The 115,343-nt window shown below is 57.2% G+C and carries 104 protein-coding genes (2 of these 104 cut by a window edge); 44 read left to right on the top strand and 60 right to left on the bottom strand.

Features of this window, described 5'->3' with window-relative positions; all coding sequences use genetic code 11:
- The 10 genes from GN112_RS10425 to GN112_RS10380 form a co-directional block, all read right to left on the bottom strand.
- On the bottom strand, positions 1 to 69 hold the beginning of the coding sequence (locus tag GN112_RS10425; RefSeq protein ID WP_155310162.1) for a mechanosensitive ion channel family protein. The gene continues 1,056 nt to the left of window position 1, outside the view; only the first 69 of its 1,125 coding nucleotides appear in the window; its start codon is at positions 67 to 69; its stop codon lies off the left edge, out of view.
- A gap of 93 nt (positions 70 to 162) precedes the next feature.
- Complete coding sequence (locus GN112_RS10420) at positions 163 to 729, bottom strand: response regulator (RefSeq protein WP_155310161.1); 567 nt, start codon at positions 727 to 729, stop codon at positions 163 to 165.
- 59 nt (positions 730 to 788) lie between these two features.
- Entirely contained in the window at positions 789 to 1,628 is an 840-nt protein-coding gene (locus tag GN112_RS10415) for a CheR family methyltransferase (RefSeq protein ID WP_155310160.1), read from the bottom strand.
- Positions 1,629 to 1,685: 57 nt separating this feature from the next.
- Complete coding sequence (locus GN112_RS10410) at positions 1,686 to 2,801, bottom strand: protein-glutamate methylesterase/protein-glutamine glutaminase (RefSeq protein WP_155310159.1); 1,116 nt, start codon at positions 2,799 to 2,801, stop codon at positions 1,686 to 1,688.
- 60 nt (positions 2,802 to 2,861) lie between these two features.
- Positions 2,862 to 3,320 carry a chemotaxis protein CheW gene (locus GN112_RS10405; RefSeq protein ID WP_155310158.1) on the bottom strand — a complete coding sequence of 153 codons (459 nt, stop codon included), beginning with the start codon at positions 3,318 to 3,320 and terminating at the stop codon, positions 2,862 to 2,864.
- 46 nt (positions 3,321 to 3,366) lie between these two features.
- On the bottom strand, positions 3,367 to 6,597 hold the full coding sequence (locus GN112_RS10400) for a hybrid sensor histidine kinase/response regulator (protein WP_155310157.1): 3,231 nt from the start codon (positions 6,595 to 6,597) through the stop codon (positions 3,367 to 3,369).
- A gap of 279 nt (positions 6,598 to 6,876) precedes the next feature.
- Entirely contained in the window at positions 6,877 to 7,641 is a 765-nt protein-coding gene (locus GN112_RS10395) for a succinate dehydrogenase/fumarate reductase iron-sulfur subunit (protein WP_155310156.1), read from the bottom strand.
- On the bottom strand, positions 7,638 to 9,551 hold the full coding sequence (locus GN112_RS10390; RefSeq protein ID WP_155310155.1) for a fumarate reductase/succinate dehydrogenase flavoprotein subunit: 1,914 nt from the start codon (positions 9,549 to 9,551) through the stop codon (positions 7,638 to 7,640). Before GN112_RS10390 ends, GN112_RS10395 begins: the two co-directional genes overlap by 4 nt.
- A 72-nt stretch (positions 9,552 to 9,623) precedes the next feature.
- Positions 9,624 to 10,265, bottom strand: a complete 642-nt coding sequence (locus GN112_RS10385; protein ID WP_155310154.1) for a succinate dehydrogenase cytochrome b subunit — start codon at positions 10,263 to 10,265, stop codon at positions 9,624 to 9,626.
- Positions 10,266 to 10,340: 75 nt separating this feature from the next.
- Positions 10,341 to 10,889, bottom strand: coding sequence for an HD domain-containing protein (locus tag GN112_RS10380; protein WP_155310153.1), 549 nt, complete (start codon positions 10,887 to 10,889; stop codon positions 10,341 to 10,343).
- Between the two features lie 281 nt (positions 10,890 to 11,170).
- Between GN112_RS10380 and tolQ the strand changes: the two genes are divergently transcribed.
- The 12 genes from tolQ (at position 11,171) to GN112_RS10320 (ending at position 21,321) form a co-directional block, all read left to right on the top strand.
- Positions 11,171 to 11,884: a protein TolQ gene (gene tolQ, locus GN112_RS10375; protein ID WP_155310152.1), complete on the top strand. Its 714-nt coding sequence runs from the start codon at positions 11,171 to 11,173 to the stop codon at positions 11,882 to 11,884.
- A 22-nt stretch (positions 11,885 to 11,906) separates the two neighbouring features.
- On the top strand, positions 11,907 to 12,347 hold the full coding sequence (tolR, locus tag GN112_RS10370) for a protein TolR (protein WP_155310151.1): 441 nt from the start codon (positions 11,907 to 11,909) through the stop codon (positions 12,345 to 12,347).
- Positions 12,347 to 13,288, top strand: coding sequence for a TonB C-terminal domain-containing protein (locus GN112_RS10365; RefSeq protein ID WP_155310150.1), 942 nt, complete (start codon positions 12,347 to 12,349; stop codon positions 13,286 to 13,288). The genes tolR and GN112_RS10365 overlap by 1 nt, the downstream gene beginning before the upstream one ends.
- A 58-nt stretch (positions 13,289 to 13,346) precedes the next feature.
- Positions 13,347 to 14,672 (top strand): Tol-Pal system beta propeller repeat protein TolB, encoded by a 1,326-nt coding sequence (tolB, locus tag GN112_RS10360; RefSeq protein WP_231716985.1) that lies wholly within the window; start codon positions 13,347 to 13,349, stop codon positions 14,670 to 14,672.
- 35 nt (positions 14,673 to 14,707) lie between these two features.
- Positions 14,708 to 15,283 carry a peptidoglycan-associated lipoprotein Pal gene (gene pal, locus GN112_RS10355; protein ID WP_155310149.1) on the top strand — a complete coding sequence of 192 codons (576 nt, stop codon included), beginning with the start codon at positions 14,708 to 14,710 and terminating at the stop codon, positions 15,281 to 15,283.
- A gap of 417 nt (positions 15,284 to 15,700) precedes the next feature.
- Positions 15,701 to 16,603 carry a tol-pal system protein YbgF gene (gene ybgF, locus GN112_RS10350; protein ID WP_231716984.1) on the top strand — a complete coding sequence of 301 codons (903 nt, stop codon included), beginning with the start codon at positions 15,701 to 15,703 and terminating at the stop codon, positions 16,601 to 16,603.
- 77 nt (positions 16,604 to 16,680) lie between these two features.
- Positions 16,681 to 17,163, top strand: coding sequence for a crossover junction endodeoxyribonuclease RuvC (locus GN112_RS10345; RefSeq protein WP_155314196.1), 483 nt, complete (start codon positions 16,681 to 16,683; stop codon positions 17,161 to 17,163).
- A 36-nt stretch (positions 17,164 to 17,199) separates the two neighbouring features.
- Complete coding sequence (ruvA, locus tag GN112_RS10340; protein ID WP_155310148.1) at positions 17,200 to 17,820, top strand: Holliday junction branch migration protein RuvA; 621 nt, start codon at positions 17,200 to 17,202, stop codon at positions 17,818 to 17,820.
- Positions 17,821 to 17,882: 62 nt separating this feature from the next.
- Positions 17,883 to 18,923 carry a Holliday junction branch migration DNA helicase RuvB gene (gene ruvB, locus GN112_RS10335; RefSeq protein ID WP_155310147.1) on the top strand — a complete coding sequence of 347 codons (1,041 nt, stop codon included), beginning with the start codon at positions 17,883 to 17,885 and terminating at the stop codon, positions 18,921 to 18,923.
- Positions 18,924 to 18,990: 67 nt separating this feature from the next.
- Complete coding sequence (locus GN112_RS10330; protein ID WP_155310146.1) at positions 18,991 to 19,818, top strand: SAM hydrolase/SAM-dependent halogenase family protein; 828 nt, start codon at positions 18,991 to 18,993, stop codon at positions 19,816 to 19,818.
- Positions 19,819 to 19,821: 3 nt separating this feature from the next.
- A complete protein-coding gene (locus GN112_RS10325) occupies positions 19,822 to 20,919 on the top strand; it encodes a hypothetical protein (protein ID WP_155310145.1) in 1,098 nt (365 codons plus the stop codon).
- Positions 20,920 to 20,979: 60 nt separating this feature from the next.
- On the top strand, positions 20,980 to 21,321 hold the full coding sequence (locus tag GN112_RS10320) for a bactofilin family protein (RefSeq protein WP_155310144.1): 342 nt from the start codon (positions 20,980 to 20,982) through the stop codon (positions 21,319 to 21,321).
- Between the two features lie 91 nt (positions 21,322 to 21,412).
- On the opposite strand, the gene cyaB is transcribed toward GN112_RS10320, so the two are convergent.
- A complete protein-coding gene (gene cyaB / locus GN112_RS10315; protein ID WP_155310143.1) occupies positions 21,413 to 22,027 on the bottom strand; it encodes a class IV adenylate cyclase in 615 nt (204 codons plus the stop codon).
- Positions 22,028 to 22,166: 139 nt separating this feature from the next.
- Here cyaB and rplM point away from each other — a divergent pair, with 139 nt between their 5' ends.
- The 6 genes from rplM to GN112_RS10285 all read left to right on the top strand — a co-directional run bounded on the left by rplM (position 22,167) and on the right by GN112_RS10285 (position 28,012).
- On the top strand, positions 22,167 to 22,604 hold the full coding sequence (rplM, locus tag GN112_RS10310; RefSeq protein ID WP_155310142.1) for a 50S ribosomal protein L13: 438 nt from the start codon (positions 22,167 to 22,169) through the stop codon (positions 22,602 to 22,604).
- Positions 22,605 to 22,647: 43 nt separating this feature from the next.
- Entirely contained in the window at positions 22,648 to 23,043 is a 396-nt protein-coding gene (gene rpsI / locus GN112_RS10305) for a 30S ribosomal protein S9 (protein ID WP_155310141.1), read from the top strand.
- 340 nt (positions 23,044 to 23,383) lie between these two features.
- Positions 23,384 to 24,427: an ABC transporter permease subunit gene (locus GN112_RS10300; protein ID WP_155310140.1), complete on the top strand. Its 1,044-nt coding sequence runs from the start codon at positions 23,384 to 23,386 to the stop codon at positions 24,425 to 24,427.
- A 5-nt stretch (positions 24,428 to 24,432) separates the two neighbouring features.
- The gene (locus GN112_RS33960; protein WP_197743304.1) at positions 24,433 to 26,052 is read left to right on the top strand and encodes an ABC transporter permease subunit; all 1,620 of its coding nucleotides are present in this window, start codon (positions 24,433 to 24,435) and stop codon (positions 26,050 to 26,052) included.
- Positions 26,052 to 27,044, top strand: a complete 993-nt coding sequence (locus tag GN112_RS10290) for an ABC transporter ATP-binding protein (RefSeq protein WP_155310139.1) — start codon at positions 26,052 to 26,054, stop codon at positions 27,042 to 27,044. Before GN112_RS33960 ends, GN112_RS10290 begins: the two co-directional genes overlap by 1 nt.
- 2 nt (positions 27,045 to 27,046) lie before the next feature.
- Positions 27,047 to 28,012 (top strand): ABC transporter ATP-binding protein, encoded by a 966-nt coding sequence (locus tag GN112_RS10285; protein WP_155310138.1) that lies wholly within the window; start codon positions 27,047 to 27,049, stop codon positions 28,010 to 28,012.
- A gap of 15 nt (positions 28,013 to 28,027) precedes the next feature.
- Here GN112_RS10285 and GN112_RS10280 read toward each other — a convergent pair whose 3' ends face one another.
- The 7 genes from GN112_RS10280 to GN112_RS10250 form a co-directional block, all read right to left on the bottom strand.
- Entirely contained in the window at positions 28,028 to 29,779 is a 1,752-nt protein-coding gene (locus GN112_RS10280) for an extracellular solute-binding protein (RefSeq protein ID WP_155310137.1), read from the bottom strand.
- Between the two features lie 132 nt (positions 29,780 to 29,911).
- On the bottom strand, positions 29,912 to 31,723 hold the full coding sequence (locus tag GN112_RS10275; protein WP_155310136.1) for a L,D-transpeptidase family protein: 1,812 nt from the start codon (positions 31,721 to 31,723) through the stop codon (positions 29,912 to 29,914).
- Positions 31,724 to 32,105: 382 nt separating this feature from the next.
- Positions 32,106 to 32,573: a GNAT family N-acetyltransferase gene (locus GN112_RS10270; protein WP_155310135.1), complete on the bottom strand. Its 468-nt coding sequence runs from the start codon at positions 32,571 to 32,573 to the stop codon at positions 32,106 to 32,108.
- A 34-nt stretch (positions 32,574 to 32,607) separates the two neighbouring features.
- The gene (locus tag GN112_RS10265; RefSeq protein WP_231714135.1) at positions 32,608 to 32,856 is read right to left on the bottom strand and encodes a DUF2080 family transposase-associated protein; all 249 of its coding nucleotides are present in this window, start codon (positions 32,854 to 32,856) and stop codon (positions 32,608 to 32,610) included.
- A 111-nt stretch (positions 32,857 to 32,967) separates the two neighbouring features.
- Positions 32,968 to 33,828, bottom strand: a complete 861-nt coding sequence (locus GN112_RS10260; RefSeq protein WP_155310134.1) for a HesA/MoeB/ThiF family protein — start codon at positions 33,826 to 33,828, stop codon at positions 32,968 to 32,970.
- 6 nt (positions 33,829 to 33,834) lie between these two features.
- Entirely contained in the window at positions 33,835 to 34,071 is a 237-nt protein-coding gene (locus tag GN112_RS10255; RefSeq protein ID WP_155310133.1) for a MoaD/ThiS family protein, read from the bottom strand.
- A 269-nt stretch (positions 34,072 to 34,340) separates the two neighbouring features.
- A complete protein-coding gene (locus GN112_RS10250; RefSeq protein WP_197743303.1) occupies positions 34,341 to 34,535 on the bottom strand; it encodes a uracil-DNA glycosylase in 195 nt (64 codons plus the stop codon).
- Positions 34,536 to 34,661: 126 nt separating this feature from the next.
- Between GN112_RS10250 and GN112_RS10245 the strand changes: the two genes are divergently transcribed.
- The gene (locus GN112_RS10245) at positions 34,662 to 35,615 is read left to right on the top strand and encodes an SDR family oxidoreductase (protein WP_197743302.1); all 954 of its coding nucleotides are present in this window, start codon (positions 34,662 to 34,664) and stop codon (positions 35,613 to 35,615) included.
- A gap of 29 nt (positions 35,616 to 35,644) precedes the next feature.
- On the opposite strand, the gene GN112_RS10240 is transcribed toward GN112_RS10245, so the two are convergent.
- From GN112_RS10240 to GN112_RS10205, 8 genes are all read right to left on the bottom strand, one after another.
- Positions 35,645 to 36,559 carry an ROK family protein gene (locus GN112_RS10240; protein WP_155310131.1) on the bottom strand — a complete coding sequence of 305 codons (915 nt, stop codon included), beginning with the start codon at positions 36,557 to 36,559 and terminating at the stop codon, positions 35,645 to 35,647.
- A complete protein-coding gene (locus GN112_RS10235; protein WP_155310130.1) occupies positions 36,556 to 38,625 on the bottom strand; it encodes a bifunctional DedA family/phosphatase PAP2 family protein in 2,070 nt (689 codons plus the stop codon). Before GN112_RS10235 ends, GN112_RS10240 begins: the two co-directional genes overlap by 4 nt.
- A 111-nt stretch (positions 38,626 to 38,736) precedes the next feature.
- The gene (locus GN112_RS10230; protein WP_155310129.1) at positions 38,737 to 40,449 is read right to left on the bottom strand and encodes a DegV family protein; all 1,713 of its coding nucleotides are present in this window, start codon (positions 40,447 to 40,449) and stop codon (positions 38,737 to 38,739) included.
- Positions 40,450 to 40,452: 3 nt separating this feature from the next.
- Positions 40,453 to 40,860, bottom strand: a complete 408-nt coding sequence (locus GN112_RS10225; protein ID WP_155310128.1) for an acyl-CoA thioesterase — start codon at positions 40,858 to 40,860, stop codon at positions 40,453 to 40,455.
- On the bottom strand, positions 40,857 to 42,224 hold the full coding sequence (locus GN112_RS10220) for a class I adenylate-forming enzyme family protein (RefSeq protein WP_155310127.1): 1,368 nt from the start codon (positions 42,222 to 42,224) through the stop codon (positions 40,857 to 40,859). Before GN112_RS10220 ends, GN112_RS10225 begins: the two co-directional genes overlap by 4 nt.
- A 3-nt stretch (positions 42,225 to 42,227) precedes the next feature.
- Positions 42,228 to 43,043 carry a polysaccharide deacetylase family protein gene (locus GN112_RS10215; protein WP_155310126.1) on the bottom strand — a complete coding sequence of 272 codons (816 nt, stop codon included), beginning with the start codon at positions 43,041 to 43,043 and terminating at the stop codon, positions 42,228 to 42,230.
- Positions 43,043 to 46,141 carry an MMPL family transporter gene (locus GN112_RS10210; RefSeq protein ID WP_155310125.1) on the bottom strand — a complete coding sequence of 1,033 codons (3,099 nt, stop codon included), beginning with the start codon at positions 46,139 to 46,141 and terminating at the stop codon, positions 43,043 to 43,045. The genes GN112_RS10215 and GN112_RS10210 overlap by 1 nt, the downstream gene beginning before the upstream one ends.
- Before the next feature lie 9 nt (positions 46,142 to 46,150).
- Positions 46,151 to 46,885 (bottom strand): glycosyltransferase, encoded by a 735-nt coding sequence (locus tag GN112_RS10205; RefSeq protein ID WP_155310124.1) that lies wholly within the window; start codon positions 46,883 to 46,885, stop codon positions 46,151 to 46,153.
- A 343-nt stretch (positions 46,886 to 47,228) separates the two neighbouring features.
- Here GN112_RS10205 and GN112_RS10200 point away from each other — a divergent pair, with 343 nt between their 5' ends.
- Positions 47,229 to 47,633 carry a hypothetical protein gene (locus tag GN112_RS10200; RefSeq protein WP_231716983.1) on the top strand — a complete coding sequence of 135 codons (405 nt, stop codon included), beginning with the start codon at positions 47,229 to 47,231 and terminating at the stop codon, positions 47,631 to 47,633.
- Here the strand turns inward: GN112_RS10200 and GN112_RS10195 are convergent.
- The 11 genes from GN112_RS10195 to GN112_RS10145 all read right to left on the bottom strand — a co-directional run bounded on the left by GN112_RS10195 (position 47,619) and on the right by GN112_RS10145 (position 58,957).
- Entirely contained in the window at positions 47,619 to 49,154 is a 1,536-nt protein-coding gene (locus tag GN112_RS10195) for a polyketide synthase dehydratase domain-containing protein (protein WP_155310123.1), read from the bottom strand. The two genes, GN112_RS10200 and GN112_RS10195, sit on opposite strands and share 15 nt — an antisense overlap.
- Positions 49,133 to 49,612 carry an acyl-CoA thioesterase gene (locus GN112_RS10190; RefSeq protein ID WP_155310122.1) on the bottom strand — a complete coding sequence of 160 codons (480 nt, stop codon included), beginning with the start codon at positions 49,610 to 49,612 and terminating at the stop codon, positions 49,133 to 49,135. The genes GN112_RS10195 and GN112_RS10190 overlap by 22 nt, the downstream gene beginning before the upstream one ends.
- A 1-nt stretch (position 49,613) precedes the next feature.
- Positions 49,614 to 50,879, bottom strand: coding sequence for a beta-ketoacyl-[acyl-carrier-protein] synthase family protein (locus tag GN112_RS10185; RefSeq protein WP_155310121.1), 1,266 nt, complete (start codon positions 50,877 to 50,879; stop codon positions 49,614 to 49,616).
- Positions 50,880 to 50,913: 34 nt separating this feature from the next.
- The gene (locus GN112_RS10180; protein WP_155310120.1) at positions 50,914 to 52,161 is read right to left on the bottom strand and encodes a beta-ketoacyl-[acyl-carrier-protein] synthase family protein; all 1,248 of its coding nucleotides are present in this window, start codon (positions 52,159 to 52,161) and stop codon (positions 50,914 to 50,916) included.
- Between the two features lie 11 nt (positions 52,162 to 52,172).
- Positions 52,173 to 53,171 carry a radical SAM protein gene (locus tag GN112_RS10175; protein WP_155310119.1) on the bottom strand — a complete coding sequence of 333 codons (999 nt, stop codon included), beginning with the start codon at positions 53,169 to 53,171 and terminating at the stop codon, positions 52,173 to 52,175.
- Positions 53,172 to 53,191: 20 nt separating this feature from the next.
- The gene (locus GN112_RS10170) at positions 53,192 to 54,289 is read right to left on the bottom strand and encodes a radical SAM protein (RefSeq protein ID WP_231716982.1); all 1,098 of its coding nucleotides are present in this window, start codon (positions 54,287 to 54,289) and stop codon (positions 53,192 to 53,194) included.
- A 99-nt stretch (positions 54,290 to 54,388) separates the two neighbouring features.
- Positions 54,389 to 54,664: an acyl carrier protein gene (locus tag GN112_RS10165; protein WP_155310118.1), complete on the bottom strand. Its 276-nt coding sequence runs from the start codon at positions 54,662 to 54,664 to the stop codon at positions 54,389 to 54,391.
- A gap of 14 nt (positions 54,665 to 54,678) precedes the next feature.
- Entirely contained in the window at positions 54,679 to 55,032 is a 354-nt protein-coding gene (locus GN112_RS10160) for a 3-hydroxyacyl-ACP dehydratase FabZ family protein (RefSeq protein ID WP_162458868.1), read from the bottom strand.
- Between the two features lie 150 nt (positions 55,033 to 55,182).
- A complete protein-coding gene (locus GN112_RS10155) occupies positions 55,183 to 56,532 on the bottom strand; it encodes a lipid biosynthesis B12-binding/radical SAM protein (protein WP_155310116.1) in 1,350 nt (449 codons plus the stop codon).
- Positions 56,529 to 58,694, bottom strand: coding sequence for a beta-ketoacyl synthase N-terminal-like domain-containing protein (locus GN112_RS10150; RefSeq protein ID WP_155310115.1), 2,166 nt, complete (start codon positions 58,692 to 58,694; stop codon positions 56,529 to 56,531). The genes GN112_RS10155 and GN112_RS10150 overlap by 4 nt, the downstream gene beginning before the upstream one ends.
- A complete protein-coding gene (locus GN112_RS10145; RefSeq protein ID WP_155310114.1) occupies positions 58,691 to 58,957 on the bottom strand; it encodes a phosphopantetheine-binding protein in 267 nt (88 codons plus the stop codon). The genes GN112_RS10150 and GN112_RS10145 overlap by 4 nt, the downstream gene beginning before the upstream one ends.
- A gap of 147 nt (positions 58,958 to 59,104) precedes the next feature.
- On the opposite strand from GN112_RS10145, the gene GN112_RS10140 reads away from it, so the two are divergent.
- Genes GN112_RS10140 through GN112_RS10115 form a run of 6 tightly spaced genes read left to right on the top strand, consistent with a single transcriptional unit; the run spans position 59,105 to position 64,037 of the window.
- A complete protein-coding gene (locus tag GN112_RS10140) occupies positions 59,105 to 59,545 on the top strand; it encodes a hotdog family protein (RefSeq protein ID WP_155310113.1) in 441 nt (146 codons plus the stop codon).
- A 36-nt stretch (positions 59,546 to 59,581) separates the two neighbouring features.
- Positions 59,582 to 60,334 carry a 3-oxoacyl-ACP reductase FabG gene (gene fabG, locus GN112_RS10135; RefSeq protein WP_155310112.1) on the top strand — a complete coding sequence of 251 codons (753 nt, stop codon included), beginning with the start codon at positions 59,582 to 59,584 and terminating at the stop codon, positions 60,332 to 60,334.
- 30 nt (positions 60,335 to 60,364) lie between these two features.
- On the top strand, positions 60,365 to 60,961 hold the full coding sequence (locus tag GN112_RS10130; RefSeq protein ID WP_155310111.1) for an outer membrane lipoprotein carrier protein LolA: 597 nt from the start codon (positions 60,365 to 60,367) through the stop codon (positions 60,959 to 60,961).
- Positions 60,958 to 61,641 (top strand): hypothetical protein, encoded by a 684-nt coding sequence (locus tag GN112_RS10125; protein WP_155310110.1) that lies wholly within the window; start codon positions 60,958 to 60,960, stop codon positions 61,639 to 61,641. Before GN112_RS10130 ends, GN112_RS10125 begins: the two co-directional genes overlap by 4 nt.
- Positions 61,638 to 62,930: a B12-binding domain-containing radical SAM protein gene (locus tag GN112_RS10120; RefSeq protein ID WP_155310109.1), complete on the top strand. Its 1,293-nt coding sequence runs from the start codon at positions 61,638 to 61,640 to the stop codon at positions 62,928 to 62,930. Before GN112_RS10125 ends, GN112_RS10120 begins: the two co-directional genes overlap by 4 nt.
- A gap of 51 nt (positions 62,931 to 62,981) precedes the next feature.
- Entirely contained in the window at positions 62,982 to 64,037 is a 1,056-nt protein-coding gene (locus GN112_RS10115) for an HD-GYP domain-containing protein (protein ID WP_155310108.1), read from the top strand.
- 79 nt (positions 64,038 to 64,116) lie between these two features.
- Here GN112_RS10115 and GN112_RS10110 read toward each other — a convergent pair whose 3' ends face one another.
- The 6 genes from GN112_RS10110 to GN112_RS10085 form a co-directional block, all read right to left on the bottom strand.
- Positions 64,117 to 65,883, bottom strand: a complete 1,767-nt coding sequence (locus GN112_RS10110; RefSeq protein ID WP_162458867.1) for an alpha/beta fold hydrolase — start codon at positions 65,881 to 65,883, stop codon at positions 64,117 to 64,119.
- A gap of 1 nt (position 65,884) precedes the next feature.
- Positions 65,885 to 67,096 (bottom strand): glycosyltransferase, encoded by a 1,212-nt coding sequence (locus GN112_RS10105; protein WP_155310106.1) that lies wholly within the window; start codon positions 67,094 to 67,096, stop codon positions 65,885 to 65,887.
- 163 nt (positions 67,097 to 67,259) lie between these two features.
- Entirely contained in the window at positions 67,260 to 68,441 is a 1,182-nt protein-coding gene (locus GN112_RS10100) for a multidrug effflux MFS transporter (RefSeq protein WP_231716981.1), read from the bottom strand.
- A complete protein-coding gene (locus GN112_RS10095; RefSeq protein WP_155310104.1) occupies positions 68,438 to 69,889 on the bottom strand; it encodes an efflux transporter outer membrane subunit in 1,452 nt (483 codons plus the stop codon). The genes GN112_RS10100 and GN112_RS10095 overlap by 4 nt, the downstream gene beginning before the upstream one ends.
- Positions 69,882 to 73,040 carry an efflux RND transporter permease subunit gene (locus GN112_RS10090; RefSeq protein ID WP_155310103.1) on the bottom strand — a complete coding sequence of 1,053 codons (3,159 nt, stop codon included), beginning with the start codon at positions 73,038 to 73,040 and terminating at the stop codon, positions 69,882 to 69,884. Before GN112_RS10090 ends, GN112_RS10095 begins: the two co-directional genes overlap by 8 nt.
- Before the next feature lie 17 nt (positions 73,041 to 73,057).
- Positions 73,058 to 74,245: an efflux RND transporter periplasmic adaptor subunit gene (locus tag GN112_RS10085; protein WP_155310102.1), complete on the bottom strand. Its 1,188-nt coding sequence runs from the start codon at positions 74,243 to 74,245 to the stop codon at positions 73,058 to 73,060.
- A 204-nt stretch (positions 74,246 to 74,449) separates the two neighbouring features.
- On the opposite strand from GN112_RS10085, the gene GN112_RS10080 reads away from it, so the two are divergent.
- Positions 74,450 to 75,091: a TetR/AcrR family transcriptional regulator gene (locus tag GN112_RS10080; protein ID WP_155310101.1), complete on the top strand. Its 642-nt coding sequence runs from the start codon at positions 74,450 to 74,452 to the stop codon at positions 75,089 to 75,091.
- A 244-nt stretch (positions 75,092 to 75,335) separates the two neighbouring features.
- A complete protein-coding gene (locus GN112_RS10075) occupies positions 75,336 to 75,518 on the top strand; it encodes a hypothetical protein (protein ID WP_155310100.1) in 183 nt (60 codons plus the stop codon).
- Between the two features lie 99 nt (positions 75,519 to 75,617).
- Here GN112_RS10075 and GN112_RS10070 read toward each other — a convergent pair whose 3' ends face one another.
- The 3 genes from GN112_RS10070 to GN112_RS10060 all read right to left on the bottom strand — a co-directional run bounded on the left by GN112_RS10070 (position 75,618) and on the right by GN112_RS10060 (position 80,200).
- A complete protein-coding gene (locus tag GN112_RS10070; protein WP_162458866.1) occupies positions 75,618 to 76,889 on the bottom strand; it encodes an EAL and HDOD domain-containing protein in 1,272 nt (423 codons plus the stop codon).
- A gap of 11 nt (positions 76,890 to 76,900) precedes the next feature.
- The gene (locus GN112_RS10065) at positions 76,901 to 79,384 is read right to left on the bottom strand and encodes a glycogen/starch/alpha-glucan phosphorylase (RefSeq protein WP_155310098.1); all 2,484 of its coding nucleotides are present in this window, start codon (positions 79,382 to 79,384) and stop codon (positions 76,901 to 76,903) included.
- Between the two features lie 183 nt (positions 79,385 to 79,567).
- Complete coding sequence (locus GN112_RS10060) at positions 79,568 to 80,200, bottom strand: hypothetical protein (RefSeq protein ID WP_155310097.1); 633 nt, start codon at positions 80,198 to 80,200, stop codon at positions 79,568 to 79,570.
- 365 nt (positions 80,201 to 80,565) lie between these two features.
- Here GN112_RS10060 and GN112_RS10055 point away from each other — a divergent pair, with 365 nt between their 5' ends.
- Together GN112_RS10055 and GN112_RS10050 are read left to right on the top strand one after the other, a co-directional pair.
- Positions 80,566 to 81,021 carry an Hsp20/alpha crystallin family protein gene (locus GN112_RS10055; protein WP_155310096.1) on the top strand — a complete coding sequence of 152 codons (456 nt, stop codon included), beginning with the start codon at positions 80,566 to 80,568 and terminating at the stop codon, positions 81,019 to 81,021.
- A gap of 28 nt (positions 81,022 to 81,049) precedes the next feature.
- Positions 81,050 to 81,454: an Hsp20/alpha crystallin family protein gene (locus GN112_RS10050; protein WP_155310095.1), complete on the top strand. Its 405-nt coding sequence runs from the start codon at positions 81,050 to 81,052 to the stop codon at positions 81,452 to 81,454.
- A 71-nt stretch (positions 81,455 to 81,525) separates the two neighbouring features.
- On the opposite strand, the gene GN112_RS10045 is transcribed toward GN112_RS10050, so the two are convergent.
- Positions 81,526 to 82,938 (bottom strand): HD-GYP domain-containing protein, encoded by a 1,413-nt coding sequence (locus GN112_RS10045; protein WP_155310094.1) that lies wholly within the window; start codon positions 82,936 to 82,938, stop codon positions 81,526 to 81,528.
- A gap of 339 nt (positions 82,939 to 83,277) precedes the next feature.
- On the opposite strand from GN112_RS10045, the gene GN112_RS10040 reads away from it, so the two are divergent.
- Positions 83,278 to 83,985 (top strand): histidine phosphatase family protein, encoded by a 708-nt coding sequence (locus tag GN112_RS10040; RefSeq protein WP_155310093.1) that lies wholly within the window; start codon positions 83,278 to 83,280, stop codon positions 83,983 to 83,985.
- A gap of 9 nt (positions 83,986 to 83,994) precedes the next feature.
- On the opposite strand, the gene msrB is transcribed toward GN112_RS10040, so the two are convergent.
- A complete protein-coding gene (gene msrB, locus GN112_RS10035; RefSeq protein WP_155310092.1) occupies positions 83,995 to 85,146 on the bottom strand; it encodes a peptide-methionine (R)-S-oxide reductase MsrB in 1,152 nt (383 codons plus the stop codon).
- A 389-nt stretch (positions 85,147 to 85,535) separates the two neighbouring features.
- Between msrB and GN112_RS10030 the strand changes: the two genes are divergently transcribed.
- The 4 genes from GN112_RS10030 to GN112_RS10015 are packed head-to-tail and all read left to right on the top strand — an operon-like array spanning position 85,536 to position 89,349.
- Positions 85,536 to 86,297 (top strand): substrate-binding periplasmic protein, encoded by a 762-nt coding sequence (locus GN112_RS10030; RefSeq protein ID WP_155310091.1) that lies wholly within the window; start codon positions 85,536 to 85,538, stop codon positions 86,295 to 86,297.
- Positions 86,290 to 88,617 carry a hybrid sensor histidine kinase/response regulator gene (locus tag GN112_RS10025; protein WP_162458865.1) on the top strand — a complete coding sequence of 776 codons (2,328 nt, stop codon included), beginning with the start codon at positions 86,290 to 86,292 and terminating at the stop codon, positions 88,615 to 88,617. The genes GN112_RS10030 and GN112_RS10025 overlap by 8 nt, the downstream gene beginning before the upstream one ends.
- Positions 88,618 to 88,663: 46 nt before the next feature.
- Positions 88,664 to 89,050 (top strand): ACT domain-containing protein, encoded by a 387-nt coding sequence (locus GN112_RS10020; protein ID WP_155310089.1) that lies wholly within the window; start codon positions 88,664 to 88,666, stop codon positions 89,048 to 89,050.
- A gap of 56 nt (positions 89,051 to 89,106) precedes the next feature.
- A complete protein-coding gene (locus GN112_RS10015) occupies positions 89,107 to 89,349 on the top strand; it encodes a hypothetical protein (RefSeq protein ID WP_155310088.1) in 243 nt (80 codons plus the stop codon).
- A 43-nt stretch (positions 89,350 to 89,392) separates the two neighbouring features.
- Here GN112_RS10015 and ldhH read toward each other — a convergent pair whose 3' ends face one another.
- The 5 genes from ldhH to GN112_RS33905 all read right to left on the bottom strand — a co-directional run bounded on the left by ldhH (position 89,393) and on the right by GN112_RS33905 (position 96,035).
- Positions 89,393 to 91,549 carry an L-lactate dehydrogenase (quinone) large subunit LdhH gene (gene ldhH / locus GN112_RS10010; protein WP_155310087.1) on the bottom strand — a complete coding sequence of 719 codons (2,157 nt, stop codon included), beginning with the start codon at positions 91,547 to 91,549 and terminating at the stop codon, positions 89,393 to 89,395.
- On the bottom strand, positions 91,549 to 92,178 hold the full coding sequence (locus GN112_RS10005; RefSeq protein WP_155310086.1) for a LutC/YkgG family protein: 630 nt from the start codon (positions 92,176 to 92,178) through the stop codon (positions 91,549 to 91,551). Before GN112_RS10005 ends, ldhH begins: the two co-directional genes overlap by 1 nt.
- Before the next feature lie 100 nt (positions 92,179 to 92,278).
- Positions 92,279 to 93,571, bottom strand: a complete 1,293-nt coding sequence (locus GN112_RS10000) for a (Fe-S)-binding protein (protein WP_155310085.1) — start codon at positions 93,569 to 93,571, stop codon at positions 92,279 to 92,281.
- Positions 93,572 to 93,575: 4 nt separating this feature from the next.
- Positions 93,576 to 94,958 carry an FAD-binding oxidoreductase gene (locus GN112_RS09995; RefSeq protein ID WP_155310084.1) on the bottom strand — a complete coding sequence of 461 codons (1,383 nt, stop codon included), beginning with the start codon at positions 94,956 to 94,958 and terminating at the stop codon, positions 93,576 to 93,578.
- A 78-nt stretch (positions 94,959 to 95,036) separates the two neighbouring features.
- Positions 95,037 to 96,035 (bottom strand): ABC transporter substrate-binding protein, encoded by a 999-nt coding sequence (locus tag GN112_RS33905; RefSeq protein WP_155310083.1) that lies wholly within the window; start codon positions 96,033 to 96,035, stop codon positions 95,037 to 95,039.
- A gap of 409 nt (positions 96,036 to 96,444) precedes the next feature.
- Between GN112_RS33905 and brnA the strand changes: the two genes are divergently transcribed.
- Positions 96,445 to 96,675 carry a type II toxin-antitoxin system BrnA family antitoxin gene (gene brnA / locus GN112_RS09985; RefSeq protein ID WP_155310082.1) on the top strand — a complete coding sequence of 77 codons (231 nt, stop codon included), beginning with the start codon at positions 96,445 to 96,447 and terminating at the stop codon, positions 96,673 to 96,675.
- A gap of 277 nt (positions 96,676 to 96,952) precedes the next feature.
- Here the strand turns inward: brnA and GN112_RS09980 are convergent, their stop codons facing one another.
- The gene (locus GN112_RS09980) at positions 96,953 to 98,311 is read right to left on the bottom strand and encodes a transposase (RefSeq protein WP_155310081.1); all 1,359 of its coding nucleotides are present in this window, start codon (positions 98,309 to 98,311) and stop codon (positions 96,953 to 96,955) included.
- Between the two features lie 587 nt (positions 98,312 to 98,898).
- Between GN112_RS09980 and GN112_RS09975 the strand changes: the two genes are divergently transcribed.
- The 3 genes from GN112_RS09975 to GN112_RS09965 all read left to right on the top strand — a co-directional run bounded on the left by GN112_RS09975 (position 98,899) and on the right by GN112_RS09965 (position 101,353).
- Positions 98,899 to 99,828, top strand: coding sequence for a hypothetical protein (locus GN112_RS09975; protein WP_155310080.1), 930 nt, complete (start codon positions 98,899 to 98,901; stop codon positions 99,826 to 99,828).
- Between the two features lie 694 nt (positions 99,829 to 100,522).
- The gene (locus GN112_RS09970; RefSeq protein ID WP_231716980.1) at positions 100,523 to 101,053 is read left to right on the top strand and encodes an ACT domain-containing protein; all 531 of its coding nucleotides are present in this window, start codon (positions 100,523 to 100,525) and stop codon (positions 101,051 to 101,053) included.
- Positions 101,054 to 101,110: 57 nt separating this feature from the next.
- Positions 101,111 to 101,353 (top strand): hypothetical protein, encoded by a 243-nt coding sequence (locus GN112_RS09965; protein WP_155310079.1) that lies wholly within the window; start codon positions 101,111 to 101,113, stop codon positions 101,351 to 101,353.
- Positions 101,354 to 101,391: 38 nt separating this feature from the next.
- Here GN112_RS09965 and GN112_RS09960 read toward each other — a convergent pair whose 3' ends face one another.
- From GN112_RS09960 to GN112_RS09950, 3 genes are all read right to left on the bottom strand, one after another.
- Positions 101,392 to 101,649 carry a heterodisulfide reductase-related iron-sulfur binding cluster gene (locus GN112_RS09960; RefSeq protein WP_155310078.1) on the bottom strand — a complete coding sequence of 86 codons (258 nt, stop codon included), beginning with the start codon at positions 101,647 to 101,649 and terminating at the stop codon, positions 101,392 to 101,394.
- Positions 101,650 to 102,018: 369 nt separating this feature from the next.
- Positions 102,019 to 102,705 (bottom strand): enoyl-CoA hydratase/isomerase family protein, encoded by a 687-nt coding sequence (locus GN112_RS09955; RefSeq protein ID WP_155310077.1) that lies wholly within the window; start codon positions 102,703 to 102,705, stop codon positions 102,019 to 102,021.
- A gap of 333 nt (positions 102,706 to 103,038) precedes the next feature.
- Positions 103,039 to 103,938: an alpha/beta hydrolase gene (locus tag GN112_RS09950; protein ID WP_155310076.1), complete on the bottom strand. Its 900-nt coding sequence runs from the start codon at positions 103,936 to 103,938 to the stop codon at positions 103,039 to 103,041.
- Between the two features lie 222 nt (positions 103,939 to 104,160).
- On the opposite strand from GN112_RS09950, the gene GN112_RS09945 reads away from it, so the two are divergent.
- From GN112_RS09945 to GN112_RS09925, 5 genes are all read left to right on the top strand, one after another.
- A complete protein-coding gene (locus GN112_RS09945) occupies positions 104,161 to 104,826 on the top strand; it encodes an endonuclease III domain-containing protein (protein WP_197743301.1) in 666 nt (221 codons plus the stop codon).
- A 30-nt stretch (positions 104,827 to 104,856) separates the two neighbouring features.
- Complete coding sequence (locus GN112_RS09940; RefSeq protein WP_155310074.1) at positions 104,857 to 105,645, top strand: exodeoxyribonuclease III; 789 nt, start codon at positions 104,857 to 104,859, stop codon at positions 105,643 to 105,645.
- 164 nt (positions 105,646 to 105,809) lie between these two features.
- Complete coding sequence (locus GN112_RS09935; RefSeq protein WP_155310073.1) at positions 105,810 to 106,385, top strand: hypothetical protein; 576 nt, start codon at positions 105,810 to 105,812, stop codon at positions 106,383 to 106,385.
- 208 nt (positions 106,386 to 106,593) lie between these two features.
- Positions 106,594 to 108,846: a hypothetical protein gene (locus GN112_RS09930; RefSeq protein ID WP_155310072.1), complete on the top strand. Its 2,253-nt coding sequence runs from the start codon at positions 106,594 to 106,596 to the stop codon at positions 108,844 to 108,846.
- 17 nt (positions 108,847 to 108,863) lie between these two features.
- Positions 108,864 to 109,979: a transporter substrate-binding domain-containing protein gene (locus GN112_RS09925; protein WP_162458864.1), complete on the top strand. Its 1,116-nt coding sequence runs from the start codon at positions 108,864 to 108,866 to the stop codon at positions 109,977 to 109,979.
- 66 nt (positions 109,980 to 110,045) lie between these two features.
- Here the strand turns inward: GN112_RS09925 and ftsY are convergent, their stop codons facing one another.
- The 3 genes from ftsY to pyrB form a co-directional block, all read right to left on the bottom strand.
- The gene (gene ftsY / locus GN112_RS09920) at positions 110,046 to 111,200 is read right to left on the bottom strand and encodes a signal recognition particle-docking protein FtsY (RefSeq protein WP_155310070.1); all 1,155 of its coding nucleotides are present in this window, start codon (positions 111,198 to 111,200) and stop codon (positions 110,046 to 110,048) included.
- Between the two features lie 144 nt (positions 111,201 to 111,344).
- On the bottom strand, positions 111,345 to 114,956 hold the full coding sequence (smc, locus tag GN112_RS09915) for a chromosome segregation protein SMC (RefSeq protein ID WP_162458863.1): 3,612 nt from the start codon (positions 114,954 to 114,956) through the stop codon (positions 111,345 to 111,347).
- 329 nt (positions 114,957 to 115,285) lie between these two features.
- Positions 115,286 to 115,343: the end of an aspartate carbamoyltransferase gene (gene pyrB / locus GN112_RS09910; RefSeq protein ID WP_155310068.1), read on the bottom strand. 878 nt of this gene lie beyond the right edge of the window; 58 of the gene's 936 nt are visible here — the last part of the coding sequence; its start codon lies off the right edge, out of view — the gene reads right to left on this strand; its stop codon occupies positions 115,286 to 115,288.

Raw genomic sequence — 115,343 nt, 5'->3', positions numbered from 1 at the left:
TTTAGACAGGGACGCTTCGGTTCCGAAAAACGAAATCAGCCAGTCCAGATAGCGGGTAACGGATTCCATGGAGAAGTCGTTGGTATGGTTGATGAAAGCCGGTTGCACCGAGAAAAACAGGGGCCAACCGGCGCGCCAGGGAAATCAAACCGGCGGGCGCGCCTATTTGGACAGGGCCTCGATCGCCAGACGGATACGGGTCGCCGCATCCACGTCGGCTTTCATCAGTGCTGCTTTGATCGCATCCATGCGCTGCTTTAATTCGGCCACTGTGATTTCAAGATCCTGAATGGTTTCCGCAGAGGTCTTTTCGGTCACGTCCATGGCCTCTCGAAGATCGCTGGCATTCTTGACGAGCATTTTCAGGTTGTGGATTTTGTCCAGACGCAGGAAAAGCTCATCAAAGTTGATGGGTTTCTGCAGGTAATCCACAGCACCTTTTTTCATGGCCTCAATGGCATTGTTGACCGAGGCGTGGGCGGTGATCAGGATAACCTCGGTTTTTATGTTGTTCTGTTTGGATGCTTCCAAAACGCCGATGCCGTCCACACCGCCGGGCATCATCAGATCGGTGAGCACCACATCGTAAAATTGCTGCCCGATCTTTTCGACGGCCACGAGGCCGTTTTCGGCCGTATGGACAGTGTATTCCGCCGCCTCCAGACGTTTGGTAAAAAGGCTGCGGGTAACCGGATCGTCATCGACCACAAGAATTTTTAGGTTTGACATGGTTGTTTCCCCTTGATCGGATGGTCATCATGCCGCCACCGCCACCCGATGTTCGATGATCAACTGAGTTGATAGTAGACCGATCGCAAATGACGTTTGGGAACAAATCGCGGGCAGACACCGGTCAGTGACTCGGTGGATCCGATAAGCAGGTACCCGTCGGGCTCCAGTGCGTCGGCAATTTTATTGAACAGTTTTTTTCGATCCGGCAGTGTGAAGTAGATCGCCACGTTGCGGCAGAAAATAATATCAAATTTGCCCACGCCCACAAATGGTTGCATCAGGTTCATGCGACGGAACGTGGCCATGGCACGAATCTCGTCCTTGATTTTCCAGTTGCTGCCCGCCATGGTGAAATAGCGCTGCAGTTTTTCCCTGGGAAGCCCCCGTTCAATTTCAAATTTGTTGTAGCTGCCGGCACTGGCCTGGGAGACGGCGGCATCGGAAAGGTCCGTGCCGACGAGGGAGACTTTGGGACCGGTTCCGTTACCGAAAAGCTCTTTGATGACGATGGCGATGCTGTAAACTTCCTGTCCGGTGGAGCAGGCACTGCTCCAGATCTTAAGATTGGCAGCGCCAGGCCGGGTGCCTTTCGCGGATCTGGCGTCCACCAGTTCCGGCAGGATTTTGAATTTCAGCAGATCAAACGGGCTGGTGTCCCGAAAAAACAGAGTCTCGTTCGTGGTAATGGCATTGATAATTTTTTTTTCCAGTGTTTTGCGGGCATCTGATTTGGCCTTGTGGTAGAGCTCCGTATAGGATTTGCATCCTTCCTCTTCCAAAAGCTTTCCAAACCGGGTCTCCAGAAGATAGGCTTTGGAGGCATCGATGCTGATGCCCGATACATTGTAGATATAGCTGGAGAGAACTTTAATTTCTTCCGGTTTGATTTTTAGCATGTTCTCTTCCCCGTCACCCGGTGGGACTGTGATCCCCCGGATGCACTTTTTCAGAGACTATCCGATACGGACCGTTTTGACAATAGCGTCGGCAATCTGGTGTAAGGGCAGTACGGCATCGGCAAGACCGGTTTCCGCCGCTTCCTTGGGCATGCCGAAAACCACACAGGTGGCTTCATCTTGGGCGATAATCGAGGCGCCGTTCTGCTTCATCAATTTCAGACCCTGCGTGCCGTCGGACCCCATACCGGTCATGATGACACCGGTCGCCCGTCCTACATAATGGTCCGCCACAGAGCGAAAGAGATAGTCGACGCTGGGTTTACAGCTGTTTTCGGGCGGATCGTCGGTAATCTTGACCACCCGCGATTTCCCGTCGGCACCGGCCACGATTTTCATCTGTTTTCCGCCGGGTGCGATCAGCGCCGTGTTGGGCAGGATCGGCTCCCCCTGCTTGGCCTCCCGCACGGTGATTTTGCACTTTCCCGAAAGGCTGTTGGCCAGCGACTGGGTAAACATGGGGGGCATGTGCTGGACGATGACGATGGGCACGCCAATATCTTTGGGAATCATGGGCAGCATTTTGGCCAGGGCGTTGGGACCGCCGGTGGAAATCCCGATGGCGATGATTTCCGACCGGGATCGATTCGCGGATGACAGCAAGCGCCGGCGCGTCGTTGGTGCGGCTTTGCGTGGCAAAGCGGTCGCCGCCGGTTTGCCCGGACGGGCAATCGATCGGGTCACTCCCATAACTTTCGAACGTCGCCGGAAGGCGTGAAGCATGGGCACAATGGCATCAGCCACTTTTTTCCGGTTTTCCGCCATGGTACCGGACTGGGGTTTGGGAATGAAATCAAAGGCACCCAGCTCCAGCGCCTTCATGGTCATGGCCCCGCCTTCCTGGGTAAGGGTGCTGAGCATGATGGCACCGATGTGCGGAGCATGCTGCTGGATATGTCCCAGCACCTCGAGTCCGTTCATCTCCGGCATTTCAATATCCAGCGTGAGCAGGTCCGGCTTCAGGCTGGCCAGCTTGCTGATGGCGGCTTTTCCGTTGTGGGCCGTGCCCACCAGCTCCACGCCGGGAATGGCGGCCAGAACGTCACTGACGATTTTGCGGTACAGGACCGTGTCGTCGACAACCAACACGCGTAGCGGTTTGTTGCTATTCATCAAGATGCTACCCTCATCGCAGGTCGGAAGTTGTTGTTTCCCGGTAACCGGCAAGCCGGTTTACTTCTCGTTTTCCAGCACTTTGTCCACGTCAAGAATGCCGATCAGACGGTCTTTGGTCTTGAAAACACCCTTGAAAAACTTGCCTTGAACACCGCCGATGTTTGCCGGTGGTGATTCCACCTTATCCCAGTCCGCCTCGACCACATCGCTGATCCGGGTAACCAGCAGACCGATATATTCGCCCTTGGCGTTGACGATGATATTGCGGCTCATCTCACTCACGTCGGTGGCGCCAAGATTGAGCTTTTTCCCCAGATCGATGATGGTTACAATCTGACCGCGCAGATTGAGAATTCCCATAACATAGTCCGGAGCCTGGGGAACCGTGGTCATGTCCATCAGTTTGTTGATCTCCTGGACATTCAGAATGTCCATTCCACAAAGGGCCTTACCCACATAAAAAGTGGCCATTTCGACGGTTCGACGGGTCATTTTTTTTTCTTCCGATTTTGCCATTATCGATCTCCTCGGGGATGTCTGACGACGGTTGGCCCCAAATTGCCTACATGTTGCTCAGAAATCCGTAAATGCTGCGAATCAGTTTTTCCCGGTCCAGTTTGATCTGGTAGTCACTAATCCCCACCTTGCGGCCTTTTTCGATGTCCTCCTCGCCGGCAAGGGTCGTCAGCGCGATGACCGGAAGATGGGAAAAGGCGTTGCTCTCTTTGATGCGTTGGGTCAGCTCGAAACCGTTCATGTTGGGCATCTCGATATCGGTCACCACCAGCGAGATTTCGTCGGCATGCTCCTGCAACAGATCCCAGGCAATGGCCCCGTCTTCGGCTTCGATGACGGTGTAGCCTTCATCCTCCATATAGCTTTTTACCTGACTGCGGAAGAAGTTCGAATCCTCGGCAAAAAGGATCTTGGCGGCCTCGCCCTGGTCGTTGGTGGCCACCTCCATGACTTCAAACCATTCCGGACTCAGCGTCTGGACGATTTCATAGACGTCGATCATCAGGGTCGTGTGGTCGTTGATAATGGCGGACCCCATGATGCCGGCCTGCTTCAATGTCTGTCCATCCACATCCAGCGAGAGTTCGACGGCGTCTACCGGTCCAATGGCCAACAGGCCGATCTCCTTGCCGTTCAAAATAAAGACGATGACCAGAAGATCATCGACGTCGGCAAGGGGTTGGACCATGGCGACCTCATCCACAGAGAAGAGAGGCAGGCTGCCGCCCCGGTAGCGGATAATCCGTTTTCCACCGACGGTTTCGATGTCGGTGGATTTGATCTTCTCGATACGTTCCACCATGTTGAGCGGGGCGGCAAACTGTTCGTCTTCGGCACTGCGGAAGACCAGCAGACTCTGGCGATCCTTCTGTTCGAGAATTGCCCGCCGGTTTTCTTCGGCCACTTCGGCGGCCCGCGCAGAGCCTTCGATGGAGGTGAGCCCGGCCATTTGGGCCAGGTTGGCCACATCCAGAATCAAGGCGACCCGGCCATCGCCCATAATCGTTGCGCCGGCGTAGCCCTTGCATTTTTTAAGATCCCGGCCCAGCGGCTTGACCACGATCTCTTCGGAATCGTGAAGTTCGTCCACCACCAGGCCGTATTTCATGGCGCCGGTGGAGACCACCACAATATTCAACGCACTGGCGGCGTGAAAACGACGGTCTTCCAAACGCCGGTCGTCGTCGTGTTCGGATGCTGGCTCGGCGTCGCCGGATTTTTCTCCGGCGGCTTCCATGGGACTTTCTTTCGACCGTCGGTCGGCCAGTGACTGGCGACGATCCAACCGTTTTTTCCCGGTTTCCGGATCAATGAACACGGATTTCGTTTCGATCACCTCGGATAATTTGATCAGCGGCAGGAGATTGCCCCGCAGACGGACCACTTCCGCGTCGCCCACCCGCTCGATACGGTCCTTCACCTGATTGGCGGAGATGCGCAGCAACTCCTCCAGGTTGACCTGGGGGATGGCGTAGCGTTCAAGACCGGTCATGACGATTTGGCAGGGAATGATCGCCAGGGTCAGGGGCAGCTTGATCCGGATGGTCGACCCCTTACCTTGTTCGGAATCGATATCGATGATCCCACCGAGTTTGTCCAGGTTGGTTTTAACCACATCCATGCCCACGCCGCGGCCGGAGACGTCAGTGATCTTTTCCGCTGTGGAAAAGCCGGGCAAAAAGATCAGGTTGATGCGCTCTTTATCGGACATCACCTTGGCCTGGTCCTCGGAGATCAGTCCCTTTTCCAGGGCTTTCTGGGTCAGCACATGGCCGTCCAGGCCTTTACCGTCGTCAGCAATTTCGATGTTGACCTGACCGGCTTCGTGGTAGGCCTTGAGATAGATCTTTCCCTCTGGGGCCTTGCCGGCGCGTTGTCGCACATCGGGGGTTTCGATACCATGGTCGACGGCATTGCGTACCAGATGGGTCAAGGGGTCGCCGATGGCCTCGATGATGGTTTTATCCAGTTCAACGTCTTTGCCTTCCAGATGCAGATCGACCCTCTTTCCCAGCGTCTGGGAAAGATCACGCACCACGCGCGGGAACTTGTTGAAGACATTTCCGATGGACTGCATGCGGGTGAGCATGATGGCTTCCTGCAACTCCGAGGTAATCAGGTCGATGCGCTGACCGGCGATTTCGGCCCCCCGGTGATCTTCCGAACTCATGGACTGCAAGAGCTGGTTGCGGCTGAGGACCAGTTCCCCGGCCAGGGTCATCAACTGGTCCAGCAGGCTCACATGGACACGCAGGCTGGTGTCGGTCTCCACTTTTTTTGCCGGTGCCTTTTTCGGGCTACCCGCAGGTGGCGTTGGGGCGGCTGCGGGTGGCGGTGTTTGCGCACTGGCAACGGCCGCGGGTTTTTCCGGAATGGCGACCGGTTCGGGTTCCGGTTCTGGTTCGGCCACCGGTGTGCCCAGGGATTGGGTGGTCAGGTCTGACAGAACCTGATGGATCTGATGATCGGGGATTTCGAACAGGACGTTGATATCTTCCGGCTTCAGGATGGTGGCAAACAAAACGATCAGCGGCTCTGCCGCCTCGCCATTTTCGGGCGGCATGCCTTTCAGCGCATCGAGATCGGTGCTGCTGGCGATCAGGGTGCCGGTTTGCTCCATGTCCTCGATCACCGCTTCAACGGATTTTCCCTTGGCCACCACATCGCCTGCCAGATCGATCATTACCAGATAGACGAATTTGCCCTCGTCCATCAACGCATTGACCAGTTCCGGGTCCGCCTCGACCGAAGCGCTGTTATCCGCCGTGGCGATGGAAACGGTCTGGCTGTCGGCAGCTGGCGTGTCCGCGGTTTCCGCAGTGGCCGGCGGATCAACGGCGGTTTCGGCTATCGGCGGTGCTGCCGGTGCCGCAGGCGCTGCTGCAACCGGACGGCCTTCGGCAATGGCCTGAAGCGCCTCCGTGTGATGGGAAATATCCACGTCATTGCTGGTGAAGACATCGTTCATGAGGTCTTTGAGGGTGTCCGATGCGCCCAGCAGGATATTGATGATTTCCAACGTCGGCACCATCTCCCGACTTCTGATTTTGCCCAGAATGTTTTCCATTTCATGGGTCAAATCCTTGATCGTGGTCAGGCCCATGAATCCCGCACCGCCCTTAATCGAGTGTGCGGCCCGGTATACCTTGTTGACGAGATCTTCATCGATGTCGGCCCCGGCCTCTTCGATGGCCAGCAGATCGCTCTCGATATCCGCCAGGTGCTCAATCGATTCCTCCAGATACATCTGTAAAGTTTCGTCGTCTTGAATGGACATAATTGACTCCTTTTAAAGAGAATGGTGCGCTGTTGCCGGGCTTTGCCATATCAGCTGAGCATAATTGAATACTGTGACCTATATCTGCATACACCTGGGAAACTTTAGCTGTTTTTAAGGGCATGTGGCGATGGGAGAGCCAATGTCCGGCGATTTTTTGCGGCGAAAAAGGGACGGGGGGGAAGAAAGGGCGCTTAAAAAGGAGCCCGGGCCGCCAATCATCAGGAAAGTCAATTCCCGGCGAGGATGGAGCCCTCCCCGCCGGGAAAATCGAATGGACTACATGGATCCGGAAAGGAAACTGCTTTTCAGATACTCCCGGTTCAAGCGGGCGATGTTGGTGATGGAGATTTCCTTGGGGCATTCGGCTTCACATTCGGTTTCATTGGTACAATTGCCGAAACCCAGCGCATCCATGGTGCGGACCATATTCAAAGCGCGTTTGGCGGCCTCGGGACGTCCCTGGGGCAAAAGGGCCAGCTGGGAAACCTTGGCACTGGTGAACAGCATGGCCGACGCATTGGGGCAGGAGGCCACACAGGCCCCGCATCCGATGCACTGGGCCGCATCCATGGCCAGGTCGGCCATCTCCTGGGAAACCGGAATGGCATTGGCATCCTGGGCACCGCCGGTACTTACCGAAATGTAGCCACCAGCCTGGATAATTTTGTCCAGGGCACTGCGATCCACGGCCAAATCCTTGATTACCTTGAAGGCCATGGCCCGGAAAGGTTCGATGGCAATGGTGTCGCCGCTTTCAAAGTGGCGCATGTGCAGTTGGCAGAGGGTGGTTCCTTTTTCTGAACCATGCGCACGGCCGTTGACCACGCAGCCGCACATGCCGCAGATGCCCTCCCGGCAGTCATGGTCAAAGGCGATGGGCTCTTTTCCGTCGACGGCCAGCTGTTCGTTGACCACATCCAGCATTTCAAGGAATGACATGTCCGTCGATATGTTATTGGCGTGGTAGGTTTCAAACCGCCCCTTATCCTTCGCCCCTTTCTGGCGCCACACTTTGAGTGTCAGATCGATGGTCTTTGTCACTTGTAACTCCTTTGCGTAAGTTTGACGTTTTCAAATGCCAAAGGCTCTTTGTGAAATGCCGGCGGCTTTCCATCACCTGTATATTCCCAGGCGGCCGCATGGCAGAAATTGTCGTCATCGCGAAGGGCCTCATTCTCTTCGGTCTGGTAACGTTCGTTGAAATGACCACCGCAGGATTCCTGACGGTCCAGGGCGTCGATGAGCATCAGTTCGGCAAATTCCAGGAAGTCGGCTACGCGGCCGGCCCGTTCCAGGCTTTGGTTGAAGTCAGCCGAGTTGCCCGGGATCTTCACATTTTTCCAGAATTCATCCCGCAGTTCCTGGACCATCTTCTGCGCCATGGCCAGTCCCTCATTGGTGCGTGCCATGCCGCAGTATTCCCACATGATGCGTCCCAGGTGTTTGTGGAAATCATCCACGGTGCGTTTGCCGTTGATCCCCAGCAGGCGATCAATGCGGCCGGTGACGATTTTTTCCGACTCGTCAAAGGCTTTGTGGCCGGTGGTAATGTCCGCCTTGGGCGTTCCGGCCAGATAACCGCCGATGGTGTAGGGCAGGACGAAGTACCCGTCGGCCAACCCCTGCATCAACGCGCTGGCACCCAGGCGGTTGGCGCCATGGTCGGAGAAGTTGGCTTCGCCGAGGACGAAAAGGCCGGGCAGGCTGCTCATCAGGTTGTAATCCACCCACAGGCCGCCCATGGTGTAGTGGATCGCCGGGTAGATCATCATGGGGGTTTCGTAAGGGTTGTCGGCGGTGATTTTTTCGTACATCTGAAACAGGTTACCGTATTTTTTCTCGATCACGTCCTTGCCGTCGCGCTGGATCGCATCGGCAAAATCGAGGTAGACGGCCAGACCGGTTTCGCCCACGCCCTTGCCCTGGTCACACTGCTCCTTGGCGTTGCGTGAGGCCACGTCCCGGGGAACCAGGTTTCCGAAGCTGGGGTACTTGCGCTCCAGATAGTAGTCGCGTTCCGCCTCGGGAATCTGGTCGGGCGTCCGTTTATCCCCCGGATTCTTGGGCACCCAGACCCGGCCGTCGTTGCGCAGGCTCTCGCTCATCAGGGTCAGTTTGCTCTGGTAGCTGCCGTGAACCGGGATACAGGTGGGGTGAATCTGGGTAAAGCAGGGATTGGCGAAAAAGGCGCCTTTTTTATAGGCCCGGTATGCAGCGGTCACATTGGACGCCATGGCATTGGTGGAGAGAAAAAAGACGTTGCCATAGCCGCCGGTGCACAGCACCACGGCATCGGCCGCATGGCGCTCGACTTCGCCGCTGATCAGGTTACGCACGATGATGCCCTTGGCATGGCCGTCGACAACGACCACATCGAGCATTTCCCGGCGGGGAAACATCTTTACTTTTCCTGCCGCCACCTGCCGCATCATGGCGCTGTAGGCGCCCAAGAGCAGTTGCTGTCCGGTCTGGCCGCGGGCATAGAACGTTCTGGACACCTGGGCGCCGCCAAAGGAGCGGTTGGCCAGAAGGCCGCCGTAATCCCGGGCAAAGGGGATTCCCTGGGCCACACACTGGTCGATGATGTCGTTGCTCACCTGCGCCAGGCGATAGACATTGGCCTCACGGGCCCGGAAATCGCCGCCCTTGACCGTATCGTAGAAGAGCCGCCAGATGCTGTCGCCGTCGTTGGGATAGTTCTTCGCCGCGTTGATGCCGCCCTGGGCCGCAATGCTGTGGGCCCGGCGCGGGCTGTCCTGAATACAGAAGGTCTTGACGTTGTAACCCAGCTCGGCCAGGGTGGCCGATGCCGATCCGCCGGCCAAGCCGGTGCCGACGACAATAATATCGAATTTGCGCTTGTTGGCCGGATTGACCAGCTTCAGTTCAAAACGGTGCCGATCCCATTTCTCGGCGATCGGTCCTCCGGGAATTTTTGCATCAAGTGCCATGGTATTTCCTTTCTGGACTTAGTTAGGGGTGCGATGGCCCCGTTGCGTGGTTATCCAATGGCCGCAGCCGAATCAGGCCAGCAGGAAAATATAGACGGGCAGAAAACCGAACCCGATGCCGACGATCACGGCAAATGCGATGCTCAGGATTTTAAGAAGCGGCATGTATTTGGGGTGGTTGGCCCCAACGGTCTGAAAGGCGCTCCAGAATCCGTGACTGACATGAATGGCTGCGGCGACCATGGCCACGATGTAGATGGCCACATACGCCGGACTGGTGAAGGCATTTGAAACGATGGCAAAAATGGTGGTATTGGTTTTATCCACAAAATGAAAATTCATCAGGTGAAAAACGATGAAGGCCAGCAGGATACCACCGGTGTATGGCATGGTGGCCGAACCGAGGGTCCGACCGCCGGCCGATTTGTTGACGGCGTAGCGCACCGGTCGGGCTTTGAGGTTCCCCAGAAAGAGGGTCACGCCGGTGATCACATGAACCAGCGCGAAGGTCAGCAACCCCAGTTCCGCCACCGTGATCAACGGCCCCAAGGCGTGAAGATGGGCGGCATAGGCATTAAATGCATCCTTACCCCCGTAGATGGTCAGATTGCCGGCCAGGTGAGCAGCCAGGAATCCGCAGAAACTAAACCCCGTGATGGCCATCATCAGTTTTTTACCGATGGATGACCCCAGCGTACCGGTAATCCAGTTCATTGTCGCCTCCCGTTTGTAAGTGATTGCCGAAAATTTTGAACAAGGATAAATACTTATTGCTGCTCTGGGGCGCTGTCAAGAGAAAATTTTCAGCCACCATGAATCCCATTCAGTTTTGCTAATGCTTTCAGAAAGTTCCACGCCTGCAGAAGTTTTAAGGCGCTCCTGAACATGGCTGGCCCACTTTTCCGGTGCGGCATACCCCATGTCCGAAAGAGACTTCAGGTCAAGCAGGAACGCCAGTTGGTCGGCGTCGTTGGCCAGACGGGCCTCGAGGGTTTCGCGGGCATTGAATTCATCGATCAGTTCCTTTATATCGGCGCCAAAGGGAAGCCCCCGGGTCAAATGCGCCACGGCCGATGTTTCATCGGCGGTGACATAGTGTTTTTGAACATAGTTGAGATCGCCCATGCGCGCCTCGGGCAGATCGTGGACCAGGCACATGGCCAGGAGCCGTTTCTGGTCCGCTTGCGGGGTCAATTGGGCTAGCGTCCAGGCGATGCACATCACCGCAAAGGTGTGTTCGGCAACGGATTCTTGGCCTGGGCCCAGAAACTGGTAGCCGGTGCGATGCACCCGTTTGAGCAGCATGGCTTCGAAGAGGAACTCGGTAACTCGATTCATGACAGACCTCGTTGGTTGATTGTCGTTGGAAGTGGCGCCGGCGTGCAAGACGGCAGAGGTGATACCGGAATCGGTGAGCGGCAGGGTGCCTCACCTTCCGCAAAGCCTTATGTAACGGTGCTTCAAACGTCAAACCGCTTGACACCGCTGGATGGCTTGTATAGTTATACAGGCACTTTTTCAAGGGGTTGGAAGCTGTCTTGCCGGGTTTCACATGACTTCGCATCAATGCCTGCAAAAAATCGACGAATGCCCGCCATCCACTGATTGGAGAAAAATGAATGGGTGCTAACCAGATGGATTATATTCATATTATCAGCAACGCGAGCCTGATGGTGAAATTTGTGTTGTTGCTGCTGTTGTTCTTTTCCGTAATGTCATGGTCGATCATCATCATCAAAATGCGTTACATCCGTAAGGCGTTTAAGGAATCGGACATCTTCATCGACTATTTCTGGAAGAGCCGGGACCTGGCGGGTGCGTATACCAAGGCCAAACAGCTCGGTGGCAGCCCGGTCGCCCGGATTTTCAGAATCGGATATGCCGAACTGCGCAAGCTCAATACCAGCGGGAAACCGGGAGAGGAGAGTGGCGTACCCGATGAAACCTCCTCCCTGCGACATGAGTTTTCGGGAAGCGGCAATGTCAAGCGTGCCCTTCGCCGGGCCATCAACACAGAGATGACACGGCTTGGCCAGATGGTACCGTTTCTGGCCACCACCGGCAACACCACTCCGTTTATCGGGCTGTTCGGCACCGTATGGGGGATCATGAACTCCTTCCATGGTATCGGCCAGCGCGGTTCGGCCAGTCTCGCCGTTGTGGCCCCGGGTATCTCGGAGGCCCTGGTGGCCACGGCAGCCGGGTTGGCCGTGGCGATTCCCGCCGTGATTGCGTTCAACCATTTCATGCAGAAGATTCGCGTCATCGAAACCGAACTGCACAGTTTTTCCGCGGATTTTCTGAATATCCTCGATCGGGACATTCTAAGGTAATCCTTGAGCCAAAGGAGGAAACATGGCCATTGGCAGCGGCAGCGACCGGCTCATGTCGGATATCAACGTCACCCCCTTCGTGGATGTTATGCTGGTCCTTTTGATCATTTTCATGGTTACCGCCCCCATGATGGTTCAGGGGGTCGATGTCGCCCTTCCTGAAGTGAGTGCCAAACCCATGGTTACGGAAAAGGAGAATATCACCGTGACCATCGACCGGGAGAGCAACGTATACATCAATGACTTCCAGGTCCGCATGGACTTTCTCAGGGACAAGCTGGAGAAGATTCTGCAGGGGCAGACCGATCGGGAGGTTTTCTTCCGGGCCGACAAGGACGTTTCCTACGGCATGGTGGTTTCCGTGATGGCCGAAATCAAGGCGGCCGGCGTTGAAAAACTGGGGATGGTGACCGACCCCTTTGACGAGCCCGCCACTGACCCGATGTCCGGTAAGAAAGGCTGATGAGAACGAACGTTCGTGTGCCGGTGTCTTTCAGCGATGGGCGAAAGGCCGACGGCCAGATGTCGTTGGCTTATCCCGTTGCCATTTCCCTGGTTTGCCATATGGTGTTTCTGGCCCTGTTTGTGGTAACACCCAGCCTGCGTTTTGATCGGCCCCAGCCCCGCTCCGTGATCAGTGTCAGCATGGTTTCCATGAAAAAAGATGCCAGCGGAACCGCTTCATCGGCCAGCGCGGACCGGAAACCGCCGGCCGCCAAAAAAACTGCCGATGTCAAACCGGCGCCGCCACCAAAACCGGTTAAAAAGGCGGTTAAGAAGACGGCCAAACCCGCCGTTACCCCTTTCCCGACGCCACCGAAACCCAAGACATCGCTGAAACACAAAACCTTTAAGTCCACCCAGGTGGTCAAGAAGGCCATCGAACAGCTGGAGACGAAGGTGGTTAAAACGCCCGCCGCCCCTGAGGCGCAGGCCGCATCCCCGGAAGATCTAAAATCGGCCCTGAACCGGCTGCGCCAGGAGGTGGGCAAGGTCGAGGCCGCCAAATCGGCAGCGTCGGCAAAAGGGGGGGGTGAGGGCCGCGGTACGTCCACCGGCAAGGCAGGGGCCACCCCGGGGCCGTTCAATGAAGACGGTAAGCGAAGCGCTGAACTGATCGATCTGTATCGCATCGAAGTGGCTTTCCAGATCCAGAAAAATTGGGCCTTTAACGAACAGTTGTCCGGCGGTGACCGCTCCCTGGCCTCGGCGATTGTTTTCAAGGTGATGCCAAACGGTGAGATCCGGGACATCTTCTTTACGGACCGATCGGGAAGTACGTATCTTGACGAATCGGGCTACAAGGCCATCGTCAAGTCCAACCCGGTGGATCCGCATCCGTCCGGTCTCAACCTGCCATATGTGGAGATGGGGATCCGCTTCACACCCCAGGGTATCCGCTGATCCCTATTTCCTGACGATGCATGCGAACAACACCCAACAACCGAAGGATTGTATGCCGATGATGATTCAACACCGACTGTGCGCCATGCTGGTCGTGATGGTTTTGATGCTGTTGCCGCAACCGGCCGCTGCCGCTTCGTATAATTATATCGACATTTCCAATCCCTTTTTGCGCAAAACGCCGATTGCCGTGCCGACATTTCAAACTGACGGCCAGGATTCAACGGCTGCCCCAGTGGCCCGGCAAGCATCTCAACTTATATCGTATTATTTAGATTTTACAGGATATTTCACCATCAGCGACCCAGGCGCGTTTCTGGAGAACCCCCAAACCATGAACATCACCGGATCGGGCATCCGCTATCGCAATTGGACGGCGATCGGTGCCGAACTGCTGGTGACCGGCAAGGTGGCAGTCAGTGATGGCGATGCTGAGTTCGAGCTGCGTCTCTTCGATACGGTCAAGGAGAAGATGCTGCTCGGCAAACGCTATCGGGGAGCCATCGACGACCACCAACGGGTGGCACGGAGGTTTTGCAGTGAGGTGGTGTACACCATTTTCGGAAGCCATGGCTTCTTTGATTCAAAGCTGGCTTTCGTTTCCAACGGCTCCGGCAACAAGGAGATCTACCTATGCGATTTCGACGGTCGCAACATCACCCCGTTCACCCATCATCGGAGCATTTCCCTGTTTCCCGACTGGTCATCCGACGGGAGCTGGATCGCCTATACCACCTATGCGGAGAAAAAACCGCGCATCTACATCCGGCATGTCCGTGAAAAACGGATTGCCAAGATACGGAAACCCAAACTGCAGATGACGCCGGCGTGGGTTCCCGGTTCGTTCGAACTGGCTGCCAGCCTATCTTTTTCCGGTGATCAGGAAATTTATTTGTTGACCGGAAATGGGAAAGTGATTAAAAGATTGACAAATATGGAGGGGATCGACGTCGAGCCAACATGGTCCCCCGATGGCAAGCGCATGGCGTTTGTATCCAGGCGATCCGGCAATCCACAGATTTACATTTATGATACCGTTTCCGGAAGGGTGCAGCGATTGACCTTCGAGGGTCGCTACAATACCCAGCCGAGCTGGTCTCCTTCAGGAGACAAGATCGCATATTCTGCCATGAGAAGTGGTGTCCTCGATATTTTTGCCATAAACCCCGAAGGTGGCGAACCGACCCAGCTTACAGAGAATCAGGGAAGCAACGAGGCACCGACATGGTCCCCCGACGGCAGCCTGATTGCTTTCGGTTCAACGCGTGAGGGGAAAAGCAGGATTTACGTGATGACCGCTTATGGAACCGACCAGCGACGTTTGCTCACTTTGCCCGGTGAGCAGACCAATCCCAAGTGGTCTCCGAATATCCTAAACCCATGAAACCGTACCGGTATTGAACAAAGGAGGAGAAAAAGATGAAAAGAAAATGGATCATCCTGGCGATGTTGCTCATTATTCCTGCCATGCTATTCAGCGTATCCTGTGCCAAGAAAGCGGTTGTTGCCGAACCGGCCGTTGACACGAGCGCCGAAGACGAGGCGGCCCGCCAGGCCGAGCTGGAAAAACAGCGGGCATTGGAAGAGGAACGTCTGGCTGCCGAACGGGCCGCGAAACTGAAGGCTGAGGCCATGGAGCGTGACTTGATGATGGCCAAAAACCGTTTCCTCGACGAGAATGTCTACTTTGACTTCGACTCGGCGGTACTCAGCATGACCGCACAGGATGTGTTGAAGGAAAAAGCGATGTGGCTGCGTACCAATTCGGATGCCAGTGTGGTGATTGAAGGCCATTGCGATGAGCGGGGTACCAACGCCTACAACCTGGCGCTGGGAGAACGCCGTGCCGATAGTGCCAGATCGTTTCTCATTAATCTGGGTATTCCTGCAGCCCGCCTGACCACCATCAGCTATGGTGAGGAAAAACCCGTTGACCCGGCCCATAACGAAGAGGCGTGGACCAAAAACCGGCGCGCCGCCTTTGTCCTGGAGTAACCCAGCGGTTCGGATCGTAAGCTGGCAAGAGGATGGGTTGGTCCTGCCTGCGCGGATTTTTCTACCGGAAGGTCGATTCCGCGGTAACGGGTGAGGATTTCGCCCACCGGAACCGGCGCCCAACGTTAATGCTGACCATCGAATATGCAGCAATCGGCCTTTATGTCCGCCGTTGCTGCATATTCTGCTTAGGGTTCGCGCAAAAATAATTTCGCAAATTGTCAGTGTTCAGGCGCCCACTCCGCAAGGCGCGAAGACAAAGGAATATCAGGCATATTCCGTGTTTTCGCAACGCCGCTGAGCGGGACGGATGGGCGCTGAAAATGTGAAGTTATTTTTGCGCGAGCCCTTAGGGCGGACGAACATCGCGGCCGCTATGCGTCGTTACTGAGCCGGCGGCATCATGGGAAGGTGAATATGCAAACCAAAAAATGGTGGATCGGATTGGTGGCGGCTGGGTTTCTCTGCAGTTGCGCCCTTCAGGAAGACGTCTACACCCTGGATCATCGTGTCGCTGCGCTGGAGCGCCACAGCCTGGAGCTGGAAAACCGGAACCGTGCCTTGCAGAAACAGGCTGAGGCCCTTTTGGCGGCCAAGGCGGAAACCTCCAGCCTGGATCAGAATCAAGCGGATGACGCCATGGCGCTGCGGAGCCAGTACGCCGAACTGGCAGCCCAGTTGCAGGCCTATCAGGATCAGCGGCAGCTGCTGTCCGGCCGGCTGGACGAGATGGAATATCTGCTCAAACAGAAGCTGCAGGGGGTGGAGAGCCACCAGTCCAGCGGTCAGTCCAGATTGGATCGCATGGCCACCGATCTGGCAGCGATGCAGAAACGGTTGACCATATTGGAGCAGTCTTCCAAAAAGAAGGCGGGCCAAACGCCAGCACCGGCGCCTGCCGCAACTCCTGTGAATAAACCGGTCGAACCCGCCGCCGGCGGCGAATCGCAAACCGACACCGCACTGTATGCGACGGCAAAAAAAGCGTTTGACGAGGGAAATATGGACGCTGCCCGCAGTGGATTCGAAAAACTGATTGCCGATTTCCCCAACTCCACGAACGCCGATAACGCCCAGTTCTGGATCGCGGAGAGCTACTATCACGAAAAGTGGTACGAGAAAGCGATTCTTGAATACCAGAAAGTGATCGAGAATTATCCTTCCGGGAATAAGCTTCCCGCAGCGCTGCTCAAGCAGGCCCTCGCCTTTGCGAACATCGGCGAAACCAATAATGCGCGCCTGATCCTCAAGGAACTGATTGCCAAGCATCCGGGGACCAGTGAAGCCGCCGCGGCCAAACAAAAACTGGAATCGATGTGAACGACCCCCAACCCACCGAGGCCATTGGTAATTTTTTGAACAACCCGGATGCTGTAGGCCGGGACCGATAATTGTCCATGATCAAGGTGATCGGCATTGATCCGGGACTGGCCGATACGGGCATCGGTATTGTGCAGGGTCGCGGTCTGACGGTCAACAGTTATGCCTACGGGAGTATTTCGACTGCCAAAACAGAGATCATGGCCTGCCGTCTGGAGTCGATCTACAACCGGATTCGTCAGGTGTTGGATGAGGAAACACCTGATCTCATGGTGGTCGAGGATGTCTTTTCCCTTGAAAAATTTCCCAAGTCGGGCATAGTTCTGGGCAAAGTGTGCGGGGTCATTTTGCTGGCCGGAACTCAGTCCGGGGTTGAACTCGCCGAAGTGCCGGTGCGTCAGGCCAAGCAGATCCTCACGGGAAACGGAAATGCTTCCAAAGCGCAGTTGGAACGGGCCGTTCGGCATACCTTGGGCATGGCTGCCCCCATTCGACCGTTTCATGCATCGGACGCGCTGGGACTGGCGTTGATCGGGCTGTTCCGGCACCATGCACGATAACCTTTTTGTTGTTGGCGGACTGCTGGATAAAAAAACATGATTGGATATCTTGAGGGCCGGTTGATGAAAAAGGAGCCGGACCGGATTCTGCTTCTGGTAAACCATGTGGGGTACGAGATCCTGGTCCCGGTGGTGGTGATGGAGACCCTTGCCCAGAAAACCATTGGCGATGAAGTCTCCCTGTACATCTATTATTACCAGACCGAAAGACAGCCCAAACCGGTATTGATCGGCTTCAACCTTGAGGCGGAGAAGGAATTTTTCCAATCGTTCATTACGGTGGAAGCCATCGGACCGCTTAAAGCGGTCAAGGCGCTGAATATTTCCGTTGGCGATATCGCCCATGCCATTGAAAGTGGTGATGTCAAAACGCTGAAACAGTTGAGCGGGATCGGTGACCGCACCGCCCATAAGATCGTGGCTTCGCTCAAGGGAAAAATGAACAAGTTCGCCCTGATCCGGCACGAAAGCGGTGATGCGCAAATGCCGGTGGACGAGGATTTTATTGAGATGGTCATGGATGTGCTCATCTCACAGCTGGGTTACAAGACAACCGATGCCCGGGAAATGATCGGTGCGGCCATCAAGCGCAACACGGCCATCTCCACGGCCGAACAGTTGTTTGACGAAATCTACCGCGGGCAACGACAAGAGTAAGCCCGTTTTCTTTTGTGCCGGATGCCCCATGCCGGCTGGCCGCAAGGATGGATCGTATACTGATGGCGGATTCAATTCTCACCCACCGATCAACGGACATGGCCATTGTCGATGGCGCCATGCAACCTGCCGACCGCGATGCGGAGATCCTCTCCCTGCGCCCGGAGCGACTGCACGAATACGTGGGCCAGGCCGAGGTGGTGGAAACCCTCAAAATTGCCATTGAAGCGGCCAAAATAAGGGAGGAACCCCTTGAACATGTCCTTTTCCACGGTCCGCCGGGACTGGGCAAAACCACCCTGGCGCATATTATCGCCAACGAAATGGGCGGTGCCCTGACGGTCACATCGGGTCCGGCCCTGGAAAAAGGCGGTGACCTGATCGGGATCCTGACCCACCTGGGCGAAGCGGATGTGCTTTTCGTGGATGAAATCCACCGCACGCCCAAAACGGTGGAGGAGTTTCTCTATCCGGCCATGGAAGACTTTGCCGTGGATTTTGTTTTCGACAAGGGCATCCATGCCCGTAGCCACCGTTACCGGCTTAAACGATTTACCCTGGTGGGGGCCACCACCCGGGTGGGCCTGTTGTCGGCACCGCTACGGGACCGCTTCGGTATTTTTCGCAGCCTTGATTTTTACGGGCTCGAGGATCTGGTGAGCATTACCATCCGCTCGGCGGCGCTTCTGGAGGTGACCATTGACACGCCCGGCGCCGGGGAACTGGCCAGACGCTCCCGGGGAACCCCACGCATCGTCAACCGGTTGCTCAAACGGGTTCGGGACTATGCCCAGGTTCGCGCCGACGGCACCATTAACCGGGATACGGTAGAGGCGGCCCTGGCACTGGAAGGGGTCGATGCCAAGGGGCTCACCCATCTGGATCGGCGTTACCTGAAGACGATCATCGATTTTTATGGCGGCGGTCCGGTGGGTATCGAAGCCATTTCCGCCACCCTTCAGGAAGAGAGCGACACCCTGGTGGATGTGGTCGAGCCATACCTGCTCAAGATCGGTATGGTGACCCGGACGTCATCCGGGCGGCGGGCATCCGATCTGGCCTACCGTCATCTGGGACTACCCGTTCAGCAGAAACTGTTTTGACCGGCGTGCGGCCGCTACTGCCGGCTATACGCGGTGTCGCTGGGCGATCCAGGAAAAAGAGGTGCCCATGAGCCTCATTACCCTGCTTACGGACTTTGGCCTGCGGGACGAATATGTGGGCGTGATGAAAGGCGTCGTCGCTTCGATTCACCCCCGGGCAACGGTCGTGGATATCACTCACGGCATCGATCCCCAGGATGTGACCCACGGGGCCTATGTCCTTGCCGCGGCATACACCTATTTCCCGGCGGGCAGCGTTCACGTGGCAGTAATCGATCCGGGGGTCGGCGGGAAACGCCGGATCCTGGCCGTCGAGTGTGGCGGCCACCGGTTTGTGGCGCCCGACAACGGGCTGCTCGACAGGGTATTGGCCGACCGGCCGGCAGCCTCCGCGGTGTATGTCGAAAACCAGCGCCATTTTCTGAAACCGGTGAGCCGGACGTTCCATGGCCGCGATATTTTCGCGCCGGTTGCCGCCCACCTGGCGGCAGGCCGGGGCCTTGACGAACTGGGGCCGCCGGTCGACCGGCCTCAGCTGGTGCGCGGTATCGTTCCCGGCAGCCGGTTCAAAGGCGCGGCTTGCCTGGAGGGGAGCGTGGTGGCTGCGGATCATTTTGGCAACCTCTTGACCACGATTCATGCCAGCGACATTGCCCGATTGGTCGGCAGGAGCGACCGCAAGCAGGTGATGGTGCACGTCGGCGGCCAGGCAATCCACGGGATCGCCTCATCTTACGACAGTGTTCCGCCGCTCACCCCCCTGGCCATCATCGGCAGCCGGGGGTTGCTTGAAATTTCAATCAACGGCGGCAATGCCCAACAGTGGTTGGGGGCCGCAAAGCGGGATCCGGTTCGGGTGGACGTGCACCGGTGCCGGACCGGACCGGAAACATAATCCATGAGTCGACCCGAAAAACGATGGCAACTGTTGCTGGTGGCAGATGACGGGCGGATCATTCCGTTCCGGCGCATCAAGGGGGTTGCCATTGCGCTGGTGGTTCTGGTGGTTCTGCTCGGTGTGCTCTGCATTGGCCTTGGGTGGCGGTTGACCGTACAGAACGTCAACCATGCCCATACCCTTGACCAGCTTTCCGAAGCCAGGGAACGGGCTGCCCATTTCAAGCATGAGCATGAACTGATTTCCGCCGAACTGGTATTGGCCGAGGCACGTATGGAGAAGGCGGGCCTTCCAATACCCCGGCGTGAAGAATCGCCCGCTGCAGCCATTCCAGGCCAAACCGATAACGAACGCGTCGTGACTGAGAAAGCCGCTGAGGGGACGCGTCCGTCGGTCACGCCCCCGGCACTGTCCCCGGCGCCCCCCGAATCCCAGGCTTCGCACGACGCCACTGCGCCGCCGGTCGCCGCGGGCGTTCATCCACCCGACCAAAAACCGGCTGTGCTTGCTGATTTACCAGCGCCACAAACGCCGCAACCAACGCCTGCCAAGCCATCGTCGGCGCCATCGGCAACAGCTCCGCAGACATTATCTCCATCCGTCGCGGTCGGGGCCATCACGGTGCGATACAATGCTGCCACGAAACGGATCCAGGCACGATTTCGGATTCGCAATACCGGGTCCCGCCGTGTCCCAGTCGCCGGACGCGCAGTGATGGTCCTCGGCGGCGGGCAGGTGCCAACGGATCACTGGTTGGCACTGCCGGATGTGACCCTGGTCGATGGCAAGCCCGACGGCAGGGGCGGTCGCACATTCCGGATTTCCAGATTTGTCGATATGGATCTGTCTGTTCAGTCACCGAAGGATCCATCGGTTTATCAAACGGCCACGGTCTATATTTTCGATAAAAACGGCGCGCTGATGGTTGAGCAAACCGCCGCTGCCGATCTGCCCGCGCCGGCGCCAAAAACGGCTCCCCCACCATCGCCGGCTGAAGCTGAAACACCACCACCGGCCGAAACGACGGGATCGGAACCTCAGGCCGATACCGTTGAGGAGGCCATTTCATCGGAAGCGGGCGGGGTGCCGGCGCCCTAAGGCGTACGCAAAAGCCAAATTTTCATTTTTCGGGTTTGCCCCAGCGACAGGAGCGTTTCAGTGAAAGAGAGTGGCAAAACGTTTTCCATCATCGACAAAGGCATGACCGTTGACGGATCCCTGGTGGGCAAGGGCAACCTGGTGGTCAAGGGCACGGTAACCGGCACGCTTAAGGGCGAAAGCGTCGTTATCAGTGAAAACGGGCATGTCGCGGCCGACACACGGGTTCAGACCCTGACCATCGGCGGCATGTTCGAGGGCCGACTGGAGACGTCGGGACAGCTGATCATTTTATCCACGGGAAAATGCAGCGGTGAGGTCGTCTGCGGGGACCTGGTGGTGGAAGCCGGTGGCCGGCTGGATGCCCAGGTGACCTGCAAAGGACCGGTTTCCAAGAAATAGCGGACACGGGGTTGCCGCGGTTAACGGTCAAACGGGGTCCGCTTGCGGAAAAGATGGGCGCGTTGCTGAAAGGGGGCTTCACGGTTGGCGTTCAGGGGGCCCCGGCTTCGAAACGATGCTGGTGGCGGCTGAAATTCACCTTGATGCCTTTAAAATTATCGAACGTCACATCCGTGAACGGCCAATCCTCCGCCTCACGCAGTTCGGCAAAGATCTTCAGGTAGCTGGAACGGATCCGATGCTCCCAGCACAGCCCGAAGGTTTCGACAAGGGCCGTAATGCTTTCCGGGTCGCCTTCGATTTCAAGGAATGTGCCAAAGGGCATGGTGTCGATGCAGAGGGTCGCACCGCTGAGTTGCCAGGTTTCGCGCCACTTCTGGTAGACCTGCCGGCGCGTAAAGCCGAGGGCTTCCAAAATGGTGTCCATGGTGGCAAAATCGCTGACCTGCACTTCCAGTTCACGGTAGATTTTAAAACGCGGGTCCTCCCTTTGGGGCGGCGCCTTGAAGGTCAGGGTGGTGATGCGGTCTTTTCTCAGGCGCAGGAGACATCGGCTTTGCAGCAGACGCTCATCTTCGGTTTCGTAGCGCACGTTGTGCTCGAAGGTGCGTGGAATCGTGCGGACGGCACCGGCCGCCGCCAGGCGTGCCGGCAATGCCGACGGGTCGGTGATAAAAAATTTCAACTCGATTTCAAGATGTGCCATGGTGGCGGACGATTACAGACTTTTTCGTTGATGTCAAAACAATAACCCCCATCTGGCAACATTGGGGAAATAGACCTTGACACCCAATGGATTATCTATTAATACTCCCGGATTCTAAGAAACGGACAGGAGTCAAACGGTGAAAAAATATACATACAGTGCAACAAACGCAGACAATCAGAACAAATGGTGGGTGGTTGACGCAGATGGCGCCGTCCTTGGTCGACTGGCCACTCGGATCGCCGCCGCCCTGCGCGGAAAAAACAATCCGCTTTTCACCCCCCATGCCGACCTGGGTGATTCGGTTGTGGTGATCAACGCCGAAAAAGTGGTCCTGACCGGACGGAAGATGGATCAGAAAACCTACTACCGTCACAGTGGCTATATCGGCGGGTTGAAGAGCATTACCGCCAAAAAGCTGATCGAAAAACGGCCGGAGGATGTGATTCGCTTTGCCGTCAAGGGAATGCTGCCCAAAAACAGCCTGGGGCGCAAACTGTTCAAAAAGCTCAAGGTCTATGCCGGGGATCAGCATCCCCATGAAGCGCAGCAGCCGGAAACCATGCAGGTCAATTAAATCTTTTAGGGAAACCAATTAGCGTCGATTACTGGGGAGTTTCATGGCAACAGAAAAAACATATTACGCAACCGGAAAACGAAAGAACGCCATCGCAAGAACCTGGATCAAGCCGGGAAGCGGTGTGATCACCGTTAACGACCGTCCCGTGGATGAGTATTTTACCGTCGGAACGGCAAGAACGATCCTGCGGCAGCCGTTGGCCCTGACCGACAACCTGGACGCGTTTGACATCACCATCAACGTGCACGGTGGAGGCATCTCCGGTCAGGCGGGAGCGGTACGCCACGGCATTACCAAGGCCCTGATTCTTTTTGACCCGGAACTGCGCCCCTCCCTCAAGCGGGCCGGCTTCGTCAAACGCGATCCGCGTGAAAAAGAGCGTAAGAAATACGGCCAGAAGGGTGCCCGCGGCCGGTTCCAGTTCTCCAAACGCTAAAATTTACTTCTCCGACCAAGGTCAACCAAAGGGAGCAGATACCCATCTGCTCCCTTTTTGCGCTGGTTCGTTCGCCAACCGTCGATCCGTTGGCCGGCATCGTCACCATGGTTTCCATACCCACTACTGCCCCGGGTTGATCAAAGCCGAGTTCTCCGGCGTTGCAGGAAAGGGCTTATTCTTGACTTCAACCGCGCTTTTACTTAATCTCTATCATGAATTTTAGAGCACCGTAAGCGACACGGGTTTTCTCTTTCTCCCTGTTCTCAAAAGGGGCCATCTTTACCCAACCCAACTCATCCGATCGTAATCATCAAACCGTTTACGCAACGAGGACGGTATGGAGCGTCTGGATTATTTTATTCACCGATTGATTCTAGTGGTGCCAACGTTCATCGGGATCACGCTGCTCTGTTTTACCTTGATTCAGTTTGTTCCCGGCGGGCCAGTGGAACAGGCGATCATCAAGATGAAAGGATTCGGCAGTGGTGAAGCCGGACACGGTGCCGATACCCGGGCATCAATTACCGAGATGCAACGCAAGGCCCTTGAAGAACACTTTGGTTTTGATCAGCCTTTTTATATGCGCTACTGGAAGTGGCTGGTGGACGACCGGCTGGGGATGCAGATGGCGTCATATAAATTTCCCAATAAAACCACTTGGCAGGTCATTAAAGAGCGATTTAAGGTTTCACTTATCTTTGGCATCACCGGTTTTGTTTTATCCTATCTCATCTGTATACCGCTCGGGATATTAAAGGCGTTGCGACACAATCAGGTTTTCGATCTCTTTTCCAGCCTGGTGGTCTTCATCGGATATGCCATTCCGGCCTTTGCGTTTGGTATGGTCTTGAAAATGCTGTTTTGCGGGACAGTGGAATGGGCCTGGGACATTTTTCCGGTTTCGGGATTTTATTCAGCCAATTTCGCGGATCTTTCTTCCTGGGCCAAAGCCAAGGATATCTTCATGCACATGTTCTTGCCGGTCCTGTGCTACATGATCGGTAATTTCGCCATCTTAACTCTTTTGATGAAAAATTCCCTGCTTGAACAGATCAGCAAAGATTATATCCGCACCATACTGGCCAAGGGCGGCAGCTTTACCCGGGCCATCTGGGTACATGCCCTGCGCAACGCCCTGATTCCCATTGCCACGGGGTTTGGCTCCATTTTAACGGTGATGTTCGCAGGCTCGGTGGTGATTGAGAAGGTCTTTGAAATTCCAGGGATGGGCTGGCTGAGCCTTGAGGCCATAGTGGGCCGGGACTACCCGGTATTTATGGGGATTTTGTCCCTCACCGCTCTTTTGGGGCTGCTGGGCAATATTTTATCTGACTTTTTGTATGTGATTATTGATCCACGGATCACTTTTCGCGAAAACTGACGCCTATGTTTTCCAGGTTCATTAAAAATCCACTGGCGCTCAAGCGTCTGAAGCGCTTTAAAGAGCTCAAGCGGGCCTATTACTCCCTTTGGATATTAATTGGGCTCTACGGCCTGAGCCTGGGTGCCGAGCTGATCTGCAACAGCGCGCCGTTGGTTGTGCATTTCAACGGCAAGTCTTATTTCCCGGTTATTCATTTCTATCCTGATGATACCTTTACCGGCAGCGGCAAACAGACCCGGCCGGACTATTGGCATATCCATCAGAGCGACGAATTCAAGCATCATCCGGAAAACTATATGGTGTTTACCCTGTTGCCCCACGGCCCCTTGGCCAGCCTGGATCAGCAGGATGTCCAGGTGGCTGATCGGGTGACCCTCAAGCTTACCCGCCAACCCATGGTTGGAACCGCTGATATCCGCCATGATTTCACCATCAAACGCGCCTTCCGGTTAGGCGCTTTTGTTGATCGGGACGATAACGCATTGCGCGGCCAGTCGGTTGAAACCTATTTCGAGCTGCCCGGCGATGTTAAAAATGCCATTGCCCGGCGCTTTGAAAATCAGGACGCCTCGTCGCTGTCGAGGACCATCAAAGGCCCCGGCAAAAAGCCGCTATCGCTTTCACTTTCAACATTTGGAAAACGGCGTGAGGCTCCGAAAACAGTGCGCCTGACGATTCGTGAACGCGCGTCGGCCGAATCGGGTGAAAAACTGAGTACCCGGCTGGCGTTTAATCGTAACCTTGAGATTGAAAGCGACGACGATGCAACTTCTCTTTCTGAAGTGTGGGACCGGATTACCGATGAAGAAAAAGAGGCGTTGCGCCGGATGATCGCCCTGCGCTTTGAAGACCCGGTGGAACCATATAAGCTGACCATTGGCGGCAACGTCTACGTGGCCGAATTTTTAAAAGAAGATGTGCGTTTCCCGTTCAGACCGGTCAAGGACCACTGGATGGGCCTGGACGGGGCCGGCCGGGATGTGCTGGCACGCATTCTTTACGGCTTGCGAACCTCCATGACGTTTGGCTTGCTGCTCGTTCTGATCTCCTATGCGTTGGGTATTATCGCTGGTGCGCTTCAGGGCTACTACGGTGGACTGATCGATATTACCGGTCAGCGTTTGATCGAGATATGGAGTGCGTTGCCCTTTTTGTATGTCATGATTTTGCTCGGTTCGGTATACGGACGCAGTTTTCTGCTGCTGCTCATCTGTTATGGGATCTTTAACTGGATCGGAATATCCTACTACATGCGAGCGGAATTTTTACGCCTGCGCAAACAGCCTTTTGTCGAGGCGGCCAAGTGCATGGGAATCTCCTCTTCCAAGATCATCTTCCGACACATTCTGCCCAACGGTTTGATACCGGTGATTACGTTTTTTCCCTTCTCACTGGTGGGCGCCATCGGTGCATTGGCGGCCCTGGACTATTTGGGTTTTGGTTTGCCGCCGCCAACCCCCAGCTGGGGGGAACTGCTTTTTCAGGCTCAGGAATATCGGTGGGCGTGGTGGCTGATCCTCTATCCTTCCCTGGCGCTCTTTGTGGTCATGCTGTTGGGCGTATTTGTCGGAGAAGGGGTCCGCAACGCCTATGATCCCAAACGTTATACCAGGCTGGAATAATGAGTGCTGAACTGCTTAAGATCGACGATTTGACGGTGGATTTTACCACCGATGAGGGCCGCTTCGTCGCGGTTGACGGTGTCTCGTTTCAAATCAATCGCGGTGAAATTGTGGGGTTGGTCGGCGAATCGGGTTGCGGGAAATCGGTCACCGCATTGAGCATTTTGCGCCTGATCCCATCGCCACCCGGACAAATTGCATCCGGTAAGATTGTATTTAACGGCCGGGACCTGCTGGCTCTAAATATTGCCGAACTGCGCCGGATCAGGGGCCGGGCGATCAGCATGATATTTCAGGAGCCGTTGTCGGCATTGTCGCCCTTGCAGCGTATCGGGCAGCAGTTGGCCGAAGTATTGACATTGCACCGCCATATGGACAAGCGGCGGGCCATGCAGATCGGTCTGGAGTGGCTCGCCAAGGTGCGCATTCCCAATCCGGAGCAGCGCATGCAGGCATATCCGCACGAACTTTCCGGGGGGATGCAGCAACGCGTGATGATTGCCATGGCCCTGATGCAGGATCCGGAGTTGATTATCGCCGATGAACCGACAACGGCATTGGATGTTACCATTCAGGCCCAGGTCTTTAAATTGATCAAGGAGATGCGCAAGGAGCAGACCGCCATCTTGTTGATCACCCACGACATGGGGGTGGTTTGGCAAATGTGCGACCGGGTCCTGGTGATGTATGCTTCGAATATTGTTGAAACCGGAACCAAGCAACAAATTTTCGAGCATCCCGCCCATCCCTACACGCGCGGTCTTTTGCAATCGATTCCGGCCCTGTTTGGGAAAACTGATCGTCTTCCCGCCATTGCGGGTTATGTTCCATCGCCCTTCAATTATCCCATCGGCTGCCATTTCCGGGATCGTTGCCCGTATGCCTTCGATCGATGTGCAACCGAAGCCCCCGAACTCGAAAACATTGAAAATGGCGACCATCAGGCAGCTTGTTTCGTCGCCCACAAGCTGTTTGCGGGCCGCCTGGAATAAAAATGCCGATATCCGATCATCCACAAGCGTTACTCAGCGTAACTGATCTGAAGACCTGGTTTCCAATCAAGCGGGGGATTATGTCCCGCATTGTGGGATATGTCCGTGCAGTCGACGGCGTCTCCTTTCAGGTCGGCCGGGGGGAGACCCTTGGTTTGGTGGGCGAGTCGGGCTGCGGCAAAACCACCCTCGGTCGGACCCTGATGGGGCTTGAAAAACCGCATGGCGGCAAGATTGTTTTTGACGGACAAGATATCGCCGGTCTGACGCCCAAGGCGCAAAGAGAACTTCACCGGCGCATGCAGATCATCTTTCAGGATCCGTTATCTTCGCTCAACCCACGCATGAACATTCTTGATATCGTCACCGAAGGGTTAAGGGAGTTCAACCTGCTCGACGGATCGCGAAAGGCGCATGCCACGCGACTGCTCAAGGAGGTCGGGCTCGATGAAGATGCGGTCTACCGCTATCCCCATGAATTTTCAGGCGGCCAGCGTCAGCGGATCAACATCGCCCGCGCCATTTCATTACGACCCGCTTTTGTGGTTTGCGATGAACCGGTCAGTGCGCTGGATGTATCCGTGCAGGCGCAGATCATCAACCTGCTGTTGGATCTGCGTGATAGCCACCGGCTCTCCTATCTTTTTATTTCCCACGATTTAAGTGTGGTCAGCCATATCGCCGATCGTGTGGCGGTCATGCACTGCGGCCGTTTGGTCGAAATGGGAATTACCGACAAGGTGATCGCAAATCCACTGCACCCGTATACGCAAAAGCTGATTGCCGCCGTACCGGTGGTGGGCGAGCCGTCCAATGGGAAGGGCTTCGATGAGGAAAATTTTACGCCCCCTGCAGCGGCCACCGGATGTCTTTTTTACGACACATGCGCCAAATCCGACGAGATTTGCCGTGACCATCCGCCCCAACCGCGGGGGACGCCGGATCATCAGGTGTGGTGTCATCGATAGGGCGCTTACTACGGCTTAAAACCGCTCGTCAAAAAAGATTGAGGGATCTTTGGGCGGCAAGGGTAGGGCCGACTGCATGGCATCGGCCAGATCGGCCTGGGAATCTTCGTCCTGCCACCAGTAGAAATAGGCGCTGCGTTCATCGCCGTATTTGGACAGGACGGTGTCGGGGGTGCCGAATTTGTTCCAATACAAGAGCCGCACGCAACTGATATTCCATAGCAGCACATAGGGATAGTCTTGATAGATGATCTGATCGATCTGCCGCGCCATGGCATGGCGTTGTTGCACATCGAAGATGGTCTTCTGTTTTTCGATCAGTTCGTCGACCTTGGCATTCTTGAAACCGGTGATGTTGTTGCCGCCTTTGCGATCCGCCTCTTTGGACGCCCACATCCCTTCCGGGTCTTTGAACACACTGGCGCCCCACGCCGCCCAGGTCATCTGGTAGTTGAATTCGTCCATGTCCCGCGCCCAGGCGGCCCAGTCCTTGCGATCGATGTTCACCTCGATGCCCACATCCTTGAGATCTTCGGCATAAATGGCCAGGAATTTATCGGCGGTTTGGTCCCTGGTTAAAAATTGAAAGGAAAATTGTCGACCCTTTTTTTCCAGCAAACCGGTTTTGGGATTGGCGATCCAGCCGGCCTGGCGAAGCAGTTCCCGTGCCTTGGCTTTGTCGAAGGGGATCAGCGGATTGGGGCACGGATTGTCCTTGGTGTAAAGATCCTCAAAATATGATCTGTGCAGATAGTACTGGTTGTACATCAACGTGCGATTCATCTTCTCACGGTCCAGCAGATGGGCCATGGCTTGGCGCACGCGAACGTCATCGAAGGGAAACTTACGCATGTTCATGGCAAAGCCCTGGAATCCCTGGGGCTGATGATTGTAGATCTTCTGCTTGACAATCCAGTTCATTCCGAATTTTTGGCCGCGCGCCTCCTTCATCCAGAGGCGGGATGTATACACGGGATAAATATCGATTTTGCCTTTTTTAAAGGCTTCAAAGGCATTGGAACGCTCGGCAAAGAAATTGTATTTAAGCGTACTAAAATTGCCGACGCCCTGAAGGCGTTTGGCATGACGGTTCCAATAATCGTCGCGTCGTTCTATCGCGACAAAGACCCCCTCGTTGATTTTACCGATCCGATAGGGCCCGGATACGACGGGAAATTCAAAATTGATTTTATTGAAGTCCTCGCCGCTGTATATGTGCTTGGGCAAGACCTGTATGCCGCCGGCCGAAAGCAGATTGCGCCAATGCACCTGTCTGGCCTTGAAACGAATAGTGTGGGTGTCCAAGACTTCCGGAGGATAAAATGTTTCCAGGCTGACCTTGTGGACGCCGGTCAGATTCTTGGGGTCCATGATGGTGTCGAAGGTCCAGCGGACATCATGGGCGGTCACCGGTTTGCCGTCGCTCCAGCGTGCCCGGGGGTCGAGATGGAACGTAAAGGTCTTTTTGTCGTCGGAGATCGTCCATTTGTCTGCCAAACCCGGTTCTTCCTCAAGCGTGATGGGGTTTCGCCCCAGCAAGGTTTCGTACATGGTGCCGAATAGTTCGGAAGAGAAAACATTGTTATCCAGATAGTAGTTAAAGCTTTTGGGGTATTGTCCGGCAAAAAGCGACAGCTCGCCGCCGACAACCGCGTCCGTACCGGCAATTGGATCCGGCGTGTCCCGCCAGCTGCCAGGAGGGAACGTCTCCGCGGCCAATCCGGATGTTGTGATGAACAACAAGCAGGCGGTCAATATCGTTTTCATCCCTGACTCCTAAAATGTGAATAATTTTAGTTGGTTGTACAAGTATCCGGCTCATTAACGAATGGCAATGCTTCTGGTACGCTGATCAATAGTTTTGTTCCAGCATGGCGAGATATCAATAGTGGCGTGAAATTAAAAGGACATCGGGTGGCCTGCCACTTCGCCGGTCGGCTGCAGGACCGATAAAACCAGAGCACCGCATCGGCCACTGGCCGGTTGCGCCGTTTGCCCTGGATCGCTGGCGGCAAGCAGGCGGCCGGCGGCGAGGATATCGGCCATGCAATGCAGCAGATCGGCATTGGATGCCGTGAGTGCCAGCTGCAGCCGCTTGTCGCGGCCATAGATATCCTCCCTGAAATGGACCGCCTGACCGTTATCCACCCAGGCCGTAAGATAGACCAGGTGAACCGGAATCGGTTGTTTCAGGGGCACGATTTTTCGCTCCTGGTTGGAAACCGCGGTCTCCACCTGCTCACGGTCCCACCCCTGATGCTTCAAAAGATCGCCGGCCAGTGTGATCGGCGCTTCCACGCGAACACAGCCCGATGAGAAGTTGCGACGGTCCCGCTTGAACAACCTTTTCCCCGGGGTGTCGTGGATATAGACACTCTCATGATTCGGAAACATGAATTTGATCTGGCCCAGTGCATTTATTGCGGAGGGGTCCTGCCGCAAACGATAGGGGAAGTGGCGGCCGGACAGGGCCTGCCAGGGGATTTGCTCCGGATCCAGTTCCGGTGCCGATCGATCCCACCCGGCAAACACCCGGATTCCCTGGCGGCTGAGATAGGTCGGATCCTTGAGGACTTTGGGCAGGATATCCTTGCGGGCAATTTTGCCGGGGACATTCCAATAGGGGTTGAATTCAAGATAGGTCATGCGACTGGACATGATCGGCGTCGGCCGGCGATTCTTACCCACGATGACACGCATACGCTGGACAGGCAGGCCCGCTTCGAAGAGGTTGAGTTCAAAGGCGGGGATGTTGACCATCAGATAGCGCTGACCAAAACTGTCCGGAAACCAGCGCCAGCGTTCCATGTTCAGTTGCAGTTGGGTAATTCGTTTCCCGACGGGAACGTTCAGCGCGGCCAGTGTGGTTTTGCCGACCAGACCATCCGGATTCAAGCCATGGCGACGCTGAAAGCGGATGACCGCGGCTTCCAGGGCCTCGTCATAAACGGCACCGGGCTGGCGGATGGTCATCTCGCGGGAGAGATCGCCACTGGCCCTGAGACGATCGATCAATGCCGAGACCCGCGGCCCGGTGTCATCCCGACGCAGGGTTTCGCCGGTAGGGACCATCGGCCAGCCACCGGCGGCCTGGATTTGTTCGTACCGCTGCACGGCCTGCCTCAAGTGGTGATAGGCCGCTGCCTGTGGATGCAGTGAATCCATGAACGCCGACAAGCGCTTTTCCTTCAGGGCCTGGGCCAGTTCGGCGGGAAAATCCCGCTTGTCTGCTCGACGCGAGGCAAGCCATTTCCCAGGCAGCGTTTCCGGATCGACCGTTCCCCGCCAAAGGCGCCGGGCATAACGCAACGCCATGTCGGTGAGTATGACATCCATCTGAAGCCGGGGGGGCATTTTTTCCAGTGTCAGTGGGTTGGAAAATCCGTTGAGATTGACCTCGCGGGGGGTGAAACGAAACACCGTGGATGGCTCAGGAGAAAGGTTTGGCGCTGTTGTGCCTGCGATTGCCGCAATCAGCTGCTTCGCCCGGGGCAGCGGTCCGGTAGGACCGGTCCAGGCCGGTTGAAATCCGAATTTTTGATAAAACCGGGCCACCGGCTGCAGTGAAAGGGGGGATGGTGTTTCATCACCCGTACACATGGGCGCCAGCAGGGCTTCGAGATGGTTTTGTACCGGTGCCGCAGCCACCGGCGGTAAATGAAAGAGAGAGAGGATGATCAATATGGTCGATATGATCGTGACAGGCTTCATCTTATCTACCTATGCGACTGGCTGTTGATAATGGACGCGTATCTGTCTTTCCATGGGGCCGCTTTTCCATCGATACGTTTGTCGTTAATAACCGGTGCTCATTCATCGATGATCCTTTTGCCGATGAATGAACGGATATCAACTACGGTTATCAAAAAGCAGACCAAATTTCAGATATGGTTGGAATTAAAAAATTTTAGATTTATTCAAGCATGTTATCATCTTAAGGATGAATTGTGGATTCGTGTGAATGCTTGAGTTGGGAACTAAATTACCTACTTTTTAAGAAGTTCATGTCAGAATGGCCAAACGGAAGGAAGCGGTGGAGGAGACCAGATCACCAAACGACGGCAACGGGAAAAAAGGAAATGCATTGTCAGAATTATTCAGCTGATTCGTCGGCGGAATCGCCGTTGATCACTTTTCTCAGATTGATGAATTTGCTGCGACCGAAACCCAATGATTTGAAGAAGGAGAGCATGTCGGTGGAGTCCCAGATCACGGAGGTATGTACGTGATCGATACCCATTTCCTGGTAACGTTTGAACGCGGCCTGGGCCAGACGCTTACCAATGCCCTGTCCCATGTATTCGATATCCACCCCCAGGTTGGCAATCCAGGCGCTTTTTCCAATACCGAAGCCAAAAGTCAGCACATAACTGATGACAAAACCGACAACCCGTCCATCGTTTACCGCTACGAAGCAGACATCCTTTTCCCAACGTTTGGCGTGTTTTTCTATCAGGGTCCTGAGTTCGTTATCCGAGAGTTTACGAACGATAGATGAGTAGATGGCGGCGATGTCCTCAGCGTCGGCGGCTTTCAGTCCTCTGATCTGAATGTCTTTCACGGAAACGATCCTTTTACGTCACAGGGATGGTGGATTAATCAATTCGGATAATCTTGACGTGGCGGCCGACCCAATCCGGCGGAAGGTATACGCGACCACTGTTGCCACTGGATTTAACCAGCTTTTCGAGCATCTCTTCACCATATACTTCAAATTTTACTTTGGCGGAAGCGGTATCCTGGGACGATGTATCATCCACCTGTCTTTTTTTTCTCTCCGGCACGATCTTACTGCCCATTTCTCCAAAGGTAATTGATCTTTGAGTCAATCCTCCGACCTGCATTGCGCCTTCATTACCATCGCCGGAGGGGGGGGTCAAGTTACTTTGGATGAATTGTCGCTATATCTTAGCTATAGCCGGCGAAGTTATGCCGAATCAAGAGCCCTTTCAAGATCATCCGAGTTGAAGTGCTTCTATGGTGTAGTCGTTCAGATCGACGACCAGCAGGCGGTTTCTCAGGGGATTTTCTCTGCCCAGCAGAACCTTAAGCACTTCGGTGCACTCGATGGAGGCGATCAGGTTGACGCCCGGTGCCAGGCAGCCAAGCTCCATCTCGGCTCCGTGGGAGCGGTCGATCCGCTCCCGTGGCCCATAGATATTTTCAAGGCCCTTGTCTTCGGGGAAAATGGTGGTGACATGTCCGGTGAGTCCGGCAATGGCGGCCGAGACCATTGGAATGCCCACCCGCCTGGCCGCGGTTTCCAAAACAAAGCGGGACTCGATATTGTCAAGACAATCCACGACGACATGGCACCCATCCACCAGACGGTCGGCGTTGTCAGCCATCAGCCGTGACGGGGTGATGGTCACTTCTGTTCCCGGGTTGATCGCGTTGACCCGCAGCGCGGCGGCTTTGCTTTTGGGCTGTCCCAGGCCGACTGTGTCACTGAGCAGCTGGCGGTTGAGGTTGTGGGCTTCGAAGGTGTCCCCATCGATCAGGTGCAGCCGGCCGATTCCCATGCGCGTCAGGGTCTCCGTGACCAGGCCCCCCAACCCGCCCAGGCCCACCACACACACACTGGCCCTGAGCAGTTGGATCTGATCGTCCAGGGTCAGGGTTTTCAAATTGCGCAGGTAACGCACCGGGAGAATGGCTTGTTGCAGGGCGGCCAACTCGACCATCCTGGGGCTGGTCCCGGTCTGCTCGCTGAGTATCATCACGGCTTGGTGTTGGATGACCCGACAGGGGGTGCCGTCGGCAAGGGTGCCATTTTCTGCAATGGATTGAAGGCGGGTTGGCAGTGGGTCGGCCATATTCTCCTATCCCCCTGCCACTGGCGGGAATATGCCGATGCGCTCACCGCCTTCCAGACGGGTTTGAAGGGACCGTTTGACCCCATTGACAAAAATCAGATGGGCCTTGGCGATGGGAATCGCCAACTGCTCCAACAGGGCCTGAACGGACGTGCCCGGTTCGATGGGCAGCTGATCCGCATTTTCAGGAGTCAGGGCGCCGAGGGATGCGAACAGTTTGAGTTGGACGGATGATGGATTCATGGTGCCTATTTTTCCTGTTGGCGGCTTTCCCATCCGCCGTCCGGCTCCACGCGCGAGGCCGGTTCTTGAAGCAAAATTGACGTTACTGGTAACCGAATTCCAATTCAAATGCGGTTACCCTGGGCTATGACGATGGCGGCGTTGCTTTTGCCCGGTGCCTGTGGCATGATCCGCAGGATTCGGAAACCTGGCGGCATGATTGTCCTTTTCGGCATTTTCCTTTCCGGTCGCCCGACCACCGGCAGCGCGTGGCCGACGGCGCCGGGTTTTCATGAATCGCTGTTCTCATCGGCTGCTTTCGGTGTGTAGCGAAGGCAGTCGTTTCCCGAATTTTGCCGAACCACCAGGCTGGGTGGACGTCGGCTTCTAAAATTCATCGCCCGGCAACCATGGGGCTTAGCCGGATCCCAGGTGATGAAGTAGTAGCGGCATTTGCGGCAAATGATCGGTGTTTCTGGTTTCATGGCCATGTCCGGGCTGGACTTTTTTTGCGAATCGCCTAAGACCATAGGTAGCCCATGGTTGCCGCTGGCGCAAGCCTCTTTTGGCGATGACGTCGCTTCGTCATTTAAATGAAAGGATCCTATCCAATGACCACCATCCAACGTGCCCTGGTAACCGGTGGCGCCGGTTTTATCGGTTCTCACCTGGCGGAAGCGCTCATGAAACAGGGCAGCCGGGTAACCGTGCTGGACAATCTTTCCACCGGTCACCGTCACAATATTGCCCATCTTGGAGATGGCGTCGAATTCGTTGAAGGTGATATCCGCGATGCCGGTTTGCTGAATCGGCTGGCCGAGGGCTGCGACGTCGTGTTTCACCAGGCCGCCGTGGTATCGGTGACCCTCTCCGTTCAGGATCCTTCCCACAGTTGCGAAGTGAACGACCTGGGAACGGTTCGCGTGCTCGATGCCTGCCGGCGAAACGGGGTCGGGCGGGTGGTGATGGCCAGCTCCAGCGCCGTTTATGGTGACGATCCACAGTTGCCCAAGGCGGAGTCGATGCCCCCTCGGCCGATGAGTCCCTATGCGGTACAAAAACTCACCGGCGAGTTTTATGCCGCCGCTTTTGGTGGATTGTACGGGCTGGAGACCGTCTGCCTGCGGTATTTCAATGTTTACGGCCCCCGCCAGGATCCGTCCTCACCCTATTCAGGCGTCATTTCCATTTTCATGACCAAGGCGGTTGCCGGGCAGGCCCCGACGATTTATGGCGATGGCAGCCAGTCTCGCGATTTTGTTTCCGTGCGGGATGTGGTTCAGGCCAATCTTTTGGCGGCAACCCAAACAGCGGCGGCCGGCCGTGTCTTCAACGTGGGGACCGGACATTTCATCCGCATCCACGATCTCTGGACAATCATCGGCGAGCTGGCCCATACCAATCTGGAACCGGTATTTGCTCCGCCCCGTGCGGGGGATATTCGGGAGTCTGTCTCCGATATCGGTGAAATCAGCAGCGCACTGGGCTTCCGTCCCAGGGTTGAATTGCGCCAGGGGCTGGCCGATACGCTGGATTGGTACCGCTCGAACCTGTCTCTGGAGTAAACCTTCGACCGTCCATCGTCTTCCTTTTGTCAGCGTCCGATCCATGCCGCGCCGATGACACCGGCCGAATCGCCCAGCCGGTGTTTTAAAATCGGTGTTTCGATGTGGTCGTGGAACGCGTAGTGGCGTACCCGTTCGATGCCCAGGGTGTAGAGCTCATCGATGTTGGAAACTCCGCCGCCCAGAACCACCGCGTCGGGGTCCAGCACGGAGATCAGTCCGCCCAGGCAGCGTCCGAAGTCGTCCAGAAACTGCTCGAAGGCGAGGGTGCATTGAGCGTCGCCCCGGCGGTAGCCGTCGGTGATCTGTTCCAGGGAGAGGCGCCGTCCGGTCTGGGCAAAAAAGGACCGGGCCACGCCGCCGCCGCTGATTTTTGTTTCCACGCAACCCCGGTTGCCGCAGTAGCAGGGCAGCCCCGCCGGATCTACGGAAAAGTGCCCCCACTCCCCGGCGATGCGGTGCTGTCCGGTGTGAATCCGTCCGCCGATGCTGATTCCACCGCCGCAGCCGGTTCCCAGGATGATGCCGAAAACGAATTCATACCCCTGACCGGCACCCTGCCGGGCCTCGGCCAGGGTGAAGCAGTTGGCATCGTTCTCCATGGCGATGGGATGTCCCAAGCGATCTTCCAAGTCCTGCTGGAAGGGATGACCGATGAGTCCGGTGGTGTTGGCGTTCTGGACGCATCCACTGCGGGCATTGATGGTGCCGGGGATGCCGATGCCGATGGTGCAGGGTTGGCCGTCGGGCACCTTCTGCCGTGTTTCCCGGATCAGGGTGAGCACGGCGTCGCGGATCTTGGTGTATTCGGCTGGATTGTCCGGGGCTCGTGGCGTGGGTTGGCGTTCCCGCAACAGGCTGAGGCCCTGCGGATCCAACAGGATGGCCTCGGTTTTGGTGCCGCCCAGGTCGATGCCCAGACGATACGGGGATTTTGTGGTCATGGGTTTGTCCTTTTCTGGCCCTTTTCCGATATCAGCAGCACATCGCCATGCCAGTGCAAGCGATGCAATTCGTTTTCGGCCTGGATCTCATGGTTCGTTCGGTGAACCCGTCTCACGTCGAAGCCGTCGCCTAGTGTCTGGGCGACCTCATCCAGCGAACGATCATACTCGCCACTGTCTCTTACGATGGTGATTAAATCCGCCACTTGTTGGTGGCGCTGCTCCGCTATGGTCCCGACGAAAACGGGGAGATCATCTCCCGTGAGGGCAACATCTGACGGCCACAAGCGAAGCACCAGGCGCCTGTCCTGGGTTGTGTAAATCAGGTGCAGGCGCTCCGCCCGGCCGTCGTGGAGTCGTGGCAGGGATAACAGATTTTCAATGGGCGTGTCCGGAGAGAACAGCCCCAGGAAACTGACCACGCTCAGCGGCGGTGAATGGCGCCATCCTTTTTTCGACAGATCGGCAGCCAGCCTGTCGGCCGGTCCGTGCCACTGGAGGGTGAGGGGTTGCTCCCGCTCACCTGCCATGTCAATCCGCCAGGCCGGAAGGTTTCGCCAGCCATCGGACCGCCAGCCTGCCATAGAGATGAATTGGACCTTGTGCCGGGGGGCGTAAAAAACCAGGTCTTTGGCGTGGCGCTGAGCCACGTGCCAGCTGCCGGCCAGTCCAATGGTAAGGACGACCACAAGGCCCAGCCATCGCCGGGGAAGGATGTCAGCGGAGCCGTGGAGATAGGCGATGCCCAGCAAGGCCGCCCAACTGGTGCCGATGAAAAGCCCGCCCAATATATCAGAGAGCCAGTGGGCGCCAAGGTAAAGACGGGATAGCCCGATGACAAAGGAGATGACAATCACACTGGCGAATAGCCCCCAGCGCCACACACCGGGCAATTTCCTGGCAAGCAGGATGGCGAGGAATCCGTATAAGATGACACTCATGGTGGCATGCCCGCTGGGAAACCCATAGGCCGAGGCCCCTTGGTAAATGGCTACCGGTCGCGGCAAATGAATCATCCATTTGAGCAGTTGAACACCAAGAAGACCACCCATCAGGGTGGCTGCCCAGAAACCAGCGGTGCGGTAGCAACGTTTGCCAAGGAGGACGAGCAGAACAGCACCGGCCAGGCAAAGATTAACAAAAGAATCCCCGAGTTCAGTTACGGTTACGAAAACACGATCCGCCCACGGCGTTCTCAGGGCTTGAAAATAGTTGTAGACGGCCTGATCCGCCATGACGAGTGGATCCCTGGCGAGAACATCCTGCAGGACACCCAAGAATCCCCAGCCTGCCACAAACAGCGTGAGAACTAAAAAAAGAAAGAATAGCGCCTCGCTCTGTTGACGGAGAAAGATGATCGAAAGGGCGTCTTTTAATGGACGCGCCAGCCGATGGGCGGAACTGCTTTTCTTTGTCCAGGCATGCAGTTCGGCGATCCAGATCGGCCCTCGATGTTCGATAAGGGCTGCCAGTTTGCGGATGAACCAAACAAATCCCCAGATGCTTGCCAGAAGAATAAAAACAAGGACGGCCAGACGTGTGCTGACCGCACCGGCCACCGCCAGTGAGGTCCCGAAAAAAACACCCGGCAAAACATAGGCCAGCGCCCAGCCGACGGCCGAGAGCACGTTGACGATGACGAATTGCAGCGGTCGCATGCCCAGCATGCCGGCCACCACAGGAATCACCGGGCGGACCGGCCCCACGAAGCGCCCGAAAAGAACGCTCTTGCCCCCATGCCGTTTAAAAAAAGCCGCGCCCATTCGCAGCATGCCGGGATAGCGGGAGAAGGGCCACATCCGTCGCAAATCGTCGTGATAATGACGGCCCAGCCAGTAACTGATGCCGTCGCCGGCAATGGCGCCCGCCGCGGCCAGCAGCAATACCGGTTTGAGGGCCAGATGGCCCGTGGCCACGACCGCACCGACGCCGAACATGATCACGGTTCCGGGAACGATCAATCCCACGATGGCAAGGGATTCGGAAAGGGAGACCAGGAAAACGACGCCATAGGCCAGCGCCGGATGATGGCCGATAAATGCCAGTACTGTATTCAGGTAGTGCATTCGTTTTCCATCTTAGAAATGCCATTATTTTAGAGACTGGCTGACTCGGTTGGCGTCTCTTCCTACTTGAACAATTCGAAAACGGGCGGTCAAGCATGCAAGATTTGGTCGCTACATCGGCAAATAGGCCACCGCCCAGGTCCCCGGCCCCATGTGTGCCCCGGAAGTCAGCGAAATCGGCCGCAGGAGGATTTCGGCCGCCGGATAGCGGGATGCGATTTGCGGCAGCACGGTGGTTTCAACCCACGGCCGATTGTCCGTATACTGCATCAGGATCATGGCGCTGGCGGCTTTGCCCAGGTCGCGGGAGAGACGCTGCAAGGCGAAATCCAGCTGTTCCCGCCGGTTTCTCACCACGCCCACCTTGGCGGCCCCCTCGGGCTCGGGCGAGATGATCGGCTTGAGATGGAGAAGATTGCCGAAAAATCCCTTGGTTCTAGAGATGCGGCCGCCGGCGGCCAGATATTTGAGCGTGTCCAGAAAGACCAGTTCGCGGCTGTCGGCCAGCGCCTTTTCGGCAAAGGCCTGTACCGAATCGGCGGTTGACGCCGTGCGGGCAAACCGCGCCGTGGCCATGGCGGCGATGCCCAGGCGGCCGGATGCCGACCCCGTGTCCACGACCGTCAGTCGGTCCGGATCGTCGCTTGCGGCCTGCCAGCGGATGGCCGTTTGGTAGTTGCCCGTGTACACCGATCCCACGCACAGGTAGAGCACCCGGTCGAACCGCCGGGTGGTGTGCAGGTAGCACTGATGGCGCTCGAAGACCGACGCCTGGGCCGTGGTGACGCGGGTCCCGCTGGCCATGGCGGCATACAGGTCCGCCGGGTCGAGCAGGGTTTCAGGAAAGATCCGATCGCCGACGATCAGGTAACTGCCCAAAAGGGTCATCCCCAACTGCCGGGCGTCCTCAATGGTCAGCGATCCGGCGGCATCGGTCATGATGTGGATGTCTCCGGCCCTCACTGGTGCGACGGTGGAGGCATCCATGGTGTCCTCGGCCCAATGGGTCACCGCACCCAGGCGGCTGAGGCGTTTTCTCAGACCATCCCGGTCGCTGGTGTGGGCGTGAACTTTGATCTGATTCTCCATACCGCTCACAACGATGCTGCTGCCATATCCATCCAGCGCCTGCTGCACGGTTTCAAAGCCGGCGTCGGATTGAATCATGGTATTGACGCAGTACTCGCCGGCATGATTCCGGGCCGCCCAACCGGCACGGATGGAGAGGCCGGAAGGGAAAATGTCCGTCACCGGGCGTAAGGGAGGAGGCGATGCGAACAGAAACGCGAAACAGGCTTCGAGGAAGATGAACATGCCCAGGGCGCCGGCATCGACCACCCCGGCCTGCTTGAGATCCGGCAGCATGGAGGTGGTGGCGGCCACGGCGGCTTCCAACTGCGCAATCGTTTCCGTGCAGTCCGGGTGGCCGGTTGTCCAGCCATCCCTGCCGACCGATTCGGCCAGGGCATCGAAAATCGTCAGCATGGTTCCCGGTTGCGGATCGATCACCGCCTGGCGGGCTTTGTCCCGGGCGGCCGGAATCCGCTGCGGCAGGTCACCCAAGCCCCGCGCGCCGATCAGTTCCCCAAAAAAGGCGCAGGCAATGTTGCCGGAATTGCCCGTGGCCGCTCGTAGCAGGTTGTCCCGCAGCCTGCGGGGGGATGGCCCTGGCTGCCGCAGGGGCGCCAGGCTGATTTTCAGGTTGATGCCGGTATCGGCATCGGCCACGGGAAAGACGTTGATGCGGTCCAGCAGGTCGGCCCAGGCGGCCAGGCGTTCGTAGCCGTGGCAAAGTGCATTGTCGAAGCGCGGTGCCGGTGCCACGGCTTAAAACCCCAGCGCCCGGGTGATCTCCGGGGGAATTTCGAACTCCATCTCCATCTTCGGCAAGTGCACGGCCAGTTGTTCGCTGTTGCCCCGGGCGCAGAGGGTGTCATCGGTGACCAGGCGGATGGAGAAGTTCATGGCGATCTTGTAACGCGCTTCGGTGACTTCGGCCCGGCAGATGAAATCGTCGAAGTGGCGCAACGGGGCGATATGCTTGATTGACGAGCGGGTGACCGGAAAGACCACCTGTTTGCTGACCATATAATCGTACAGATCGACCCCGGCGTCGGCGAAGAGGCCGAAGCGGGCTACGTCAAAATATCTCAGGTAGTTGCCGTGCCAGACCACCTGGAGCGGGTCCAGGTCGTGGAAGGCGACTTTCATCCGGGTTTCGTAGGTGTAACTCATGATTCCTTAAAAAACATCTCGATCTGGCGGCGATCGTATTTGCCCGCTGCGGTGATCGGTATCTTGTTCACGATTTTGATCCGGCGGGGCCGGGCATAGGGCTCCAGCGCGGTCTCCAACCGGGCATTCAGTTCGTCCCCATCGACTGCTCCTTCGACCACGGCCACGATCAGGTTCTCCCTGGCGCGGCCCACGGGCAATGCCGTGACCAGCGCTTCGCTGACCCCATCGTGCTGCAGGATCCGGTCACGCACCTCGGCCAGGTCGACCCGTTTGCCGCCGACTTTGACCACACTGTCGGACCGGCCGGTGAGCATGAAGCGATCCGGGGCGGTGAAGACCGCGCGGTCGCCAATGGCATAGTACCCCGCCGCGTCCAGGGGCAGGTTCGGCGAAAGGAAGTCGGAACGCACCCAGAGGTTTTCATCGACCCGTTTGACGGTTACCGGCCGGAAGGTCGTAAAATCGGTTTCGCCGAGGAAGCGGTTGCGCGATGCCACGCCGCCCGTTTCGGTGGAGCCGTAAACCTCGTTGACGCCCACCTGGTTCCGGGCGCCGAAGGCTTCGGCATCGGCCTGTTCCAGCATACCGGCCGACGAGAAGGCCAGCCGTACGGGCAATGCTTTGCCGGCGTGTACCGTGAGGGCCCGGTAGTGGGCCGGCAGGCTGATCAGCATGGTTGCCCGGTGCTGCAGGACCGCGTTTTCGATCTCCGCGGGAAATGAGGGCGTGCCGGGGGCGATGGTGGCCGATGCGGCCAGGGCGGCCAGGATGCCGTAGAGCAGCCCGTAGATGTGCAGCGGCGAGGCGGTGGAGACGATACTGTCGGTATCCGTCACACCGTAGGTCTCGACGATGTTGAGGGTTTCGGCCAAGAGGTTGCGTACCGTCTTGGGCCAACTGCGCGGCGTTCCCGTGGATCCACCGGTAAACAGATCGATCCAGGGATCATCCATATCCACAGGGGAGGGCGACGGATCGCAGGGCCACTCGGCCACTTCGCTTTGGGGAACGAAGCGGCGGACACCCGAATCGGGCAGATCCTCGCCGGCGGTGATGGCGCACGCGTAACCGGTCAGGCCGCGGATCTCCTCCAAAACGGATGGCGTCAGGGCATAGGGCAGGATCAGGCGCGGCCCGCCGGCCAGTGCGGCCAGGATGGCGGCACTGGCCGTTGCCCGGTCGTCGGTGCCCAGGCAAACCACTTTTTCTCCTGCCAGGTCACGCAGGATGTGGGCCGCCATGCGGTAGAGGTCGGCGTAGGCCATCCCGGTGTGTACGAATTTTTTTTCAGGGTGTGTCGGACCGGCCGTCAGGCGACGGGTCAGGTCGGCGAGCGTGGACGCCACGGTTGACGAAGACATGCGTTACCTTTCCGCTATTGTTTGGCGGTTGTCAACGGCCTTGCCGATCAACTCGGCCAGCGGCCGGATGGGCAGTTTTTTTGCCTTCAGGCCTTTTACCAATGCCTCGATCTCTACCAGCCAGGCTGCCATCTGGTCAACATGGTAGGGCGGCAGGTCGTGGAGCATGATAACATCCCCCGGCACCGCGCAGGCCAGGATACGCCGGGAGAGGTGGCGGATGGCCCGGTTGCCGAAGTCCCGGGCGCGGCAGCTGAAACCGACCGCCGACAGTCCCAGTGCCGCCAGGACCGGCGCGAGGTGCGGGTAGGTGATGCCCACCGGCGGCCGGAAGACCCGCGGCACGATTCCCAGGCGGGACAATTCGCTCTGTGTGGCGGCGATATCGTCAAACACCCGTTTTCTGCCTCTGAAGGCGATCAATGTGCTGTGTGAAAACGAATGGTTACCCAGCGTGTGGCCGGCATCGGCGATGGCCCGGATCAGTTCCGGATAGGCGCGCGCCCGCTCGCCGGTTACGAAAAAGGTGGCCGGCACCCCGTTGTCCTCCAAAATATCGAGCAGCTGCGGTGTGGTCGCCGGGTCGGGGCCGTCGTCAAAGGTCAGGGCCACGGCAGCACAATTTGTGGCCCCTCGGCTGATCACGGGCACATAGAAACTGCAGCGGTGGCAGAAGGAGGCGCCCGTACAAAGCATCAGGAACAGCACCAGAGGAATCCAGGCCAGCGGTCCGTGGACGATGCCCAGCGCCGTTGCCGCCATCGCCGTGACCACGGCGGTTTTGTGGAACGGGGTGATAGGGTATGGGCGTTTGGGCATCACTGGTCGCCATCGCCCTCCGGTGCCTTGCGGCACCCGAACCAGACCAGTTCCCCGTGGGCATCGGACTGGCGTACGGTCTGCACATCGAATCCGCATTGGTTGATCATGGCCTGGATCGCTTCGTTTGAACGAAAAAAGGTGCGTGGTCCGACCAGGCGGCTTTTCAGTCGATCGATCCACCAGTGCCAGGGAAACCGCCGGGTCGGTGTCATCACGTTGCGGATGATCAGGCGGCCATGGGCACCCAATGCGCCGTGCAACCGCTGGAGCAGCAGCTGAAGATCTTCCGGGGAGAGGAAATGCATCATATCGAGCATGAACGCCCCGTCGGCATGGGATGGCGCATCGGGCAGGGAAGGAGCCAGTCCCGGGATGACGGTACCATCCCCGCCCAGGGCGCGATTGGCCACGCGTACCCGGTTCGGGTCCGGTTCGATACCGTAGACCCGTGCCGTCGGAAAGGTCTCGGCCAACCAGCAGGCCGGCACGCCGAACCCGCTGCCGATATCCAGCAGGGTTTGCGGCGTTGAGGGGAAGTCGATGACCCCATCCAGTTGCCCGAACATGGGATCGAGGCGCATTTTAAAACGCGCGAAAAAACGCACATAGGGTTCCATGGACCGATAGCGGCGGCATACCCGGGCCTGGATGCCTGCGCTGGACGGAAGCGGGGAGGGCTGCCTTTCGACATGGCGGCGCAACAGGGGCGGCAGGATCAGAAAGGCACCCAGGGCCGAATAGCCGATGCCCAGCAAGGAGGTGATCCCGGCGCTTTGCAGCAGGGTATGGTGGGCCAGGGCCAGGACGCCGAAACCCACCAGGGTGGATGCCGAGGTCATGACCACCGCCGAACGGATCAGGGTGAACCCGGGGTGGTCGGCCTTCCCGTAGCGCTGGTAGGCCCGCACCAGGAAGAGCGAATAGTCGATGCCCATGCCCAGGATGATGATGGCCAGCATCAGGCTGGGGATGTCCAGGCGGCGGCCCATCAGGGTCAGGGTGCCCAGGGTGGCCAGCATGGCAAATGCCACCGGCGCCAGGGCGATGAGGGTCAGTTTCAGGTCGGCGAAGAAGATCAGCAGCAGGATCACCACCACCGGTGCGATAATGGCGATCAGCCGGGTAAAGGTGGAGACCATCAACTCACCCAGCTGCCGGGAAAAAAGGGCCGGGTCAAAAATCGTGGCCGTGTTGGCGTAGCGCGCGAAGAAACGCTCTCCGGAGTAGCCGGTCGGCAGGGCCAGGGAGGTGAACTGGCGGTAGACGTTGCTGCCGGCGTCGGCGGAGATGCCCACCAGGGCGAAGAGACTCCGCGGAATGGTTCCGTCATGGCTTGCCGGCAGGGCGGTTTCGGGATGCTCGAGGGTGGCGATAAACGGGGCAAAGGCCCCGTCGGCGAAACCGTAGCGCGTGCCGGCCTGGTTCAGGGTCCGGACCAGGTTGTCCCGGCGGTCGGGGGTCCAGAACGCTTTCCATGCCGCCAGGTTGGCGGCCCGCCGCTCCGGGCCGGGGAAGAGCATGGACGGCAGGAAGGCCTGATCCAGCAGATCGGCATCGGGGTCGCTTTCCAGGCCGGCCAGCAGGCGGTCGTTTTTACGCTGCAGGTCGGCCAGGGTGTCGGCCTCGGTGAGCAGGAACACCTTGCTGAAGATGTTGCCCCACACGCTCATGAGGTGCTTTTCCGCGGCCAGGCTCTCCTGGCTTACCGTGTTCATGGCCCCCACGTCGGCGTTGAAGCCGGGCCGGGCGAAAACGGCCATCCCTGCGGCGAAAAGAACGGCTGCCACAAGCCCCTTGGTGCCCATGGAAAAGAGCCGGTCGGCCAGTTTCGGCAGGGGCAGCCGGCGCGGCCGGGAGGCCGGCAGGGACGGAAAGATGCGCGGGAAGATCAGGTGTACGAAGAGGAATGAAAAGGCGATGCCCATGGCGGCGAACTGGCCCAGCTGGCGAAAAATGTCGAAGCGGCTGACGGTGAGCGCGGCAAAGGCGCCCACGGTGGTCAGGGTGGCCAACAGGCCGATGGCCCAGATCTCCCGGGATGCCTGCTTGCCGTAGGCCTTCTCCGGCCGGTCCAGGAAGAGCAGGTAGGCGATGCCGTGATCCACGGTAATGGAGATGATGGCCCCACCGAATCCCAGCACCATGATCGAAATGGCGTCATGGAACAGGGACCAGACGAAAAAGGCTGTCATGGTGCCGACCAGGGCCGGCAGCAGGGAGAAGAGGCCGATCAGGGGCCGGGGAAAGGCGATCAGCAGCAGGACGGCGATGCCCAGAGTGGCGAAGAGGATTGCGTTTTGCACGTCCCGGCGGATGATCACCTCGTTGTCCAGGGCCGCGCGAAAGGCGCCCACGGGCGTCAGGGTGACCTGGATGCCGCGTCCGGAAAACGCCTGGCCGAGGGATGCGTCGATCTTCTCCAGAGCGGCGGACAGCCGGCGGGCAAAGGCGGTGTCCGTGGCCGAGCCGGTGGGCACGGCCGTGACCAGCAGGTGCCGCCCGTCCGCGGAAATCAACTGGCCCTTGTATACGCGGGCCTTTTGCGACGGCGCCAGAAAGAGCAGGCGCGCCAGCAGGGAGTCTTTCAATGAGAGGGGATCGCGGGCGATATAGGCTGCCTGGCCGATGGCGTCCATCTGCAGAAGGCGCTCCTGCCACCCACCGATGGCGGCATCCACGCTTTCCGGTGTCAGCAGCGGGGCCACATCCTTTTCCAGCATGGCGGCGGTGAACAGCTCCGGCAGGCGGTTGACAACCTGATCCACCAGCCGGGGCAGCTGCTCCTGGATGTCGGTCATGCCCACGCTTTTAAACAGGCCGCTATTTTCCAGACGCGCGCTCAGATCCAGGCCGCAGGCCACCAGAAGGTCCGTATCGTCCCGGTCGATGCCCACGTCGATAGTGATCTGATCCTGCATGGGGTGGTTGCGGAAAATGTGCATGGCGCTGTCCAGCACCGGATCGTCGTGGGGCAGGGAAGAGACGATGTCCGTGTCAATGGCCGTGCGCTTCCAGCCCACATAGAAAAGGACGAGTGCGCCGAGAATAACGGCGATCAGCACGGAGATGTTGATTCGGGAAGCAGATGGCATCATAGTTACCGGTTATCGAAAATAGAGCGCAAGTCCTGCTATCACAGCCATGCCGAGCACATGCACGGCGATCAGCAGCCGGCGGTACCGGCAGATCCACTGGTTGGCCTTCTGGATGCGCATCAGGCCGCCGCAGCGTCTCCTGAACCGGTCCAACCGCAGCTGGCGGGTATTGTCCGAGGCCGAGTCGCTTTGAAAGGCAAAGGCCGGGTAGGCGGCGAAGAAACCACGGTTAAAGCTTGCCAACATAGCATCATAGGGGGCCCCTTGCCATGGTTTTGTGACAATCCGGGTGGCCATCGGGCGGCTCAGCGCATAGGCGTGGGTCAGGGCGCGGTAGGTCACGGCCAGGACCGCCGGATTTTGGGTCCGGTGGCTGCGGCGCACCAGGCAGCCGAAGAAAAACGCCTGCCAGTCGGCGGTGGATGCCAGAAAGGCGATGCATTGGTCGAGCCGCTGGCGGGTAAACCCATCGAAGCGGACATCATCCTCGAAAATGAGGATCGTCCCGGCGCCCTGGGCAAGCCCCCTGGCGATGCAGCGCTGGTGGGATTCGTAAATTCCCTGCTCGCTGTTGCGGGGGTGCTTTTCGACCTCGACGAACGTTACCCGGCCATTCAGTCCCACGGCATCGAACTGCCGCCGGGCCTGGCGCCGCCGGTCGGCGCGATCCTTGAGCGAGATGCAGTAGACGCGGTCGAAATAGTTCCAGCCGGGACGCTGGTTGATCGGTTCAGCCAGTGGCATGGTTGTCTGCAAAGCCCTTTCGCCTGGACCCGAAGGTTTGATGGTCAGGGTAACCGCATTTGGTTATATTTTTGTTGGTGGCGTGATCAGAAACCAACCGCACCGATTAGATCAATGCCAAATGTAAAAATCCAAATGTCAATTGAAGGATCCGGTCGATTATAAAAGGACAGAATACCACCAATTGACATTTTTCATTGGACATTTTTAACCCGTCGCTATCCGGTAAAAAGAGCAACAAAAAGTTAAATGCGGTCAGCCCGGTTTGATGGTCGCCGCCACTTGTGTTAATTTAAACCCATTTTTACGAGTGACTTATCCCTGAAGGCAACCCGAGCATCAGATGCGAATCAACGTACAAAACATGGTCACCCGGCTGAGCCGCATTCCTTTTGTGCGCCAGGCCATTGCCGACAAGGCCGACCTGAGCCCCTTCAAAGAACCGCCCACCCTGCGGGTAATCGTTGGGGTGGGGGCCATCGGATTCAGCTATGTGATCGGCTGGCCCCTGATTGCCGGCCTGGGGGCCCTGTCCATTCATCTGGCACGACCCGCCATCGTCCTGATCGGCGGGCCGGTGGCCTACGGGCTTTCCCACCTGGTTTTTATCTTGGGCATGTACCTGGCCGGGGCCGAATACTCCATGGTTTTTCTGCGCTGGCTGACCCGCGTGGGCATGCTCAAACTGATGGCCCTGACCCGCACATCGCTTCCCAATGAGTTGCCGCCGCCGTCAAATCCGGTTTGACACCGGCTCGGTTACCAGGGTCAGCAGGTGACCGGCCACGCTCAGATGGCGGGCGGTCATCGCCGGTCCGCCGTCCTTTTTAAAACAGCTGGCTGCCTCCCCGATGGAGACCACCGCGATGCGTTCCCAGGCCTCGTTCAGGACCATGCCGAAGGCCTTGGATGCGGCCTCCTTGATGGACCAGACCCTGAGAGCCGCAGGCCCTGCATCCATATCCGTCTGCTGCACGCAGCCCTGTTCGCATGCCTGCATGAACAGGTGGCCGGAGCGCCGGGCGCGGTCGCTGATCGGTTCCACATCGATTCCCACGGCTTTGCTGTGGGCCACGGCCACGCAGAAGCGTTCGTCGTGGGCCAATGAGCAGTGGGCCGGTGCCTTTCCGTCGATGCCCGAAAGATATGGCCGGGGATCATCCGCCACTCCGGTTTCGATGGCTGCCGATGGCCGCTGGTGGTCGTCTCCGGCCAGTTTGCGCCACAGGCGTTTCAGCGCCAGGCGGCCGCCGACATAGCCCTGTCGGCGACGGAGGCCCATATTCGCCATCCGCGCGGCCTCAAGCGCAGAGAGGGCACTGGCGGCAAAGGCGGCCATATGGGCACGCTCGATCAGGACGAGCCCCTGGCAATCCGCCGCCCACAGGCCAAGGGCGGATTCGGGGGCTTTCTCAACGATCCAGCCGGGCGGCCGCCAGGTGCCGCGGCTGACATCGCGCATCTCCACACCCAGGGCGGCCTCGCAGACGTTTCCCGTATGGTCCAGAATCCAGATGTCCACGGTCAGATGGCCGGGGGTGATTGCCTTGGGCACGACCCGGGCCGTGTAGCTTTCATCACCCCGCGTGGGAGAAAAAATGATCCGCCGGCCGATGGCCACGGGAAAGGCCACCCGCCGGGCATGGCGCTGGCCCCAGACGCAGGCGGCGTGAAAGGCGCCGTCCAGGGGAAACCCGGATCCCAGCGGGCCGGGCAGGGCCGAGGCAGGGGAGGGTGCCTGTACCCGGGCCAGGGCGCCGTCCGGGGAGACCACCAGGGGCCGGCAGATGGAACGGAAACCAGGTCCGAAGGGAACCAGTTCGCGGTAGATCACTTCCGGTGCGATGGTGTCGCAAATCCCCTCAATGGCCGCGGCCAGATCCAGGGGCAGGGGCGACGGCGGTTTCCCGGCGCTGCCAACGGTCATCTCGGCGTGGGTGATGCTGCGGCGGATGCCGGCCGATCCGGTTGTAACGGAACGGGTCAGGGCTGCCTGCAGGCCGCCGTCTGATCGCTCGACGATCCGACAGTCGACATCCAGGCTCTCGCGATCGGGGTCGACGGCCAGAAATTTGGGAAATCGGGCGGCGCTCATGTCACCCACGTCCAGTGCCGGCCGGGCGGCCTGGATTCGTCCGGCCAGGATCTGCATGGCCTCCACGGCGGGCAGCACCGGCTGCCCCTGAACGTGGTGGTCTTCCCACCCAGGCTGGGTCCGGATGCGGATGGCCGCTTTGCCGGGCCGGTCTATTCGGGGAAGATCTCCCATAGGTGCACGGTCTTTTCATCGATTCCCACCGGTATGCCCGCGGCATTGACGGCGCAGTGGCGGGTGAATCCGGTGCAGACCAGATCGCCGCTCTCCGCGTGGGTAATCACGTAGTCGAATTGAAGTTTGACCCGCTGGCGCTCGCCGGGCCGGGTGAAGATGTACATGGCGTCGTCATAGTAAAGGGGGCGGTAATAGTCCAGGCCGGTGGCGATGATCGGATAGGTGAACCCGCTCTCCTCGATCTCACGGTAGGGGTAGGCGGCCTCGCGCATGAGCGATGCCCGGCCGAATTCGAAATAGCGCAGGTAGTTGGCATGGTAGACCACCTGGCTGCGGTCCGTGTCGGCATACAGGGTCCTGAGCGAACAGCGGTGCCAGACCCTGCCGCCGGTGGCGTCGCGATAATAGGCCGCCGGCCCTTCCAATGGTTGGGGGATAAATGGTTTGGGCCGCACGTCACACCCCCTTGAAAACGATACAGCAGTTGGTGCCGCCAAAACCAAAGGCGTTGGAGAGAAACACCGTGTGGGGATGGCGGCGGGCCTGGTTGGGAACCAGATCCATGTCGGCGAATTCGGGGTCCGGGATGTGATTCACCGTGGGCAGGACCAGTTCCCGGCGCATGGCCTCGATTCCCAGGGCCGCCTCAATGGCTCCGGCCGCGCCCAAAGTGTGGCCGATCTGGGATTTGTTGGACGATACGGGGATGCGTACCAGGTGTGAACCGAACACGTCGCGCAGGGACTCGATCTCGACCTTGTCGCCCTTGGCGGTGGAGGTCCCGTGGGCGTTGACATATTCGATATCGCCGGGTGTCAGCTCGGCATCGTCGATGGCCTGGGCGATGGCCCGCACAATGGTGGCGCGGTTGGGAAGGGTGAAATGGTGGGCGTCGGAGGTCCAGCCCACCCCCAGTACCTCGGCCCTGGGGGTCAGGCCCAGGTCGGCCATGCGCTCCTCGGCGGCCATGACCAGGATCCCGCCGCCTTCGGCAAGTACGATGCCGCGGCGGTCGATGCTGAAGGGCCGCGACGCCTGGGTGGGATCGTTGAAGGCGCGATCATTGGGATCGACTTTGATGGTGGCCCACATGTTGGCAAACCCCTGGATGATTTCGGGGATCAGGCAGGTCTCCACACCGCCGGCAAGCACGAAGTCACAGTCCCCGTCACGGATCATGCGGGCGCCCAGGGCAATGGCATAGTTGCCCGAGGCGCAGGCCCCCTGGGGGGAGAAGATCGGTCCGGTGAACCCCAGTTGCATGCCGGCCTTGCCCGCTGGCAGGTTGGCGCACAGGTTGGGCAGCAGGTAGGGGCTGACTTTCAGTGGCCCCTTGCTGGTGTAATTCTCGAAGGCGATGCGCAGGGCGTCGCTGCCGTTCAGGGCCGAGCCCACCAGGCAGGCGGTGCGCGGACCGGTTTCGGCGTTGATTTCGAGCCCGGCGTGGGCCAGGGCTCGGATGCACAGGGCCATGGTCAGGAAAACGTAGTCGGCATTCCAGTTGTATAGGTCCTTGCGGTCGAAATAGCCCAGGGCGGCCGGATCCCAGTCGGGCAGTTCGCCGACCACGTTGCTGCGCGACGATGTGTCGCAGCGGCTTACCCGGCGGAACCCGGCCTCGCCGCGCACGGCACGCTGCCAGGTGGCATCCAGGCTGCTGCCCAGGGCGGTGGCGATGTCGTAGCCGACAATGTAGACTCTGCGGTTAAGAGGCGCTCTCATATCAGCTCACAATCGAATGACCGTAACATTCTTCTCAAATCCGGCGAAAGACAATGCAAGCGTTGCAGCCGCCGAAGCCGAAGGCGTTTTTCAGCACGTGTTCCTGGGCCACCGGCCGGCTGCCCTCGGTCACGCAGTCGATGGGGATCTGCGGATCGGGCTGGTGGTTGATCGTGGGCGGCAGCACGCCGCCCTGCATGCCCAGGAAGGTAAAGATCGACTCGATGGCGCTGGAGGCGCCCATGGCATGGCCGATCAGGGATTTGTTGGCCGTGACCGGCGGCATATGCGTCCCGAAGATGTCGCGCAGGGCGTCAAACTCCACCTGATCGCCGACCCGGGTGGAGGCGGCATGGGCGTTGACCGCCTGAATCCGGTCCGCCGCGATGCCGGCATCCTTGATGCTCTCGGTAATGCAGCGGCGCACCGTGGGATAATGGGGGGCCACGAAATGGTGCGCATCCGAGGTCATGCTCCAGCCGGCGATCTCGACGTCGGCGTTTAACCTCCGCTCGCGGGCAAACCGCTTGCCGGCCAGAACGATGCAGCCGGCCCCCTCGGAAACCACGAACCCGCGCCGGTTCACGGAAAAGGGGCGGCTGACCGTCTGCGGCGCCTCTGGCGGTGCGTTTTCCTTGGGCACGTAGGCGCCGTTCATGGTGGCGAATCCGGCCAGGATCGGCTCCACCAGGGCAAAGTCCACGGCCCCGCAGATCACGATGTCGGCGCGATCCTGTGCGATGAGCATGGCGCCGGTAATCATGGAGGTCAGACCGGTGGCGCAGGCGGTGATGGTGGTGGTGATCGGACCGGTGGCGCCGGTGAGCATGGAGACCTTGCCGGCCACCATGTTGATGCAGGCGTTGGGATTGACGCAGGGCAGGGGCAGGCTGCGCGAGGCGATCCACCTGCGATCCGCCCCCAGCACCGCGTCCAGGCCACCGATGGCCGAGCTGTAGGTAACGGCCGTGCGCGGGGCCAGATCGGCATCGATGGCCAGTCCCGCCCGCTCCAGGGCGCGCTGCACGGTCAGCAGGGCGTATTTGAAGAGGGGCGAGATCCAGCGCGCCTGTTCGCGGGGTTTTAGAAACGGATAATCCAGGTGGTCGATGGACGCCACCTGGCCGGCCACCTGTACCGGAAAATCGGGACCCGGCCGGATACGGGTCAGGGCGTCGATGCCGCTTTGACCGGCCAGGGCCCGGCGCCACTGCGCCTCCAGGTCGATGCCCAGGGGCGAAACGGCGTCATAGCCGATGATGACGGCAGGAGTGCGAGACATAGTTCGACGCATCACCAGGGGATAAACTGATAGAGCTTGGCGAACATCTCGTAAATTTCGATCCAGTTCTGAAGGTCCTTGGTGGATCGCATATGGGCACGTTTGTTGACCATCACCCAGCTCATGTGGGCGGCGCCGTCCTTGCAGGTACTGCAGTCGCGTGTCTCTGAGGTGCAGCAGCGGTGCATCGTTTTCAGATCGGACGCCCAGCGGATGAAATTGGTCAGCCGCCGGGGCCGCGGGTCACGGTTGTCCATGGTAATGGTCACCGACGGGCATTCCATCCAGCCGAAAGGCCGCCCCAGCATTTTGCCGGTGGTGATGATTTCGTGATAGTACTTCGAGGAGATCACCGTCTCCGGATAGGCATCCAGCATGGCGTCCATCTCGGCCCGGATGGCGTCCAGCTCTTCGGGCGACCAGGAAAATCCGTCCACCCCCTCGTCGTTGGAGAGCAGCTGCATGTGCACCTTCAACCCCACGTCGCGAATCTTGCGGATAATCCGTTCGGTCTTGCCGATTTGCTTGGGGGTGATGGTGTACAGGTAATAGGTGTAGGGGTCGCCGGCGTAGTGTTTGCTGGAGATGGAGAAGGTGTCCTTACCGCGCAGCACGGTTTCGTCGGTCTCGCTGCCCCACAGGGAGATACCGATCATCATGTCCGGAAAGCGGTCCCGGGGCACCCTGATCAGTCCGTTGGTGGCGCAGAAGGTGGGCAGGCGCTGGTAAAAGGCCTCCACGCGGTCGAGACACAGGGTCGGCTCGCCGCCGATCAGAATGGCCAGATTGACGCCGCGCTGCATTTCGCTGTCGATGAAGGTTTCCCAACGGCCCAGGTCCATCTCCTCATCGGCGGCCTTGTGCTCGCCCGATGAAAAGAAAAAGCAGCCTTTGCAGCGCAGGTTGCAGCGGTTGGTCACATCGTAGATGGAACTGCGGATGTTGAGCTTGGAGATTCTGCGGTAACGTTCATACCAGTGGTCATCCAGCAGCGAGCTGACGGTTTTCATGCAACGGCTCCTCAAAAAAATCAGATCAGATCAAACCCGGGCGGCGACACCAGGTTCTGGCTTAGATTGGCCCCCCGGGGATAGTCGCGTACCCATACGGCAAGGTAGGTGTCGACATAGTCCAGCCAGGAACGGAAGGTGTCCGGATCCGTGGCATGGCGAAAAAGGCGCGCGGTCACCACGGCGCTGCCGGCGGCGTAGTGGCGGCAATCGCTGCAGTCCGTATCGGGCACGCAGCAGGCCGCCTCGCGGTCCCAGCCCAGATCCGTGCGGTACTGGCGGAAGGAGCGGCCCAGGCCCACATCGGTGGACGGATTGCGGCGCGGATAGGAGCAGCCGTAAAGATCGTGCAGCCCCAGGCGGTGGGTGTGGGCCACGGCATTATAACGGGAGTAAACCACGGTTTGCGGATAACGCACCATCAGGTCCAGCATGGCCTGGCGGGTCCGGGAAAGCGAATTGGGTGTGTGCCGCAGGTCGCCGGTATAGCCCACCGGGGCCGAGAACATGTTGAAGGTCACCTGGCATCCCTCCCGGGCCAGCAGCCGGGTCACCGTTTCCGCCTGGTCGATGTTGTCCGGCGTAAAGGTGTAAACGAAGATGGCCCGGGGATCACTGCGGTAGTTGTCGGTCTGCCGGACCAGCATCTCTTTTGCGCCGCGGGTCCGGTAACTGGTTTCGTCGTCACCCCACACGGAGATGTGAAGCCGGTAGCCGATCTCTCCGGGAATCCGTTTCAACCCGTTGGTGGCAATGGCGCCCAGGGGAATCTCGTCAAAGCAGACCTGGCATCGCTCGGGAACCAGGGACGGCTCGGCGCCGGCCAGTACCACAAAGGTGATGCCGCGCGCCTTTTCCGCCTGCATGAGCCTGCGCCACTGCTCCAGATCCGAATTTTCAACGGCATGCTGCTTTTCGCCTTCATAGTAGTAGCAGCCATTGCAGCGGATATTGCACCGCCGGGTCATGTCGTAGGTGGATTCGCGCAGAAAGAAGTAGCGCCGCACCTGTTCCCAGCGGTCGCGGACCACCGGATCGGCGATCAGGTCGGCAAATTTGTATTGAAGGGGCTCCGATGCGGAACCGGAGGCCGGTTGTTCTACACGCTGATGACTCACGGTCGTGCTCCCGGGATGTGTCTGGACGGCGGAACGGCGGTTGTTTCCGGCGGCGTTGCCCCGTGGCAGGCCGCCATACCCATCTCCATCCGATGCCGGTCAGGCGGCAGCGGAATCGAGTTTGTCCTGGATGTACGTCGCGATCAGGCGAATGGTGGTCAATTTGGGGTAGTCGTCTTCATCGATGCGAACGGCGTATTCGTCGCGCAGAACCAGCGCCACCGTGGCCAGATCCATGCTGTCGATGCCCACCTCGTCCACCAGATCCATGTCCGGGTCGAAGGTTTCGGGGGTGACGTCCTCCAGCTTGAGCTCATCAATCATGATTTCGGCAATCCGAAGGGTAATGTTATCCGTGTTGCTGCCAGCTTGCATGTCTTCCGATCTCCTCAATTATCCGTTTCTTCAGTGGTTGTTTCCACTGTCATGGTTCCCGTGGTGACCAGACCGTCCGCCTTTTCCAGGCGAAAGGTGTATACGTTGGCGTTGGCCGGCCGGGGCGTGGCCACAATCGTCACCCGGTCTTCCGGGACAATCATCCGTTTGAAGCGCACGCGGCTCACTTCGGCAATCCGAAGGGGCCGGGACGCGTACCGCCGGATCAGGTCGAAGACCATCTCCAGCTGGGCAATGCCCGGCAGCACCGGCTGGTTGGGGAAATGCCCGTCGAACCAGGGCGAGTCCGGGGCGATGGTCGCCTCGGCGACCCGGTCGGTGGAGTCAGGCATAGTGCGAATTTTCATCTCGTACCACATAAAATTTATCTTTGTAAATCATTGCAAGGCTTTATTCAAGGAAAGAACGGTTTCCCGTAAGAGCTGGCCATGCCTGCGACCATACTTTCTCATAATTGGGTCCCGATTGCGGTTTCCCTGCTGTTTCCGTGGCCGCCTTCAGCGACACAGATATTCCCACAAGGGGCCGCTGTACCCCTTGCGGTACATTCGGGCCGTGATCGTGGTCGTTTCCGGGCTGCCGGCGCCGACCACCCAGTTGATCCGTCCCCGGCTGCGGGCATGGATCGTTTCCATGATTCTGGTGGCGTCGATGTCGGGCGACCGGTAAAATACCGGCGATACCAGATTCTGGCCGGCCCGGATCTGGCCCTGGGCCACGGCCAGGTCGTACAGGCGGGTGTGCGGGTAGATGCGCATGCCGCAGAACATGAACACCACGCAACGCTCCAGCCTTTCGACGTGATCCAGGGTCTCCGTTAGGGTCCGGCCGGTTTCTCCTGGCCCACCGAACAGAAGATAGTGGGCCGTGTGCAGACCGGCCTCCCGGGCCATGCGGTGGGCGTCGAGCACGGCCTGCCGGTTGAACGGTTTGCCGTAAGCCGCCAGCACCGGGTTGCTGAGGGATTCGGTGCCGAATTCCACATGGCTGAGCCCGCAATCGGCCATGATCCGGAAATAGTCCGGTGTCGGTGCCGTGGGCGCGAAGAACGCTCCCCAGGGAATTGCCAGGCCGGCCTTGCGCAAGGCCCGGGCAACCTCGATGCTGTGTGCCGGATCGGCGTTGAAGGCCGAATCGGTGACAAACAGGTAGCGGGCACCGGCATCCTGGAGCTTTACTGCGGTGCGGGCAATCGATGGCGGATCGAGAAGGCGCATGCGGTGGCCTTCGATGTGCGGGTAGGTGCAGTAGACACAGCGAAACGGGCAGCCGCGCTTGGTCTGCAGGTTCAGGATGCCGCCTGTTTTCAGATAGTAATCGAGATGATCCCCATGGGGATCGAAGCGGCGCAGGGTCGCAGACGGCCAAGGCGATGGCGTCTTCGCCGGCCGGCCGCGGACCACGACCCCCTCGACGGCGGCCGGGTCGTCGTCGCGGGACAGGGCATCCAGCAGCAGCGGCAGGCGTTCGCCCTCGCCCATGATACCGTAGTCGGCCTGAAGGGCCTCCATGGTTTCGGTGGGGAAAATCGTGAAGCCGCTGCCTCCCAGGACGATGGGCGCTGCGGTAGCGCGCCGAATGGTCTGAACGAGCTCGGAATACCCGGCCATGAAGCCCACGGGCTGGGAGACATCCGTGTTGTCGGCGTTGCGCAGGGAGATGCCGACGACGTCCGGCACACTGTCACGGATGGCGGTTTCCAGGTCGGTCATGGAGGCCGTTTGGTTCAGGTCGAGGATGCCCACCCGGTGCCGGTCGGCAAGGGCGCCGGCCACGTAATCCAGTCCCAGCGGGTACACCGGATAGGGCTCGTTCAGCTGGTTGGCGGAAATCAGCAGTACGTTCATGGCGCACAGATCAAGGTTGCGGTAATGAAGCGGCCCAGGCCGAGCAGCAGCACGCCTTTGCCGTCCAGATTCATCGGGTGCCCGCCGGTCTCCCCGGCGGCGCAGGTGCCGGTGTTGACCCAGTGGATACCGGCCACCGCGGCGATGGCGGTGGCCGTGGCGAATTCGCCGGTCAGCGGTCGGAAGTCGATGATCGGACCGGAAAAGCCGCTTTGCATCACAAAGCGGTCCAGTTGTTCCATGGCCAGGGCACGGTGGGCGACCGGCATGCCGGCCAGGATGGCCCCGAAACGATCATTCAGCGCGTTGGCGCCGCCCAGGCCGGCAATGGTTGCCTCAATGGCGTCCGGCTGACGGTGGGAGCGGTAGCCGGCCAGGGCGATGCGAACGCCATCGGTGGTATCGCCGCGCCGCAGCAGGATGGCGCCGCCACCGTCGGACAGGCTTGTCTGGCCGGCCGCCGACGGATCGAAAAGCGGCGACAGGGTCGCGTGGGCCTCGTCAGCCCCCATCACCAGCGCCGGGGCGATGGATCCCCGGGTGACCAGATCGGCAGACATAAGTGCCTGTTCGAAGGAATAATCTCCGCCGCTGGTCGTCAGATTGGCCCCTTTGGCCGCCATCAGCATGGCTATCTGGCCGGCCGGCGCGTTGTGCACGGAACCGATGAAATCCATGGGCGAGGGAAACTGGTACCCACTTGCCTGCAGCCGGCTGATGAAATCACTGGTTTCGGACAGTGCGCCCCAGCCGGTGCCCATGCTGATGACCTGCGGCCGGTCCGATTCGGCGACATCCTGGCGCAGTTCCTCGGCCAGGGCCAGGGCGATTTTGGACAGACGCTTGAGGCGGCGCACGCTGCGCGGGTTGAGATCCCGGCAAATCACCGGTTCGCTCAGACAGCCCCGGCAGGTGTCCCGGGCGCTCAGCGCGGCCAGGGTTTCGGCGGTGCGGCCACTGCCGCTCAGGCAGGCGTAACCGGTGACGATCAAGGGCCTTGCCGGTGAGCCGCCGGGTCCGGACCGATCCACCCTGGGTTTTCCGACAACCAGGGCGGCGTTGTTGCCGCCGAACCCGAAGGAGTTGGAGAGTACCGTGCCTACGGAAAGGGACGTGGCCGAGGCGACAGGGGCGAGGCTAAGGGCCGGATCCACGGTTCGGGTGCCCGCGTTGGCCGGCACCACCCCGTTTTGGATGCTCAGGCAGGCGATGCCCGCTTCCAGGGCGCCGGCGGCGCCCAGGGTGTGGCCGGTGAATCCCTTGGTGGAAGATAGCGGCGGCGGTGAGCCATCGAACAGCGCGTTGACGGCCAGGGCCTCGGCGCGGTCGTTGTCCGGTGTGCCGGTGCCGTGCAGGTTGATGGCATCGATCTGTTCGGGGCGCAGACCGGCATCGGCCAGGGCGGCCTGCATGGCGGCCAGTGCACCGGCGCCCTCGGGATGGGGCGTGCTGGGGTGGTGGGCATCGCAGGAGAGGCCGGCGCCGAGCAGCTGCAGATCATCTTTCGAGCGCGGCCGGTCACTGAGCAGCAGCATGGCCGCCCCTTCGCCCAGGGACATGCCACGGCGATCCCGGTCCAGCGGGCGGGCGCCGGCCGGATCGATGACCTGCAGGGACTTGAAACCGAAGTAGGTGAGCCGGCACAGGGCGTCGGCGCCGCCGGCAAGCACGCGTCGCACCATTTTGTGGCGAATCATTGCGGCGGCAACGGCGATGGCCGTGGCACCCGATGCACAGGCCGTGGAAAGGGTGATCAGCGGTCCGCTGCATCCGTAGCGGCGGGCCAAGTCCTCGGCCACGGTGCCTACCCCGTGGTGCCGAAAGGCCCCTGGATCGTCAATCCCTTTTTCCAGGGCAATCTCCGTTGCCGGCATGCCGCCGGTGGTGGTGCCCAGAATGATTGCCTCGGGCGGCTTAATGCATGCGGCCATGGCTTGGTCAGCGGCCAGCCGGGCCAACTGGTGGGTGCGCGGAGGGTCGGAAACGACCGGCAGGTCGGTCAATTCGGCAACGGGCAGGGGGCCGTCAGGGCCGGCGTCGAACAGGGTTAACGGGGTGAATCGTCCATGGTTGTGCCGCAGGGCCAGCGCACTTTCAGCGCTGTCCGATCCCAGTTTGCTGATCATGCCCATGGAAACGATGAAAACCGGGGAATCCGTCAACTGGCCGGCTCCGCGGCGTGGGTCTGGACATAGTCGGCAAGCGACCGCAGGGTGGCAAACACCTTGGCCCCCAGCTCGCGGTTGTTGATCACGACGCCGTAATCCTTTTCAATCATGATCACCATCTCGAGCACATCAATGGAATCGATCCCCAGCGGCCCGCCCACCAGCGGTTCATTCTCGCGGATATCCGTGGGGGCGACATCCGGCAGGTTCAGGATTTCAACGATTTTTTCTTTCAATTCAGCCAACAGTTTTTCCATATGTTTTCCGCAGTCTGTTTCCCGTATCATTATTTACAGGGTTAAAAAAGTATAGTACACCGGCACTCGTCAAGGCGCCCATTGTCTACCTGCTTTCGGTGGCCTTTTCAACGACTTTATGAACCCCTGGTACGGTGACCCGCACGGATGGACATGCTGCCGGAAGGCCTGACAATCGAAGATTTTCTGCCCCATCGGGACGGCATGCTGCTGGTTGACGAGGTGGTCGGGATCAGCACGGAGAAAACCGCGACCCGCTCCATTGTCTCGTCCCGCTGGCCCATGACCGATGCCGACGGCAGCCGGCCACTGATCCTGGTGGAGCTGGCCGCCCAGACGGCGGGGATCAACAACGGCTGGCAGAACCACCTGAACAACGGGCCGGATGCCAATCAGGGGGGCTGGATGGTCGGTGTCAAAGCCGCCCGGTTTTCCGTTGATCGGTTGCCGATCGGAGCCGAAATTATCATCACATCGGAAAACCGGTTCGAATTCGAAGGCTTTTGCGAGGTCCATGCGGTGGCCACGGTCGATGGCGTGCCGGCGGCGGAGATAACCCTGCAACTGATGCAGGCCGAGGCGGCCTGACGGCTGCCTGACAGGGAATAAAAGCGAAAACAGCGCATGTCAGAAAAAACAACCAGCAACCCGACAGACACCCCGGTGGCACTGGTTACCGGTGCCAGCAAAGGGATCGGCCAGGCCATCTGCATCGAGATGGCCCGCAGCGGCTACCATGTGATCGTCAACTACCTGTCGGACCGGGAGGGGGCCGAGACGACCCTTGCCGCGGTGCGGGCGCAGGGTGGGGACGGCGCCTGCATGGGGTTCAATGTGGCCGATGAAACCGAGACCCAGGCGGCTGTGGAAAAGATCCTCTCCACCCACCAGCGTGTGGACGCCCTGATCAACAACGCCGGCCGCGTGGCCGATGAACTGTTCGTCATGATGACGCCGGATAAATGGCGCTCGGTGATCGATATCACCCTGCAGGGGTTCTACAACGTGACCCGGCCGGTGCTGGAAAAGATGATCGTCCGCAAAAGCGGGTCCATCGTCTCCATCGCCTCGGTTGCCGGCATCATGGGCAACCGCGGCCAAGCCAACTATGCGGCCGCCAAGGCCGGCCTGATCGGTGCCAGCCGCTCGGTGGCCGCCGAAGTGGCCCGCCTGGGCATTCGCGTCAACGTGGTCGCCCCGGGCCTGATCCGCACCGGCATGATCAAGGACGCGCCGATCCAGAAAATCAAATCGATCATTCCCATGGCCCGCCTTGGCGAACCCGAGGAGGTGGGCCGGGTGGTGCGCTTTCTCTGCTCGGGCGACGCCTCCTACATTACCGGACAGGTGATCAGCGTCAACGGAGGGATGTTCTAATTGCCTTGCCGCCGATGCCGAAACGTGCTGATGCGCCTGGGTCTTCTGGCCTGCATCGCCCTCTGCCTGGGCTGGGCAGACAACTGGGACGGCATCCGTGCGGCTGCCGGCAGTGTGGCCTCGCTGCAGACCGAATTCACTCAGACCAAACATCTGCCCATCCTGGCCCGCCCGCTGGTTTCCCGGGGAAAGTTGGTCTACCAGACCCCCGGATCCCTGCGTTGGGAATATCTGTCACCCATCCGCAGCATCCTGTTCATGCACGACGGCCGGGTACGCCGCTTCACCCAGGACACCCGGACCCATGCGTTCCGCGAGGAATCGGGGGCCGGTCTGGACGCCATGCAGGTCGTTTTCGAAGAGATTTCCCAGTGGCTGGCCGGCCGGTTCGAAGACAATCCCATGTTCGACGCCCGGCTGGAACCGCCCCACAGAATCGTGCTGACCCCCAAGCAGAAAGCCTTTGCCGAGGTTTTGCAACGCATTGAGCTGGTTCTGGACGACCGGCCGGGGGTGATCCGGCAGGTGGTGATCGTTGAGGGTGAGGATGCCTACACGGAGCTGACCTTCTCGCAGACGGTGCTCAATCAGACCATCGATGCGGATATGTTTCAGAAGGTTCCATGAAATCCGCCATTTCCCTTCTGCTGCTGGGCCTTTGCCTGATCGCGGGATGCGCCCGGTTGCCGCGACTTTCATCCCTGGACGGGGTGCCGGCGGATTGTCCCGGCATCTGGGCCCGGGGAAAGTGGCAGTTCGTGCATATCATCGAGGCCACACCGCCCGGCCGTTCGGTCACCACCATGATGGGGGTCGTGCAGGTCTCGTCCGCAACCCGGCACCTGCACTGCGTGCTGTTGACCCTGGAAGGGCTGGTCCTTTTCGAAGCCGAGTGCGGACCGTCGGTCACTGTCCTGCGAGCCTTGCCGCCCTTTGACAACAAGGGTTTTGCCCAGGGGCTGATCGACGATATCCGGCTGATTTTTCTGGCGCCGGAAAATATTTCGCCGATCGCCGGCGCTCTCGATGACGGCACCGTTGTCTGCCGTTATCGACTGGGCGGTGGCGAGACCCGCGATCTGTCCGCCACATCGGATGGCGGATGGTCACTGCGCTGTTACCGCAGCGCTGCCAGGCCGGAAAAGACGCTGATCGCCCAGGAAAATCCGGCCGCGGACGGCCCAGCCCCGATCCCGGCACACCTGACTTTGACCACCCACGGCATGCTCGGCTACACCCTGACCCTGACCCTGGTAGAGGCCCGGCCCCTGACCGTACCGACCGCTTCCCATGAGGCACGACCATGAAGATAAAACTGATCTATCCGCGCTGGCCCAAACTGGCCCGCCAAACCGAGTTCCATCTGCCCCCCCACGGCCCCGTGGTGTTTGCCGCGGCCCTGCCCGATTATGTGTCCGTCGATTTCGTGGACGAAAACCTGGATGCCATCGATTTTGACGATCCGGTGGATGCGGTGTGCATCTCCATGATGCTGACCGTGCAGGTCAAGCGGGGCTGGCAGATTGCGGACTGGTACCGCGCCAAAGGCGTTCCGGTGATTTTCGGCGGCATCGCGACCATGCTGCACGCCGAGGAGACCCAGATGCATGCCGACGCGGTCTTTCTCGGCGAGGCCGAAGGCCGCATGGAAACGGTGTTCGGCGATCTGGCAGGCGGCCGGCTGAAAAAAGTCTACGATTATCTGGGCGAACAACCCTCCCTCGAACATGTGGGGCCGGCCCGGCGCGATATCCTCAAGCGTGATCTCTACAATTACAAGGGCGTGCAGATGGTGGATCTGGTGCACGCCTCGCGGGGCTGTCGCTACCATTGCTACCCGTGCGCCGTGGCCTATCTGGGCGGCCGCAAATTCCGGCCGCGGCCCGTGGCCAGGTCGGTGGAAGAGATGGCTGCCATCGACAACAACCGGCTGTTTATCGTGGACAACTCCCTGGCCCAGGATACCCGCTGGGAGATGGAACTGTTCCGCGAGATGATCCCGTTGAAGAAAAAGTGGTGCTGTCACCCCATCGAGGACGATCCCAAGGTGCTGGACCTGGCGGCCCAGGCCGGTGCCTGGTACGTCTACCAGGCGGTCTTCGATACTTCGGACTACATCAAGGAGCGCATCCGGCGCTATCACGACCACGGCATCGGCGTGGAGGGGACCATCCTTTTGGGGCTGGACCGCCATACCGAAGACGAGATCAAACGGTTGGTGGAATTTTTGCTGGAGATCGATCTGGACCTGGCCGAATTCACCGTGCTGACGCCGTTTCCCCACACCAAGGCCTATGACGACCTCAAGCGCCAGGGCCGCATCTTCTCCTATGACTGGGACACCTATTCGGCCGATCAGGTGGTCTATCAGCCGCGCCACATGGCACCGGAAAGACTTCAGGAACTGCTACACTGGGCCTGGGACACCTTCTATCAGGACGAGTCCCAGGAGATCAAGATGTCCAAGCTTTTCCAGAAGGTCGTGCGCAAGGAGATGGCCGACAACACTTACCGCCCCCGACGCCGGGAGATGCGCGGGCGGGCCTTCGGCCGGACCGGCACCGCCGCTGCGGCCGAACCGCTGAAATCCGCATAAGCTGTTTTTTATGCGTTCAATATCCATTTGAAGGAGAAAACGATCAAACGGATGGAGCCGCCTGTCCCCCTCACCCGAAAAAGGGATATCTCATCAGAGTGGTTCAGCGCCCTTGTGGAATCCGCGCTCGACGGCGTGGTCACCATGGACGACAAAGGACGGATCATCGCCTTTAATCCTGCCGCGGAAACGATCTTCGGCTATCACAGCGAACAGGTCGTCGGTCACCTGGTTTCTGAAAAGCTGATCCCCCAGAACCTGCGCAGCAGCCATGAGAAGGGGCTTGCCGATTTTCTTGCCACCGGGGAGAAGAAAATCATCGGTCGCCGGATGAAGATAACGGCCCGGCGGGCCGACCAATCTGTTTTCCCCGCGGAGATGGAAGTGATCTCCATCAACCCGGAAGCCGCCCCGGTGTTCATTGCCTATATCCGGGACATTTCCAAGCGTGAACAGCTTGAAGCGGAGCTTCGGCAACATGCGCGAGATGTTAAAAAAACACTGCTCCAGACCATTCTGGCCATATCCCGAACCGTGGAAATACGAGATCCGTATACTGCCGGCCACCAGCGCCGGGTAGCCCATCTGGCCGCGACCATGGCGCAGGCGTTGGCCCTGCCCCAGGCGCGTATCGAAGGCATCTTTCTCGGCGCGTTGATCCACGATATCGGAAAAATCGCCGTGCCGTCGGAGATTCTGTCGCGTCCCGGAAAACTGCTCGATGAGGATGTCCGGTACCTCAAAATCCATTGTCGCAAGGGTTACGAGATATTGAAACCCGTCGATTTTCCCTGGCCGCTGGCCGACATTGCGTTTCAACATCACGAGCACTTGGACGGATCCGGGTACCCGCAGGGGTTGCAGAGCGGGAAAATTTTATTTGAGGCGCGTATCGTCTGCGTTGCCGACGTTGTCGAGTCATTGACCGCCCATCGTCCCTATCGTCCCGCCCGTACGATTGAAGAAGCGCTGCGGTTGATTACCCAGCATGCCGGGAGATGGTATGACCCGCGTGTCGTGGACACCTGCCGGCGACTCTTTTCGGAAGGATACCGTATCGATACAATCGATCTGGATGCATTGGCATGGCTCTCTTCGACGCCCTGACGGGTTGCAGGGCGTATGACGGTATCCGTCACGCTGACTTCATCATGGCACTCTTCAATTTAGGACCCGTATGGCTGCTTTAGAACCGGGGACAGCATCGGCAGGCTGCGGGAGGGGCATCTGCATGCATCCGGCGGCGGTGGGCTTGCATGACCGGGCCATTCCAGATTGCCGCCAATGACCGGTTGAAAAGATTGCCGGTTTTTGCTTCCGGTTGACAGTCGCAAACCGTTACCCCCCCATCCACATCCACCGGCAGGGTTTGCCACGGTGACAGACACCAGCGATGGACTTCAGACCGCTCCGCCAGACCGGCGGGCGTCCGCATGAGAAAATCGGCGTATCGGTGGGCCAACCCCAGAGACTCTATCGCCCGAACCGAGAGGACCGGCAGGCCGTTGGAAAATGCCAGCCGGATGGCCCGGCCGATGAATTCCCGGCATTCCCCGTTCCAGCGATGCCATATGGTTTTCGAACGATTCCACTGGAAATTCAAATCCGAAAGCATCCACGCGTTGACCCCCATGGCGGCGATGACTTGCGCCAGGTCCGGCAGTGAGCGAACGGTCCTTGAGGATACGGCCGAAAAAACGGCTGTCGGGATCGTGCCTCCGGAAAGCGAAAGGAAATCGCTGAGATTGGCGATGATGCGTGGCACATCCGATCCCGGCCGAACCCGGGTGGTAATATCCGGATCAGCGCTGTCGAGACTGGCCGTCAGGCTGCCAAGCCCTGCTGCCATCAGGCGCCGGGACAACTTTTTATCCAGGGCCATGGCGTTGGTCACCAGCCCGACCCGGTGCCCCCGACCGGTTGCGATTCTCACCAGTTCGGGAAGCGCGGGATGGAGGGTGGGTTCTCCAAGCCCGACCAGGATGACTTTAAACGTGTTGGGCATCAGATCGAGGATGAATTCGAAGGCTTCCGCCGCCATATCCTTGGGTGGCCGTTTGACGACGGAACGGGCGCAATGCCCGCAAGACAGGTTGCAGCGCGAGGTGATTTCGATGTTGAGTTGGATCGGATCGATATGGGCGACGGGATGAAGGTGCAGCGGTTGGTCCAGCGCACGGCGGGCCCCCGGTGATCGCAGGAGGTGATGAACGCTTTGCGGACGGGCACCGATGAATCCGGCGACCTCCCTATCCATGGCTGCCAGAGAGCTGGCATTCGACCATTCGGGCCGTCCCGCACTTATATTGGCCTTGGCATCGGACACGGCCCGACGGATACAGTCGAGTGCCACTTCGCTGCCCGGCCCGTGGAACAGATGGTGTCCGCCATGGGGGATGACAAGGCTTCTCACCGGTCCGGCAAACCGCCCGTCTTTCCATGATTTGGCATGGATCGGGGGGACCAGGAGATCGGCTTCGCCCTGCAGGACCAGTACCGGGAAATTGACCGGGATGGTCGCTTTCGCCAAACGGTTGATAAACGAGACCAGGCGCGCCATATGCGTCAGCGGAATGTCGACGTCGCTTCGGCCATGCGCTTCCCAGCGGTTCAGATCCTCTCCACGGATGCGGGTTGGGGTGCCGGCGAGGATCAGCAGAAACGGAGCGGTTTGCCTGCGAATGAGATGATCCATGATAAGGTTCCCCCCCGTGGAATGCCCCATCAGGATAATATTTCGATTCTCTTTGGTTAAGGTCCGCACCCCATCATCAATGCAACGGCCGAACCGCTGGGGGTCAAACGGTGGTACGGCGTGGTTCTCGTGCCCGGGAAGGCGCAGGCGGCAAATGGCCCCTTCAGCCAATGTGTTTTTCAGCATGCGGTGAACCGGTCCCAGATCCGAGGCGTGACCGCTGTAGCCGTGAACCAGGATGATGCCAGGGGATTTCAACTCAGCCATTCTCCATCAGGTCAGCGATGATTCGGGTGGCGTCATAGTGCTGGAGACAGTGCTGGGCTTTCGCCAATCCGATTGTCAGGTCGCCATTTAATGCGGGGTGGACGATTTTCTCCATGACCTCGATGTCGGATTGACGGTTAAACGCCTGGACAAATGCACGGGGATCTCCCTTAAAGGCGACCGGATCGGACAGCCGGCGTCCACAGCCGATTCGTTCCACACAGAAGCCGTTGTGGGCCTGTTCCGGTTGTGAGGGAATCACCAGCACCGGCACCCGGTGCTTGAGGGCTTCGAAAACGGTCATCTGGCCGCCATGGCAAACTATCAAACTCGCATCGGGCAGCAATTGGTCGAGGGGGGCGAACAAACAGGTCTGCACACGGTGCGTTGGAGAGAGTCGGTCCATTAACTGCCGGTGTCCGCCGCAGGCGATGGTAACATCGAAACCGCATGCCAGAAGACAGCGGGTCGCTTTTTCGACAACTGCCTGGTCGGGCCGTCGTGTGCCCAGGCAAATCAGGGCCCGAGGATGACCGTCGCTTGCCGGTGGCACCGACACGGGCGCCCCGTCGGACCATTGATGCCAGCTCAGTGGGCCGATATAGAATCGGTTCAATCGCTTCGGAAGGGGCATGAATTCGGGAAAGTCCCATAAAAGCGTCCGGTCTCCGACCAGCAGTTCACGAAGATCGTTTACCGCTTCAAGACCGAAACTCGCCATTACCATGCTGATTTTTCTGGCCGCGAACCTGAAGAAATTGTCCAGATAGAGGGACTGCTCCGCTGATTTTTCACCACCCGATCCGAAACCGAGGACTTCGGTCATTTCCGGCATCATGCACCCGCAGGCCAGTGTGTCATAGGCGGTGCGGAGCACGGCGGTTGAGACTTTGGTGGTGAAACGAAAGACACCGATCACACGGTCCGGACGATAACTTTTCAACAGGTCGATTTCCGTTTTGATGCAGTGTTGCAGGAGGTCGGGTGAACGAAACCAGTTCAGCGAAGGCAAGGCGGCACCGTCCGCCTCCTGGATGTCGGGCAGGATCGAGTGCGGCAGGGCCAGGCGGCGAAGGAAACCCGCATGCTCACGGGCGACCGCGATAAGGACCGAATGCCCGGCACTGGTAAGGATTTTTTCCAGAGCGGCGCATTTCGCGACATGGGAAAGAGAATTGCTACCGGGAACCAGGAGTAGCTTCATGGACGGCCGTAGGAAAAATGTTTCGAAATGAAGAAAAAATTAGCATATTCTCAAAAGCAGGTCAATTTAATTAAAAAATGGCTTGTGGGCTTGAAAACAAAACAAAACCGGGTTGGGTCGGGCCTGGGTGGGAGATCCTGAGAAACCCGTGGGCTGCCCCTGATCAACCAGGCCGGCGCCGGGGCAGGGCGGCCAGGAAGACATCCTTGTAGCGGAGCCAGAAGAGCAGGACCAGCCCACCGCTGAGGGCTGCCATGCTTCCCAGAACGGTGATTTTGTCGGTCCACTGCAGGGAGACGATCCCCATGGAAGAGGCCCCCAGAATCATGAAGGTGAAAACCAGCAGGGAGGATGCCGCACCCACGTCCTGATGGACCTGTTCGAGAATCAGATTGTTCGTTGGCGGACGGTTCAATCCGAAAAAGAAGGTCATCGTTGCCATTGGCAGGGCCAGGCTCCAGGGGGACACGTGCGGCCCCAGCAGCATCCAGACGCCGGCCAGCAGGATGCCGGCAAAGGAGAGCGTGATCAGTTTTTCCATGCGCACATAGAGCGACAAACGGCCGAAAACCAGGGAGCCGAACATGCTTGCCATGGCGTTGGCGCCGAAGACGATGCCGAACTCACGTTCGCTGAGCCCGAAATGGGAGATGTAGATTTCCGACGATGCGGCAATGAAGGCGAACATGGGAAAGACCAGCAGCGACATGGAGAAGACGAGGCTCGTGTAGCGGCCGTTCGCGAGCAGCCGGAAGTAGACGCCGATCACCTTTTTGGGGCTGACGGTGGTGAAAGTCTTCAGCGGTTCGGCCATTCGATAGACGCCCAGAAAGGCAATCGCGCCCATCACGGCCTGGGCCACGAAGACCCACTGCCAGCTGGTCCAGTAGATTACCCAACTGCCGATGATCGGAGCCAGCATGGGCGCCAGGGCCATGATCACGGCAATGTGCGCCATGATGCGTTCCCTCGATTCGGCGTCGAAAAGATCCTTGCAGATGGCCAGGCTCAGGGCCGATGCCGATGCGGCTCCGGCCGCCTGGAATACCCGGGCGGCAATCATCATATGGATGCCGCCGGAGACGGCACAGGCCAGGCTGGCCATGATATAGATGCCGATGCCGACCATCAGCGGCCTTCTGCGGCCATAACGGTCGGAGATGGGACCGTAGACCAGCAGGAAGAGACAGTAAGCGACGAAAAAGCCGATCAGGGTCAGGTTGATGACCATCAATGGCTCCCCCCACTGCTCGCGCAGCAGGGGGATGGCCGGCAGGTACATGTCGGTGGAAAGGGGCGGAAAGGCCGCCAGCAGGGCGATTAAAAAGAGAATTCGATTCTTCAACGATCCGGTTGCTCCCATCCTCCCCCGAGGGCTTTGTAAAGAGAGATCAGATTGGCCGTAACCGTGCCCTCGCTCTGAGCCAGGGCGTCCTGAAAGGAGAGCAGGCTGCGCTGGGCATCGAGCACGCTGGTAAAATCCACCAGCCCGGCGGCATAACGATCCTGGGCCAGGTCGGCCGCCCGCTGGGCCGCATCCACCGCCTCCTCCAGGTGTGTCCGGCGCACCTGTTCCTCGGCATAGGCTGTGAGGGCGTTCTCGACGTCTTCCAGGGCGCTCAGCACGGTGCCTTCGTAGGCGGCCAGGTACTGCTCGGCAATGGCATCCTGAACCTCGATGTTGCGGCGGATGGCGCCGGCATCGAAAATCCGCCATGAGACTGACGGGCCGAGCGTCCAGAACCGGCTAGGTTTGTCAAAGAATTCTCCCGAATTGATCGCCTCCAGACCGATGGAGCCGATCAGCTGGAACTTCGGGTAGAGGTCTGCCGTGGCGACACCGATACGAGCGCTCTGGGCGGCCAATTGACGTTCGGCACTGCGGATATCCGGCCTCCGGCGCATGGCTTCCGCCGGCACGCCCACGGCAACCGAAATCGGTGGCACCGGGATGGGTCGCCCTTCCTTGAGCGCTTCGTGCAGAGTTCCCGGTTGCTTCCCGCTGAGCACGGCCAGGCGATTCTTGGCTGCCTCCAGGCCGCTGCGCAGGGTCGGCAACTGGCTGCGGGTGTTTTCCACGTTGTATTTCGCCTGCTGGACTTCCAGGTCACTGCTCAGACCGGCATGGTAGCGGGACCGGATCAGCCGGCAGGTCTCCTCCTGGGCCTTAATATTGGCCATGGCCACGTCCAGGCGGTACTGAAAGGTGCGTGCCTCGATATAGTTGCGGGCCACTTCGGCGGCCAGGGAGACCCGCACGTTTTCCAGATCGGCCCGGGTTGCCTGAAGATTGGCCTCGGCCACCTCCACGCTGCGGCGCACACCGCCGAAAACGTCGATTTCCCAGCCGGCATCAAAGCCGGCCTCGTACCAGTCCCGTTCGATTCCCGAGGAGGTACTACTGGTGCTTTTGCTGATCCGGTTGGTGGTTACCGACCCGCTGGTGTCCAGGGTGGGAAAGCGATCCGCGTTGGCGATCGCCCGGCTGGCACGGGACTGGCGTACCCGGGCAATGGCCTGCTTGATATCCGGGTTATCCGCCAGCGCGTCGGTGATCAGATCGATGAGCAGGGGATCGTCCAGGTTTTTCCACCAGTTGGCCAGGTCTTCGCCGTCAGCCGGTTGCGCCTTCAACCCATCCTGAAGGGCGGTGTGCCAGTTGTCGGGCAGGCCGGGATCCGGTGCCACGTAGTCGGGACCCACGGCCGCACAGCCGGCAAGCAGCAGGATCGCCAGGATTGCCAGCGCCGCAGCCGGCCTCTTTGCCGGGGAAAGATTCAGTGGATTACTCATGGGATACCTCGCTGGTGGGGGCATTGGCTGAATGCCGGTTTCTGAATTTCCGGGTGGTGGCCTCGCGCATGGTCTGGAAACCGGCGTAGAGCGCGGGGATCAGGAAAATTCCGATCAGCGTGGCGGCCAGCATGCCGAAAAACACCGTGGTGCCGATGGCGCGCCGACTGGCCGCACCGGCGCCGGTGGCGATGATCATGGGGAAAACACCCAGGATGAACGAGAAGGCCGTCATCAGCACGGCGCGGTAACGCATGCGGGCGCCGGTAATCGCCGCCTGGTAGATCGACTCGCCGGCCTCGCGCTGTTCGCGGGCGAATTCCACGATGAGAATGGCGTTTTTGGCTGCCAGCCCCACCAGCAGCACCAGCCCGACCTGGGCATAGATGGAAAGGGCCAGTCCGCTGACCAGCAGACCGGCCAACGCTCCCAGCACGGCCACCACAATGGAGATAATTACCGGCAGCGGCTGGGTCCAGCTCTCATACTGGGCCACGAGAAAAAGATAGCCGAATAGCAGCGCCAGAACCATGACAACGGTCGACTCGTTGCCGATTTTTTTCTCCTGATAACTCATGCCTGACCAGTCGTAACCGTAGCCTCTGGGCAGGGTGCTGTCGGCGATCTGTTCGACGGTGGAAAGGGCTTGTCCCGAACTGACCGTCGGCAGGGCCGCACCGATGAAACTGGCCGAGGAAAACTGATTGAAGCGGGTGACCGACTGCGGTCCGAGCACGGTCGAGACCGTAATCAGACTGGACAGGGGCACCATGTTGTTGTCGTCACTGCGCACATACAAACGGCTGATGTCATCGGCCGTGTCCCGGAACCCGGCATCGGCCTGTACGGTCACCTGGAAGACCCGGTCGTTCAGGTTGATGTCGTTGACGTAACGCGAGCCCAGGTTGGCCTGGAGGACCCCGAAGACCCGGCTGACCGGAACCTTGAGCATGCGTGCCTTGGTGCGGTCAAGATTGACGGCCAGCTGAGGCACGTTGGCCGAATAGGAAGAAAAGGCGTAGGCGATGGCCGGATCCTGATTGAGGGCCACCATCAGGCCCTTGGCCACCGCGTCGATTTCATGGGGCGTCTGTCCTTCCAGGGCCTGCAGTTCGAGGTTGAAACCGCCGGACATGCCCAGCCCCTGGATGGCCGGGGGAACGAGTACGTTGATGTTGGCACCGGAGACCGTCGCCGCGATGCCGCGGATCTTGTTTTGCACGCTTTTGATTTGCAGGTCGGCCGTGGTGCGTTCGTCCCACGGGGTGAGGCCCACTAGGGCGATGCCGGCGTTTTCGCCCGCACCGCTGATCAGGCTGTAGCCGCGTATGCCGATTACGAAATCGACCCCATCGAGGGATTTGATGCGTTTGGAAAGGTCGTCCACCAGTTTGGCGGTGCGGGCGAAAGCGGCACCGTCGGGCAGCTGGACATCAACGATCATGAACCCCTTGTCTTCCTCAGGCAGAAAGCTTGTGGGCACGATGCCGAAAAGCCGCCATACGCCGATGCCGATGATTGCCAAAATCAGAATGGCGATCACGATCTTGCGCACCAGCCAGCCCGAGACCGCCACATAGAGATTGCGGGAGCCGTTCAACGTCCGGTTGAACCAAGCCAGGGGACCACGGCGGGCCATTTTGGGTTTGCCCAGCAGGAGACTGCACAGGGCCGGGCTCAGGCTGAGGGCGTTGACCGCCGACAAGAGTACGGCCACACAGATGGTAACGGCAAACTGGCGATAAATCTGTCCGGTGATGCCGGGCAGGAAACCGACGGGCACGAACACGGCCAGCAGCACCAGGGTGGTGGCGATGATCGGGCCGGTGACCTGGTCCATTGAACGGAAAGCCGCCGACCGGGCGTCGAGCCCTTCGTCATCCATTACCCGCTGGACGTTTTCAACCACCACGATGGCGTCGTCGACCACCAGGCCGATGGCCAGGATCAGGGCGAAGAGGGTGATGGTATTGGCCGAGTAGCCCATGGCGAGGAGCAGGGCGAAGGTGCCGATAAGCGATACCGGAATGGTCAGGGTGGGAATCAGGGTGGCCCGCCAATCCTGGAGAAAGACGTAGGTCACCCCCACCACCAGGCAGAAGGTGATCAGCAGGGTGAGGATGATCTCTTCGATGGCGGCCGAGACGAACTTCGTGGAGTCGTAGATCACATCAAAGCGGACGCCCTCGGGAAGCCGCGATTCCAGGTCTTTCAATGCCGCACGAACATTTTCCATGGTCTGCAGGACATTGCTGCCCGGCGTCTGATAAACCGCCAGGGGGATACCCGGCTGGCCGTTGAGAGTATCTTCGGAGGCATAGGACTCGCTGCCCAACTCGACCCGGGCGACATCCCCCAGGCGCACGATGCCTCCCTGGGTGTTGGTCTGCACCACGATATCGCCGAATTCCGCGGCACTGGAAAGCCGCCCCTTGACCTTGAGGGTGTACTGGACCTGCTGGCCGTCGGGCATGGGGGCGGTACCGATGGAGCCGGCGGCGGCCAAAAGGTTCTGCTCCTGTATGGCGCTGATCACGTCATCGGCGGTGAGTCCCAGGGCGGTGAGCCGGACGGGGTCGAGCCAGATACGCATGCTGTAGTCGTGGGACCCGAAGGGGCTGGCCTCGCTGACGCCCTCCACTCGTTTGAGGGTGTCGCTGACGTTGATAGAAACCCAGTTGGCCAGCGGAAGGACATCCCGGCTGGCGTCCTTGTAGTAGAAGAACACCACGCCCAGCATGTCCGACGAGCGCTGGCGCACGGAAATTCCCTGCTCGGTGACTTCGCTGGGCAGGCTGGACTGGGCTTCCTGAACGCGGTTGAGCACGTTGACCTGGGCGATGTCCGGGTCCGTTCCCACGGCAAAATAGATCGACAGGGAATAACTGCCGTTGTTGGTGGCCGTGGAGGACATGTAGAGCATGTCGTCCACCCCGTTGATCCGGGATTCCAACGGGGATGCCACCGACGCGGCCACCTCTTCGGCATTGGCACCGGGGTAGGTGGCGGATACATATATTTCCGGGGGTACGATTTTGTTCGGATATTCGGACACCGGGATATTGAAGATGGCCAGCAGTCCGGCAAAGGTGATGATCAGGGAGACCACCATGGCCAGGCGCGGACGCTGGATGAAGATTCTGGATAGCATGATCGATCCTTTTGGCTTTATGGATTGCCCACGGGCTGGGGGTTGACGGTCTGTCCGCTGCGAACTTTCTGCACGCCCGAAACGATCACGGTTTCACCGGTCATCAGGCCGCTCTTGACGGCCCACTCCGTTTCCACGGTCAACCCGGTGGTAATATTGCGCCGCTGGACCCGGTTGTCGGCACCAACCACGAACACATACTGGCCTTTTTGGTCTTCCAGGACCGCGCGCTGGGGGACCACGGGCATTTTCTGCGGATTGGCCAGACTGAGGACCACAGTCACGAACTGGCCCGGCAAAAGAATCTCGTCGGGGTTGTCGAAGACCGCGCGGACAGCCACCGTTCCGGTGGTGCGGTCCACCTCGTTGTCGGTGAACTCAATTCGTCCCGGGCGGTCATACATGGCGCCGTTGGGCAGGCGCAGGTGGAGCACGAGATCCTGTTTGGCATCGTCAATGGTATGCCCCTGGGATTGGAAGTCCAGTAAAACATCCACACGGTCGGATTCGCTGACCGAGTAAACCACCCGGATCGGATCGAGCTGGACGATGCGTGCCAGCGGACCCGAATCCGGTCCCACCAAATTTCCGCGGGTGACATTGGAGGCGCCGATGCGGCCTCTGATGGGAGCTTTGATGGTGGTGTAATCCAGGTTCAGCCGTGAGACATCCAGGGTGGCGTCGGCCTGATCGACTTTGGCCCGGGCCTCCTGCTCGTCGGCCAGGGCGGTCTCCAGATCGGTTTTGGAGACCCCGCCGGAGCGCACCGACTGCAGACGCTCCCGGTACTGGCGGGTTTTGCTCAGGGCCGCCCGGGCTTCGGCGGCCTTGGCGGCGTCGGCCTTGACCTGGGCGGTGTACGGGGCCTGTTCAATCACGTAGAGCAGATTGCCGGCCTTGACCCGGCTGCCTTCGGTGAATTTGACCTGTTCCAGATAACCCTGCACGCGGGCCTGCACATCCACGGCCTGGATGGCCTCAACCCGGCCCACATGTTCCATGGGCGGGTTGACCGCTTTTTCCTCGATTACCGCCACCTCCACCATGGGCGGCGGCGCCTGGCCGGGTGATTGCGCACGGGCATGGGGGATTACGGCCACTGTGATCAGCATGGCGGTGAGCAGCCCGATATCGGTCAGTTTTGGCCAGCGACGCAGGGTTGTCCGGCAGGTTGCGCGGAATCCATGGATGGGGGTCGTTTTCATCTTGTCCTTTGTCTGGCGGTTTTGTCCGAGCCAGTTTTCTCAGGGTAAAAAAATCAGCATGGTTGCCCAAAATAGACAGCCTGGATCAAATAGCAAAGTCTATTGACATTTTCAAATTGATTTTTTAAAAGTTCATTTAAAATAACTGTTGAATTAAATTTGTCAATTCGGATCAATCCGCTGTTTTGAGGAGTCCCTTTCCCCATGGCGAAGCGTAAGGACGGCAAGAAAACCAAACAAAAACTGCTGGACGTCGCCTGCGACGTATTTGCTGAAAAAGGCTTCCGGGAGGCCAAGATCACCGATATCTGCAGGCGTGCCGGTGCCAATGTGGCGGCGGTCAACTACTATTTCGGTGACAAGGAATCCCTGTACGTGGCGGCCTGGAGGCAGGCCATGGAACAGTTTCTCTCCAACGACACGCTGCCGCCCGAGGAACTGCCGCCGGAAACGAGGCTTCAGATGGCCATCCGTCACATCATCCACAAAATTTTGATCGATGGGCAGGATCGCGGCTATTTCCGGCGCATCGAGTTGATGGAACTGGCCAATCCCACCGGACTGGTCGACGACGTCTGGAAGGCCATCATCGCTCCCCGTCAGAAGGAGATGCTGGACATCATCCGCGACATTATGGGGCCGACCGCCTCCGAAGACGCGGTTATTCTGTGTAAAATGAGTATCATCAACCAGTGCCGGGGATACATCCTGATACAGAAGAGCCGGCTCGAGTCCATCGACAGCCAGCCCCTTACCCCCGAGCGGGCCGAACAGATCGCCGAACACATCACACGGTTTTCCATTGCAGGCATCAAAGCGGTCTGTGAGGAGACGAAAATTCCCTAAAGGGAAATTGTTTTCCATAAAATAGTGGTATGGATTACCCAGCCGTCCCGGTAGCCGCCTCACCGGCTTGAAATCGATTTCCCTTCAAGCACCCATGAATTCCGGCTTTATATCCACAGTCGCATAAATATAGGAAAGTGGCATCATTAGTGCTGCTTTCTTCTTTTTGGACACTGACACTGAACTGACGCTGAGTGCAATTGCTGAGTGAAATGGATACGGATTCGGGATGATGAAGAGATTTATGAAATGGCTTATTCTGCCGACGCTGATTCTATTGACGGCGGCGGTGGTCCAATGGATGGACAATCTCTCAACGCCTGTCCAGGCGGACAGCGTTCAATTTTTCAGCCTTCCGGAAACGAGCACGGCCGGCAGCACCACTTATCCACCGGCCATGCCGATAACCGCAGATAACGAACCGTAATGCCCGGATGGCCGGTACTGCTGCACGAATTTTCCTGCGGCCTGCCGGCAAGCGATAGATACCGTGGTAGCTGGCGCCGGGATTTCACACGGCCAGGGGTCAACGGGATGGTGTCGCATCATCGACGGTGGCCAGTTGTCCCGCCCAGGCCACGGCGTCCTTGAATGCCGCGATGACTTTTTCCCGGTCCAGGTTGAGCTTGCCGATCATGGCCTCGGCATCCTCCCAGCGGGCCTCCTCCACGAATCGCGCCAGCTGGAGCAGAGGCTGGTATTCGTTGTTGGTATCTCCGCACAGGGCACGCTTGAGTTTGTTCTCGATGGGCAGAAAGCGGACGATTTCCTCCATGGGAGTGGCCAGCATGGTATCGAGCAGCGAAAACAGTCCCAGAAGGTGAAGGCTTTCCGGATCGAAGCCCCAGAAATCATGGCTTCGGGCCACCAGTTCGAGAAATCGGGCCCGCTGGGCGGAAAGCTGCAGGAGCTGCGTTGCCGCCGGGCTCTGGCCCATGTCGCCCAGCAGCACCACCCTCAGCCAGTGCTTCAGTTTCGGCCAGCCCAACAGGCGGATGGCGTGCTGGACGGATTTGACTTTATGGGGGAAACCAAAGGCGGCCGAGTTCAGGTAGGCCAGCAGACGAAAACTGATTGCGGCATCGGATTGCAGGGTTTCCGCCAGATCATCGATGTCCGGGTCCTGCTGTTCCAGGCGGTGGATCAGTTTGAGGCGTGAGATTTCGTTGGAGGTCATTTTCCGCATGGTGAAGGTGTCCGGCTGCTTGAAAAAGGCGCCTTCGAACAGGGTCACCCCCACCTCGCGGCACATGTCGAACCGGGCGGAGTCATCCACCCGCCGGGCCAGCAGCCGGGCCTCCACCGTTCCGATGGCCGCCAACAGGGTCGCCACTTCCTCTTTCCGGCGACCGATTACCGGTACGGCGATGATGTCGGCCAGCTGATACAGCGCTTCGAACGTGGCGTCCCCACTGAATCCGTGTACGGCAATCAAATAGCCGTCGGTCTTGAGTTGCTCCAATGCCGCGGGAATACCCGGTCGCAGGAATACCGCTTCCTCCACCTGAACCGCGGCAAGCCGTGGAGGAAGCGCGTAAGGGATCTCTTCCAGGATGCCCATCTCATCAAAATTGAGCATGATTTTCAGGTCCTGGTTGAGGATCTGCTGTACGCCCATGGTTGCGCTGGTCGCCACGCGGATGGCCGTTGTCTGCGGTTCGCACACCTGGCCGGCAGGCAACCGTTCCCCCACGCAGAAGAGTTCATAACCCCACAAACGCCGGTGCTCGTCAAAAATGGGCTGCCGGGCAACGGATACCTCGGGTGCCGCATCGGATGATTTTTTTTCCTGGGACATGGGGCCTCCTGTTAGCCGATTTCCGGCAGCGGTTTCAGGTTCCATATCCGATCGGCATACTCTTTCACCGACCGGTCACTGGAAAATTTGCCCATACGGGCCGTGTTGAGGATCGATTTCTTGGCCCATTCATTCCGGTCCAGAAAAAGTTTTCCCACGGCTTCCTGGGTGTTCACGTAAGCCCGGTAATCGGCGAGCAGCATGTAGTAGTCTCCCTGCTGAAGCAGGGTCTCGACGATGGGGGCAAACAGGAGCGGCTCATCCGGAGAGAAATCCCCTCGGATAATGCTGTCCAGCACCTGGCGCAGTTCGGCGTCGCTGTCGTAGTAGTCCCGTGGCCGGTACCCGCTGCCGCGCAACGCGACCACCTCGTCGGCGGTCAGGCCGAAGATGAAGATGTTTTCCTTGCCCACCTCCTCCATGATCTCGACATTGGCGCCGTCAAGGGTGCCGATGGTCAGGGCGCCGTTCAGGCTCATCTTCATGTTGCCGGTGCCCGAGGCCTCCATGCCCGCCGTCGAGATCTGTTCGGACAGATCCGCGGCAGGGATGATTTTCTCGGCCTGGGAGACGCAGTAGTTGGGCAGAAAGAGGACCCGCAGTTTCCCCTGGATATCCGGGTCGCTGTTGGTTTTGGCGGCCACGGCATTGATCAACTTGATGATACGCTTGGCCTGGTGATAGGCTGGGGCGGCCTTGCCGGCAAAAATGACTGTGCGCGGCACCACGGGTGCGTCGGGATTGGCCCGGATGCGGTGATACAGGGTGATGACATGCAGCACATTGAGCAGTTGGCGTTTGTATTCGTGGATGCGCTTGACCTGGACGGAAAAGAGGGTGTCCGGGTCGACCCCCAGGCCGATTTTGCGCAGGATGTAGCGGGCCAGGCGTTTTTTGTTGTCGCGTTTGGTCTTGATCCAGCGCCGGCGGAAATCGGCGTCCTCGGCCAGCGGTTCGAGTTTGCGTAACTGTTCCAGGTTGGTGATCCACTCCGATCCGATGGCATCGTTGATCAGCCGGCTCAGGGCGGGATTGGCCTGGGCCAGCCAGCGCCGCGGAGTGATTCCGTTGGTGACGTTGGTCAGCCGTCCCGGAAAAATGGTGTTGAAATCGCGGAACAGATCCTTCTTGAGAATCCGGCTGTGCAACGCGGCCACCCCGTTGACCGTATGGCTGCCCACGATGGCCAGATGGGCCATGCGGACGCGCTGGCCGACACCTTCCGCAATCAGGGAAACCCGGCCGGCCAGGCCGTCGTCCTTGCTCCGGGGGGATTTCAGCCCTTCCAGGAAGCGCCGGTTGATTTCAAAGATGATATCCGTGTGCCGGGGCAACAGGCGGCGTAAGAGGTCCACCGGCCAGGTCTCCAGGGCTTCGGGCAACACCGTGTGGTTGGTGTAGGCAAAGGTTTTTTCGCAGACCGACCAGGCTTTTTTCCAGGAAAGGCCCTCCTCGTCCATGAGCAGGCGCATGAGTTCGGGAATGGCAATGGCCGGGTGGGTATCGTTGAGCTGGATGGCCACGAAGTCGGAAAACTCGGAAAAATCACGGTTCAGTTTTTGGTAGCGGCGCACAATGTCGGCCAGGGTGGCGGCCACGAAAAAGTACTGTTGTTTCAGGCGCAGTTCCCGGCCCTGTTCCATCTCGTCGCTGGGGTAGAGCACACTGGAGATGGTTTCGCTTTGTACCTTGGCCTCGACCGCGCCGATGTAATCGCCCTGGTTGAACTCGTCCAGATTGAATTCCCGGCTGGACTTGGCCCGCCACAGGCGCATGTTGGTGACAAATTGGTCGCCAAACCCGGGGACCAGGATGTCACAGGCCATGGCCATGACCACTTCGCCATCCACCCAGCGAAAGCACTCACGGCCGGCGGCATCGGTGTAAATCTCCGTGCGCCCGTAAAAACGCACCGGAGTGAGGTATTCGCCCCGGCGGATTTCCCATGGCGTCCCCTTGCGGGCCCAGTTGTCGCACTGTTCGCGCTGCCAACCGTTTTCGATGGTCTGGTGGAAAATGCCGTAGTCGTACCGGATTCCGTAACCGTAGGCGGGGTAGTCCAGGCAGGCCAGTGAGTCCATATAGCAAGAGGCCAGACGGCCCAGTCCGCCGTTGCCCAGTCCGGCGTCCCACTCCTCCTCTTCCAGTTCGTCCAGGTCGAATCCCATTTCCTCCACGGCCTGGCGGGCCTCCTCGACCATCTGCAGGCTGATCAGGTAATTCATCAAAAAGCGGCCCGGGAGAAATTCCAGGGAAAGAAAATAGACCCGTTTGGACAGGGTGTCGTATTGGGACCGCTGGGTACGGATCCAGCGGTCGATCAGCCGGTCGCGGACACTGTAGGCCAGCCCCATGAAACAGGCATGCCGATTGGGTTTTGCCGGATCACGGCCCATGGAGAGCCAGATATGGCGCCTGATTTCATCCTTCAATGCAACGGCCGGAGCAAAGTCGTGCGGGCCGCTGATACCATCCTGGCGGAGCGTTTCAACCATGAGAAATCTCCTTTTTAATAAAAAATTATTTAAGCCGGGCGCACATTTGTCAAGCACGATCAAGTATTGAGAGATCCGATCAATTATAAATAAATAGAATACCCCCGTTTGGCGTTTTTCATTGGATATTTTACATTGTTAACCCGTCGATATGGCTGCCGGCGGCCTGTCAGGATAGCCGGGTCAACGGTCATAATGGACTTCCAGCCGGCCGAAATCCTCCGGGTCGAAGTCTTCGATTCCCTGTGTGCGCTCCAGAAAGGTCTCAACGGCCTTGGCCGCACCGGTGTAAGTATCCATCACCGAGGCCATTTTTGCAACCACCGGGTCCTCTTTTCCGAGTTGTGCGATCATCTCATCGAGCAGTTGCCTGCCCTTGCTCAGATGTTTGCGCATACTGGCGTAGGCGGCTTTGCGCATTTCGTATTTCTTCTGTTCCCTGTCGATTACCGGCAACAGTCGGCGCACGGAAAATTCCACCAGGGCATCCCGGGGAGCGTTGAAGGCCCGTGAGATGTCATCCAGAAGCGATAGGGACTGCCGGCTGATGACATAGGTTTTTTGAACCCGGTTTCCCGCCTTTACATGGGCATTTTGCACCTCCCGGGCGATGGCATTGAGGGACTCGCTGTCTTGGGCCAGGTGATCGAAGAGCGATTTCTGTTTGATCCCCAACTGGGCGGCGACAATACTGATGGCCTCGATGCAGGCGGCGGAGAGCTTGAACGTGGCGCGCACCGACTGCCTGCCGCGAAGTCCGGAACTGGTGATAAACGCGATGGATGCGCTGTTGGATGTGTCATTTTTTCGAGGCATAGGCATTCTCCATGGCTAAGGCGATTTCTGTCAAAGAATATACCCGCCTGCTTGTCTTTTCATCCGTCTTCTACGTTGGGCTTTTCCACACATAGCCCCACTATGCGTAAAAAAGCCCGCCTTGAAGACGAATGAAAATCCTGCGCATTCTGGTATATTCTTTTCCGCCAATCGCCTAATTCGTCTGATATATTACTTAGTACTATATTATTACAAAAATAATGCAAGAAAAAAATATTTCCATAATATTGACATTGCCCAATCCATCAATACTTTTTGGTCAAAGAGAACGGGGCGCTTCAACGCGAAGGTACAGACAACCCCTTTGAGCAACAAAGACAACCTTTAACCAAGGAGGTTTGGCGATGATCTACAGAACCCTTTTCGGTGCACCCGGTCGGCGTTTTGGTTCTCATTTTGGCGAATTCGATGAGATGCGACGCCAAATGGACCGCCTTTTCAGTACGTATCGTGACCGGCCTGCCGGCAGCGTCGGGGCCGGCGTGTTTCCGGCGATCAATATTACCGAAGATACCGATGCATACTATGTCAGTGCGGAATTGCCCGGCGTAAAGTCGGCGGATCTGGATCTCAACGTGACGGCCAATCAACTCACCCTGGCCGGTGAGCGTAAGATTTCAAAGGAGGCGGATGCCCGTTATCACCGCCGGGAACGTGAAGCCGGTCGCTTTTCACGGGCCGTTGCCCTGCCCGGCGACATTGATGCCGAAGGCGTCAAGGCCAGGCTGACGGATGGTGTCCTCTCTGTGACCGTTCCCAAGGCGGAGAAGGCCAAACCCAGGCAGATTGCAGTTCAATAACGGCACTGAATGAAAGGAGGAGCAGATCATGTCAGACACCCAAGAACTCAAAGTCAGAGAAAAACAGGAAGTCGCTTCGCCTGCCGAGCAGACCAAGCCGGGGTTGGTTTTTACGCCCAGTGTGGACATCTTTGAAACCGATAAAAGCCTTACCCTGCTGGTGGATATGCCCGGTGTAAAAACCGACGATCTGGATGTGGATTTAAGAGACGACACCCTGACGTTGACCGGTGATGTCTCTCCACTGCTGGCCACCCCCGGAGAGAAGGTCTTCGTGGAATACGAGACGGGACGTTACTATCGCCAGTTCTCGCTTTCCGAGGTGATCGCCCAGGACAAAATTGACGCCAAGCTCAGTGACGGCGTGTTGCGACTGACCCTTCCCAAGGTTGAAAAAGCGACCCCACGGAGGATTGCGGTGCAATCCGAATGATTCCTTTCCTCTCCTTTCCTGCCGGAAATTATTTTTTTCCGGCAGGGGGGCTTTCTTTTCCACCCGATCAGTCAGGTCGTTTGCTTTTTCAATTCGTTGTGGATCGAAATGCGTGTGAACATCTCCCTCAGTTCTGCGGGTAGAATGTCAAACGCCTGTATGGGCGGCAGGGGAGCTTTGCGCCGGTCGATATCAAAAAAAGAATCCTCTTTTTTCTTCTCATCGATATCAATGGGATCGGCATACCGAGACAGTGGATCCCCTTTGATATTGGTAAGCGGAAGGACGATCGGACCCTGCTTGTCGAGAACAAAGGCCAGTTGCCCGTTTCGCAGATGAATAACGCTGCCCGTGGGGCAGACCCCCATTTCACTGATGAAGGCATGCAGAATGAACTGCAGCAAGGGATCCTTCCCCGCGAATTTGCGATAGATCCGGGCCACCACACCGGCGGAGTCGGCAGCCTCCCCGTAAACCCGTTTTGAGCTCATGGCATCAAAGATATCAACCAGTTTGCATATCTTGACATAGGGCGGGATTTCAATGGGACGGGGGACTTCGGGATACCCTCCGGTTTCGCCCTCGTAGATTGCCGCATGATGCCAGCGTACGATGTTTCGGATGTAAAGGCTCCTGATGTGGTTCCGTTCCAGAATCTCGATGCCTTTTTCATGGGCGTGTCCATGGACGATCCGTTGTTCGTCTTCGGTCAATGACGTCGATTTGTTGATGATGGTATCGGGGATCAGCGCCTTGCCGATATCGTGGATAAAATAACCGATCGCAATTTCTTTGATGGCGCCGGGAATATAGTAGGTGAATGCGTCCTTGCGGGCACTCGGATCGATGTCGTCATGCTCACTGAATCTCAAAGATAGTTGCCGATTGATGATGGATGAAAAGTTGGTGTTGAACCGATTCAGCACAGCAACCCCGATGTTGCATACATTGATGGCGTGATGGTATGGATAGTTCTCCGTGGTCAATGGGCTGCGGTTCAGAAATGAAAGCGAAGGATCATAATTCATCAGAAAGCGGACCATCTTTTCAGCCGGGCCAATGACCTTGTCCATATCCATTTGGCCGTTGTTTTCTTTGATGGAACGACTCGTTTCATCAAAAACCGAACGGAAATCCGAATATTTATCTTTAAACTCGAGGCAGGCCGATTCCATTCGGGCAGTGACCGCTTTTAAATTAAGATCGTGGTCGCCTGGTCGTGGTGGTGATTTCTGCGGGCGGCCAGCCAGACGCTGAAAAATGGAATTTCCATTTTTATCCCAGACGCCGGCATCGGAAGATTCGTCGAACGGGATCAGATTGATTCCCCCAAGCTTCAGGCTGAGCAGGGTCTCGACGTTATCGGTCTCGGCATTTCCGGCAAGCAGGGGACGGCCACTGTCATCAAGGATGTCCGCCCCGGAGCGCAGCCGTCCCCCCTCCGCCAGGATGCGAATGAGCAAATCGATATTAATGGTTTTCATGTTTATTCTCCGTGCCAGTCAATGTCGCGAAAGTCGATTCAGATCAAGGGAGAAAGGGTTATTCTTTCTCCCTTGATGGTAGAGGTCAAGATAATAATCCGCGTATGCTGCCCTTCCAGGCGATCTGGGTGCTTGAATGGTGGTGGACCCTCTTTCCTGCGGCAGTCCAACTCAATATCCATGTCAGGATTGAATAACATTTAACTATTAGAATTGATAGTAAATTATGTATTTTTGAAAGAATAAATGGGTTGACGGCGTTCCTGATGAAAGGGCATATGGGGAGAGTCTGTTGTTTTTGATTGAAGGTTTTGAACAAACCGAAAGAAGGATTTCAGGATGGTTGACATCTATTTTATCCGGCATGGCCAGGCGTCTTTTGGCCTGCCCGATTACGATCAGCTGACCTCGTTGGGCGAGCGCCAGGCCGAACTGCTGGGATGCTACCTGTCAGGCAGCGGCCTGCGTTTTGATGCCGTCTATGCCGGCAGTCTGCAACGGCAGATGAAGACCGCGGCAATCGTTCTGGCGCCGGTCAACGGCAACACCGCCGATGACATCATTGTCGACTCGGATTTCAACGAATTTGACGACTCGGATCGGATTATGAGTCACCTGCATGGGGTCTTCCGTGAAGATTCCGCGCTCTCCGAGGAGATGCAGCAGATTCGTACCCACCCTCACGCGATCCGGCGGATTTTCGATGTTGCCGACAAAACGCGGACGGAGCCGCCCGATGACGGGCAGCGCATCATGCAGGCGGATCAGTTCAGGGCGCGTATCGCCAGGGGCATCGACAACCTGATCGCCAATACCGCCGGCGACGATCAGCGGGTGGCCGTATTCACCTCCGGCGGACCCATTGCCGTGACCCTGCGCCAAACCCTGGAAGCGAACCGGGATCAGGCCATCCGCCTGGGCTGGGAGTTGTGCAACACATCGATTACCCGATTTCGTCACGAACAGGATCGCCTGTCCCTGGTTCAGTTCAACTGCCTGGCCCACCTGGAAAGCCAGAACGATCCGGCGCTGATTACCTATATCTGACGGTTGGCGCTATTCTTCGAACAGGTGGCGGTACTGGCCGTAACCGGCCTGTTCCAGTTCGCTGGCGGGAATGAACTTCAGGGCGGCCGAGTTGATGCAGTAGCGCAGTCCCGTAGGCTGAGGCCCGTCGCCAAAAACGTGGCCCAGGTGGGAGTCGGCATGTTTGCTGCGCACCTCGGTGCGTACCATGAAAAGGCTCCGGTCTTGCTTTTCCACAACGTTTTCCGGCTTCAGCGGCCGGGTGAAACTGGGCCAGCCGGTTCCCGAGTCGAACTTGTCCGTGGAGCTGAACAGCGGTTCGCCGGAGACAATGTCCACATAGATGCCCGGGGCGTGGTTATCCCAGTAGGTGTTGTTGAAGGGGGGCTCGGTACCCGCTTCACGGGCCACCTGGTACTGCAGCGGGGTGAGTTTTTCTTTCAACTGCGCGTCCGGGGGGATGGTGTAGGTCATTTCCTGCTTTTCAGCCGCCATATTGTCCATTTTGCTCATCACTTCCGTTTTCTTCGTTTTTTTCATCATCTTCTCGGCGCCGGCCCAGGCCTCTTCCAGGAAGCGATCGCGCCCTGAGCCCGAGCGGTACCACTTGTAGCGGATGGGATTCTTTTTGTAGTAGTCCTGGTGGTACTCCTCGGCATCGTAGAACGGCCCCAGGGGCAGGATGTCGGTCACGATGGTCCGGTCAAATTGCCCGCTGGCGGCCAGGGCTTTTCTCGACGCTTCGGCCAGCTTGCGTTCGGTCTCATTGGCGTAGAAAATAGCGCTGCGGTACTGATCCCCGCGATCGACGAACTGACCGCCGGGATCGGTGGGATCCACATGCCGCCAGAAGACATTCAGCAGATCGGCGTAGGTGATCCTGTCCGGATCATAGAAGACCTTGACGGCCTCCACATGCCCGGTGCCGCCGGCCGAAACCTGCTTGTAGGTGGGATGATCCACGCGGCCGCCGGTGTATCCCGAGACCACCTCGATGACGCCCTCAACTTTTTCAAAATCCGACTCCGTGCACCAGAAACAGCCGCCGGCAAACACGGCCGTCCGGGTGTTTTCACTGATTTTATCCATGGGGGACTCCATTTTTTCGTCCATGCTCCTGACCTGCTGGTAGCCGATAAAGACCGCGGCCAGTGCCAGGACGGCGATGATTGTTCTTTTCATTACACACCTCCATTACGTCTGTCCGTTAATTGGCTTTCATGAACAGACAATAAGACTCCCATTTAAGGGATGGGTAAAGGTAAGGTAAAGATTCGGTAAAGATTTTCAAGGCGAACGGGCACGGATTGGAAAAGGAATTCACCGTGACTGGAAAAGAAATCATACCACGCAGAATTTGGAAGTATCGACGGGCTCGGCACCAATAACAGGCGGTTGAGGCGGACAATTTTGTTGGCAAGCTTTGCAGAATTCTATAGAATCCCGTACATGTTGCAAGCAACCGACTCGCGTTTGCATCCGTAACCAATCGAAATAAATATGCATCTGGGTGATGCCGGCAGACTCATCGTCTTTACGTTTTTGTCGATACCCTTATCAGGGAGAATTCAATGGCTTTGAAAAAGTATTGCCTAACGGTTTTCATGGTTTTGTTCATTGCTTCCCTATCCAACGCCCAAAGCATTCCTCTGGCCACAGGCGAATGGATTCCGTATTCATCCAAAACGCTTTCCAATTATGGTGATTTCACCGCGAGGGTGACGGTCGTTTTCAATGCAATGGGACTGCGTCCCGAATATCGTTTCTACCCATGGGGACGATGTTTCGATTCCGTCGAAAAGGGTCGGGTTTGGGCGGCGTTTCCCTATTCGTATACCAACGAGAGAGCAGAAAAAGTATGGTTTTCAGACGCCCTTTCCTGCTCAAAAACCGTCTTTTTCCATTATGCCGCCGGTAACGATTCAAAACAGTATCATTATAACACCCTGGAAGATTTGAAGCCGTATAGAATAGGAGGCGTTACCGGGTATTATTACGTGCCTTTATTCAAAAAGGCGGGACTGTCCATCGATTATGTCAACAAGGAAATTTATGCGATGGAAAAGCTCAAACTGGGCCGGATCGATTTGATGCCGGTGAATGAATTGGTCGGCCGGCATTTGATAAAGACCCATTTTCCGGATTGCATCGATAAGTTCAAGATCCTCGACAAGCCATTGACCGTAAATCCATTGCGGCTGATCGTGTCAAAAGACTATCCGGGATCGAAGGAATTATTGGTCAAATTTAATGCGGCCTTGAAAACGTGCATTGAGAAAGGTCTCATCACTGTCGAAACGTGTGATGGAAATTATAGGGATATCGATGATTGACAATCAGAAACGATCGATATCAAAAAATTTAACCATCGGCCTGGTTGCCGTTATCGTCATCATGTCCGTTGCATTCATAGCGACATACTATTGGCGCGTATCCAATAGCCTGATGCTGAGGCTTGAGGAAGAAGCCGATGATTATATCGATGTCGTCGCCTCCACATTGAAGGTTCCGCTGTGGGATATGGATCGGGAGAACATCAATACGATCTGTCTCTATTATACCCAAAATGAATCCATCGCGATGATAAAACTGTTTGGCGCCTCAGGAGAAATCATATTTCAAAACGAAGCAGAATTAAAAGACAATGAAGGCACGTTGGCCAAACGTTCAAAGGAGATCCTTTACGACGGTGAGCGGATTGGAAAGGTTGTGATTGCCCTGAGTCCTGTTCGGTCAATTGAAGCCAAACGGGATATATTGAAGACATCGATCATCGCTTTTTTGATTTCGGTCGTCGGGATTGTTTTCTCGACAGGGTATCTGTTGAAGCGGATTTTGCAAAAACCTATCGATGCGCTTGGCAAAATCGCCGAATCGTATTCGGCCGGGGAGTATCACCCCCGTTTAAATGAAGTATCATACAAAGAGTTTGAACCCTTTATGTCGGTTCTGGCCGGCATGGGAACGACCATCGAATCCCAGATGAATGAACTGCAAAAGGCCGAGGAATCAATAAGAAAACATCGGGATCATCTTGAATATATGGTAGATCGGCGAACCCGGGAACTTGAGCGGTCCAACCTCGAACTGCAAAAGGAGATCCAGGAGCGCAAAGATGCACAAAAAGAAGTAAAGGCCAACCAACAAAAGCTGGAAGCGATTTTTCAGGCCTCTCCCGTTGGCATCGGGTTGGTGGTCAACCGGCGTTTGGACTGGGCCAATGAAACGATGTATCTGCTGGTGGGATATGAAAACGGATCCCTGTTCGGCGAAAAAGCACGGGTTCTCTATGAAAATGAGAAAGAATATAAGCGGGTCGGAAGAGAACTCAGCAAGACCATCTCCCGATGCCAGACCGGGTCTGCCGAAACGAAATGGGTTCGCAAGGACGGGACGGTTTTCGATTGTCAGCTAAGGGCATATCCTCTCGATACCGACCGACCATCAAAAGGTCAAATCATTTCCGTATCCGATGTTTCCGAAACGAAAATGCTGGAAGCGAAACTTCAGCAGGCGAAAAAAATGGAAGCCATCGGCACACTGGCCGGCGGTGTTGCCCACGATTTGAATAATATTTTGTCCGGTATCGTCAGCTATCCCGAACTGATTCTGATGGATATACCCGAAAAGAGCCCTCTGCGAAAACCGCTCTTAACCATGCAAAAGTCAGGCGAGAAAGCCGTTGAAATTGTGCAGGACCTCCTGACGATGGCAAGAAGAGGGGTTTCGATTACAGAAGTGGTCAATCTGAATCACATTATCGTGGAGCAACTGAATAGCCCGGAAATGAAAAAGTTAAAGTCATTTCATCCAGATGTGATGATTCATGCCGATCTTGACGAGAGCCTGCTCAATATCAATGTGTCTCCCATACACATCGCCAAATGCATAACCAATTTGATTTCCAATGCTGCGGAGGCGATGCCGGAGGGGGGGCAGATCGAAATATCGACGGAAAATATCTATCTCAGTACGCCGATGAAGGGATACGAAACCATCGAAGAGGGGGATTACGTAAAATTGGCAGTCGCCGACAATGGCGTGGGGATGTCCGAAGACGTTGCCGAAAGAATATTCGAACCTTTTTTCACCAAAAAGAAAATGGGCAGAAGCGGAACGGGGCTGGGCATGGCCGTTGTATGGGGGACGGTAAAGGACCATAACGGATACATTGATATTGAAAGCTCTGAGGGGAAAGGGGCTACTTTTTATCTTTATTTTCCGGTAACCCGGGAACCGCTGAAAAGGGAAGAGGATGGATTACGGTTCGAAGCGTTAACCGGTAACGGAGAGTCCGTTCTCGTCGTCGATGATGTCGAAGAACAAAGAGAAATCGCAACCGGTATTTTACAAAAACTGGGCTACTCCGTTTTTAGCGTTTCCAGCGGAGAAGAAGCATTGGATTTTATGACAAACAACTCTGTAGCCATACTGATCCTGGATATGATTATGGATCCGGGAATGGATGGTTTGGAAACGTATCAACGAATTGCCGAGTATCATCCCGGGCAAAAGGCGATCATCGCCAGTGGCTTTTCCAAAACCGAGCGGGTTAAAGCGCTTCAGAAAATCGGTGCGGGATGTTATCTTAAAAAACCCTATACATTGAAAAATATCGGTCTTGCAATCAAGGCGGAACTGGCGAAAGCGTAGTCCCGTTTATATATGGAATCAATAGCCCATCACGGCCGAGGCTTAAATGGTACTGACACTGAAATTACTTCCAGACCCTCTTGCGGTTTGCCGGTTGCCGGCCGGAGGGGATATCCCGCCATGGGCGATGGCCGGTTCCCTGCGATCCATAACATGGACAAAAGATGAGACGTCCATCGTGTGCCGGGCGACAGACGTTCCCGAAGATGTCCGGGCCGAGCGGGGGTGGCGCGCCCTGGTGATCGATGGCCCGCTCGATTTCGCGCTGACGGGAATCCTCGCGCAGATCGCGCACCCGCTGGCCGACGCGGGCATCCCCATATTCGCCCTGTCGACCTTTGATACGGATTACGTGCTCGTCAAGGATTCCGATTTAAAACGCGCCATCAACGCGCTTGGTGAAGCGGGACACCCCGTTCAATCGATTCCATAGACGTTAAGATCATGTTTTTGGGCTGCGTAATTCCCTATGCAGAAAAGAGGAAGCAAATGTCCCTGACCGAACTCGTTGCCTGCTACCTGCTCAATCTGCTCTTCTGGCTGTGGGTGGTTCGATGGGGCGGCGCCGAATGGCTGGAAGGAACGCTTGCCTCCGGGTTCCTGGTGAGCCTTTTCGCCCCACGCTGGTCGGCGGAAGGCATCAAACTTTTCGGCGTGCTGACGATTCTCATCAGCACGATCTTGTTTCTCGTGGCGATTTTTTGTCCGGACTTCCGCTATTTTTTCAGCTGACGGCATCGAGCGGTTCCGGGCAAGCGCATTTTATCTATTGCGGTCAGGTTTTCTCCAGGGTCTGCACCACCGCTTCGGCAATGTGTTTGACCGACAGTTTCATTCCCTTTTTCTCGGCGCCGCCGCGCAGTTGCATGACGCACCCCGGACATTCGGTCACGAGGAGGTCCGCCCCCGTTGCCGCCACATCCGCCAATTTGCTTTCCAGAATCTGAGCCGAGATCTGGGGGAACTTGCCGGAGTACGACCCGCCGAAGCCGCAGCAGGTTTCCTCCTCCCGGGCGGGAACGAATGCGAGCCCGGCTTTGCGGATCAGCTCATGGGGTGCATGCCGAACGCCCATGCCCCGGCACAGATGGCAGGGGGCGTGGTAGGTGGTCTGGGTACCGGACGATCGGAACGCATCCGCCGGGATCTCGAGGATGTCGTTCATGAAGCTGCTGAAGGCCACGACCCTTTCGGAGAACTGCTCTGCCGCTTCCCGCATGGCGGGATCGTCGGCGAGCAGCTGGGGATAGTTGTGCTTCAGGTGAGACGCACACGAGGCGCACAGGGTCACGATTTGGTCGACGCCGCTGCCTCGCATGGCCAGGATGTTGCGCCGGGCCACATCCCGGGCGGCCGTTTTCTCACCCATCATCAGGGCCGGCAGCCCGCAGCAGGACTGCTGCATGGGAAAATCCACTGCCGCGCCAAAGCGGGTCATCAGGGCAACGCCGGCCTCCAGTTGCTCGGGATAGACAAAGTCCTGGACGCAGCCGGCGAAAAGGGCCACCCGCTGGATTGGGTTGGCCACCGAGGGTTTGATTTTGGGCCAGCGTTCGCGAAAGGGTGTCCTGGCGATGGGGGGCAGGGCCCTGAAGTTGTGCTCCTTGGAGAGGATCAGGGGCAGGTGGCGCAGATAGCCGTTCTCGCCCACCACCGGCGCCTGGGCCTTCTGGGCGGTGCGCAGCAGCTGGTGAAACAGTTTGCGGTGGCTCAATAGTTTGCCCAGCAGGATGCTGGAGAGCGGGTGATCGGTTTCATCCTGGATGCGCGCGTGGATCTCCTTGATCAGTCGCGGCAGGTCGATGCCGGCGGCGCACACCGCCTTGCAGGCCCCGCAGTTGATACAATTCTGGACGAGGTTTTTGGCCTTGTCGCGGCCGTGAAAGAAGTAGGTGATGATCAGGCCGATGGCGCCGATGTAGATGTGCCCGTACTGGTGACCGCCGACCATGCGGTAGACCGGGCACACATTGGCGCAGGCGCCGCAGCGCACGCAGCGCAGCACCTGTGAGAAAACCGGATCTTTGGCCAGCGCCCGGCGGCCGTTGTCCAGGAAGACAATGTGCATCTCCTTGCGGCCGGAATCGGCGACCGCGCATGGGGTCGGCCCGGTAATCCAGGTGACATAGGAAGTGATCTGCTGGCCCGTGGCGTTGCGCGGCAGGACGCGGTTGATGTGCAGGGCGTCTTCGAGGGACGGCAGCAGTTTGTCCAATCCGACCAGCGCCACATGGATGCGCGGCAGGGTCGTCACCAGCCGGGCATTGCCCTCGTTGGTGGTCAGCCCGATGGTGGCCGTGTCGGCCAGGGCGAAATTGGCGCCGCTGATGCCCATGTCCGCCTCCACATACTTCTGGCGCAGCTCGCGGCGGGCCACCTTGACCAGGCGCTCGATCTCCGTCTCCTGCCGCTTCCCGGTGACCTCGCTGAACAGGTCCGCCACCTGATGACGCGACAGGTGAATGGCCGGCATCACCATGTGGGTGGGCCCCTCGTGGCGCAGCTGGATAATCCACTCGCCCAGGTCGGTTTCGGTCACCTCGAGCCCTTCGCTCTCCAGGTAATGATTGAGCAGCGTCTCCTCTGCGGTCATGGATTTGGATTTGACGATTCGGGTGGCCCGGCCGGTTTTGGCGATGTCGGCGATAATGGCGTTGGCATCAAGGGCGGTTGCCGCCAGGTGCACATGGATGCCTTTTTTTTCGGCATTGGCCTTGAACTGGGCATACAGCTCGTCCATCCGGCCCAGGGCGCGGTCCTTGATATCGGCCACCTTGTCGACCAGTTCAGCGATGTTCATGCCGGCAAAGGCATTGGCCCGGCCGGTGGGATAGGTGACGGCAAAGTTGTCCAGGGCCTGGCGCTGAAACCGGTTTCTCAAGGCCTCGTCAACGTTGGCTTTGTAGGCTTTCAGGCTGGTTACGGTTTGCATCAGCACTCCTCCCAGAGCAGGATGTGAAGTTCGAGGGGGCCGTGAACCCCCAGGGCCAGTACGCGTTCGATGTCTGCCGTGCGGCTGGCACCGGTGATCATCGCCGTGTAGTCGGCCGGATCGCTCATCCACTGCTTAAGTTCTTCCGTCAGGTCGAATGCGGTTGCCCGCAGGCGGGATACGGGAAGCAATGCGATGTGGATCTCGCTGACCATGGTGGCCAGGCGCAGGGCCTCACTTTTGGAGTTGATCACCAGGGTGCCGGTCTCGGCAATGGCGTAATCGGCCCGGGTAAAGCCGATGTCGATGCCGGCCAGATGGCTGCGCAGATCATCTTTGATCAGACCAATCGACTTCTCCCGGCACAATTTTTCCAGGGCTCCGAATTCCACCTCGGGAAGATTGGGTGCGGCCATGATTTTCTCCTGCTTGGTCTCGCAAAGCGCCTCGGCCGTTGCCGACAACGGTGCCTCGCAGCCGGAAACCAGCAGCTGGCAGGCCTCCTTGGTCGCGCACACATCCACTGCATAGGCGAATGCGGCCTCCGGTGAGGCCACGCGCACGACCTTGGCGGATACCGCTTCCGCCTTCTGGATAAAGGTTTCGACCACCGCCGGGTCTGGTTTCATCGGCCACCTCCATTCATTTGGCAGGGTCGCAGGCGTGGCCAGCTCCTACACGCCAAATCCGATGGCGGCTGTAAGAGCGGGCCATGCCCGCGAAAGATAATTACTTCAACGCCTGAGCATAAATCTCCACCGGATGGCAAACCTGAACACGGTCCCCATGCTGCGAGAGCATGTCGGTCATCTGCATCATGCAGGCAGGACACCCGGTGGCGACCACCTCGGCCTTGCTGGCAAGGATGTTGCCCCGCTTGCGGTCACCGATTTTTTTTGAGACCGCGTAGTGCTGAAGATTGAAGGTCCCGCCGTTGCCGCAGCATTGATCGGCCTCGTTCATCTCCACGAAGTTGAACGCCGGATTGGCCTGGAGCAGCGTTCGGGGCTGGGCCGATACCCCCAGGGATTTTTTCAGGTGGCAGGGGTCGTGATAGGTCACGCGCCTTCCGCCCGTGGGTGCCGGCTGGCTCCGGACGCCGACCCGATCCACCAGGAACTGGTTGATATCCATTGTTTTGTCGGCCAGTTTGCGCACCATGGTCTGTACGCCCGGCGGATACGCATCCATGAACTTGGGCCAGATCTCCTTGATGGTGGCCGTGCAGGTGGCGCAGGCGGTGACCAGGTAGTCGAACTCGCCCCGGGCAAAGGCCCTGGCATTCAGCCGCACCAGTTTTTCAAAGGATTCACTGTCGCCGGACGAGACCGCGGGGATGCCGCAACAGGCCTGGGCCGGCGGCAGGTAGACGCCGACCCCGTGATAATCGAGCACCTTGAGCACGGCTTCACCGATGCGCGGCAGCATTTTGTCGATGACGCAGCCCGGGAAAAACGCCACCTTTAACCCGGACCGGCCGGCGGGCGTGTTCAATTCGGGCACCCGCATGCGCAACGGCTTCTCGGCCAGAGGCAGAAAATGGCGGTCCCCGATCAGGGGCGACATGACCTTGGAGCAGGACGATCCCAGCAGTTCGTCCGCCGGGCGGGAGAAAAGTCCCTGGAATTTCTCACCCATGGCCACCAGGGCGTTGAACAGCCGGGGCCGGGTGAGCATTCCCTTGAAAATGACCTTCTTGGCCGCCGGCAATCCCAGGTAGGAGTTGACGATGATCCTGGCCTTGATGAAAATATCGATGACCGTTACCCCGGAGGGGCAGTTGGCCTGGCAGGAGCCGCACAGCAGGCACTTGTTGAGCTTCTCCTGCACGCCGTGTGCGTCGGCGACCATCTCATGGGCCAGGTTTTCGAGCAGCGCAATCTTGCCGCGGGTCACGTCCGCTTCGCGCAAGGTTTCCCGGAACACCGGACAGACCGCCTGACACATGCCGCACTTCATGCAGGTGACCATCTGGTCGTCGAGCTCCTGCAGCATTGCCGCGAGTTTGTGGAGGTCAATCATATCGTCACCCTCCAATGATCTTGCCGGGGTTCAGGATTCCTTTGGGGTCCACGGCCGTTTTGAGTGCCCTGGCATAGGCGATGGTCGCCGCCGAGGTCTCTTTTTCCAGCCACTTGGCCTTGGCCAGCCCGATGCCGTGCTCCCCCGAAAGGGTGCCCTTGAGAGACAGGGCCACATCGAAAATCTCGTCCACCGCCTGTTCGACGCGCTCGAACTCCCTGGTGTCGCGCTTGTCGCAGAGGATCGTGGGGTGCAGGTTGCCGTCGCCGGCATGACCGAAGGTGCCCACCTCGAGCCGGTGTTTCTTGGCGATTTCGTTGATGGCGCGGATCATGGCCGGAATCTGGGATCGCGGCACGGTGGCGTCCTCGAGCACGGTGGTGGGTCGGGCCCGGGCCAGGGCGGGCAGGGCCGCGCGGCGCGCCTCCCACAGTTTGTTGCGCTCGGCCTCGTCCCGGGCGGCCTGAACGTCCACGGCGCCGGCTGTTTTGCAGATGCTGACGACTTTCTCGGCTTCCTCGGCCACCTGGGCCGGGTGGCCGTCCACCTCGATCAGCAGGATCGCCTGGGCAGTCACGGGCATGCCGGCCCGGGTGTAATCTTCCACATATTTGATGGTGCTGTTGTCCAGGATCTCCAGGGTACAGGGCACGATGTGCGCCGCGATGATGGCGGCCACGGTTTCCGAGGCCTTGTCGATGTCGTCGAAGACCGCCATCATGGCCTTGTTGGCCGCCGGCGGGGGAACCAGTTTGAGCACAATCTCGTTGAACACCCCCAGGATACCTTCGCTGGCCACCTGCAGGGCGGACAGGTTCAGGCCGGTGACGCATTTGACCGTGCGCGAACCGGACTTGACCAGCTCGCCGGTCACGTCGAAGAAGTCGACGCCCATCACGTAATCCTTGGTCACCCCGTATTTCAGGCCGCGCAATCCACCGGCGTTTTCGGCCACGTTGCCGCCCAGCGTGGATACTGCCATCGATCCGGGGTCCGGTGGGTAAAAGAGCCCGTGCCGGGCCACCTCGGCGGCAAACTGGGCCGTCACCACTCCGGGCTGGATGACGGCGTAAAGATCCTGCGCATTGATTTCGATGATCTTGTTCAGGGCGTTGGTGAGCAGCACAATTCCCTTTTTCTCGGGGATCGTTCCGCCGGACAGGTTCGTCCCGGAGCCGCGTGGGGTCAGGGGGATGCCGTTTTCGTTGCACAGGCGGACCACCTTGCCCAGCTCCTCGCTGGTCGTCGGGCATACGGCCATGGCGGGCACCACGGGGTCGAGGACGGCGGCATCATAGGCATAGGCCTGGCGGTCGGCTTCTTTTTGCAGCACGTTTTGCTTACCGACGATGGCCTTAAATTCCTTGATCAGCGCATTACTGAACATGCAGGTCTCTCCTATGGTTGGCCGGCCGGGGGCGGCCTGTGGGCGTCACCCCGCCGCCGGTCGATTGGTTCTTAAATGTTAGTACAAGCCGGGAAAAAAGACAAAACTCATCAGCATGGCCACGATACCGACAACGGCACCGTAAAGCATGAACGGCCACACGGTCTTTTTCAGAATCTGGCCCTCCATGCCGGACAGTCCGACCACGGCGCCGTGGCCGAGCAGAAACCCCCAGTTGGTGTAAATCGGCGCGGACGTGCTGCGATGGACGATTTCAAGTAGCTCCGTGGCCGAGTAAAAGCGTCCTTCCAGTTGGGTATAAAAGGGAATGAAATAGAACAGGGTGTTGTCCGACGCCTTGGCCATCAGGGCGTCAAGCTCCTTCAGACTAGACAGCGTGCAGGGAACAAATGTCAACCGGTCCGCAAAACGGTCCCTGACCGACAGCACCTGGTTCATGATGGACCGACCCGTGATTGAGGCATTGCCGATGATCACCAGACGATTTTTTTTGGGGTTTAGTTTCAGCGCCACGTTCAAGGTGGCTTCGACATCAAAGTTTTCGATGATTCCCGTCATGTGGCGGCCTTCGAGGGACACGCGGGTGACATCGTTTACGCCGCAGAAGACCATGGGCACCCCGGGAAAGAGGCGATCGCCATACTTGCCCCAGAATTCGAACGCGAAATTGTCCGACACGACCACCACGTCGAATTTTCGGTCCTCGAATTTGCGCGTGTACAGATCCACCAGCAGCGGGGCGATATGGGCCCTGGGGTAGCGTTTGAGGTCCATATACTCCACCTGCAGCTCGACGGCGGAGTAGGTGCTGAGTCCCGCGCGCAGCCCCTCCAGGATTTCATCGGACCAGGCATACCCGTCGTGATAGGAATTGAGGTAGAGAATGTTGGCGCGAAGAGATCTTCCTTCGGGTGGCTGGGGATCTTGTGCCAGCGCCGGCCTTGCAAGGGGGATGGCTAACCCAAACATCAACGCGGCCATAACAATGAAAACGGCAAGGTGGGCTGGCTTGCTAGCGCCGGTCAATCTGGATGGGGTCCTGAGGATGATTGCCATTAATATCGCCTTTATTATGGTGATCTATTGTCGGTCCAGAAATAGGCCAATTGGTCATTTATAGATGGGCACGATCTGTTTTTTTCATATGCGTAAAGCGGGTGATAGGCAAGTGCCAAGCTTGACGGATTCGTAAAAAATACCTGGCTCGTCATGCCGGACTTGATCCGGCATCCCGTACAATCTTGTCTGTTCTTGGACGAACAATCGATACATTCGAATTCACCACCAGTTTCAGGGCAATCGCATTTGGATCGATTTCTATTTTTCGCGGCCATGGACCCATCCTGCAATATTTCGTATCATTACTATTTTACTGCTTTCGCCGTAAGAGCTGGCCATGCCTGCGACAACGATTTTCCATATTCGGTTCCAATTGCGATTGCCCTATCAGAGGAGATTGAACTTTATGAAAGCTAAAGAATTAGACAAGAAATTTGATGAGGGGAAAAGTATCATAGAACATCTGGATCTCTCAAAGGCAAGACGGCCGAACCAGGAGCTAAAACGGGTTAATGTCGATTTTCCGCTTTGGATGATTCAGTCATTAGATAAAGAAGCCAAGCGTCTTGGTGTTCCACGGCAAACGATTATTAAAATTTGGCTCGCTGAAAGATTAAATAAATCCGCTACCGTATAGTATTCGAACCCGCCGTTTCACATTGAATTCGTAAAAAGCAATCTACCCCCAGTCTGCGGTGGGATCTGTAATCTCAGAAAACGGTCCCGCATCGGAAACGTTTCCCAAAAAGTACCTGACTCGTCATGCCGGACTTGATCCGGCATCCAGATATAACGGTTCTGTGAGCCATATCCCACCTAACGGTCTCGCTAAAAATCTTTAATTCTGAAAGACCTTATTCTCGAGTTTTCGAAAAATAGTTCTTTGACAAATTGTGATTATGGCACTTTCATTGCTATGCAGCCTCTTGGGGATTGAGATTCTGGTTCCGTTCGAGCAACTCCACTTCTTTTCTCGGTTTGCGGAACCTGAAGATATTTTTCTCTTCCACTTCTAACCACTTGCGATAAAAATCTTCGTCCGCCTTCAGTCTCTCAAATACTGCCTTGAAATTTTCGTATTGGGATTGACGTATAATTGAGGGGATCGTTAATGATCCCTTTGACAGTTTTCCAGCAGTGCTTTGCTTGTAGTTTTCAAAATGGAGGAGGGAGTCAATCCAGGACACCAGGCATATCGTTATTGATACGCCTTGCTCACTCCTGATAGTGGCTCCCTCCATATCGGTTAGCTGCTTCGCATTCCTGAAAAACTCTTCAATTACCCATCTATGGCTGTAAGTGATGAGAATTTTACCGGCTTCCCAAGTGAGTTGATCGGTAAGTAAATATTTCGTGGTTTGAGTGGTGGGATCAACACTTTCAACAACACAATGCTTGCCAGTTATAGAATTTAAACGAAGCGTCTTAGTCTTCGTGTGATAAAGAACTTTTTGAGCTTTACCAGTTGCCGGGTCTGCTGTAAAGCCGTATTTTTCAACGTAAGAAATGGATTTATAAACCTCGGGCAGGGACCGCGTGTAATATTGATTTTTTGACAATCGCCCTTTGGGGGTGAGCTTAGGGGGCTGGCATGGGACCCTGACCGTGTAATTGGGTTTGAGTTCGATAATATAACTGAGCTCAAGGCGTTTAAGTTCTTTGATAAACGGCCCTGTGCAAAACCAGGAATCCGCTAACACCATGGAAGGGGGGAAACCGACTTCCAATGCCCACTCCAGTATCTCGACGGCAAGCGCATACTTGGTTTTGTATGGATGGGCTTTCCCTCTTTGCCAAGGCATCGTCCCCGTTTCTTTGTGAAACATTCTGAAATTGATTGGAAATTTGATAAGGTTTCCATCACTGTAATACACAAAAACAAGGCAGGTTGCCTTCATGTTCGTTCCAAAGGCATGATCGAATAAAACAAACACACCGTGAATCCATTTGCAGAATTTGGTATGGTGTTTCATTGTGTCGTCGATCAGAAAATAACCTGGTTGAAGGGTGTACATTTGCTGGATGCGTTTGGCATAAAGCAATTGCAACTCGGGGATGTAAAATTTTGCATCGGATAAAAAATAAGAAAGCGTGCTAACCGCCTTTTCTTCCAACCACATTCGACTAATGCGGCTCAGGTTGAATCCAGAACCCAATACCAAGGCCGTTGCGACCAGTATCATGTTATCAAATTGAATGTTGGTTAGCCCTGGTTTCAAAAAGGACAGCCCGGTGACAAGGAATGCGAGCGGCTTAGCGCACGGAATCTTCATCCTTATTATCCCTTCTATTTCAGCATGTTATACACCTCCAGAAATATTATCGCACATATTGAGAATAATGTCCCGCACTATTTTTCGAAAACTCGAGCTTATTGACACAGTAAAGAATTGAAGATATTCAAAACCACCATCGTTCCATCAGCACCACCGTAAAAGTTCCATATTTAAAAACGATCCATAGTGAACGTTTGTTCACCTTGTTTCATTGTCTTACGAAATGCTAAATTTTTATTTGACAAATTAGTCGTCTAATCAGGTTAAATTGGGTTATTAGACTGCAAATCAGTCGTCTATTACGATTTCTGATATAGCTCTAATTTGATTCTAACCTGAAATTTAATTTCTACTATTTGGCTTTATTTTGTTGGTATACGTGGGTAACACTAACGAGCAGATTTCAAAACGTTTCCTCGGACTCAATTTCTGTGTTGGGGTAATGTGGCCAATCCTTGAAATACCTTATGTATGTCTGCGGTTGGCCGCATTCCCTCCGTCTTGATCTTTCCCCCGATTGAACATTTTGAAATTGGCTCATATTAAATAAATTTCTCATTAAAATTTAATTATAGGGGGGAATAATGAAAAAAGATAGACGGCGATTTCGCAATCCAGTTTTAATGGTTGGAATATTGTTTTCCTTTTTTGTGCCTCTGGTATCTTTTGCTTCCCAGGACTGCATGACAAACTATTTTGAACAACCATCGTACTCAGGAGATTGCACAGAAAGGCCTCCAGGTAGCGTTTGTATAGGATATAGCGATAATTATACTTGGTTAATATACGATAGCATCACGGGATGGAGAGAAGCTACTTGCGACGGAAATATAGTCCAGGTAGCTGTCGGTATAAACAGAGAGTATCACCATATTTTAGATTCAAACTCTATTGCTGCCTACTATGTTGATGAAGCAGCTTGCATGACAAACTATTTTGAACAACCATCGTACTCAGGAGATTGCTCAGAAAGGCCTCCAGGCAGCGTTTGTATAGGATATAGCGATAATTATACTTGGTTAATATACGATAGCATCACGGGATGGAGAGAAGCTACTTGCGACGGAAATAAAGTCCAAGTAGCTGTCGGTATAAACAGAGAGTATCACCACATTTTAGATTCAAACTTTGTTAGAGCCATCGAACCTTTATCGGTAATTTCTGCTATTATAGATGTACACCCAGATACTATTAATTTAAAAAGCAAAGGTCGATATATTACTTGTTATATTGAGTTACCGGCCAGTTATGATGTGAATGATATCGATACTAATACCATATTTTTAAATATTGAAGATATCTCAATCCCGGTTGAACTAAGGCCCTCAGAGGTAGGAGACTATAACAATAATGGCGTTTTGGATCTCATGGTTAAGTTTGATAGGCAAATAGTACAGGATTCAGTAACAACAGATTCAGTAGAAATGGTGGTGAGTGGCTTTTTAATAAATCAAGAAGATAGTTTCGAAGGTACTGATATAGTTTTAATCGTAGATCACTGCTGTCCAAAATAATCTGAAATTCAGAATCGCTCTTTGATAATGTTGGTTGCAGTGGCTTTTTGAGGCGAAAAAACGATACGGTCTGGTCATTCTGAATTATGTAGTGACATCCAATCCATTTGCTGGTTTATGACGATAAATCCCAGGGGATTATACCCAAGTCGATGCAGCTCATTGCCGGTCGAGTTGGGCAAGAATTCAACCAGCGGAAAAAGCGTAGGGGGTTTTTGGGGAAGATCGTTGACATGACAGTAAGTGGACGCAGTCCATTGCAGTTGGTGAAAAAGTCTTTTTGGCTGATGTAAAAAGGAAAATGCAAGCTCTTTCAGTTGGCCGACGTGTTCGTCCTACCAAGGATGGCTTCGAGTTGAAAGAAATAGTCGATCCCTATAATGCTCATTTTGATGCCGAAAAGTGCGATATTGATGCAAATAACACTTGGTTTTGGAACCTAAATCTATGAATTACAGTATGATAGATTGGTGCGACCCCATTTCGCCATTACCCCATTTCGCCATTTCGCCATTTCGCGCGATAAACACGGCAGCCAGTGCCAGGACGGCGATGATTGTTCTTTTCATTACACACCTCCATTACGTCTGTCCGTTGATTGGCTCTCATGGACAAACAATAAGACTCCCGTTTAAGGGATGGGTAAAGGTAAGATAAAGATTAGGTAAAGATTTTCAAGGCAGGCATCCCCAGCTTGTCTGATGGTGACCGGTCCGTCGGCGATCTTGACACGCCCGTACCATACTGGCATATGTTGGCAGCGACGATCCATTTACCTGATCAAGTGTCCATTTTTCGGTCGCTGGATGGGACAAACCCCGTGATCATTGAGGCGCCGATGACTTTGAACCTCAAGTTGCTTCCCGACCACCTGGCGGTTTGCCGACTGCCGGCAAAACGCGCTGTCCCTGCCTGGGCATTGTCCGGAACCCTGCACGCCATCGTGTGGACGACGGAAGAAACCTCGATCGTTTGTCAGGCGGCAGACGTTCCCGAAGATGTCCGGGCCGAGCGTGGATGGCGTGCTCTGGCGATCGATGGCCCGCTCGATTTTGCACTGACGGGAATTCTCGTGAAAATTGCGCAACCGTTATCCGATGCCGGGATTCCCATATTTGCCCTGTCGACCTTTGACACGGACTATGTGCTTGTCAAGGATTCCAATTTAAAGCGCGCCATCAACGCGCTTGCTGAAGCGGGACACCACGTTCAATCGATTCCATAGACGTTGAGATAATGTTTTTTGGACTGCCTCATTCCATAGGCAGAAAAGAGGAAGTAAATGTCCCTGACCGAACTCGTTGCCTGCTACCTGCTCAATCTGCTCTTCTGGCTGTGGGTGGTCCGCTGGGGAGGCGCCGAATGGCTGGAAGGGACCTTCGCGTCGGGCTTCCTGATCAATATCTTTGCATCCCGCTGGTCGGCGGAAGGCATCAAACTTTTCGGCGTGCTGACGATTCTCATCAGCACGATTTTGTTTCTCGTGGCGATTTTTTATCCGGACTTCCGCTACTTTTTCAGCTGACGGCATCGAGTGGTTGCAGGCAATCGCATTTTATCGGCTCAGGTTTTCTCCAAAGCCTGTACCATCGCTTCGGCAATGTGTTTGACCGAAAGTTTCATCCCCTTTTTCTCAGCACCGCCGCGCAATTGCATGACGCACCCCGGGCACTCGGTGACCAAAAGGTCCGCGTTCGTCGCCGCCACATCCGCCAATTTGCTTTCCAGAAATGGGGCCGGCCCGGTAATCCAGGTCACATACGGATGGCGAACATTGATGCGAGCCCCATGCTGCGAGAGCATGTCGGTCAATTGCATCATGCAGGCGGGGCACCCTCTTACGAAACGGCTTCTCGGCCAGGGGCAGAAAATGGCGGTCCCCGATCAGGGGCGACATGATCTTGAAGCAGGACGATCCCAGCAGTTCGTCCGCCGGGCGGGAGAAAATCCCCTGGAGCTTCTCACCCATAGCCACTAGGGCGTTGAACAGCCGGGGCCGGGTGAGCATTCCCTATCTGAGAGCCTGTTTGATAAATCCGTCTAAGGCCCGCTAACGGCGTTGGAAAGTGTCTCAAAATGCTCACATATTACGTATATGCTCCGCTTTCGAGCCACGTTCCGCCTTGTTATCGGGCCTGATCCAGACTTCTCAAACAGGCTCTGAGTGATCGGCTATTAAATTGTAGACTGTTAAAAATCAGCCAAGAACAATATGGTATCATCAATGATTTTCAGAAGCTGTTGATTTGTTTCTTGTTTCATTAGGCGGATAATGCGCCTGTCTTTGTTTTGAGCCTTGGCAAAGGAAAGCACTTCGTTCATGAGGTCATCCATATGGCAAGCCTTATAAACAATATGGTGTTCCGCACATTCCTCGGCTGTTAATCTTTTGCCGGTATACAGCATCTCTTCGAATTTATAATCCGGAACAGCACGTCGTGCAATAGAGGTGAGAACGCGCCCGATATTTATGCCAAGATCGACTTCCGGCAGGCAGAGCCACCCCTTGTCTTTTCGCATAAAACGAAAATCATGGGAAAAGGCAAGATACGCTCCCGCGGCAAAGGCATGTCCGGTGATAGCTGCAACGGTGATCATGGGATATGTTAAAATGCGTCTGTATAATGAATACATTTGGACGCGGAATTTCTTGGTCAATTTTGTTTTTTCTTCATTTTCTAAGTCCGGATCGATACCAGCGGACCATATTTTATCATGGGAAGATTTCGTTACCAGTACATTGGCATCGGTGTCTCTTTCGATTTTATCAAGCACCTCAAGGAAGGCATCAATAAAGGGGAAACCAAACTGATTTTCCCCGCTGTTCATGCTTAATACCGCCACATTGTCTTCAATGGTATAGTCCATTAATGCCATATTTCGCCCCCTTACATTTAGAGTTGATTCGGATAACCAACACACTTGGGTTTAATTGCTGAACATTTGCTGAACTTTTAATTTGGAATAATAGGATATTTTTAAACAGGTCTTGTTATTCCGATACAACATCACGGTATTACAATACAATTTATGGATATAATACATCAACTGATCGAAATAATACACAGTTTTCTTTGTTTCGGACTCATTCAACCCAAATTATGGGCCACTTTTTGTAAAAAGCTGTTCAGCAGGCCTACTGTTGTCTGCCGCGGCACCCTTCGCCTTCATCTGGCTGGGTCCAAGACTTGCCAAGCAATCCCACCGATTCTATTCAAAATGCTTTTTAATAAAAGCGGCAAACTCAGCCACGGCTGCCCTTGCCTCAGGCATGGCTTTCAAGTTCAAATGAAAGACGTGCCATAATTTATCATAAATCTTTAAGGTTACATTAACTCCTGCGTCTTCGGCCTTTTTTGCAACGCGTTTTGAATCATCCAATAGCAGTTCGTCCGTGCCAACATGAATCAGTAATGGCGGGAGACCTTTTAAATCGGCATACAGGGGTGATATCCCCGGATTATGGGGATCATTGTCCCCGATATAGTTTTCCGCCATAACTTTTCCTGCTGGAGCATCTACCAAAGGATCTATTTCCGAGTTTGTTTTGATTGAATTGCCGGTAAAAACCAAATCGGTCCACGGGGAGATACACGCGATTGATGAAGGCAGAGGATCGCCTGCATCGCGTATTGAGATGGCGGTGGATAATGCTAATCCTCCTCCTGCGGAATCTCCCGCAATGGCAATGCTTTTCCCTGGCAGTCCCTGATTGATCAGCCAACGGTATGCAGAAAGCGCGTCTTCCAGAGCCGCTGGGAAGGGATATTCCGGGGCCAGTCGATAATCGATCAGCAGCAATTTTGCACCACTTGCTTTGGAAATGTGGGCGCCTATTTCGCGATGGGTGTTGGGAGAACACAGATTATAGCCACCCCCATGCAGAAATAGGATAGCCCTGTCTTCACGAGCCGTGTTTGCATAAACCCATTCAGCGGGAATCCCGTTTAACTGAACTTTTTCAACCTGGGTATGGGGCGGGAGTTTTGAAAACCGCGCCATTTTTTCCATGTCTTTTCTGGCGTCATCGATGGAACTTATATTGTTCAGCTTGGGGGCAACTATATATTTTGTTGTTAAGCGGCACAGTCTACTTCGTAAGCTCAGCATTTATACGTTTCCTCTCTTTTTGATGGCTACCCCATCGGCGGTGGACGTGGGATATTGTTCGAAAATACGACGACACATCGTACAGCAAAGGTGACCGGTGCACAAGTTTATGAACCGGAGCACTTTGACTTTACCTGGGCGGCCGATCCGTGTATGCATGCAGAGCGGTTCCCTTACCGGAAATCCTGCCGACATCTGATGCAGACAGAGAAAGAAGCGGTTATGCCCAGAAAGCGCACGTTTAATATCGATGATTTTGTCGCTGCCATCGAAACCCACTACCGCCAGTGGGATGCCCCCATTATTACCTTTATTGCCAACCGCGGCGCGAGCCCCTTCGAGGTGCTGGTCTCCACCCTGCTATCCCTGCGGACCAAGGACGAGGTGACCGGCCCGGCCGCGGAGCGCCTTTTCAAGGTGGCCCGGACACCCGAGGCGATGATCCGGCTGACACCCGAGGCCATCGAAAAACGGATCTATCCCGTGGGGTTCTACCCCACCAAGGCCAAACGGCTTCTGGAGATCAGCCGCATCCTGCTGGACCGGTATGACGGCCAGGTGCCCGATACGCTGGAAGCGCTCACCGCCCTTCCCGGCGTGGGCCGCAAGACCGCCAACCTGGTGCTGGTGGAAGGGTTCAAGATCCCGGCCATCTGCGTGGATACCCACGTCCACCGCATCAGCAACCGCATCGGCTACGTGAACACCAAAACGCCGGATCAGACCGAAATGGCCCTGCGCAAAAAGCTGCCCAAGCGCCACTGGGTCCGCTACAATGAATTGCTGGTGGCCTTCGGGCAGATGCTCTGCCGGCCGGTATCGCCTTTTTGCAGCCGCTGCCCGGTGACTGACATGTGTCCCCAAACCGGTGTGGACCGCCACCGTTGAAGCATCCAAAGACAAGGAGGACTGAACACCATGCCCAAGCAGACCCTCAAACTCGTTTCCTGGAACGTCAACGGCTATCGGGCCGTCATGAAGAAGGACTTCCTCGAATCGATCCGCAGCCTGGATGCGGACATCATCGGGCTCCAGGAGACCAAACTTCAGGAAGACCAACTGACCCCGGCCATGAAAGCGATCGACGGCTACGATGCGGCCTTCTCCTTCTCCACGGTGAAAAAGGGCTACAGCGGTGTGGCGGCTTATACGCGGCTGACCCCGAAGTCAGTGAACCACGGACTGGGAATGCCCCGTTTTGACGATGAAGGGCGCATCGTCGAAATGGAATTCGATGCCTTTACCTTCTTCAACGTCTATTTTCCCAATGGCCAGATGAATGACGACCGATTGCAGTACAAACTCGATTTTTACGAAGCATTCTTCGACTACACCGAAGGATTGCGCCGGCAGGGCCGGAGCTTGATCATCACCGGGGATTTCAACACGGCCCACAACGAGATCGACCTGAAGAATCCCGGCCCCAATTCGACCCGTTCCGGGTTTCTGCCCATAGAGCGCCAGTGGCTGGATCGCATCGTCGGGATGGGCTATGTAGACACCTTCCGGTATCTCTACCCCGATACGGTCAAATATTCGTGGTGGACCTATCGCTTCAACGCACGCAAGAACAACGCGGGGTGGCGGATTGACTACTTTTTTGTTTCCGAGGACATGATCAAAAGCGGTTGGGTAAAGGACGCATTCATCGACAACGCCATTTTCGGATCGGACCACTGCCCCGTGGGACTGGTCCTGGAATTCTGAAAGAATCCGGGAAGTATTTGGCGCGCCCTTACCGGATCACGGCCGCTGATGGTTTTTCCCTTATGAATATGGCTTGACGGATGCCGAACGACATGTCAAGTAGATAATAGTCTACAGATGTCGGATTGCATCGGAAACAGTCGGACCGGAACCGGGGGGGAAGGATGAAAAGCGACTTTATCGATGGGCTTATCCACTGCGTGGATCGGGTGGTAAAGCCCAATACCGCGTTATTGAAAGACATCCTCGTCATCGGCGGCATGCCCGCCAAAACCCAGAATCTGCAATACCTCAGTTACAATCGCCACACCACCATCGACAACGGGTACGCTTTTGATTTTTCCGCTGTGGCGGTGATCAACAACCGGCGCGCCATCCAATGGCAGCTTCACGGCTATTCAAAGAAGGTCAGCCGATGGGTGTTCAGCACCCGCTGGACGCGGAATCCGCTGGATCTGTTTTTAAATAACCTCAGGTGCGACCGGGCGGTTATGGAGGTGCTGGCGGGATCCGGGAGCCAGTTCAGCCTGATCGGCATTCTAACCCGTACCGATCTGCATGGTTCCGGGCTGATCCAGCGTCACGCCCAGTACATCAGCCCGGTTCTGGCCGTTCCCGGGATTGACGGGGAAGATTTGAAAACCATCCAGGCCTTTGAATCCACCAACCGGATCAAAAAGGCAGGGCTGGTCGGCCTGCACTACTATCGCAAACGGGGGCGCCAGATGGTCGGTGCCTGACTGCGGCGGTCCTGGGTCACAGCATTGGTTTTGTCGTAACGGCGTTATTGATAAACATTTCGAAAGGTGTGATCTGAATCACAGCTATTTTGTTCCCACCAATTAAGAATAAGATTAATTCAAAGTCATTTAACCGACTACGCGCAAACAAATTTTATCCCTCTCCTTGTTACGGCGAATACCTCCCGTTTTGTTGTCACAGAAGCGAATGCGGCAGGGAATTACAACGTTTTTAGTTACCGATCCGTCAGGTCGCAACCAAAACCATTTGAACGACCAAGCAAAAGGATCAATGATGCGTATTCTATCAATACTCGGATTACTATCATCCTTCCTTCTCATCAAATTGGCTGAATACCCAGATTTCCTGGATGACATAGTCGTGGTGGGCAATCAGTTGCCGGGTGAAAGCGCTACTACCGGAGTGTTCAATTTTACTTCGATATTGGGTTTGGTCATTGTTTTCTTATTTTACTGGTTCAAGTTTAACGAGTGGGCCGGCCCAGGCATGGCCCCCAAGGGTTTTCGCCCCAGGCCTGCCCGCCATTTTACTACCTGGCTGAGGTTTCTTGGCTGGAATACCTCTTACGGTTTGCTGATGGTTGGTGTTTACGCGGGGATTATTTTTTTCCCTGATCTGATATCCAGTGTGCTTGGTTCGTTTGTCACTGCTTCAAACGCACTTCAAACGCCTATTCCCGGATTGTCGGATGCACATAAGCTGTTTGGCCTTTTGCCGTTTTCCGGAGAAATGAGAGTCTACGATCCTGTCGGTACGGCCAAACTCGCTCCTTATGCCGTAATGATGACCACCGTGCTTTGGGCCGGTATGCGTCCATTTTCCGAGTTTGAACGGCGATTCAGGCTGCGGCTGCAGGAACGTGCCGCAATCCCCACTGAAGCGAGAACATTGATCGAGACTTTCGAGAAGGAAATGGACAGTTTCGTTCCCCAAGAAAGGATCATTGATGAGCTACTGAAAGAGCAGCATTGGCGTCTAAACCAAAAAAATGACTTTTACGATACCGGGGATGACCTTTGGTTTCTGATGGCCCGGGCTCGATACCTTTATTATTTGCTGCTGAAATACAACCGTGAACCGGTTTTCTCCAAATTGGCAGAGAGATATAATGGCGAGTTCAAAGAACTTAAAGCAAAGATGATGAAGATGCACATGCTCGCCACACAACGCATCACCGATATCCATAAAATGGCAAACGACGAACGACTTGACCAGGCCGAGATCCTCTCAGCTTCAGCCATAAGGGCTTCCCGGAAACCGATGCAACCCGAAACGCTGAAAGATGCGGAAAAATTGCTGGCCCAAAAACTCGAGTCAGCGACAAAGTTTGAAAGAATATATTTCCAGAAACAGGAAAAAAATCTCATATCCGTTGTTAAGAAAACATCAGAGGAGATCATTCAGCTCATCGTCTGCAGCGTTCTTGCTGTTGGTCGTTCAAGACAGCAGTGTCGAAATCTTCTCGATGCTTTTGGTTTGAAACAATCCAATCGGATCCGGACGCAGCTGGATTCGGTAGTTATTACCTGGTTGGCGGTAGGGGCTTTGTTTGTTGTCTTTGTTTGTTCGCTTGCATACCATTATGTACAAACGTGGCTTGGAAATGGAAACCCGAATCATCTCATTCCAAATGACATTAACGGGGTGTTATTCTGGGCAGTTGCGTCTTGTCTGTTGCATTTGTTGGCCACGGTAGGAGGATATTTCTGCCAGCGGTCGCTTGAACGCGGAAGGGAGCGACTTCAACTGGGGGAAATAAAAGAAAGGTCTCTATCGTCGGCAGCCCAGGTGGCCGAGGCACTATGTTCCGCTGGCGTTGGATTTTCGTTCAGCGTATTCCTGTTGGGAGCATTAAAGGCTTTGGGGGGTGAGTTCCCTGACCTCTTCAGGTGTTGGTGGTGGGCTTTCGTCCCAACAGTCACAGCCTTTTTCGCCGCCCTCTACACCCAGAGAGCCAACCGTTCGAAAGGCCAATTAAAATGGCTATTATGGGGGCAAGGGGGGATGACCGGGCTTGTTTCCCTCGTTGTATTTTTCCTTCTGTATTCGCAGGATTTACGTAACACATGGGGCTTCGGCTGCTTTGTAACCATAACCGCAGCCATTTTGGGGATCGCTTTGGGCAAAATCCTGCAAAAATGGGTGGAGGGTATGGAAAAAGCGGCGGGTAAAGCAGGTGGTCTGGACCAGCGTACAGAGGAACGGCAACGGCCAATTTTCAGGCGTGCCAAATGGTGCTCGGATGAAGGGGATGAAATATTTGCCCGAGTTTTGAATATTTCATCGTTTGGCGCTGAGCTTAAAACGAAAACGCCTTTGATGCCTGAAACCGAGGGAACGGTCAAGATCGGTAAAGAAGAGCGTTGCGCCAGGGTGGTCAGAAACGCCAATAATGACGCCAACCATATCTACGTCCAATTCCTTGGAAATGCCGCTTAAACATGGGGATGATAACAATGAAAAACTGCATTTGCCGATCTGTCGACCGCAAACACGGTCACAAAACGGAAACCATTCGATGGCCAACGTTCGGAATTGCAGATAAAAAGAACCATCACACTTTCTTCGCCGTGTTGGAGCTGAAAGGTGGTTTCATGCTCCTGTTCAGTCTTGTTTTCCTGTTTGCTTCAATCATGGATGGTGATTGCCAGGATACAAACACGGTGCTCATCCTTGGTGTCAGGGCCGACGCACCTCCTTTTTCTTCCTTTGATGATGAAAATGGGGATGGGGATCCCACTCAAGCCAGTGGCTATACGGTTGATTTGTGCAATCGTATCGCCAAGCGTGCTGTTCAAGCCGGATTGTACAGCAGTTTTGATTACAAAAAAGTCGAGGCGGCAGATCGTTTCGATGCCTTGAAAAATGGTGAAATCAATATGCTCTGCGGAGCATCGACAGTAACGCTCGAGCGTATGCGGGTTGCCGATTTCAGTTTGTTTACTTTTTTAAGTGGTGCATCGGTCATGTATCGTGAAAAAAAGGACCCGGAAAATGATGAAAAAGCCAACCCCCTGAAGGTTGGTGTGCTGGGAGAAACGACGACCGAAGCAGAGGCGAATCACATCCTGCAGGATCTTCGAAAGAAAAATAATAATTTCGGTTTGCCCGTGCATGAAAAACTGAAGCTGCAGTCCTTCAAAAACCATTATCAGGGATTGGAAGCGCTTAAAAAAGACGAAATCATAGCGTATGTGGCAGACAGGGAAATTCTACTGGCTTTGCGGCAAAAGGACATGCAGGACAGCCACACAACCGATATTGTTGTATCGGAGGACTATTACACTTCCGAACACTATGCCATCGGGTTAGGAATTGGCAACCCAGACCTGCGCTTTATCGCCAATAGCGTATTGAGCGAATTGTACGACTGGGACCAGGCCGGAAATCGGAACGAGAATATCTTCACCATCCTGAGCAACAATTTTCCAAAGAAGAGGTTCAGCAAGTCTCTTGAAACATTATTCCGATTGCAACGAATTACCCGGGGCAGAAAGATAGGGGAATTGGTGCCAGAAGCTGCTATTTACCGCCCTTTGGCGTTGGGAACCGGAACCCAATGGCAAGGCTGAACTGCCACATTGTCGTCCGATGGAGTGTTAACCTGTAAACAACTGCCCCCTTAACAGGTTAACACCTTAAAACAATGCTTCGACAAACTGCTGCGCATCAAATTCCTGAAGGTCGTCGACGCTTTCGCCCACCCCGATGTACTTCAGGGGGATGTTCAGGCTGCTGCAGATGCTGACCACGATGCCGCCCCTGGCCGTGCCATCCAGTTTGGTCAGGGCCAGTCCGGTGACGCCCAGGGCCTCGTTGAACATCTTGGCCTGCGACAGAGCGTTCTGGCCCGTGGTGGCGTCGAGCACCAGCAGAACTTCGTGGGGGCCCCCGGGAAGCCGTTTGGCCACGGTGCGCTGGATCTTTTTGATCTCCTCCATGAGGTTGACCTTGGTGTGCAGGCGGCCGGCCGTGTCCACGAAAACGATATCCGTACCCCGCGAGATGGCCGCGTCGATGCCGTCATAGGCAACGGCGGCCGGATCCGCGTTGTCCTTGTGGCGGACGATGTCCGCGCCGGCCCGCTCGGCCCAGATGGCGATCTGCTCGATGGCGGCCGCGCGGAAGGTGTCGGCAGCGGCGATCAGCACCTTTTTGCCCTTGCGGGCCTCGTGGGCGGCCAGCTTGCCGATGGTGGTGGTTTTGCCCACGCCGTTGACGCCGACCACCATGACCACATGCGGTCGGGCGGCCGCTTCGGGAACCGGTTCGGGCAGGGCCTCGAAATAGGCCAGGATCTCTTCTTTGAGGGCCGTTTTCAATGCGGCGGCACCGGCAATGCGGGAACGCCTGGCAGAGATCTTCTCCATGATCGCCAGGGTGGTCTGGACCCCCATGTCCGAGGTGATCAATCGCTCCTCCAGATCTTCGAGCATCTCGTCATCGACCAGTTTCTTGCCCAGAAACAGCTCGTCGATGTCGGTGGTAAGAATCTGGCGGGTTTTGGAAAGGCCCGACTTCAGGCGGGCGAACAGGCCCGTGCCTGATTTCCCACTGTCCGGGGCCGCCTGATCGGGGATGGATGCGGCATCATCGACCGGTACCGCTTGATCGACGGTGTCGTTGTCGGCCTCGCCGGCCGGAGGGGCGGGCTGGGGCGATTCGGAATCGGCCGCTGGCGAATTACCGGCTTCCGATCCGGTGGAGGCGGTGGCCGACGGTGTTTCGGGGGCGGCCGGAGCTTCACTATCGTCGGTTTTGTCTTTTTTCTTTTTGAACCAATTGAGTGCCATGGATATCCTTACCATCGTGATGGATTTTTTATGAATCCGGATTCTGTTTTGTGTTGAGCCAGGTTTTACGACCCTAAATATGCCTTGACCGACCGCTTTTGCAAGCTTTGGCCATGATTTTTTTTCACCCTCGTTATGTTGGGGTTATGCGGCGGTCAGTTCCTTGGCCGTGTCATGATCCAGGTTGACCGAGACCACCTTAGAGAGGCCTTTCTGTTCCATGGTGATGCCGAACAGGGTGTCGGCGAATTCCATGCTGCTTTTGTTGTGGGTGATCATGATGATCTGGGACTTCTCACCGATCACCTTCATCAGGTTGTTGAAGCGCATGACATTGGCGTCATCCAGGGGGGCGTCGATCTCGTCCATGAGACAGAACGATGCCGGCTTGAGCAGAAAAATGGAGAAGATGAAGCTGATCGCCGACAGGGCCTTCTCGCCACCGGACAAAAGGCTCATGCGGGTCAGCTTTTTTCCGGGCGGGGAGACCATGAACTCCACCCCGGTCTCCAGGGGATTGTCGGGCTCGGTAAGCACCAGGCGGGCGCTGCCGCCCTGGAATAGCCGCGGGAACACCTCCTGCAATTTCTCGTTGATTTTGTTGAAGGTGTCCATGAAGCGCTCCTGGGTGATGCGGTTGATCTTGCGGATCACCCGGTGCAGGCCGTCAATGGCCTTGACCAGATCGTCGCGCTGCTCGCTCAGAAAATCGAAACGCTCCTTCTGCTCCTCGTACTCGCGGATCGCCTCCAGGTTGACATCTCCGATGGTGCTGAGTTTCTGACGGATGGCGGAAAGTTGTTTTTCCATTTCGCCGGCATCGGGTTCGGTCGCTTCCGCGGATTCCTCAGCTTGGGGCGGTGCCAGGTCGGCGATGGCGCAATGGTAGTACTCCTGGCAGCGGTTCTCCAGGTTCTCGCGCTTGATGCGCTTTTCAGCCAGGTCCATCTCCAGGGTCCGGATTTTCTGGTGCAGTTTCTCGCGCTGGGTCTGGATTTCGGAGATCCGGGCGTCGCTTTCCTTCAGGCGGGCGTCGATGTCGCTAAAGGTCTTTTCATCCTCGCTGAGTCGGCTTTCCAGTTCCTTCAGGGCATTGTAGTGGGCGTCCAGATCGCGCTTGAGAATTTCATCGCGTTTGCCGGACCCATCCAGCTTGGCCCTTTTGGCGGCGATGTCGCCCGTCAGCTGTTCCAGCCGGCGGATGCCGTCAGCCTGGAAATCCTTCAGTCGCCGCAGGGTGCTGGCACAATTGTCCAGGTTGGCGCCAGCCGAGGTGCGCTTTAGCTTCAGGTCGACGATCCGCTGGTTGAAGTCTTCCATCTTTCGGGCGGTTTCATCGATGCGTGCCGAACTGCGGGCCACATTTTCCTGAGCCTCACTGACGTCGCGGGCGAGGGTCGCCAGCAGGGTGTTGGTGCGCTCGATCTCTTCATCCAGATCCATCTCCTCACCCATGAGCTGCTCCTGCTCCAGGCGGACGATATCCAGATGACGGCTGGCATTTTTCAAGTCCTCGTCGGTGCGGTAGAGGGCTTTTTCGGCCTCCATGGCATCCTGGGCGGCGTGGCTTTTTTCGCTGATGGTCTCCTGAAGGGTTTTTTCAAGGTCGCGGACGTGCGCTTCCATTTCCGTCTGGGACCGGTGGGCCGCCTCGGCCTGGCTGTCCAATTGGGCGCAGGTTTGTGCCAGGCTGCGGAGCTCCTGTTTCTTGGCCAGGATGCCAGACAGTTTTTCCGGGCTGCCGCCGATCATCACCCCCTGATGGGAGAGCAGGTCGCCGTCGCGGGTGACCACGGTCTGCACGCGACCGTTGCGGTTGTATATTTCACGGGCGTTGGCCAGGGTGTCGGAGACGGCCACATGACCGAGCAGGGCGCCGGCAACCGGCGCATAGCCCTCCTTGACCTGAACGTGGTTCAAAAGGCGCTGCTCAGGATCCGGCAGTTTTTCCGGACGATCGTCAATGGCTCGGATGGCCCCCACAGGAATAAATCCGCAACGACCGGCCCGGGCCTGCTGCAGGTGGTCGATGGCGGCCGCACCGACGGTCTGATCCTGAACCAGGATGTACTGCAGGGATTCGCCCAGGGCCGCCTCCACGGCGGTCTCCCATCCGGTCGCCGGCTCGATCACATCGGCCAGCAGGCCGACGATGCCGTTTAAGGGGGCGCCGCCGGTCTGGGGATCGGGTTCCCGGGCGGCCTTGAGCACCGTTTTAACCCCGTCCTTGTACCAGTCCAGGTTGGCTTCCATTTTTTTGAGGGCCGCCAGACTGCTGTGGGCCTTGTTACGTTCCATCTCCAGGGTCTGGGTGGCCTTGACCTGGGCGGAGAGACCGCTGATGGCGCGGTCCAGTTCCTGTTTCCGCTCGGCGATCCGTTCGTCCAGATCGCGGATATCGTTTTTGATCTGGGCCAGTTCGGCATCGGCGGTCTCGCGGCGGGTGGTGGCCTCGCGGACGGTTTTTTCCGCCAGGGCGGTCTCCTCGTCAATCCGCCGCAGGCGCCGTTTGAGGGATTCGCGGTTGTTGGACGCGTTCTGGTGGCTGTTTTTCACCCGGGCCTCTTCGGCGACCATTTTCATCAAATCGCTCTTGGCCGTTTCCATGGCCTGGTTCAGGCTGCTGATCTGATCGCGCAGGGCTGCCGAGTCGGTATTTTCACGGGCAATAGCGGCCTTCAGATCATCGATCTGGGTTTGCAGGCGGCCGTGCTGCTGCTGAACCTGGTCGATTTCGCTGACGATGTCGTCGTTTTTGGCCGCAAGGTCGGCGCGGGCCGCCTCCAGTTCGGCCACTTCACCCACCAGCCGTTCCCGGTCGGTCTTGAGATGGATCAGGTCGGCCTCCATGCGGTCGATTTTGCGCTGGATTTCGAACTTGCGCGATTTTTGCGCGGCGATGTCACGGTCCTTTTCGAAACGGCGCAGCTTGATTGCCTCGACGGCCGCATCGATCTGTTTCAACTGGGTGTTCTGGCCGATGTCCTCGTCTTTGAGTGATTTGAGCATGCCGGCCAGGGCTTCCATCTGGCGGCGCAGATCGGTGTCGTGGTGGCAGAGCAGGAGGATGTCGATCTGTCGGGCCTCGGCCTTGAGGGCTTTGAACCGTTCGGCTTTCTGGGCCTGGCGTTTGAGCCCGGCCATCTGACGATCGATTTCGGTGATGATATCCTTGACCCGCAGCAGGTTCTGATTGGTGGCATCCACCTTGCGCAGGGCTTCGGTTTTGCGCATCTTGTAGCGGGTTACCCCCGCCGCCTCCTCGATGAAGACCCGGCGTTCGTTCGGACCGGCGTCGGTGATGGCGCCGATGTTGCCCTGCTGAATCACCGAGTAGGTGCGCGAGCCCGCCCCGCTGCCCATGAAGATATTGTGAATGTCCTTGAGCCGGCAGGGCTGTTTGTTGATCAGGTAGGCGGTTTCGCCGCTGCGGTAGAGCCGGCGGGTCACCATCACTTCGCTGAAATCCCGGAACTCTTCGGGCATGCTGCCGTTGTCGTTGACCAGGGTCAGGGAGACCTCGGCCAGGTTCAGCGGCGGCCGGCCGTTGGCGCCGGAAAAGATGATGTCTTCCTTGTCCTTGCCGCGCAGCTGCTTGATGCTCTGTTCGCCCATCACCCAGCGCAGGGCGTCGACCACATTGCTTTTGCCGCAACCATTGGGGCCGACCACCGCACAAATGCCCGGCGGAAAGTTGATACTGGCTTTTTCGCAAAAGGACTTGAAACCGACGATATCCAGTTTTTTTAGTTTCATTGCTGCCTGCTTTTGGACGGAGACCGAATAGAGAATAAAATGCCGGGAAAGTGGCGACCATACCCCCATATATGGGGTGCAGATTGGCCAATAAATACCATTCGAATATGGGGTTGTAAAGTGAAAAGCACAATTGAGGGGGGAATGGATTGATAATTGCCACCATATGTGGTGGGATACTTTCCATATCACCATTGCCCGGCCAACGGTGACGGTGACCCCACCCCCGTGACATCGGTCCGGTTTGAACATTGGGATGCCACCGGGGCGCTTTGACGGCTGTTTTTTATCCGTCCGGGATCGGCAAACGGGTTATTTGATGGATGATCCTATTTCGACAGCAGAAGGTAGAGCAAGGCCATGCGGATATAGAGGCCGTTCTGGGCC

Origin of the sequence: Desulfosarcina ovata subsp. ovata, assembly GCF_009689005.1 — a bacterium.
GTDB classification, from domain to species: domain Bacteria; phylum Desulfobacterota; class Desulfobacteria; order Desulfobacterales; family Desulfosarcinaceae; genus Desulfosarcina; species Desulfosarcina ovata.
This window is presented reverse-complemented; position numbering and strand designations above follow the sequence as displayed.

What these genes read in the sequence shown, in the direction of transcription:
- GN112_RS10420 (WP_155310161.1), bottom strand. Translation starts at nt 729, where the DNA reads ATGTCAAACCTAAAAATTCTTGTGGTCGATGACGATCCGGTTACCCGC.
- GN112_RS10415 (WP_155310160.1), bottom strand. Translation starts at nt 1,628, where the DNA reads ATGCTAAAAATCAAACCGGAAGAAATTAAAGTTCTCTCCAGCTATATC.
- GN112_RS10410 (WP_155310159.1), bottom strand. Translation starts at nt 2,801, where the DNA reads ATGAATAGCAACAAACCGCTACGCGTGTTGGTTGTCGACGACACGGTC.
- GN112_RS10405 (WP_155310158.1), bottom strand. Translation starts at nt 3,320, where the DNA reads ATGGCAAAATCGGAAGAAAAAAAAATGACCCGTCGAACCGTCGAAATG.
- GN112_RS10400 (WP_155310157.1), bottom strand. Translation starts at nt 6,597, where the DNA reads ATGTCCATTCAAGACGACGAAACTTTACAGATGTATCTGGAGGAATCG.
- GN112_RS10390 (WP_155310155.1), bottom strand. Translation starts at nt 9,551, where the DNA reads ATGGCACTTGATGCAAAAATTCCCGGAGGACCGATCGCCGAGAAATGG.
- GN112_RS10385 (WP_155310154.1), bottom strand. Translation starts at nt 10,265, where the DNA reads ATGAACTGGATTACCGGTACGCTGGGGTCATCCATCGGTAAAAAACTG.
- GN112_RS10380 (WP_155310153.1), bottom strand. Translation starts at nt 10,889, where the DNA reads ATGAATCGAGTTACCGAGTTCCTCTTCGAAGCCATGCTGCTCAAACGG.
- tolQ (WP_155310152.1), top strand. Translation starts at nt 11,171, where the DNA reads ATGGGTGCTAACCAGATGGATTATATTCATATTATCAGCAACGCGAGC.
- tolR (WP_155310151.1), top strand. Translation starts at nt 11,907, where the DNA reads ATGGCCATTGGCAGCGGCAGCGACCGGCTCATGTCGGATATCAACGTC.
- GN112_RS10365 (WP_155310150.1), top strand. Translation starts at nt 12,347, where the DNA reads ATGAGAACGAACGTTCGTGTGCCGGTGTCTTTCAGCGATGGGCGAAAG.
- tolB (WP_231716985.1), top strand. Translation starts at nt 13,347, where the DNA reads ATGATGATTCAACACCGACTGTGCGCCATGCTGGTCGTGATGGTTTTG.
- pal (WP_155310149.1), top strand. Translation starts at nt 14,708, where the DNA reads ATGAAAAGAAAATGGATCATCCTGGCGATGTTGCTCATTATTCCTGCC.
- ybgF (WP_231716984.1), top strand. Translation starts at nt 15,701, where the DNA reads ATGCAAACCAAAAAATGGTGGATCGGATTGGTGGCGGCTGGGTTTCTC.
- GN112_RS10345 (WP_155314196.1), top strand. Translation starts at nt 16,681, where the DNA reads ATGATCAAGGTGATCGGCATTGATCCGGGACTGGCCGATACGGGCATC.
- ruvA (WP_155310148.1), top strand. Translation starts at nt 17,200, where the DNA reads ATGATTGGATATCTTGAGGGCCGGTTGATGAAAAAGGAGCCGGACCGG.
- ruvB (WP_155310147.1), top strand. Translation starts at nt 17,883, where the DNA reads ATGGCGGATTCAATTCTCACCCACCGATCAACGGACATGGCCATTGTC.
- GN112_RS10330 (WP_155310146.1), top strand. Translation starts at nt 18,991, where the DNA reads ATGAGCCTCATTACCCTGCTTACGGACTTTGGCCTGCGGGACGAATAT.
- GN112_RS10325 (WP_155310145.1), top strand. Translation starts at nt 19,822, where the DNA reads ATGAGTCGACCCGAAAAACGATGGCAACTGTTGCTGGTGGCAGATGAC.
- cyaB (WP_155310143.1), bottom strand. Translation starts at nt 22,027, where the DNA reads ATGGCACATCTTGAAATCGAGTTGAAATTTTTTATCACCGACCCGTCG.
- rpsI (WP_155310141.1), top strand. Translation starts at nt 22,648, where the DNA reads ATGGCAACAGAAAAAACATATTACGCAACCGGAAAACGAAAGAACGCC.
- GN112_RS10300 (WP_155310140.1), top strand. Translation starts at nt 23,384, where the DNA reads ATGGAGCGTCTGGATTATTTTATTCACCGATTGATTCTAGTGGTGCCA.
- GN112_RS33960 (WP_197743304.1), top strand. Translation starts at nt 24,433, where the DNA reads ATGTTTTCCAGGTTCATTAAAAATCCACTGGCGCTCAAGCGTCTGAAG.
- GN112_RS10290 (WP_155310139.1), top strand. Translation starts at nt 26,052, where the DNA reads ATGAGTGCTGAACTGCTTAAGATCGACGATTTGACGGTGGATTTTACC.
- GN112_RS10285 (WP_155310138.1), top strand. Translation starts at nt 27,047, where the DNA reads ATGCCGATATCCGATCATCCACAAGCGTTACTCAGCGTAACTGATCTG.
- GN112_RS10280 (WP_155310137.1), bottom strand. Translation starts at nt 29,779, where the DNA reads ATGAAAACGATATTGACCGCCTGCTTGTTGTTCATCACAACATCCGGA.
- GN112_RS10275 (WP_155310136.1), bottom strand. Translation starts at nt 31,723, where the DNA reads ATGAAGCCTGTCACGATCATATCGACCATATTGATCATCCTCTCTCTC.
- GN112_RS10265 (WP_231714135.1), bottom strand. Translation starts at nt 32,856, where the DNA reads ATGCAGGTCGGAGGATTGACTCAAAGATCAATTACCTTTGGAGAAATG.
- GN112_RS10260 (WP_155310134.1), bottom strand. Translation starts at nt 33,828, where the DNA reads ATGGCCGACCCACTGCCAACCCGCCTTCAATCCATTGCAGAAAATGGC.
- GN112_RS10255 (WP_155310133.1), bottom strand. Translation starts at nt 34,071, where the DNA reads ATGAATCCATCATCCGTCCAACTCAAACTGTTCGCATCCCTCGGCGCC.
- GN112_RS10250 (WP_197743303.1), bottom strand. Translation starts at nt 34,535, where the DNA reads ATGAAACCAGAAACACCGATCATTTGCCGCAAATGCCGCTACTACTTC.
- GN112_RS10245 (WP_197743302.1), top strand. Translation starts at nt 34,662, where the DNA reads ATGACCACCATCCAACGTGCCCTGGTAACCGGTGGCGCCGGTTTTATC.
- GN112_RS10240 (WP_155310131.1), bottom strand. Translation starts at nt 36,559, where the DNA reads ATGACCACAAAATCCCCGTATCGTCTGGGCATCGACCTGGGCGGCACC.
- GN112_RS10235 (WP_155310130.1), bottom strand. Translation starts at nt 38,625, where the DNA reads ATGCACTACCTGAATACAGTACTGGCATTTATCGGCCATCATCCGGCG.
- GN112_RS10225 (WP_155310128.1), bottom strand. Translation starts at nt 40,860, where the DNA reads ATGAGTTACACCTACGAAACCCGGATGAAAGTCGCCTTCCACGACCTG.
- GN112_RS10220 (WP_155310127.1), bottom strand. Translation starts at nt 42,224, where the DNA reads ATGTCTTCGTCAACCGTGGCGTCCACGCTCGCCGACCTGACCCGTCGC.
- GN112_RS10215 (WP_155310126.1), bottom strand. Translation starts at nt 43,043, where the DNA reads ATGCCCAAACGCCCATACCCTATCACCCCGTTCCACAAAACCGCCGTG.
- GN112_RS10210 (WP_155310125.1), bottom strand. Translation starts at nt 46,141, where the DNA reads ATGATGCCATCTGCTTCCCGAATCAACATCTCCGTGCTGATCGCCGTT.
- GN112_RS10205 (WP_155310124.1), bottom strand. Translation starts at nt 46,885, where the DNA reads ATGCCACTGGCTGAACCGATCAACCAGCGTCCCGGCTGGAACTATTTC.
- GN112_RS10200 (WP_231716983.1), top strand. Translation starts at nt 47,229, where the DNA reads ATGCGAATCAACGTACAAAACATGGTCACCCGGCTGAGCCGCATTCCT.
- GN112_RS10195 (WP_155310123.1), bottom strand. Translation starts at nt 49,154, where the DNA reads ATGGGAGATCTTCCCCGAATAGACCGGCCCGGCAAAGCGGCCATCCGC.
- GN112_RS10185 (WP_155310121.1), bottom strand. Translation starts at nt 50,879, where the DNA reads ATGAGAGCGCCTCTTAACCGCAGAGTCTACATTGTCGGCTACGACATC.
- GN112_RS10180 (WP_155310120.1), bottom strand. Translation starts at nt 52,161, where the DNA reads ATGTCTCGCACTCCTGCCGTCATCATCGGCTATGACGCCGTTTCGCCC.
- GN112_RS10175 (WP_155310119.1), bottom strand. Translation starts at nt 53,171, where the DNA reads ATGAAAACCGTCAGCTCGCTGCTGGATGACCACTGGTATGAACGTTAC.
- GN112_RS10165 (WP_155310118.1), bottom strand. Translation starts at nt 54,664, where the DNA reads ATGCAAGCTGGCAGCAACACGGATAACATTACCCTTCGGATTGCCGAA.
- GN112_RS10160 (WP_162458868.1), bottom strand. Translation starts at nt 55,032, where the DNA reads ATGAAAATTCGCACTATGCCTGACTCCACCGACCGGGTCGCCGAGGCG.
- GN112_RS10155 (WP_155310116.1), bottom strand. Translation starts at nt 56,532, where the DNA reads ATGAACGTACTGCTGATTTCCGCCAACCAGCTGAACGAGCCCTATCCG.
- GN112_RS10145 (WP_155310114.1), bottom strand. Translation starts at nt 58,957, where the DNA reads ATGGAAAAACTGTTGGCTGAATTGAAAGAAAAAATCGTTGAAATCCTG.
- GN112_RS10140 (WP_155310113.1), top strand. Translation starts at nt 59,105, where the DNA reads ATGGACATGCTGCCGGAAGGCCTGACAATCGAAGATTTTCTGCCCCAT.
- fabG (WP_155310112.1), top strand. Translation starts at nt 59,582, where the DNA reads ATGTCAGAAAAAACAACCAGCAACCCGACAGACACCCCGGTGGCACTG.
- GN112_RS10130 (WP_155310111.1), top strand. Translation starts at nt 60,365, where the DNA reads ATGCGCCTGGGTCTTCTGGCCTGCATCGCCCTCTGCCTGGGCTGGGCA.
- GN112_RS10125 (WP_155310110.1), top strand. Translation starts at nt 60,958, where the DNA reads ATGAAATCCGCCATTTCCCTTCTGCTGCTGGGCCTTTGCCTGATCGCG.
- GN112_RS10120 (WP_155310109.1), top strand. Translation starts at nt 61,638, where the DNA reads ATGAAGATAAAACTGATCTATCCGCGCTGGCCCAAACTGGCCCGCCAA.
- GN112_RS10115 (WP_155310108.1), top strand. Translation starts at nt 62,982, where the DNA reads ATGGAGCCGCCTGTCCCCCTCACCCGAAAAAGGGATATCTCATCAGAG.
- GN112_RS10105 (WP_155310106.1), bottom strand. Translation starts at nt 67,096, where the DNA reads ATGAAGCTACTCCTGGTTCCCGGTAGCAATTCTCTTTCCCATGTCGCG.
- GN112_RS10095 (WP_155310104.1), bottom strand. Translation starts at nt 69,889, where the DNA reads ATGAGTAATCCACTGAATCTTTCCCCGGCAAAGAGGCCGGCTGCGGCG.
- GN112_RS10090 (WP_155310103.1), bottom strand. Translation starts at nt 73,040, where the DNA reads ATGCTATCCAGAATCTTCATCCAGCGTCCGCGCCTGGCCATGGTGGTC.
- GN112_RS10085 (WP_155310102.1), bottom strand. Translation starts at nt 74,245, where the DNA reads ATGAAAACGACCCCCATCCATGGATTCCGCGCAACCTGCCGGACAACC.
- GN112_RS10080 (WP_155310101.1), top strand. Translation starts at nt 74,450, where the DNA reads ATGGCGAAGCGTAAGGACGGCAAGAAAACCAAACAAAAACTGCTGGAC.
- GN112_RS10075 (WP_155310100.1), top strand. Translation starts at nt 75,336, where the DNA reads ATGAAATGGCTTATTCTGCCGACGCTGATTCTATTGACGGCGGCGGTG.
- GN112_RS10070 (WP_162458866.1), bottom strand. Translation starts at nt 76,889, where the DNA reads ATGTCCCAGGAAAAAAAATCATCCGATGCGGCACCCGAGGTATCCGTT.
- GN112_RS10065 (WP_155310098.1), bottom strand. Translation starts at nt 79,384, where the DNA reads ATGGTTGAAACGCTCCGCCAGGATGGTATCAGCGGCCCGCACGACTTT.
- GN112_RS10060 (WP_155310097.1), bottom strand. Translation starts at nt 80,200, where the DNA reads ATGCCTCGAAAAAATGACACATCCAACAGCGCATCCATCGCGTTTATC.
- GN112_RS10055 (WP_155310096.1), top strand. Translation starts at nt 80,566, where the DNA reads ATGATCTACAGAACCCTTTTCGGTGCACCCGGTCGGCGTTTTGGTTCT.
- GN112_RS10050 (WP_155310095.1), top strand. Translation starts at nt 81,050, where the DNA reads ATGTCAGACACCCAAGAACTCAAAGTCAGAGAAAAACAGGAAGTCGCT.
- GN112_RS10045 (WP_155310094.1), bottom strand. Translation starts at nt 82,938, where the DNA reads ATGAAAACCATTAATATCGATTTGCTCATTCGCATCCTGGCGGAGGGG.
- GN112_RS10040 (WP_155310093.1), top strand. Translation starts at nt 83,278, where the DNA reads ATGGTTGACATCTATTTTATCCGGCATGGCCAGGCGTCTTTTGGCCTG.
- msrB (WP_155310092.1), bottom strand. Translation starts at nt 85,146, where the DNA reads ATGAAAAGAACAATCATCGCCGTCCTGGCACTGGCCGCGGTCTTTATC.
- GN112_RS10030 (WP_155310091.1), top strand. Translation starts at nt 85,536, where the DNA reads ATGGCTTTGAAAAAGTATTGCCTAACGGTTTTCATGGTTTTGTTCATT.
- GN112_RS10025 (WP_162458865.1), top strand. Translation starts at nt 86,290, where the DNA reads ATGATTGACAATCAGAAACGATCGATATCAAAAAATTTAACCATCGGC.
- GN112_RS10020 (WP_155310089.1), top strand. Translation starts at nt 88,664, where the DNA reads ATGGTACTGACACTGAAATTACTTCCAGACCCTCTTGCGGTTTGCCGG.
- GN112_RS10015 (WP_155310088.1), top strand. Translation starts at nt 89,107, where the DNA reads ATGTCCCTGACCGAACTCGTTGCCTGCTACCTGCTCAATCTGCTCTTC.
- ldhH (WP_155310087.1), bottom strand. Translation starts at nt 91,549, where the DNA reads ATGCAAACCGTAACCAGCCTGAAAGCCTACAAAGCCAACGTTGACGAG.
- GN112_RS10005 (WP_155310086.1), bottom strand. Translation starts at nt 92,178, where the DNA reads ATGAAACCAGACCCGGCGGTGGTCGAAACCTTTATCCAGAAGGCGGAA.
- GN112_RS10000 (WP_155310085.1), bottom strand. Translation starts at nt 93,571, where the DNA reads ATGATTGACCTCCACAAACTCGCGGCAATGCTGCAGGAGCTCGACGAC.
- GN112_RS09995 (WP_155310084.1), bottom strand. Translation starts at nt 94,958, where the DNA reads ATGTTCAGTAATGCGCTGATCAAGGAATTTAAGGCCATCGTCGGTAAG.
- GN112_RS33905 (WP_155310083.1), bottom strand. Translation starts at nt 96,035, where the DNA reads ATGGCAATCATCCTCAGGACCCCATCCAGATTGACCGGCGCTAGCAAG.
- brnA (WP_155310082.1), top strand. Translation starts at nt 96,445, where the DNA reads ATGAAAGCTAAAGAATTAGACAAGAAATTTGATGAGGGGAAAAGTATC.
- GN112_RS09980 (WP_155310081.1), bottom strand. Translation starts at nt 98,311, where the DNA reads ATGAAGATTCCGTGCGCTAAGCCGCTCGCATTCCTTGTCACCGGGCTG.
- GN112_RS09975 (WP_155310080.1), top strand. Translation starts at nt 98,899, where the DNA reads ATGAAAAAAGATAGACGGCGATTTCGCAATCCAGTTTTAATGGTTGGA.
- GN112_RS09965 (WP_155310079.1), top strand. Translation starts at nt 101,111, where the DNA reads ATGTCCCTGACCGAACTCGTTGCCTGCTACCTGCTCAATCTGCTCTTC.
- GN112_RS09960 (WP_155310078.1), bottom strand. Translation starts at nt 101,649, where the DNA reads ATGATGCAATTGACCGACATGCTCTCGCAGCATGGGGCTCGCATCAAT.
- GN112_RS09955 (WP_155310077.1), bottom strand. Translation starts at nt 102,705, where the DNA reads ATGGCATTAATGGACTATACCATTGAAGACAATGTGGCGGTATTAAGC.
- GN112_RS09950 (WP_155310076.1), bottom strand. Translation starts at nt 103,938, where the DNA reads ATGCTGAGCTTACGAAGTAGACTGTGCCGCTTAACAACAAAATATATA.
- GN112_RS09945 (WP_197743301.1), top strand. Translation starts at nt 104,161, where the DNA reads ATGCCCAGAAAGCGCACGTTTAATATCGATGATTTTGTCGCTGCCATC.
- GN112_RS09940 (WP_155310074.1), top strand. Translation starts at nt 104,857, where the DNA reads ATGCCCAAGCAGACCCTCAAACTCGTTTCCTGGAACGTCAACGGCTAT.
- GN112_RS09935 (WP_155310073.1), top strand. Translation starts at nt 105,810, where the DNA reads ATGAAAAGCGACTTTATCGATGGGCTTATCCACTGCGTGGATCGGGTG.
- GN112_RS09930 (WP_155310072.1), top strand. Translation starts at nt 106,594, where the DNA reads ATGCGGCAGGGAATTACAACGTTTTTAGTTACCGATCCGTCAGGTCGC.
- GN112_RS09925 (WP_162458864.1), top strand. Translation starts at nt 108,864, where the DNA reads ATGAAAAACTGCATTTGCCGATCTGTCGACCGCAAACACGGTCACAAA.
- ftsY (WP_155310070.1), bottom strand. Translation starts at nt 111,200, where the DNA reads ATGGCACTCAATTGGTTCAAAAAGAAAAAAGACAAAACCGACGATAGT.
- smc (WP_162458863.1), bottom strand. Translation starts at nt 114,956, where the DNA reads ATGAAACTAAAAAAACTGGATATCGTCGGTTTCAAGTCCTTTTGCGAA.